This window comes from Streptomyces sp. ISL-99, assembly GCF_018614005.1.
Taxonomy (GTDB): Bacteria; Actinomycetota; Actinomycetes; order Streptomycetales; family Streptomycetaceae; genus Streptomyces; species Streptomyces flavidovirens.
Genome location: NZ_JAGGPC010000007.1, coordinates 57672 through 170854 on the forward strand (window position 1 = coordinate 57672; position 113183 = coordinate 170854).

General features: G+C 68.6%; 112 protein-coding genes and 1 tRNA gene (1 of these 113 only partly in view). 68 read left to right on the forward strand and 45 right to left on the reverse strand.

The window, feature by feature from the left end; translation table 11 throughout:
* Positions 1-613: 613 nt before the first annotated feature.
* The gene (locus tag J7E91_RS04455) at positions 614-1837 is read left to right on the forward strand and encodes a phage major capsid protein (RefSeq protein ID WP_214899276.1); all 1224 of its coding nucleotides are present in this window, start codon (positions 614-616) and stop codon (positions 1835-1837) included.
* A gap of 331 nt (positions 1838-2168) precedes the next feature.
* Here the strand turns inward: J7E91_RS04455 and J7E91_RS04460 are convergent, their stop codons facing one another.
* From J7E91_RS04460 to J7E91_RS04475, 5 genes are all read right to left on the reverse strand, one after another.
* Positions 2169-2378, reverse strand: coding sequence for a DUF397 domain-containing protein (locus J7E91_RS04460; protein WP_214899278.1), 210 nt, complete (start codon positions 2376-2378; stop codon positions 2169-2171).
* 1260 nt (positions 2379-3638) lie between these two features.
* On the reverse strand, positions 3639-4472 hold the full coding sequence (locus J7E91_RS04465) for a helix-turn-helix transcriptional regulator (protein WP_214899281.1): 834 nt from the start codon (positions 4470-4472) through the stop codon (positions 3639-3641).
* On the reverse strand, positions 4462-4983 hold the full coding sequence (locus tag J7E91_RS04470) for a DUF6879 family protein (protein ID WP_214899284.1): 522 nt from the start codon (positions 4981-4983) through the stop codon (positions 4462-4464). The genes J7E91_RS04465 and J7E91_RS04470 overlap by 11 nt, the downstream gene beginning before the upstream one ends.
* Positions 4967-5176: a hypothetical protein gene (locus J7E91_RS35680; RefSeq protein ID WP_251015177.1), complete on the reverse strand. Its 210-nt coding sequence runs from the start codon at positions 5174-5176 to the stop codon at positions 4967-4969. The genes J7E91_RS04470 and J7E91_RS35680 overlap by 17 nt, the downstream gene beginning before the upstream one ends.
* A gap of 198 nt (positions 5177-5374) precedes the next feature.
* Positions 5375-6454 carry a site-specific integrase gene (locus J7E91_RS04475; protein WP_251015178.1) on the reverse strand — a complete coding sequence of 360 codons (1080 nt, stop codon included), beginning with the start codon at positions 6452-6454 and terminating at the stop codon, positions 5375-5377.
* Between the two features lie 377 nt (positions 6455-6831).
* On the opposite strand from J7E91_RS04475, the gene J7E91_RS04480 reads away from it, so the two are divergent.
* Both J7E91_RS04480 and J7E91_RS04485 read left to right on the forward strand, forming a co-directional pair.
* A complete protein-coding gene (locus tag J7E91_RS04480) occupies positions 6832-7278 on the forward strand; it encodes a winged helix-turn-helix domain-containing protein (RefSeq protein ID WP_214899286.1) in 447 nt (148 codons plus the stop codon).
* An 11-nt stretch (positions 7279-7289) separates the two neighbouring features.
* The gene (locus J7E91_RS04485; RefSeq protein ID WP_214899288.1) at positions 7290-7859 is read left to right on the forward strand and encodes an HD domain-containing protein; all 570 of its coding nucleotides are present in this window, start codon (positions 7290-7292) and stop codon (positions 7857-7859) included.
* Here the strand turns inward: J7E91_RS04485 and J7E91_RS04490 are convergent.
* Together J7E91_RS04490 and J7E91_RS04495 are read right to left on the reverse strand one after the other, a co-directional pair.
* Positions 7847-8320 carry an NUDIX hydrolase gene (locus tag J7E91_RS04490; protein ID WP_214899290.1) on the reverse strand — a complete coding sequence of 158 codons (474 nt, stop codon included), beginning with the start codon at positions 8318-8320 and terminating at the stop codon, positions 7847-7849. The two genes, J7E91_RS04485 and J7E91_RS04490, sit on opposite strands and share 13 nt — an antisense overlap.
* Positions 8317-9087 (reverse strand): XRE family transcriptional regulator, encoded by a 771-nt coding sequence (locus tag J7E91_RS04495; RefSeq protein WP_028797982.1) that lies wholly within the window; start codon positions 9085-9087, stop codon positions 8317-8319. Before J7E91_RS04495 ends, J7E91_RS04490 begins: the two co-directional genes overlap by 4 nt.
* Before the next feature lie 548 nt (positions 9088-9635).
* Between J7E91_RS04495 and J7E91_RS04500 the strand changes: the two genes are divergently transcribed.
* The 15 genes from J7E91_RS04500 to J7E91_RS04570 all read left to right on the forward strand — a co-directional run bounded on the left by J7E91_RS04500 (position 9636) and on the right by J7E91_RS04570 (position 21784).
* Positions 9636-10412, forward strand: a complete 777-nt coding sequence (locus J7E91_RS04500; protein ID WP_214899292.1) for a DUF4097 family beta strand repeat-containing protein — start codon at positions 9636-9638, stop codon at positions 10410-10412.
* Positions 10413-10508: 96 nt separating this feature from the next.
* Positions 10509-10979: a DUF3307 domain-containing protein gene (locus J7E91_RS04505; RefSeq protein WP_214899294.1), complete on the forward strand. Its 471-nt coding sequence runs from the start codon at positions 10509-10511 to the stop codon at positions 10977-10979.
* Positions 10980-11059: 80 nt separating this feature from the next.
* Positions 11060-11377: a hypothetical protein gene (locus tag J7E91_RS04510; protein WP_214899296.1), complete on the forward strand. Its 318-nt coding sequence runs from the start codon at positions 11060-11062 to the stop codon at positions 11375-11377.
* Entirely contained in the window at positions 11374-12048 is a 675-nt protein-coding gene (locus J7E91_RS04515) for a GGDEF domain-containing protein (RefSeq protein WP_214899298.1), read from the forward strand. The genes J7E91_RS04510 and J7E91_RS04515 overlap by 4 nt, the downstream gene beginning before the upstream one ends.
* Positions 12045-12944, forward strand: a complete 900-nt coding sequence (locus tag J7E91_RS04520; RefSeq protein WP_214899299.1) for a DUF2637 domain-containing protein — start codon at positions 12045-12047, stop codon at positions 12942-12944. The genes J7E91_RS04515 and J7E91_RS04520 overlap by 4 nt, the downstream gene beginning before the upstream one ends.
* Complete coding sequence (locus tag J7E91_RS04525) at positions 12944-13333, forward strand: RRQRL motif-containing zinc-binding protein (protein ID WP_214899300.1); 390 nt, start codon at positions 12944-12946, stop codon at positions 13331-13333. The genes J7E91_RS04520 and J7E91_RS04525 overlap by 1 nt, the downstream gene beginning before the upstream one ends.
* A gap of 100 nt (positions 13334-13433) precedes the next feature.
* Positions 13434-15614, forward strand: a complete 2181-nt coding sequence (locus tag J7E91_RS04530; RefSeq protein ID WP_214899301.1) for a cell division protein FtsK — start codon at positions 13434-13436, stop codon at positions 15612-15614.
* A 140-nt stretch (positions 15615-15754) separates the two neighbouring features.
* The gene (locus J7E91_RS04535; protein ID WP_214899302.1) at positions 15755-16048 is read left to right on the forward strand and encodes a hypothetical protein; all 294 of its coding nucleotides are present in this window, start codon (positions 15755-15757) and stop codon (positions 16046-16048) included.
* Between the two features lie 5 nt (positions 16049-16053).
* A complete protein-coding gene (locus tag J7E91_RS04540) occupies positions 16054-16242 on the forward strand; it encodes a hypothetical protein (RefSeq protein WP_214899303.1) in 189 nt (62 codons plus the stop codon).
* A gap of 11 nt (positions 16243-16253) precedes the next feature.
* Entirely contained in the window at positions 16254-16862 is a 609-nt protein-coding gene (locus tag J7E91_RS04545) for a hypothetical protein (protein WP_214899304.1), read from the forward strand.
* A gap of 1 nt (position 16863) precedes the next feature.
* Positions 16864-17244, forward strand: coding sequence for a hypothetical protein (locus J7E91_RS04550; RefSeq protein ID WP_214899305.1), 381 nt, complete (start codon positions 16864-16866; stop codon positions 17242-17244).
* An 83-nt stretch (positions 17245-17327) separates the two neighbouring features.
* The gene (locus J7E91_RS04555) at positions 17328-18254 is read left to right on the forward strand and encodes a bifunctional DNA primase/polymerase (RefSeq protein WP_214899306.1); all 927 of its coding nucleotides are present in this window, start codon (positions 17328-17330) and stop codon (positions 18252-18254) included.
* The gene (locus J7E91_RS04560; protein WP_214899307.1) at positions 18251-19801 is read left to right on the forward strand and encodes a YfjI family protein; all 1551 of its coding nucleotides are present in this window, start codon (positions 18251-18253) and stop codon (positions 19799-19801) included. The genes J7E91_RS04555 and J7E91_RS04560 overlap by 4 nt, the downstream gene beginning before the upstream one ends.
* A gap of 316 nt (positions 19802-20117) precedes the next feature.
* Positions 20118-20309 (forward strand): AlpA family transcriptional regulator, encoded by a 192-nt coding sequence (locus J7E91_RS04565; protein ID WP_019889482.1) that lies wholly within the window; start codon positions 20118-20120, stop codon positions 20307-20309.
* On the forward strand, positions 20306-21784 hold the full coding sequence (locus J7E91_RS04570; protein ID WP_308376028.1) for a site-specific integrase: 1479 nt from the start codon (positions 20306-20308) through the stop codon (positions 21782-21784). The genes J7E91_RS04565 and J7E91_RS04570 overlap by 4 nt, the downstream gene beginning before the upstream one ends.
* Positions 21785-21788: 4 nt before the next feature.
* Here J7E91_RS04570 and J7E91_RS04575 read toward each other — a convergent pair whose 3' ends face one another.
* Together J7E91_RS04575 and J7E91_RS04580 are read right to left on the reverse strand one after the other, a co-directional pair.
* Entirely contained in the window at positions 21789-22868 is a 1080-nt protein-coding gene (locus tag J7E91_RS04575; RefSeq protein ID WP_214899308.1) for a trypsin-like peptidase domain-containing protein, read from the reverse strand.
* A gap of 347 nt (positions 22869-23215) precedes the next feature.
* Positions 23216-23287, reverse strand: a tRNA-Arg gene (locus J7E91_RS04580).
* Between the two features lie 214 nt (positions 23288-23501).
* Here J7E91_RS04580 and J7E91_RS04585 point away from each other — a divergent pair.
* The 26 genes from J7E91_RS04585 (at position 23502) to J7E91_RS04710 (ending at position 51054) form a co-directional block, all read left to right on the forward strand.
* A complete protein-coding gene (locus J7E91_RS04585) occupies positions 23502-23927 on the forward strand; it encodes a response regulator (RefSeq protein WP_308376047.1) in 426 nt (141 codons plus the stop codon).
* A 90-nt stretch (positions 23928-24017) separates the two neighbouring features.
* Entirely contained in the window at positions 24018-24968 is a 951-nt protein-coding gene (nrtL, locus tag J7E91_RS04590) for an ArgS-related anticodon-binding protein NrtL (RefSeq protein ID WP_214899312.1), read from the forward strand.
* A gap of 16 nt (positions 24969-24984) precedes the next feature.
* Entirely contained in the window at positions 24985-26376 is a 1392-nt protein-coding gene (gene lysA / locus J7E91_RS04595) for a diaminopimelate decarboxylase (RefSeq protein ID WP_214899314.1), read from the forward strand.
* Positions 26377-26486: 110 nt separating this feature from the next.
* Positions 26487-27788: a homoserine dehydrogenase gene (locus J7E91_RS04600; protein WP_214899316.1), complete on the forward strand. Its 1302-nt coding sequence runs from the start codon at positions 26487-26489 to the stop codon at positions 27786-27788.
* Positions 27789-27794: 6 nt separating this feature from the next.
* Positions 27795-28865 (forward strand): threonine synthase, encoded by a 1071-nt coding sequence (gene thrC / locus J7E91_RS04605; RefSeq protein ID WP_214899318.1) that lies wholly within the window; start codon positions 27795-27797, stop codon positions 28863-28865.
* 282 nt (positions 28866-29147) lie between these two features.
* Positions 29148-30068, forward strand: a complete 921-nt coding sequence (gene thrB / locus J7E91_RS04610) for a homoserine kinase (protein ID WP_214899319.1) — start codon at positions 29148-29150, stop codon at positions 30066-30068.
* Between the two features lie 333 nt (positions 30069-30401).
* On the forward strand, positions 30402-32483 hold the full coding sequence (gene rho / locus J7E91_RS04615) for a transcription termination factor Rho (RefSeq protein WP_214899320.1): 2082 nt from the start codon (positions 30402-30404) through the stop codon (positions 32481-32483).
* 325 nt (positions 32484-32808) lie between these two features.
* Positions 32809-34473: a trypsin-like serine protease gene (locus tag J7E91_RS04620; protein WP_214899451.1), complete on the forward strand. Its 1665-nt coding sequence runs from the start codon at positions 32809-32811 to the stop codon at positions 34471-34473.
* Between the two features lie 202 nt (positions 34474-34675).
* On the forward strand, positions 34676-35791 hold the full coding sequence (locus tag J7E91_RS04625; RefSeq protein WP_214899321.1) for an LCP family protein: 1116 nt from the start codon (positions 34676-34678) through the stop codon (positions 35789-35791).
* A 136-nt stretch (positions 35792-35927) separates the two neighbouring features.
* Positions 35928-36146, forward strand: coding sequence for a 50S ribosomal protein L31 (rpmE, locus tag J7E91_RS04630; RefSeq protein WP_028813220.1), 219 nt, complete (start codon positions 35928-35930; stop codon positions 36144-36146).
* A gap of 129 nt (positions 36147-36275) precedes the next feature.
* The gene (gene prfA, locus J7E91_RS04635; RefSeq protein ID WP_214899322.1) at positions 36276-37364 is read left to right on the forward strand and encodes a peptide chain release factor 1; all 1089 of its coding nucleotides are present in this window, start codon (positions 36276-36278) and stop codon (positions 37362-37364) included.
* A gap of 34 nt (positions 37365-37398) precedes the next feature.
* Positions 37399-38244, forward strand: a complete 846-nt coding sequence (gene prmC, locus J7E91_RS04640) for a peptide chain release factor N(5)-glutamine methyltransferase (RefSeq protein ID WP_028813218.1) — start codon at positions 37399-37401, stop codon at positions 38242-38244.
* Positions 38245-38288: 44 nt separating this feature from the next.
* On the forward strand, positions 38289-38936 hold the full coding sequence (locus tag J7E91_RS04645; protein ID WP_028813217.1) for an L-threonylcarbamoyladenylate synthase: 648 nt from the start codon (positions 38289-38291) through the stop codon (positions 38934-38936).
* Positions 38933-39580 (forward strand): protein-tyrosine-phosphatase, encoded by a 648-nt coding sequence (locus J7E91_RS04650; RefSeq protein WP_214899323.1) that lies wholly within the window; start codon positions 38933-38935, stop codon positions 39578-39580. The genes J7E91_RS04645 and J7E91_RS04650 overlap by 4 nt, the downstream gene beginning before the upstream one ends.
* Positions 39581-39679: 99 nt before the next feature.
* Positions 39680-40942 (forward strand): serine hydroxymethyltransferase, encoded by a 1263-nt coding sequence (gene glyA / locus J7E91_RS04655; RefSeq protein WP_214899324.1) that lies wholly within the window; start codon positions 39680-39682, stop codon positions 40940-40942.
* Positions 40943-41047: 105 nt separating this feature from the next.
* On the forward strand, positions 41048-42394 hold the full coding sequence (locus tag J7E91_RS04660; protein WP_214899325.1) for an MraY family glycosyltransferase: 1347 nt from the start codon (positions 41048-41050) through the stop codon (positions 42392-42394).
* Positions 42395-42658: 264 nt separating this feature from the next.
* Positions 42659-43096, forward strand: coding sequence for a hypothetical protein (locus tag J7E91_RS04665; protein ID WP_214899328.1), 438 nt, complete (start codon positions 42659-42661; stop codon positions 43094-43096).
* Between the two features lie 223 nt (positions 43097-43319).
* On the forward strand, positions 43320-44135 hold the full coding sequence (gene atpB, locus J7E91_RS04670; RefSeq protein WP_214899331.1) for a F0F1 ATP synthase subunit A: 816 nt from the start codon (positions 43320-43322) through the stop codon (positions 44133-44135).
* A gap of 73 nt (positions 44136-44208) precedes the next feature.
* Positions 44209-44454: a F0F1 ATP synthase subunit C gene (locus tag J7E91_RS04675; RefSeq protein WP_138894101.1), complete on the forward strand. Its 246-nt coding sequence runs from the start codon at positions 44209-44211 to the stop codon at positions 44452-44454.
* 40 nt (positions 44455-44494) lie between these two features.
* Positions 44495-45037 carry a F0F1 ATP synthase subunit B gene (locus J7E91_RS04680; protein WP_214899333.1) on the forward strand — a complete coding sequence of 181 codons (543 nt, stop codon included), beginning with the start codon at positions 44495-44497 and terminating at the stop codon, positions 45035-45037.
* Positions 45034-45849 (forward strand): F0F1 ATP synthase subunit delta, encoded by an 816-nt coding sequence (locus tag J7E91_RS04685; protein WP_214899335.1) that lies wholly within the window; start codon positions 45034-45036, stop codon positions 45847-45849. The genes J7E91_RS04680 and J7E91_RS04685 overlap by 4 nt, the downstream gene beginning before the upstream one ends.
* Before the next feature lie 128 nt (positions 45850-45977).
* Positions 45978-47573: a F0F1 ATP synthase subunit alpha gene (atpA, locus tag J7E91_RS04690; RefSeq protein WP_214899336.1), complete on the forward strand. Its 1596-nt coding sequence runs from the start codon at positions 45978-45980 to the stop codon at positions 47571-47573.
* 20 nt (positions 47574-47593) lie between these two features.
* On the forward strand, positions 47594-48511 hold the full coding sequence (locus tag J7E91_RS04695; RefSeq protein WP_214899339.1) for a F0F1 ATP synthase subunit gamma: 918 nt from the start codon (positions 47594-47596) through the stop codon (positions 48509-48511).
* A complete protein-coding gene (gene atpD, locus J7E91_RS04700; protein WP_214899341.1) occupies positions 48511-49953 on the forward strand; it encodes a F0F1 ATP synthase subunit beta in 1443 nt (480 codons plus the stop codon). Before J7E91_RS04695 ends, atpD begins: the two co-directional genes overlap by 1 nt.
* Before the next feature lie 141 nt (positions 49954-50094).
* Positions 50095-50469, forward strand: a complete 375-nt coding sequence (locus J7E91_RS04705) for a F0F1 ATP synthase subunit epsilon (RefSeq protein ID WP_028813205.1) — start codon at positions 50095-50097, stop codon at positions 50467-50469.
* 138 nt (positions 50470-50607) lie between these two features.
* Positions 50608-51054 carry a DUF2550 domain-containing protein gene (locus tag J7E91_RS04710; RefSeq protein ID WP_214899343.1) on the forward strand — a complete coding sequence of 149 codons (447 nt, stop codon included), beginning with the start codon at positions 50608-50610 and terminating at the stop codon, positions 51052-51054.
* 73 nt (positions 51055-51127) lie between these two features.
* Here J7E91_RS04710 and J7E91_RS04715 read toward each other — a convergent pair whose 3' ends face one another.
* From J7E91_RS04715 to J7E91_RS04725, 3 genes are all read right to left on the reverse strand, one after another.
* The gene (locus J7E91_RS04715; RefSeq protein WP_214899345.1) at positions 51128-52978 is read right to left on the reverse strand and encodes a glycoside hydrolase family 18 chitinase; all 1851 of its coding nucleotides are present in this window, start codon (positions 52976-52978) and stop codon (positions 51128-51130) included.
* Between the two features lie 181 nt (positions 52979-53159).
* Entirely contained in the window at positions 53160-53810 is a 651-nt protein-coding gene (locus tag J7E91_RS04720; protein ID WP_214899348.1) for a response regulator transcription factor, read from the reverse strand.
* Complete coding sequence (locus tag J7E91_RS04725; RefSeq protein ID WP_308376030.1) at positions 53807-55006, reverse strand: histidine kinase; 1200 nt, start codon at positions 55004-55006, stop codon at positions 53807-53809. The genes J7E91_RS04720 and J7E91_RS04725 overlap by 4 nt, the downstream gene beginning before the upstream one ends.
* Before the next feature lie 156 nt (positions 55007-55162).
* On the opposite strand from J7E91_RS04725, the gene J7E91_RS04730 reads away from it, so the two are divergent.
* Positions 55163-55702 (forward strand): hypothetical protein, encoded by a 540-nt coding sequence (locus J7E91_RS04730; protein WP_214899351.1) that lies wholly within the window; start codon positions 55163-55165, stop codon positions 55700-55702.
* Positions 55703-55952: 250 nt separating this feature from the next.
* Here J7E91_RS04730 and J7E91_RS04735 read toward each other — a convergent pair whose 3' ends face one another.
* From J7E91_RS04735 to J7E91_RS04745, 3 genes are read right to left on the reverse strand one after another with little or no spacing between them, the layout of a single operon-like run.
* On the reverse strand, positions 55953-56525 hold the full coding sequence (locus tag J7E91_RS04735) for a cob(I)yrinic acid a,c-diamide adenosyltransferase (RefSeq protein ID WP_214899353.1): 573 nt from the start codon (positions 56523-56525) through the stop codon (positions 55953-55955).
* Between the two features lie 13 nt (positions 56526-56538).
* Positions 56539-57294 carry an ABC transporter permease gene (locus tag J7E91_RS04740; protein WP_214899355.1) on the reverse strand — a complete coding sequence of 252 codons (756 nt, stop codon included), beginning with the start codon at positions 57292-57294 and terminating at the stop codon, positions 56539-56541.
* A 14-nt stretch (positions 57295-57308) separates the two neighbouring features.
* The gene (locus J7E91_RS04745; RefSeq protein ID WP_214899357.1) at positions 57309-58091 is read right to left on the reverse strand and encodes an ABC transporter ATP-binding protein; all 783 of its coding nucleotides are present in this window, start codon (positions 58089-58091) and stop codon (positions 57309-57311) included.
* Positions 58092-58172: 81 nt separating this feature from the next.
* On the opposite strand from J7E91_RS04745, the gene J7E91_RS04750 reads away from it, so the two are divergent.
* The 4 genes from J7E91_RS04750 (at position 58173) to J7E91_RS04765 (ending at position 63307) form a co-directional block, all read left to right on the forward strand.
* On the forward strand, positions 58173-58814 hold the full coding sequence (locus tag J7E91_RS04750; protein WP_214899358.1) for a TetR/AcrR family transcriptional regulator: 642 nt from the start codon (positions 58173-58175) through the stop codon (positions 58812-58814).
* A 138-nt stretch (positions 58815-58952) separates the two neighbouring features.
* On the forward strand, positions 58953-59801 hold the full coding sequence (locus J7E91_RS04755) for a 3-hydroxyacyl-CoA dehydrogenase family protein (protein WP_214899359.1): 849 nt from the start codon (positions 58953-58955) through the stop codon (positions 59799-59801).
* Between the two features lie 148 nt (positions 59802-59949).
* On the forward strand, positions 59950-60273 hold the full coding sequence (locus J7E91_RS04760) for an STAS domain-containing protein (protein ID WP_214899360.1): 324 nt from the start codon (positions 59950-59952) through the stop codon (positions 60271-60273).
* A 292-nt stretch (positions 60274-60565) separates the two neighbouring features.
* Complete coding sequence (locus J7E91_RS04765; protein WP_214899361.1) at positions 60566-63307, forward strand: ATP-binding protein; 2742 nt, start codon at positions 60566-60568, stop codon at positions 63305-63307.
* A gap of 92 nt (positions 63308-63399) precedes the next feature.
* Here J7E91_RS04765 and nucS read toward each other — a convergent pair whose 3' ends face one another.
* On the reverse strand, positions 63400-64071 hold the full coding sequence (gene nucS / locus J7E91_RS04770; RefSeq protein ID WP_028813196.1) for an endonuclease NucS: 672 nt from the start codon (positions 64069-64071) through the stop codon (positions 63400-63402).
* Between the two features lie 210 nt (positions 64072-64281).
* On the opposite strand from nucS, the gene J7E91_RS04775 reads away from it, so the two are divergent.
* Positions 64282-64674 carry an SCO5389 family protein gene (locus J7E91_RS04775; protein WP_028813195.1) on the forward strand — a complete coding sequence of 131 codons (393 nt, stop codon included), beginning with the start codon at positions 64282-64284 and terminating at the stop codon, positions 64672-64674.
* A gap of 87 nt (positions 64675-64761) precedes the next feature.
* Here the strand turns inward: J7E91_RS04775 and J7E91_RS04780 are convergent, their stop codons facing one another.
* Positions 64762-65808, reverse strand: coding sequence for an LLM class flavin-dependent oxidoreductase (locus tag J7E91_RS04780; protein ID WP_214899362.1), 1047 nt, complete (start codon positions 65806-65808; stop codon positions 64762-64764).
* 213 nt (positions 65809-66021) lie between these two features.
* Here J7E91_RS04780 and J7E91_RS04785 point away from each other — a divergent pair, with 213 nt between their 5' ends.
* Positions 66022-66351, forward strand: coding sequence for an ATP/GTP-binding protein (locus tag J7E91_RS04785; RefSeq protein ID WP_214899453.1), 330 nt, complete (start codon positions 66022-66024; stop codon positions 66349-66351).
* Between the two features lie 31 nt (positions 66352-66382).
* Here the strand turns inward: J7E91_RS04785 and J7E91_RS04790 are convergent, their stop codons facing one another.
* From J7E91_RS04790 to mce, 7 genes are all read right to left on the reverse strand, one after another.
* Positions 66383-67234 (reverse strand): ABC transporter permease subunit, encoded by an 852-nt coding sequence (locus J7E91_RS04790; RefSeq protein ID WP_214899364.1) that lies wholly within the window; start codon positions 67232-67234, stop codon positions 66383-66385.
* Positions 67231-68469 (reverse strand): ABC transporter ATP-binding protein, encoded by a 1239-nt coding sequence (locus J7E91_RS04795; RefSeq protein ID WP_214899366.1) that lies wholly within the window; start codon positions 68467-68469, stop codon positions 67231-67233. Before J7E91_RS04795 ends, J7E91_RS04790 begins: the two co-directional genes overlap by 4 nt.
* Positions 68470-68614: 145 nt before the next feature.
* Positions 68615-69385: an ABC transporter permease subunit gene (locus J7E91_RS04800; RefSeq protein WP_214899368.1), complete on the reverse strand. Its 771-nt coding sequence runs from the start codon at positions 69383-69385 to the stop codon at positions 68615-68617.
* Between the two features lie 3 nt (positions 69386-69388).
* Complete coding sequence (locus tag J7E91_RS04805) at positions 69389-70366, reverse strand: ABC transporter ATP-binding protein (protein ID WP_214899370.1); 978 nt, start codon at positions 70364-70366, stop codon at positions 69389-69391.
* 92 nt (positions 70367-70458) lie between these two features.
* Positions 70459-71397, reverse strand: coding sequence for a cellulose-binding protein (locus J7E91_RS04810; protein ID WP_138896371.1), 939 nt, complete (start codon positions 71395-71397; stop codon positions 70459-70461).
* A gap of 122 nt (positions 71398-71519) precedes the next feature.
* The gene (scy, locus tag J7E91_RS04815; RefSeq protein ID WP_214899373.1) at positions 71520-75827 is read right to left on the reverse strand and encodes a polarized growth protein Scy; all 4308 of its coding nucleotides are present in this window, start codon (positions 75825-75827) and stop codon (positions 71520-71522) included.
* Between the two features lie 189 nt (positions 75828-76016).
* Positions 76017-76457: a methylmalonyl-CoA epimerase gene (mce, locus tag J7E91_RS04820; RefSeq protein WP_028813186.1), complete on the reverse strand. Its 441-nt coding sequence runs from the start codon at positions 76455-76457 to the stop codon at positions 76017-76019.
* A gap of 135 nt (positions 76458-76592) precedes the next feature.
* On the opposite strand from mce, the gene J7E91_RS04825 reads away from it, so the two are divergent.
* Entirely contained in the window at positions 76593-77795 is a 1203-nt protein-coding gene (locus J7E91_RS04825) for an acetyl-CoA C-acetyltransferase (protein ID WP_214899375.1), read from the forward strand.
* 77 nt (positions 77796-77872) lie between these two features.
* Complete coding sequence (gene meaB, locus J7E91_RS04830) at positions 77873-78829, forward strand: methylmalonyl Co-A mutase-associated GTPase MeaB (protein ID WP_214899377.1); 957 nt, start codon at positions 77873-77875, stop codon at positions 78827-78829.
* Positions 78830-79005: 176 nt separating this feature from the next.
* On the opposite strand, the gene J7E91_RS04835 is transcribed toward meaB, so the two are convergent.
* Complete coding sequence (locus tag J7E91_RS04835; protein ID WP_214899379.1) at positions 79006-79521, reverse strand: PepSY domain-containing protein; 516 nt, start codon at positions 79519-79521, stop codon at positions 79006-79008.
* A gap of 114 nt (positions 79522-79635) precedes the next feature.
* Between J7E91_RS04835 and J7E91_RS04840 the strand changes: the two genes are divergently transcribed.
* Together J7E91_RS04840 and J7E91_RS04845 are read left to right on the forward strand one after the other, a co-directional pair.
* The gene (locus J7E91_RS04840) at positions 79636-80298 is read left to right on the forward strand and encodes a response regulator transcription factor (RefSeq protein ID WP_214899381.1); all 663 of its coding nucleotides are present in this window, start codon (positions 79636-79638) and stop codon (positions 80296-80298) included.
* Positions 80295-81683: a cell wall metabolism sensor histidine kinase WalK gene (locus J7E91_RS04845; protein WP_214899383.1), complete on the forward strand. Its 1389-nt coding sequence runs from the start codon at positions 80295-80297 to the stop codon at positions 81681-81683. Before J7E91_RS04840 ends, J7E91_RS04845 begins: the two co-directional genes overlap by 4 nt.
* On the opposite strand, the gene J7E91_RS04850 is transcribed toward J7E91_RS04845, so the two are convergent.
* The 4 genes from J7E91_RS04850 to J7E91_RS04865 all read right to left on the reverse strand — a co-directional run bounded on the left by J7E91_RS04850 (position 81680) and on the right by J7E91_RS04865 (position 84342).
* Positions 81680-82156: a MarR family winged helix-turn-helix transcriptional regulator gene (locus J7E91_RS04850; RefSeq protein ID WP_214899385.1), complete on the reverse strand. Its 477-nt coding sequence runs from the start codon at positions 82154-82156 to the stop codon at positions 81680-81682. The genes J7E91_RS04845 and J7E91_RS04850 overlap by 4 nt on opposite strands.
* A gap of 107 nt (positions 82157-82263) precedes the next feature.
* A complete protein-coding gene (locus tag J7E91_RS04855) occupies positions 82264-83040 on the reverse strand; it encodes an AIM24 family protein (protein ID WP_214899455.1) in 777 nt (258 codons plus the stop codon).
* A gap of 11 nt (positions 83041-83051) precedes the next feature.
* Entirely contained in the window at positions 83052-83702 is a 651-nt protein-coding gene (locus J7E91_RS04860) for an AIM24 family protein (protein ID WP_214899387.1), read from the reverse strand.
* 1 nt (position 83703) lies between these two features.
* Positions 83704-84342 carry an AIM24 family protein gene (locus J7E91_RS04865; RefSeq protein ID WP_214899389.1) on the reverse strand — a complete coding sequence of 213 codons (639 nt, stop codon included), beginning with the start codon at positions 84340-84342 and terminating at the stop codon, positions 83704-83706.
* Between the two features lie 130 nt (positions 84343-84472).
* On the opposite strand from J7E91_RS04865, the gene J7E91_RS04870 reads away from it, so the two are divergent.
* From J7E91_RS04870 to J7E91_RS04885, 4 genes are all read left to right on the forward strand, one after another.
* Positions 84473-84817, forward strand: coding sequence for a DUF3817 domain-containing protein (locus tag J7E91_RS04870; RefSeq protein WP_214899391.1), 345 nt, complete (start codon positions 84473-84475; stop codon positions 84815-84817).
* Entirely contained in the window at positions 84814-85107 is a 294-nt protein-coding gene (locus tag J7E91_RS04875) for an MTH1187 family thiamine-binding protein (protein ID WP_214899393.1), read from the forward strand. The genes J7E91_RS04870 and J7E91_RS04875 overlap by 4 nt, the downstream gene beginning before the upstream one ends.
* A gap of 159 nt (positions 85108-85266) precedes the next feature.
* The gene (locus tag J7E91_RS04880) at positions 85267-87042 is read left to right on the forward strand and encodes a glycosyltransferase family 2 protein (RefSeq protein WP_374224620.1); all 1776 of its coding nucleotides are present in this window, start codon (positions 85267-85269) and stop codon (positions 87040-87042) included.
* Positions 87043-87045: 3 nt separating this feature from the next.
* The gene (locus J7E91_RS04885; RefSeq protein ID WP_214899396.1) at positions 87046-89001 is read left to right on the forward strand and encodes a kelch motif-containing protein; all 1956 of its coding nucleotides are present in this window, start codon (positions 87046-87048) and stop codon (positions 88999-89001) included.
* 25 nt (positions 89002-89026) lie between these two features.
* On the opposite strand, the gene J7E91_RS04890 is transcribed toward J7E91_RS04885, so the two are convergent.
* Entirely contained in the window at positions 89027-90070 is a 1044-nt protein-coding gene (locus J7E91_RS04890; RefSeq protein WP_214899397.1) for a glycoside hydrolase family 6 protein, read from the reverse strand.
* A gap of 236 nt (positions 90071-90306) precedes the next feature.
* On the opposite strand from J7E91_RS04890, the gene J7E91_RS04895 reads away from it, so the two are divergent.
* From J7E91_RS04895 to J7E91_RS04905, 3 genes are all read left to right on the forward strand, one after another.
* Positions 90307-90816 (forward strand): MarR family winged helix-turn-helix transcriptional regulator, encoded by a 510-nt coding sequence (locus J7E91_RS04895; protein ID WP_214899398.1) that lies wholly within the window; start codon positions 90307-90309, stop codon positions 90814-90816.
* An 81-nt stretch (positions 90817-90897) separates the two neighbouring features.
* Positions 90898-91224, forward strand: a complete 327-nt coding sequence (locus J7E91_RS04900; RefSeq protein WP_214899399.1) for a DUF3817 domain-containing protein — start codon at positions 90898-90900, stop codon at positions 91222-91224.
* Between the two features lie 84 nt (positions 91225-91308).
* Positions 91309-93009 carry a methylmalonyl-CoA mutase gene (locus tag J7E91_RS04905; RefSeq protein ID WP_214899400.1) on the forward strand — a complete coding sequence of 567 codons (1701 nt, stop codon included), beginning with the start codon at positions 91309-91311 and terminating at the stop codon, positions 93007-93009.
* A gap of 440 nt (positions 93010-93449) precedes the next feature.
* Here J7E91_RS04905 and J7E91_RS04910 read toward each other — a convergent pair whose 3' ends face one another.
* On the reverse strand, positions 93450-94055 hold the full coding sequence (locus J7E91_RS04910; protein ID WP_214899401.1) for a DUF2867 domain-containing protein: 606 nt from the start codon (positions 94053-94055) through the stop codon (positions 93450-93452).
* Between the two features lie 108 nt (positions 94056-94163).
* Here J7E91_RS04910 and J7E91_RS04915 point away from each other — a divergent pair, with 108 nt between their 5' ends.
* Positions 94164-94724 carry a TetR/AcrR family transcriptional regulator gene (locus J7E91_RS04915; protein WP_214899403.1) on the forward strand — a complete coding sequence of 187 codons (561 nt, stop codon included), beginning with the start codon at positions 94164-94166 and terminating at the stop codon, positions 94722-94724.
* A 92-nt stretch (positions 94725-94816) separates the two neighbouring features.
* Here the strand turns inward: J7E91_RS04915 and J7E91_RS04920 are convergent, their stop codons facing one another.
* Both J7E91_RS04920 and J7E91_RS04925 read right to left on the reverse strand, forming a co-directional pair.
* Entirely contained in the window at positions 94817-95008 is a 192-nt protein-coding gene (locus tag J7E91_RS04920) for an RNA-binding protein (protein WP_214899405.1), read from the reverse strand.
* A 224-nt stretch (positions 95009-95232) separates the two neighbouring features.
* On the reverse strand, positions 95233-95913 hold the full coding sequence (locus J7E91_RS04925; protein ID WP_214899406.1) for a TetR/AcrR family transcriptional regulator: 681 nt from the start codon (positions 95911-95913) through the stop codon (positions 95233-95235).
* 363 nt (positions 95914-96276) lie between these two features.
* On the opposite strand from J7E91_RS04925, the gene J7E91_RS04930 reads away from it, so the two are divergent.
* From J7E91_RS04930 to J7E91_RS04945, 4 genes are all read left to right on the forward strand, one after another.
* Positions 96277-97257, forward strand: a complete 981-nt coding sequence (locus tag J7E91_RS04930; protein WP_214899408.1) for a tetratricopeptide repeat protein — start codon at positions 96277-96279, stop codon at positions 97255-97257.
* 587 nt (positions 97258-97844) lie between these two features.
* Positions 97845-98477, forward strand: coding sequence for a DUF6230 family protein (locus J7E91_RS04935; protein WP_214899410.1), 633 nt, complete (start codon positions 97845-97847; stop codon positions 98475-98477).
* A gap of 97 nt (positions 98478-98574) precedes the next feature.
* Positions 98575-99129: a DUF6114 domain-containing protein gene (locus J7E91_RS04940; RefSeq protein ID WP_214899413.1), complete on the forward strand. Its 555-nt coding sequence runs from the start codon at positions 98575-98577 to the stop codon at positions 99127-99129.
* Complete coding sequence (locus J7E91_RS04945; protein WP_214899457.1) at positions 99119-100540, forward strand: hypothetical protein; 1422 nt, start codon at positions 99119-99121, stop codon at positions 100538-100540. The genes J7E91_RS04940 and J7E91_RS04945 overlap by 11 nt, the downstream gene beginning before the upstream one ends.
* Before the next feature lie 107 nt (positions 100541-100647).
* On the opposite strand, the gene J7E91_RS04950 is transcribed toward J7E91_RS04945, so the two are convergent.
* From J7E91_RS04950 to pta, 8 genes are all read right to left on the reverse strand, one after another.
* The gene (locus J7E91_RS04950; protein ID WP_214899415.1) at positions 100648-101325 is read right to left on the reverse strand and encodes a hypothetical protein; all 678 of its coding nucleotides are present in this window, start codon (positions 101323-101325) and stop codon (positions 100648-100650) included.
* Entirely contained in the window at positions 101322-101834 is a 513-nt protein-coding gene (locus tag J7E91_RS04955; RefSeq protein WP_214899416.1) for a hypothetical protein, read from the reverse strand. The genes J7E91_RS04950 and J7E91_RS04955 overlap by 4 nt, the downstream gene beginning before the upstream one ends.
* Positions 101834-102781, reverse strand: a complete 948-nt coding sequence (locus J7E91_RS04960; RefSeq protein ID WP_214899418.1) for a hypothetical protein — start codon at positions 102779-102781, stop codon at positions 101834-101836. The genes J7E91_RS04955 and J7E91_RS04960 overlap by 1 nt, the downstream gene beginning before the upstream one ends.
* On the reverse strand, positions 102778-102936 hold the full coding sequence (locus tag J7E91_RS04965; RefSeq protein WP_214899419.1) for a hypothetical protein: 159 nt from the start codon (positions 102934-102936) through the stop codon (positions 102778-102780). Before J7E91_RS04965 ends, J7E91_RS04960 begins: the two co-directional genes overlap by 4 nt.
* Positions 102933-103235 (reverse strand): WXG100 family type VII secretion target, encoded by a 303-nt coding sequence (locus tag J7E91_RS04970; RefSeq protein WP_214899420.1) that lies wholly within the window; start codon positions 103233-103235, stop codon positions 102933-102935. Before J7E91_RS04970 ends, J7E91_RS04965 begins: the two co-directional genes overlap by 4 nt.
* Positions 103236-103442: 207 nt before the next feature.
* Positions 103443-104873, reverse strand: a complete 1431-nt coding sequence (gene pyk / locus J7E91_RS04975; protein ID WP_214899421.1) for a pyruvate kinase — start codon at positions 104871-104873, stop codon at positions 103443-103445.
* A 74-nt stretch (positions 104874-104947) separates the two neighbouring features.
* Positions 104948-106204, reverse strand: a complete 1257-nt coding sequence (locus J7E91_RS04980; protein WP_214899422.1) for an acetate kinase — start codon at positions 106202-106204, stop codon at positions 104948-104950.
* A complete protein-coding gene (pta, locus tag J7E91_RS04985) occupies positions 106201-108276 on the reverse strand; it encodes a phosphate acetyltransferase (RefSeq protein ID WP_214899423.1) in 2076 nt (691 codons plus the stop codon). Before pta ends, J7E91_RS04980 begins: the two co-directional genes overlap by 4 nt.
* A 270-nt stretch (positions 108277-108546) precedes the next feature.
* Here pta and J7E91_RS04990 point away from each other — a divergent pair, with 270 nt between their 5' ends.
* Positions 108547-109572, forward strand: coding sequence for an ATP-dependent 6-phosphofructokinase (locus tag J7E91_RS04990; RefSeq protein WP_214899425.1), 1026 nt, complete (start codon positions 108547-108549; stop codon positions 109570-109572).
* A 137-nt stretch (positions 109573-109709) separates the two neighbouring features.
* Here the strand turns inward: J7E91_RS04990 and J7E91_RS04995 are convergent, their stop codons facing one another.
* The 4 genes from J7E91_RS04995 to J7E91_RS05010 all read right to left on the reverse strand — a co-directional run.
* Positions 109710-110384 (reverse strand): helix-turn-helix transcriptional regulator, encoded by a 675-nt coding sequence (locus J7E91_RS04995; protein WP_308376040.1) that lies wholly within the window; start codon positions 110382-110384, stop codon positions 109710-109712.
* Between the two features lie 113 nt (positions 110385-110497).
* Complete coding sequence (locus J7E91_RS05000) at positions 110498-111337, reverse strand: carbohydrate ABC transporter permease (protein ID WP_214899427.1); 840 nt, start codon at positions 111335-111337, stop codon at positions 110498-110500.
* Between the two features lie 3 nt (positions 111338-111340).
* Positions 111341-112207 carry a carbohydrate ABC transporter permease gene (locus tag J7E91_RS05005; protein WP_214899429.1) on the reverse strand — a complete coding sequence of 289 codons (867 nt, stop codon included), beginning with the start codon at positions 112205-112207 and terminating at the stop codon, positions 111341-111343.
* A protein-coding gene (locus J7E91_RS05010; RefSeq protein ID WP_374224623.1) for an extracellular solute-binding protein crosses the window boundary here: on the reverse strand, positions 112204-113183 show its 3' portion. The gene runs 385 nt beyond the window's last position; only the last 980 of its 1365 coding nucleotides appear in the window; its start codon lies beyond the right edge, outside the window; it ends in the stop codon at positions 112204-112206. The genes J7E91_RS05005 and J7E91_RS05010 overlap by 4 nt, the downstream gene beginning before the upstream one ends.

Genomic DNA, 113183 nt, shown 5'->3' on the forward strand with positions numbered 1-113183 from the left:
CTTCGGGGCGGGATCGGAGAGAGCGGCACGGGCGGTGTTGCTGAGGTAGCAGCCCCCATGGTTTTGCTCCAAAGGCCATGGGGGCTGCATCCCTTCTGTCTTCCGGGCAACACGGGCTCTCTCCAACGAGCAATGGAAATGAAAAACATGGACGACACTGTCACGCTTCGGTGCTGGGCTTGTTTCAAGGAATTCAGCGTCACTTATGGGCCGGGGCGTCCCCGGCGGTACTGCGAAGCTCGATGCAAGTCGGTGGCGCGTATGGCGGTGCGCAGGCTCCGTTATGTGGCGAAGGCGGAAAAGCAGCGTAGGGCCCATGGCGCTGGAAAGTGAGCGCCCCAAACCTCATGACTTCGGATACTCCTTCCACCTGATCGTCAACGCCGAAGATCTTCAAGCAGCACTGAAAGAGCGAATCGACGAATGTCAGCGTAGAGCTGACTCGTCTAGATATCCCACGGCCCGAGCTGAATGGCTTAGGCACATTAGAGACCTTCGTGCCGCCATGGCCGAAGGAGAGTAATCACCGCCTCACTTTGAACCGCCCACCCATTCGGGTGCCAGGGCGGTTTTCTCATGGCCGCTTCCGGCCCGAACCATGAAGGAACCATTCATGAAGATTGAGCTTCGAAAGATTTTTGAGTCCGCAGAGGCCGACAATAGCGGCCTTACTGATCGGCAGATTGCGGCCGTCATCAACTCGATTCCAGCGGAAGAGAGGATGGCGCGCACTGAGATTCTCGCTGCGATCAATGGTCCGCATGGATCAAATTCTCCGGAGACTCGCAAGTCTATTGCCGAGACTCTGAATTACATGGAGATGCGCGCGGCTGATAGTCGAGAGGATCGGTCGCGACTCGACCGTGAGTCCGAGGTTCGTTCTCTGGCTGCGCGTGCTGGCGCGGTGGCGATTCCGTCCGGTGGGTCGGCCTCGGATGAGGGAGCCCAGGAATGGCGTTCCCTTGTCCCGTCTCTCAGCGAGTACCGCGCCATCTCCGGTGGCGTCGCCCAGGAGGGCGGTTACACGGTACCCACGGAGATTTCCGGGAAGTACATCGACGCGCTTAAGGCGAAGTCGACCTTCCTGCGGGGCCTGCCCGAGGGTAGCGTCATTCCCTTTACCTCTGCCACCTTCTCGGTTCCGCAGCTCGTCTCTTCCACTGGTGCTGACTATGTCGCCGAGGGGCAGACCATTCCCGAGGGGCAGATGGTTTGGGGTGAGGTCAAGTTCACCGCGAAGAAGATTGGCGAAGTGCAGTGGGCTTCCGTCGAAGTGTTGGAGGACTCGGCCGTTGATCAGCGGAGAGTGATCGCCGATAACCTTCTTCGCGATGCTTCGCTGAAGTTCGACAATGATGCGTTCACCGGATCGGGAGTGAACCCGATCAAGGGAATCCTTTCTCAGGGAACCTCGACGACCCTCGGTGCTGGAAAGGTAACCGTCACTTATGACGACCTGGCCGATGCCGTCGCTCGTATCGAGTCGACGAACGGCACCCCGTCTGTGGTGTGGGCTTCTGTCGATATGGCTGCGGCTCTCCGGAAGGAGAAGGCCGCTGGCTCCGGCGTGTACCAGGGGGGTTCTCCGACTGACGCTCCGGCGTCCACGGCGTGGGGTCTCCCGATCCTGCCGAGTGCATTCCTGCCCGCTAAGACTGTGATCGTCGCCGACGCTTCCCGAATCGTTGTCGGTGTTCGCCGTAACGCCACGGTGCGAATCAGTGAGGATGCTCGCTTCGATAAGGATCAGGTCGGCTTCAAGCTGACTCTTCGAATCGCTGGTGTCTCGCTTGCCGAGGCATCCTCGGTGCAGATCGTCAAGGCCGCTGCCAGCTAATCGCACGGCAGCCCAATTCGTAGGCCCCCAGCCCGCCGGCTGGGGGCCTATTCTTGTTTTCCGGTCCTAAGCGCGGGATTCCAACGGAGACAAAGAGAAGCCCCGCGGGGGGACGCACGGGCAGGGCCGATTGGGAATGGTCCCTTGCTCAGTGCTTGCGCTGCCTGGTCGGCGCTCGGGTGGCAGCGTCACGCCACCACCACAAGCCCCGGCAGCCAGGCTCAGACAGCCCCGAGTGCGTCCCGCACTGCGGGCACCAAGGCAACCCGCTCTCGGGGTCTGTCAGGCACTCAGCAGCGCACTGGGGGCACTTGCGCACGGGGACCTTCTCTCAGGCGCTCAGATCGAACTCTCCGCCCTTGATCGCGGCAGTGAGCGTCGCCCAGTCAGCGGGCGTTATGGTGACGATGGTGTCCGGTCGCTGACTGTCCCGCAACGCCACCACCCCCGGTACGTTCAGTGCCACCTCAGGGCAGTTGTCCACACGGGCGTCACGGCATGCCGCCGCCGTGACGAACTCGAATTCGGGCCGTTGGGTCATGGTGCCAATTCCCTTCGCCGAACAGCGGGGATACGGTCCCCGCGCCGTCGTGCAACCCGCCCCGGCCGCTCGACCTGTCCAGGGTTTCCACCACCGGGGCGGGAACCGATCCCAAACGTCCACCCCTAGATCAACCTGGGGGCGTCTTTGGGAAGATCAGAGGACAGCCGCAAATTGTCTTCGGGGTGCCCGTACTGCTTGTGCGTCCGCATCGCCTCAATGGTTCTCATGCTCTCGGCCTCTTTCCCTGAGCGGGTAGCCGCTTTTACCCGCCTGCGCAGGGATGCACATTGGACGCATGATGTGGGGTCGACTTGACCGCTTCGCGGCGCTATAAGGTTCAGTAGTTCTTGTACCGACATGCTTTGTTGCCCCCTATAGGTTGCCGGTCGCGGCAAGCGTGATGATCAATCCGCATGCGAGCCAGGTAGCGAACACGAAGGCTGACGGCGCCATTCGGCCGAGGAATCGACTCACCACTTCCAGCCTTCGAGCATTCCGCCCACACACCGAGGACACCGAACCTTCTCGCGGCCATCGCATGTCGAGCACCCGCCGAATCCCGCACAGGTGGGGCACCACACTTCCTTATCGCCGAAGCACGCACCGCAAATGGTGGCGTTCTCGATCATCCATTCAACGACCGTGGGCGGCCTGTCGGCATTGGCCCCATACCCCGTACGGCCCGCCCGAGGCTTCCTCTTCGGGCGGGTCGGCGCCGTGGTCACGGCCTGGCCCCGTGCGTGCATAGCCGGATCTTGCGGGCCGCATCGAAGCGCGCGGAAGCGTTTCGTGACTTTTTCGCCGCGTTCAATTCAGCGAGAGCGTCCGCACACTGCGGGCACCCGTTGCGCGGCTTCGCTTCGTACAGCCAATCGTCTAGCGGCAATTCAACCGGAGCGCCGGGGTACTTTGGGGGCGTGGTCATACAGCCACCCCCCACACGGCCGCAATAGGCAGCCTCCGGCCCGCCCCTACGGCACTATGCGGGTGGTTGCCAATCTCCCGATTGGCACTCGCCACGGCTCCGGCTACACCCGCTTCACGCGCCACTGCACGGGATTGGGAGAGCGCGGCGCACGTCATGCATCCTTCGACGCCAACCGGTTCTAATCCGGGGTTCCTGGCTACCGGTCCGGTTCGGGATTCATCGTGCGCCGCATACTCAAGCATCGATCGCCCCTCAGTTCCATGTCTGTCAGGACATGGTGCCAAGGGGGGCGCACGGCTAGGCGGTTTATTGGCGTTGTCGGGTAAAGATCATGAGCGGAGCTGGTTGGCCCATTCGGACAGTCGTTCTCTGGCTTCATCCCCGAACAAGGCGTATCCCTCATAGGCGCTGAATTCATTTAGGTACGCCGAAACATCCCGGTGATCCCGGAACACCATTGCACCGGTCGACGTCTCTACTGTCGCTATCCGTGTGTCGTAGATGGTGAAGGTATTCAACGGGCATACTGGCAAATGGCCGCCCAGCGGGATGATTCCAAGTCGAATGTTTGGGAGGAGGCTAATCGACACTAGTCGATCAATCTGCATGGCCATGGCTGATGCAGGAAGAAACGGCCACCTGGCGGCTTGCTCAGTCAGGATGAACGTGAAGCGCTTTGACGTGTCGTAAAGAACTGACTGTCGCTCTAGCTTCTTCGCAATCGCCTTACTGTGGTCACCGGGGATGTGGGCAAGACTCGCCCTCACGTATTCGGGTGTCGCAAGTAGACCAGTCACCACGGACAGCAAGAAATACCTGAACTCCGTGGAAGCCCGCTCGAAGCCGGCTAGCTCATTCTGTTTCTTCTCCAAGCCGGTGCGGCGCTGCGACCACACGTCTTGCCACTCTGTGTTCGCCGTACGCGTTAGGGCCACTACTTGAGAGACAAGCTCGGGCGGGGCATCCAAAGCTCTGAGGATCAGTTCAACGTCAACAAGACTCGGCGTTAGCTTCGCCCCTTCAATGTTGCTGATCTTCGTCTGTGACATGTTGCAACGCTGAGCGAGCCGGGTCTGAGTGATCCCGGCTCGCTTGCGAAGCGTCTTCAGTGTCTCGGCTAGGTCATGCTTCGACTGGCCCAGCTCTTCCGGGTTAAGCGTCAAGGCCCTTCACGTACTCTTCGAAAGGCACCGACTCAGCCAGCGCAATGCGCTGATATTCCACGTAGGGCGTCACGTCGCCCTCGAACACTTCCCGGCTGATCTGCGTTCCGTCCGCTTCGTAGTTCATGAGGACGACTTCCGATTTGTCGAAGATCCAGAAGTCTTGGACACCGACCAGCGGGTTATTCCGGTCGGTCACGTCCATAATCCGAATGTCCTCGCCTGCCCATACATGCGGCAGGTAGTACATGAACTCATAGCGGAGATAGTCGGAGAGGGGGCGAGTGACGACGTGCACGCGCCCTTTGCTCTTGCCCTCGCGGCGTACCCGTTTTAGATCTTCGGTGTACTCGTTCGAGTGCGTGTGAGGATCGATTCGTTCGCCTGCCAGATAGGCCCGGATCTCTTCCGCTTCCTGGGGCACGTTGTACGCGGGCAGGGTTTCGAGTCGCCATGCCTCGTTCTGGAAGTCCCGGAACTTGGCCTGCCACGCGTCACCATCCAAGAGCACGGACAGCCTCCCTCAGAACATGCTCGGGGATCTTCACCAGTGCCTCACCAGCCGGAGGCCGGAACGCTTCGCACATGTCGCCCTGGACGACGATCCCGCCGTCTGTCTCGTCTCGATAGATGTTGGGACAGTCGTTCTGATTGCACTCCCCATTACCACTGCCGGTGAGTCGGGTCAGTTCCTCCCGCGCCATGCTGAAACCCCTTGCGTCTGGCCCCTGTTGGGGCGGTGACTACGACGGTACGAGGGGCCGACACGCCCGTCTATGCGGCAACGCCAATATTCGCGTAGTCGGGTAAGGATCTTGCCGAGTGCTGTGAGCCGTCTCCGGTGCCTCAACAACGACAAGAGCCCCTGACGGGCATCAGGGGCTCTTGTCGTGCTGCTGGTGTCAGTGTCGGTCGCCGAGCTGGTGAATGGCCGAGACAGCACGCTGTGCGGCCATGTCAGCGGCGTAGCGGCGCAACATGCTGCGATCCTTCCAGCCGCCCGCCTCCATCACGTTTTCGGCGGATACCCCGGCTTCGAGCATTTCGTGGGTCCAGGTGTGGCGGTGCATGTGGGGTGCCACCTTGCCGTAACCGGCCTGCTCCGAGCGACGGTTGAGCATCCGATACAGGCCGCTGTACTTCAGGTGCCCACGGCCCCGAGTGCCGAGCCACAGATACCCGCCCCCGGCGTGGCGGTGCCCCTCGCGGGCGCGGAGGTAACGGCGGAGCGCGATCACGGTCTTCGGCTGCAACGGCACGATGCGTCCGGCGCGAGCCGCACGCGCGCCCTTGATCGGCGGTACCTGCAAAACGCCCTCTTCGAGGTGCAGGCTGTCCACGGTCAGCCTCAGCAGCTCATCAGCGCGTACGCCCTCGGTCAGCACACGAATCATGGCGTGATCGCGGGTGCGCTCGAAGTCCCGGACACGGGGACTACCGCCTTCGGTCACCTTCAACACGTCCTTGATGAAGTCATCGCTCAACGTCTTCGGCGTTGCGTCCTGAGGTGCGCTGTACCGCTGGAACTTCTTGTCGTCCCACGGGTGCGGGTGGTCGTACTCCTCGGCAAGCCAGGTGAACAGGTGGCGAAGATTACGCTGCTTCGTGTTCGTGCCACCCGTGAAGCTCTCATGCTGCTTCCGGTCGTGGGTCCGCTGATACCAGCGGAAGAAGCGGTTGAGGGTGTCGACGTCGCACCCAGTGAAGCCGTCGTAGATGCGCTCTTTCGTCATCCAGTGGTGCAGCGCAATGGCCGCATCCCTGTACGCGCCGATGGTGCGCGGAGCGTACGGGCGACCGTTCCTGTTGGTCTTCGCTCGCAGCACGTCGGCGAACTCTTCGATCATCGATTCCCGCTGTGCAACAGCGGCGGCCGTCTTCGATCGAGCGGGGCGCGCAGCGACCGGCGCGGCGGTGGTGACAGGGGGAGTAGCGACGGCTCGAAGCGGGCTCTTGCGGGCCGTCGTGGCAGTGCTCGGCATCCTGGCTCCTGGTGGAGTCTGGGCAAGGCAATCTGCGCTCTGTCGGCAGTCTCTAGACAACAAGAAAGCCGCTTGGCAGTTTGCCTAGCTCTTCGGCTAAGGCTGCCAAACGGCTTCTCAAGGCACGTTTCCGCAGTTCACTGCGGCTTCTGTGCCCCCGGCAGGATTCGAACCTGCGCACACGGCTCCGGAGGGCATGATCAGGTAGAGCAGCATTGTGCGTCTGACCTGCGGGAAAGCTACATCAAGATCACGTAGGCGAGACTTTCACTCGCCACTCACTCGGAGTGCCTCTGAACACGACGTGCAGCGCCGCGCTGCTGGGTGGCCATGGGATCCTTGACGACGAGCAGCAGAGAGACGCGAGAGGAGCCGAAGTGTCGGAGGCCAGTCCACGTGGAACCTACCTGGTCATCTCGGAGGCACTACGGAAGGCGATCGAAGAGGGCGAGATCAGCGACACCCTGCCGTCTGAGGCTGATCTCATGCGCTCGCACGGGGTCTCACGCAACACCATCCGCCGCGCTCTCAAGGTCCTCGAAGCCGAGGGCGCCCTTGAGTCCGCGCCTGGGATCGGCTGGCGCATCGCCCGAGGTGGCGACCGGCGTTCCCTGCTGGAACGGATGACTGATGCGATAGCTGAAGACTCGCTGGCGGTTGGCGATACGTATCCGTCTGAAGCGAAGCTCTGCGAGCGCTTCGGTGTATCTCGTACGGCGGTGCGCCGCGCGCTTGCCCAGATGGAGGGAACCGGCTTGCTCGCCACGGTTCATGGCAAGGGGCGCACCGTACGCGCTCTCCCGACGTCATCCGTCCGGCCGTAGCCTTGGCAGCCATGGGACTGAATGAATGGGCGTACTCGCTCTCCGAATCGCTGCTGTCCGACCCGCTGCCTCGCCGGTGGGCGCACTCCCTCGGGGTCGCCAAGCGCGCTCGTTCCCTGGGGGCGATCCTTGGCGACGATGCGGAGCTGCTGGAAGCAGCCGCCGTGTTGCACGACATTGGTTACTCGCCGAGCATCGCTACCACTGGCTTTCACCCGCTGGACGGGGCCCGGTTCCTCCGAGACCAGGAAGGGGCGGATGAGCGGGTGGTCCGACTCGTGGCCCATCACTCCTGCGCCCTTTTGGAGGCTGAGGAGCGCGGTCTCAGGCAGGAACTGGAGAGCGAATTCGAGCTGGAGCGCCCCGACCTCGTTGACGCGTTGCTCTTCTGCGACATGACAACGACGCCGGACGGGACGCACACCACGCCGGCCGATCGGCTTGACGAGATTGTGCAGCGGTACGGACCCGACACGATCGTCGGACGCTTCATCCAACGTGCGGCGCCGGAGATCTACGCAGCCGCGGAACGGGTTGAGGGCCGCCTGGCCAAGGTGGCAGCGGGAGATCAGCCGATGTAGGGCTCATGCCGCGAGTCGTCCAGGCCGTGCTGGATGCGCAGCCGCATGGACGGGTGAATGTTCAGGTCATCGAGGTCCGCTGGGTCAACCCAGCGGACCTCTTTCGACTCGCTGCTTGTGCGCAGAGAACCGCCGGTTGGGTGGGCGCGGAAGCAGATCGAGAACTGCTGCCGTACCTCTCCGTCGTCGTACGCCAGGACATGCTCAGGGTTGGTGTAGAGCCCCACGATGCTGTCGATCTGGACAGTGATCCCCGTCTCCTCCTCCACCTCCCGCACGACCGTGTCACCGATGCTCTCCCCGATGTCGTGGCCGCCCCCGGGGAGTGCCCACAGGTCATTGTCGGTCTTGTGGATGATCAGAAGCCGTCCGTCGTCGTCGCGGACGACTGCCGTTACCGAGGGCACCACGGAGTTGGCCTTGGGCGCGTTGGGGTCGCGGAAATAGTCGATTCGGCTCACGCGTGCAGACCTCCGCAATCGGCGGGTGAAGTGATGGGCCTGGCTGTCTCCCAGACCCGTTCGATGCTCTCAGCGTACGCATCGAACAGTTCGCCCCCTGGCACGCGCTGAATGTGCAGCACCGGGGCCATGTATGCCCCGACCCCGTACAGATGGCCGTTGGCCAGCATCTCGTCATCGGCCCGGTAGATCGAGTTGTAGAGCGTGGTGCTGTGGAGTCGGAACTCGACTCCGGGGAGTCCGAAGAGTGGGCTGTAGTTGATGAGGGCGTTTCGAATCTTGCTGGCCATGGCCGGTCCGATCCCCTCATCCTCGCCACGCACGGCCACGGCAGGGCTGTCCGGAGCTCCGAGCATGAAGCGGATGCGCACGCCGGCCGCTGACTTCTCCTTGACGACCCGGTGGAACGCAGGGTCCTCAGTGAGCCAGAAGCCCGAGTACACGAGCACGTCGAAGCGCTCCCGTGCTTGCGCGTAGAGCTGTGGCCACAGCCGGTTCGGCACGACGGACCGGTGTGGATACAGCTTGATCAGCTCAGCGTTCCCAGCCTCGGTGACCTCGGCTGATGTCCGCTCCTCGGGCCACAGGTAGGACACCTCACATTGCAGTAGCGAGGCAGCCGCGTACTGGAAGCGCCGGTAGGGCTTGCGCTTCGGATCACCGATCCAGCGCTCAACCGTCTTGGCCGACACCCCCAAACGCGCGCCCACTTGATCGAGCGTCATGCCGCTCTCGACGATCGCGCCTCGCAGCCTCTCGTTGGCCATGTCGTGCTCTCCCCCGGCTGGGACGACTTGGGACGACTTCACCGTAGCGAAGTCGTCCAAGGGCTGTACACGTACGGGGTCGATCGTCTTCGCCGCTGAGGCCAAGCTGTAAGCACATCGACAGCGAGGGACTCGCAGAACCGAACAGCCGAAGGGCTTGACGGAGCGAATCTCTCTCTGCATGATGAGGAACACGTAATACATGTTCCTCATCGCGACAGTGCCCGTCTGAACCGGCGGAGCCGCACGAAACCGCAGTACCTGCACCAGCCGGAAGAACCGGGAAGGCGACGTTGTCGCACGCCAACGGGCTGGGAGCGGTCGTTCCTTGAGAACTGAACAGAGTGCCAAGAACGAGTGATTTTGGCTGCTGATGGCTCCCCTGTGGAGGCGTCAGCAGCAATGACCACTCGTCTTCGACGAGCGGTCGCCGTGGCCCGGACTTCTGGGGCGCACGGCTCGCTCAGCACGTTCCTGCCGGGCGGTCGTCTCTCGCCAAGACCGCGACCGCCCCGGCTTCCTCCCTTCGCGCATCAAGGAGTTCCGCAATGACTGAGCGCACCTTCGTTTCCAGCTCCAACGGCCCCGTCGTCCTGGGGCTGGGCCTGCCCATGGGCAGCGTCCACGTGCAGGTCATCGACAGCCTCACCAGTGCCCGCGTGACGCTGCGGACCGCCGACACGTCGGGTCCGGCCGCTGACGCGGTCAACGCGGCCCGCATCACCGAGAACGGCCAGGCCGTCGCGGTGGAGGTCCCCGAGATCCCCGGCAACGTGATGATGCAGAGCGTCCGGGACAACCGGGTCACGCAGAGCATGGGAACGGTCTACGGATCGGTCACCGGCGTCACCATCGTCAACGGCCGTGTCATCAGCGGCGGTGGCGCGAGCACGATGACCACGGTCAGCCCGATTGAGGCCAGGGTCGCTCTGCCGGCCAACTCCTCACTCGCGGTGGTCTCCACATCCGCCGATGCCGTCGTGGATGGCGACGTGGACCGTATGGAGTTCCGCTCCACTTCCGGCGACTTGCAGGTTGACGGGGCCCGGACCGTGAACGCGTCAACCACGTCCGGCGATGTGACGGTCTGGCGTGTGGCTGAGCAGATGGTGGCCCGCTCGGTCTCCGGTGACATCGCCGTGGACCTGTACAGCGGCAGCAACGCCGAGCTGAACACCACCTCGGGCGACGTGAAGGTACACGCCACGCTCAAGGCGTCCGGCGCCCTGTGCGCCAACACCGTCTCCGGCGACGTGAGCGTCAGCGGCGGGCACGGCCTGCGCGTCAGCGCCCACAGCGTCAGCGGCGACGTCCGCACCCGCTGACCACAGACGTTCCTTCCCGCCGGGGTGGCCGCCTCTCGCCAAAGACCGAGGCCGCCCCGGTCGTCCGCGTTCCCTTCACGCCAAGGAGTCCTGTAGATGGATGCCGCAACCTTCGCCGCTGTCTTCATCGCCCTGTACGTCGCTCACAGCGTGGGTGACCACTGGGTTCAGACCTCGCATCAGTCGGCCACCAAGGGCAAGCCCGGTTGGACGGGCCGCCTGGCCGACGCACGCCACGTCGCCACACTCACCGCCACCAAGCTCGCGCTGCTGCTGCCTGTGGCCGCTGTGCTGGGCCTGCACCTGTCCGTGCTTGGTCTGGTGACCGGTCTGGGACTGGACGCGGTGACGCACTGGTGGGCGGATCGCCGCAGCACCCTCGCGTGGCTGGCCAAGGTCACCGGCAAGACCGAGTTCTACGGACTCGGCACCCCGGCCCACCCCGCACATCCGGTCACGGCCGAAGGTAAGCCCGCAGCCCACCTCGGCACCGGCGCCTACGCCCTTGACCAGTCCTTCCACTACCTGTGGCTGCTGGTCGCCGCGCTCATCATCACCACCGTCTGAACCGCCTCCCGCCGGGGCGGTCGCCTCTCGCCAAAGACCGAGGCCGCCCCGGCTCCCTTCGCTCTTCAGGAGAGATCCACATGCGTACGTACATCGGTAACCACCAGGCTCTGAACGCGACCGAGTTCGAAGAGCTGGCGCTCGGCTTCGACACCCTGCCCCTCGGTATCGACCGCGACCTGTTCCGGGGTCCGCTCACCCCGGAGTCGCCCGAGGAGCGCGCGGCCCGTCTGGACGTGGCCCGTGAGGTCATCGCGGACCTGGCCGCGCAGGGTGAGGGCGGTGACGAGGTCGCCGCGTGGGACGCGCTGTACGCCGACGCGCTCACCCGCACCGTGCCGTTCCTGCGCGCCGCCCGTTCCGCCGGCCGTTCGGCTGGGACGGAGGAAGCGGCATGAGCCAGACCCTTGCGGCCCTGGCCGCAGCCCTTCCGCTCGCGTCCGGCTGGTCCATCCACAGTCTGCGGATGCGGCGCCGGATCGAAGCGGCCCGCCGTGACCCGCTGACCGGCCTGTGGACGCGTGACCCGTTCGAGGAGCGGGCCTGCAAGAGCCTGGCCGAAGGCCAGCAGCGGGCCGTATACGTCGTAGACCTCAACTGGTTCAAGCAGATCAACGACACCTTCGGCCACGCTGCTGGGGACGCTGTGATCCGGGCTACCGGGCAGCGCTTCGGGGAGTGGACCGAGGACAACGCCGGAATCGCGGGGCGCCTGGGCGGGGATGAGTTCGCCGCCATCACTCCCGTGGACGGAAACACAGCCACCGTGACGGACAACCTGCATTCCAAGCTGGCTGACCTGCTGGACCGGTTGGAGCAGCCGGTGGAGTTCGAGGGCCAGGACATCGACGTGTACGCGTCGATCGGCGCGGCCCGGTACTGGCGGGCTGGTACCGCTGATCTGTCCGCTCTGCTGCGCCGGGCGGATGAGCAGATGTACAGCATCAAGCAGGAGGGCGGGGGCTATGCCATCGCCCCGGCGCTCGGATCGGTCCCGGAGTTCCGGACGGTCAACGGCCGTCGCGAGGGCCGCCGTGGCGCGACTGGCGGAACGGGGGCAGCGGCATGAACCGCTTCGCCAAAACCTTGCTGGTCGCTGCTCTGGTCGGTGTGGTCGGCATGGCCTTCCGTGTCTCGTGGAACGCGCAGCGGGACGTGGCCCGGACGGTCGGCGCGGACGGAACGGCCGCGCTGCTGTACCCGTTCGTGGTCGATGGCCTGATGGCCCTGGCGCTGGTCGCCACCCTCGTGCTCACCGGCAAGGACAAGGCGTTCGCGCTGCGGGTGCTGGCCGGTTACACGGCCGCGTCCCTGGTTCTCAACTACGTGCACGGGCTGGTTCCCGCACTGCACGGCGGGGGCGAGCGGATGCAGTTGGCCGACTGGGACCCCGCCAACTGGGTCCTCGTGCTGCTGGCCACCTCACTGCCGGTCGGGTCGATTTTCTTCGGCTCGGACCTCGTGGCGAAGGTGCTGCACCACCGACCGGCCCCGGTCGCAGATCAGGATGAATCAGATCAGTCCACAACAAATCGGTTGGGGTCTGACCTGCACGAGTCGGCCACCGAGGCACCGGCTGCGGTGGCCGCACTTCCGGCCCCTGAGTTGGCCGATCCGGTACCGGTGATCGAGCCGGTTCAGGCGGTTGAGTCCGCTTCGGCAGTCGAGCCGGTGGAGGCCACGGAGTCGGCTCCGGTGAAAGCGGTAGCTGCTGTGGAGTCGGCTCCGCGTCGGGCGACCGGTCGGGTACCGCAGTCGGCTCGCACGCCCCGACCGACCCGCACCCCGGACGAACTCCTTGCCGAGGCGCGGTCGGTCACGGCCGACTGGTCGGATGGTGAGCTGACGGCCGAGGCGATCCGTAAGGCGGTCCGTACGTCGTCGGCCAACGGCCGCACGCTGCGGGACGCGCTCAGGGCGGAGCGCGCCGTACCGGATGACGGTGCCGAGGCGACGGCCGCGTAATGGGCAGCAGCCGCTTCTACGACCCCACCGGCGCCCGCTACGGAGTGCCTACGTTTCCGTGGCGGATGGCACCGGACGGGTTGGTGACCCGCCGTCAGCTTCGCTCACACGAGCTGAGGCCTGGCGGGCAGGACATCGCCGCTCAGGTCCTGTGGTACTCGCGCCGCTACTGGCGCAAGGGCACGAACCCGATCCGCGTCGCCTACCTGTACCGCATCGACCTGGCCAAGCCGGTCCGGCCGATGACACCGGCCAAATGGGCGGCACTCGCCAAGGCGAACGCCGCCCGCCGTGTCTGCCCCGAGTGCCGCACCGATGCCGGATACCGCATCCCGGCCTCGCTCGGCATGTGCGTGCCCTGCGCGGACGCACCCCGGCTCGCTGCCTGACCTCACACAACTCCCGCTCAGCGGGGCCCGGACGGCTCGCCTGCCAAAGCGTCGTCCGGGCCCCTTCCAACCCCACTCGACAAGAGGGAGCAGACCCACCGTGTCTGAGAACACCGTCACTGGCCAGAGCGAAGAGCCCGAGCGTCCTGACGCCGAGGTCTTCGACATCACCACCAAACGACCCGCTGCCGCCACCCCCGCCCCGGAACCGGCCGAAGCGCCCGTTCCCGCCGCGCCGGCCGAAGCGGACGACGACGAAGACGAGTCGCCCCGACTGCGGCCGGTCGACTCACCTGACCTCCCCGCCCCGGGCATCACGAACTACAAGCGGCTGCCGATCCTGCCGAGTTGGCTGACGTCCAAGCCGGGGTTCGTCTCCACCACTCAGCGCGCGGCCAGCAACGCGTTCTACTCCACCGTCTTCCACGGCATCCGTACCCCCTGGTACGCGCTGCAGCTCGGGCTGAACGCCCCGCGCGGCGCGGCCCGCATGGTGCGCGACACCAACCGGTGGATGTGGGACGCCGAGGCTGCCCCGCTGCGTGCCTACGAGGTCTACAAGGAGAACACCGCCGAGTACCTGAAGCTGTCGCGTCAGCGGGACAGCCGTGTGCGGCTGCGGGTGCTGGTCACGACGGTGGGCCTGATCTTCGGTACGGGGTTCGCGCTGACCATGTACGTCATGGCCCCGGGCTGGCTCGCGGTGCTGGCGTCGGCTGCGGTGCTGGTCGCCGGTTTCTGGGGTGCTCCGAAAGGCCAGCCCGTCATCGGGCCCGCGGTGCTCAAGACCGAGATCCAGAAGCTCACCGGCGCAATCGTGCTGCGCGCGCTGGACAACATCGGCAACCCGAGGCTGACGGCCGCCATCAAAAAGGGCGGTGACATGAACGGGATGCGCTTCACCTCCGAGATCACCCGCGATGGCCCCGGCTACCGCGCTGACCTGGATCTTCCGTGGGGTGTCACCCCGGAGGACATCATGGAGGCCCGTAAGCCGCTGGCGTCCGGGCTGCGCCGCAAGGTCGGCTGTGTGTGGCCCTCAGCCGATCCGACGGAGCACGAGGGACGGCTGATCCTGTGGGTGGGCGACAAGCCCATGAACGAGACGACCAAGCCCGCCTGGCCGCTGCTGAAGTCCGGGCAAGTGGACCTGTTCAAGCCGGTCGTGTTCGGCAACGACCAGCGCATGGGCGACGTGGCCGTGACCCTGATGTTCGCCTCGGTCGTCGTCGGCTCCATCCCGCGCATGGGCAAGACGTTCCTGATGCGTCTGTTCCTGCTCATCGCCGCTTTGGACCCGCGTGCGGAGCTGTACGCGTTCGACTTCAAGGGCACCGGCGACTTCGGCGCCCTGGAACCGGTCTGCCACCGCTACCGGGCCGGTGACGAGGATGAGGACATCCTGTACGTCCTGGAATCGCTGCGGGAGCTGCGGGCGGAGCTGCGCAGGCGGGCGAAGGTCATCAAGTCCCTGCCGCGCTCGCGCTGCCCGGAGTCGAAGGTCACGCCCGCACTGGCCAACGACAAGTCCCTTGGCCTGCACCCGATCGTCGCCGGATTCGATGAGTGCCAGGTCCCCTTCGAGCACGAGAAGTACGGCAAGGAAATCGAAGAGATCGCCACCGACCTGGGCAAACGCGGTCCGGCCCTGGGCATGGTGACCTTGTTCGGCACCCAGCGCCCCGACGCGAAGTCGCTGCCCACCGGCATCTCAGCGAACGCGGTGCTGCGGTTCTGCCTGAAGGTCATGGGCCAGCCCGCCAACGACATGGTGCTGGGCACGTCGATGTACAAGGCCGGATACCGGGCCACGATGTTCTCCCGCACCGACCGCGGTATCTGCTGGATGGCCGGTGAGGGCGATGATCCGCGCATCGTCGCGTCCGCGTTCGTGGATGCGCTCGGGGCCGAACAGGTCGTCGTGCGGGCCCGCAAGATGCGCGAGGAGTACGGCAACGTCACCGGCCACGCCATCGGGCAGGAACCGGAGAGCGGTGAGGCCGCCTTCGATCTGCTGGCCGACATCCTCAGGGTCGTGCCGGCCGATGAGGACAAGGTGTGGAACGAGAAGGTTGCCGCGCGCCTGGCCACGCTGCGCCCGGAGGTCTACGGCGGCTGGAAGGCCGAGACGGTCACCTCGAACCTCAAGCCGCACGGCGTCACCGCGCAGGACGTATGGGGCTCCACCGACAAGGGCAAGGGCACCACCCGCCGGGGCATCGCCCGAGCCGACGTCACCGCAGTCATCACCGTGCGTGACGGAAAGCGGTCCGAAGGCTGACGCGCACCGGTGCTAGACCTAGCAGCCACCGCTGCTAGGTCTAGCACCCCTACTAGCAGCCCAAACCGGCCCCTATCAGCGATCTCGCACCTAGCATCCCACCTGCGAAAACGCCGGAAACCCCGCCTGGAAGGCACCCCATGACCCTCATCCTCCTTGCTAGCGTCTGCCTGCTCATCGTCACTCTCGGTTACGCGAGTCTGTGTGCGGGCAGCCCGTTCGGCAACTGCCGCAAGTGCCGCGGCTTCGGCTTCGCGATGAAGAGCGACCGCAAGGGCCGCCTCAAGCGCGGCAAGCCGTGCCGCCGCTGCAAGGGCCACGGCAAGCGCATACGCGTCGGACGCCACCTCTACAACCTGTGGCTGCGCCTCTACCGCGACGGCACCGACACCCCCGCCAAGAAGCCCGCCTTCAAGCCTGCCCCGAAGGGATAACCCCGATGGCCATCACCGTCTCGCTCGTCGCCCTGTTCGGACTCGTCCTGTTCTTCCTGCTCCGCTCCAAGAGCCTCAGCTACGGCTCCGCGTTCATCGCCGTCATGTTCGGCTTCTACCTCGCCTCCACCGGCGCCTCCCAGCCGATGAACGACCTCACCACCGCCGTCGTCAACGCCATCGGCAACCTGTAGAGGAGCTGGCCATGAACGAACCGATCATCGCCCGGCACTGGCTCGCCATCGCCGCGCCCAAAGCTGCGCCTGCCATCGCCACCTCCACCGTGCTCACCCTCGGCAGGATCTGGAACACCAACGGCGCCGAACACAGCGTCGGCAACGCCGCGTTGATGGTCGTGCTCGCCACCGGGGCCGCGACGGCCGGCGCTTTCGCTTCGGCCGGTCACGCCGGGGACCCCGTCATCGCCGGAACCGCGTTCGCTGTCTCGGGCGGGCTCGCTCTGGCCGGAGTCGCCGGATACGCGGACGGCATCTCATTGCCGCTGCTGCTGTGGGCACTGGCCACCGCCGTCGCCTACGGACTCGCAGCCCGCTACTGGCGCACCGACCGCCGCGACACGATCGCCCACCACCGGCACACCACCGAGCGGCACGAAACCCACGCACACGTCGAACGCGTGGAAGCCCTGCGCGCCGGAGCACAGATCGAGGTCGCCCGCACCGGTGCCGCCTACGCCGAACAGCTCGCCACCGCACTCATCACCCGCGCAGCCCTGCCCGGCTTCGACCCTGCCGCCCTGGCCAACGCAGGGCTGCCGGAACTGCCTGCTGCCGACATCGCCAAGGAGCACTGACGTGGCCGCAACCCGTAAGCCGGAGGGCAACGCGGACACCGCCGCGGAAGCGGTCCGCAAGTTCAACCACGCCACCCTGTCCAACGCATGCTCACGCTCGGGCAGCCTGCACTACCCCGGGCAGGCGTACTCCAGCGTCGCCGCGTTCAAGAGGATGGCGCAAAACCTGCCGCAGTCCTTCGAGCAGACCAGCGGCTTTCTCACCCGCCTGCACCTCGACGGCACCCTCACCGCTGACTACGGCCTGGTGGCAGACCACGTGAGCAAGGCCAAGACCGCGCTGGCCGAAGCCTCCCGCTGCGCGGACATGCTCGCCGATGCCCTCAACCGGGCCCACAGCGCGCTGTCGCCCATCGGCTACAGCGGCGAAATCGAAGACTGAATCCGCCCGGGGCGGTCGCCTCTCGCCAAAGACCGCGACCGCCCCGGTTCTCCGTCCCTTCGCAGAAACAGGAGACCCCCAGCATGACACCAACCCTCGCCCCGGCGCTGCTGTGCGCCGCCCTGGCCGCCGCTGAGCGCGGCTGGCCCGTCTTCCCCCTGCGCCCCGGCGACAAGCGGCCCGCCGGACACCCCGAACGCAACTGCCCCCGCACCGGTCGGTGCGCGGACGGTCACCGCACCCCGGAGCAGCGCGCCACCCTCGACGCCGAGCACATCACTCAGTGCTGGCAGGCGGCCCCCTACAACGTCGGCATCGCCACCGGCCCCGCCAACCTCGTGGTCGTAGACCTCGACATCCCCAAGGACGACACCGACACCGCACCGCCCCAATGGGCGGGCATGGCCGATGGCCTGGACGTGTTCGCCGCGCTGTGCGAGCGCGCTGGCGAGCGGCTACCGACCGAGACCTTTTCGGTGCGCACCCGCCGTGGCGGACAACACCTGTACTTCACCGCACCTGCCGAAAAGCGGCTACGCAGCACGGCGGACGCGTTGGGGTGGAAGGTCGACACCCGGGCCTGGGGCGGGTACGTGGTTGCGGCCGGCAGCATCGTGGGCGGAGCTCCGTACGAGATCATTCACGACGCGCCCCCGGCCCCCCTCCCTGCGTGGCTTGGTGACCTGCTCACCCCGCAGCCCGCACCGGCCCCGATGCCGCTGGCCGAGCTGTCCGCCCGGATGCGCAATGCCACCTCCTACAGCACCGCAGCGCTGCGCGGGGAGCTGGAAAAGGTGCTGTCCGCCCGCCAGGGCGGTCGTAATCGTGCTGTGTACTTTGCCGCCTACGCTCTCGCCCGGATGATCCGCAACGGCGATCTCACCGAGGCCGCCGTCACCGGCGAACTCATGAGCGCCGGGCAGTCCACCGGCCTGCCCGCCGGAGAATGCCGCACCGCGATCCGCTCCGGACTCGTCCGCGGCGGCGCACTGGAGGCGAGTGCAGCATGAGCACACAGCCCGTGGACAGCTCGGAACTGTGGGCCGGATTCGAAGCCCTGGACGCACACCAGGCAGCCGCAGCCCCGTGGGAAGAGCCGATCCCGCTCACCGCGCGGCGCGAACTCCCCGCCTTCCCCACCGAGGTCTTCCCGGCCTGGCTCGGGGACTTCGTCCGGGCGGTCGCGGAGGAGACACAGACGCCGGTGGACATGGCTGCCTCACTCGCGCTCGCGGTGCTGTCGACCGCTGCCGGGGGCCGCGCCGTGGTCCACGTCCGGGGCCGCTGGCGTGAACCCACGAACGCGTTCGTGGTCGTCGCGCTGCCGCCGGGCAACCGGAAGTCGGCCGTGTTCTCCCTGATGACCAACCCGCTCTACAAGTCGGAAGCGCTGCTGGCCGCCGCTTCGGCCAGCACGATCATCGAGGCCGAAATCACGGCGAAGCTCGCCAAGGAGGTCGCGGAGAGCGCAGCCGCCAAAGCGGCCCGCGCGGACGCCGACAAGCGCGATCAGCTCGTGGCCGAGGCCATCAGCCTCGCGCAGACCGCCGAATCTCTCACCGTGCCCGCTAAGCCCCGTCTGCTGGCCGATGACGCGACGCCGGAGGTTATTGCTTCACTGCTGGCCGAACAGGGCGGCAGGCTGGCCGTGATGAGCGCTGAGGGCGGCATCTTCGACATCATCGCGGGACGCTACTCCGGAACCCCCAACATGGAGGTCTTCCTCCGGGGCCAGGCAGGCGACCGGCTGCGCGTGGACCGCCGGGGACGTGAAGAGTTCATCGAAGCCCCCGCACTGACCATGGGCCTGACGGTGCAGCCGTCCGTCCTGGAGGACATCGGCCGCATCAAAGGAGCAGGGGACCGGGGCCTGTTGGCCCGGTTCCTGTACTCGCTGCCCACCTCTCTCGTGGGGCATCGCAAGATCCTGCCCGACACCATCCCCGACGAGGTGGCCGACACCTACGAGGAACGCGTCATCGCGCTGACCATGTCCCTCGCGGACTGGACAGACCCGGCGGTTCTTCAGCTCTCACCCGAGGCGAACGATGTGCTGGTCGCCTACGAGAAGCGGCAGGAACCACGGCTGCGCAAGCGCGGCGGCGACCTCGGGCACATCGGAAACTGGGCCGCGAAGCTGGGGGGTGCGACCTGCCGCCTTGCCGGGCTGCTCCACCTGGCCACGCACCCCGAGAACGGCCACACCCAGCCCATCACTGCCGACACCATGCGCGCCGCGGTGACGCTCTCGGACTACTTCACCGGCCACGCTCTCGCGGTCTTCGACCTCATGGGCGCCGACCACACCGCCAACCGCGCCCGCATCGTCTACGAGCTGCTGCGCGCCAACGAGTGGACCGAGATCAGCAAACGCGAAGTCATGGTCAAGCTCTCCCGCTCGGAGTTCCCCACCGTGGCGGATCTCGACCCGGCGCTGAACCTGCTGGAAGACCACGGATACATCCGAGCACAGCCCGTTCACCGCTCCGGGGGACGTGGCCGGCCACCGTCCCCGCGCTACCTCATCCACCCGCAGCTGAGCGAACCCACCGTCTGACCCCCGCCACAGAAACCACAGAATCACAGAAATAACCCTGTGCCGCCCCTGACCTGCACGAACGCGGCCATGGGCGGCAGGGGAGCGGCTGCCACAGAAACCCGCAGAAGAACCACACAAATACGAGCCCACCCAGGGCGCCTTATTTCTGTGGAACTTCCCGCGCTTTCTGTGGCAGCCCGCCCAACCGCGCCCGGACCGCTGTCTTCCCAGCTCAGAGTACCCGTCATGGCTTTCTGTGTATTCCGTGGTTTCTGTGGCGGCCCTCAGATGCTCCGCTCCCCACCTGCCTTGCTCTCTCGCCCAAGGAGGAGTCGTGGCCAAGCCCCGCGACGAGAAGTTGACCATCCCCGAAGTCATCGAAGAGATCGGCGTACCACGCTCCACGTTCTATCGCTGGCGGCAGCTCAGGAAGGGCCCCAAGGCCATCAAGCTCCCGAACGGATCGGTGCGCATCCGTCGCTCTGAACTGGACCGCTGGATGGAGACCTTGGAGGAATCCGCGTGAACCACCGCAAGGCCAGCGAGACCCCGGGCGCCCGCAACAGCGGGCGCCCGTCCGGGCCTGAGACACCGGCCCCCACCCTTTCCACCGACGTACGGGTGTGGAAGGTCAACAAGGTGAAGAGCAAGAAGGCACCGTACCAACTCCGTTGGACGGTAGCGGGCAAGGTGAAGACGGCCAGCTTCACCACAATCGCGCTCGCTGAAAGTCGCCGCTCGGAATTGTGGCAAGCCATGCGCAAGGGCGAGGCATTCGACGTGGACACCGGTTTGCCAGAGTCCGAACTCCGGGCCGCAGCGGCGAAAGAGAACACAAAACCGGACCCGTCATGGTGGGACTTCTGCCGCGAATACATGGCGGCACGGTGGCGTACCACAGCAGCGAAGACGCGTGAAGGCATTGCCGACAGCCTGGCCACAGTGGCGCTCGCCATGATGGGCGACGGAGCGAAGGCACCGACACCTGAGGAAGTGCGGCTGGCCGTGCGCTGGGCTGTCGTACCGGCTCACAAGGGCGAAGAGCCCCCGCCCGACCTTGTGGCCGCCTGTACGTGGCTCTCCAACCGTTCGCTTCCGCTGTCCTCGCTGACGGACCCGAGAATTCTCCGGGACGTCCAGTACCGGCTTTCCTTCAAGTTGGACGGCACCCCAGCGGCAGGGGAGACGTACAAGCGGCGCCGTCGCGGCTTCAACACCGCCATGGAGCACGCGATCGAGTCGGGCTACCTGGACGAAAACCCGCTCGCCAACGTGAAGCGGACCGGATCCACGGGCGGTGACGTGGTGGATCCTCGGGTCCTGGTAAATGCGGCTCAGGGGACTTCACTCCTCGCGGCCGTCTCGTACGTGGGGTCCGTGCACCGCAATCGCGGCCGTCGGCTGGTCGCGTTCTTCGGCTGCCAGCTCTACGCCGCAATGAGGCCGGCGGAAGTGGTCGGGCTGCGAGAGAAGGACTGCTATCTGCCCGAGACGGGTTGGGGGACCCTCACCCTTCGGGAAACCCGCCCGGTGTCCGGCAAGAAGTGGACCGATTCGGGGCAGCGCCACGACAAGCGGGGGCTCAAGTCGCGTGAGGTCAAAGCTGACCGGCCTGTCCCCATACCGCCGCTGCTGGTTGCGATGCTCCGGGAGCACATCACGGAGTTCGGTACGGCCAAGGACGGCAGGCTCTTCGCCAACGAGCGTGGTGGCGTGCTGGGGACGTCCAGCTACTGGAGGGTGTGGCAGGAAGCAAGGCCCATCGCACTCCCACCGGACAAGGCGGATTCCCCGCTCGCGCACCGGCCCTACGACCTTCGGCATACCTGCATCACGAACTGGCTGAACGCTGGGGTCCCCGTGGCAGAGGTGGCCCGTCGCGCGGGCAACTCCCCAGAGGTCATCCACCGCCGCTACGAGGGCTGCATTGACGGCCACGAGGAGCTGAACAACAGGAAAATCGAGGCGGCGATGGGATGGGAGGAGGAGACGGAGCATTGATCTTCTACACCTGGGGCTCCTCCGTTTCTACCGACGGATGCGACAATGAGATGTAGCCATGCTGGGCAAATAGCCTGGTGGTAGCCTTCAAGGCTGCGGTGATTGCAACGTTGACAGAAGAGCCTGGATCCGCCCCCGTAATGTGAATTCTGGTCATCCGGGGGCGGATTTCGACAAGCTCCGTTTGGTATTCGCTGAGCGCGGCGGTGGCGGTTCGTAGGGCTTGCTCAAAAACCTCAAAATCGTCATCGCAGCAGACCGTTAGGTGGTAGCGCCGCCCATCATCGAAAGAATCCACCGAAGCCAGTACCGGAAAACCACCCGAGATGCCTGGCTCTCCTCGGGTGAAATGAAGGGTCTGTGTATTCCATAGATCATCCCAACCGTCCGCTTGGCACTCGGGCAGCAGTTTATGGTGGGCGAGACATTCGTAAATCGGCTCAATCGACAGGACTGACATGTAGCCGGACTCGGCCGTCCCGTCGTTGGTCAGCAGCGATCGAGTCACTAGACCGAGGGCGAAGCCCCACTCGGAGAACGCGAGGCCACCGCTAAAGCCACCGCGTGCGGTGGCGGACAGAACGAAATGAACGTCGCAAGAGTCGTATAGGTCGACCTGGGCGTTCACCTCTGCGCGTGCGCCGACGAGGACGGGTGTCGTAGACATCGGAATGGGTGGGTACCCCAGAACGACGGCCTCTGACAGCACGAAGTCGCTCTGCCCTAGGAAGTCGTTGAGATGACTTCCAAGGGGAATGACTGGTGTGCGGGGATTGATTTCCTGAACCTTGAAGATTGCCACATCGACTTCAGTGCGAGGGAGGAAAAGTGGTCCTCGCATTAGGGCTAGGACATTGTTTGATACCGAGTGCACAGGGGTGTCGCCGTTTAGGAAAGTATGGGGCACTTCTGTACGCAACTCCTCCTCTGTGAATGGGATGTAAACAGATTCCGTCATGCAAACCTCCCTGATGTGCTTGTTTTCCACCACGTGGCGTGCTGTTACAAATACGCCCTCCCCGACATGAAACGCAGACCCGATACCAAGGTCTCCGTTTGGGGACTCCACCTCGATGTATGCCATCGCTGCGGAATATTTGGTAAAGAGTGCCCGCGCCTGCCCGGAATCCACTTGTGCCCCTGCCCCTCACGTGCTGCTGCTCAGACAGTTCCGCCGGGAGGCTAGCGTTCGCCCGCTCTGAACCGCTGCCCCGGCAAACCTGGTGCACCTGGTGCACCGTGTACTGGTTGGTCTTCAGGGGGCAGCGTAGGTCGGCCAGGGCCTGTCTCAGGGCTCCCGGTCCCACTCGCCACTCACTCGCGATCAGCGATACACAACGACAAAGAGCCGGACCCAGTGAGACTGGGTCCGGCTCTTGAAGTCTGGCACTTCCGCAGGTCAGCGGGTGTTTCACGCTGGTCCGGCTTCTGTGCCCCCGGCAGGATTCGAACCTGCGCACACGGCTCCGGAGGCCGTTGCTCTATCCCCTGAGCTACGGGGGCGTACCGCCGTGGTTAAGCGGCGACGGGTTGAACACTACCAGCTTCGGCCGGGTGTTCATGAACAGGTTTTGGGAGGCCGCACCGGTGCCGCGACAGGCCGGGGCGGGCTCCGGTCGGGCAGGTCGTCGTTGGCTGTCAGCACCCCGTGCGGGTGGAAGTGAGGAAAAGCCGGACGCGGTGGTGAACGGCGACCTACTCTCGAGTTGTGCCAGGCGTGTCCGGCCGCGTGCTTGTTGTGGACGACAACAAGGTCATCCGGCAGCTGATCAGGGTCAATCTCGAGCTGGAGGGCTTCGAGGTGGTGACCGCGGCCGATGGTGTCGAGGCGCTGGACATCGTTCACCGGGTCTGCCCCGATGTCGTGACGCTGGATGTTGTGATGCCGCGGCTCGACGGGCTTCGTACGGCCGCCCGGCTCCGGGAGGACCCCCGGACCGCCCATCTGCCCGTCGCGATCATCAGTGCCTGTACGCAGCACGAGGTGGAGAGCGGGTTCGCCGCAGGCGTCGACGCCTTTCTTGCCAAGCCCTTCGAGCCTGCGGAGCTGGTCAGGCTCGTACGGCAGTTGGTGCACCGGGAGGGCCCGCCGTCAGCCGACGGCAGGCATGAAGCCGGGCAGGCGGGCCGTACGGTCGGCTGAGGTCCGCGCTGAGCCGGGCCTGACCCCGTCCGTGACCGGATGGCGAAACCGGTTCGCGTTGGCACCCCCCTCCTCCCATACGCTTGTCCCGTGACCCCCGCAGAGCTCTCCCGTACCGTGCTGCGCGCCGTGCGTCGCGCCGTGGACGAGGGTGTGCTGCGGGCGCCGGTGCCGGAGCGCGCCGTCGTCGAGCGGCCTCGGCCCGGTGGTCGCGGTGACTACGCCACCAACGTCGCCCTCAAGCTCGCCGGCCCCGCCGGCCGCCCCGCCCGCGAGGTCGCCGAGATCCTCCGGGACCTGCTGATCGGGTACGAGGCGATCTCCGACGTCGAGGTCACCGGGCCCGGGTTCCTGAATGTCACGCTCGCGCAGGACGCGCACGCTTCCGTCGTACGTACGGTCCTCACCCAGGGGCGCGCCTACGGGCACGGCGGCGCACTCGCCGGGGACGTCGTCCGGGTCGGGCGCGGGCCCCTCGCCGACGCCGTGGCCCGGCTCGCCCATGCCCAGGGGGCGACCGTCGTACGGACGGAAACCGGGGAGCCGGGCTCCCTCCCGTCGGCCCTCGTCGCCCGGCTCGGGCGTGACGCCGCCGTGTGGAGCCTTCTCTGGCCCACCGCCACCGCCTCCCCCGACGACCTCCTCGTGCAGCGCGAGAGCAACCCCCTCTTCCGGGTCCGGTACGCCCACGCCCGCACCCGCGCCCTGGTACGGAACGCCGGCACGCTCGGGTTCGAGGGAGAGGGGGAGGGGGAGGTGCCGGTAGAGGGGGAGGGTGACCAATTGCGTCGTGTTCTCGTCGACTACCCCGGCGTCCTCGAAGCCGCCGCCCGCCACCGCGCGCCCGACCGGCTCGCGCGGCACCTGGACATGGCGGCCGAGGCATTCTTCCGCTTCCACGACACCCACCCCGTCCTGCCCCCCGGCGACGAGAAACCCTCGGTCGCCCACCGTTCCCGGCTGGCCCTCGCCGAGGCCACCGGAACGGTGCTCGCCGGCGGCCTGTCCTTGCTCGGCATCAGCGCACCCGAACATCTGTGAGAGAGACAGAAGAGACATGAGCCGTTCCGCACACCCCGCCGGGCCCCGTCACGCCGATGTCTACCCCGAGGGGCACTACACCGCCCCGGCCGCCGATCTCAACGTCCTCGACGAGAAGGTCTGGGCCAGGACGGTCCGGCGTAACAGCGATGGTGTCGTCACGGTCGGCGGCATCGAAGTGAGCCGCCTCGCGGAGGAGTTCGGCACCCCCGCCTACTTCCTCGACGAGGCCGACTTCCGCGCCCGCTGCCGCGCCTGGGCCGACGCATTCGGGCCGGACGCCGACGTGTTCTACGCCGGCAAGGCCTTCCTCTCGCGGGCCGTCGTCCGCTGGCTGAAGGAGGAGGGGCTCAATCTGGATGTGTGTTCCGGCGGGGAGCTGACCACCGCCCTCGACGCCGGCATGCCCGCCGAACGCATCGCCTTCCACGGCAACAACAAGTCGGCCGAGGAGATCGAGAGGGCCGTGCGGGTGGGGGTCGGGCGGATCGTCCTCGACTCCTTCCAGGAGATCGTCCGCGTCGCCCACATCGCGCAGAGCATGGGCAAGCGGCAGCGCGTGCAGATTCGCGTGACTGTTGGTGTCGAGGCTCATACGCACGAGTTCATCGCCACCGCCCACGAGGACCAGAAGTTCGGCATCGCGCTCGCGGACGGGCTGGCCGCCGAAGCGGTACGGCGGGCCCTGCGGCTCGACGGTCTTGAGCTCATCGGCATTCACTCCCACATCGGGTCGCAGATCTTCGACATGGCCGGGTTTGAAGTGTCCGCGCGGCGCGTGGTGCAGCTGCTCGCCGAGGTACGGGACGAGCACGGCGTCGAGCTGCCGGAAATCGACCTCGGCGGCGGGCTCGGCATCGCGTACACCTCCGAGGACGACCCCAGCGAGCCGCACGAGATCGCCAAGGCGCTCCACGAGATCGTCAGCCGGGAGTGTGAGGCCGCCGGGCTCGCCACGCCCCGGATCTCCGTCGAGCCCGGACGCGCCATCGTGGGCCCCACCGCCTTCACCCTCTACGAGGTCGGCACGATCAAGCCGCTGGAGGGGCTCCGTACGTACGTGAGCGTGGACGGCGGCATGTCGGACAACATCCGCACCGCGCTGTACGACGCCGAGTACAGCGTGGCGCTCGTGTCGCGGACCTCGGACGCCGAGCCGATGCTCGTCCGCGTCGTCGGCAAGCACTGTGAGAGTGGCGACATCGTGGTACGGGACGCCTTTCTGCCCGCCGACCTCGCGCCCGGTGATCTGATCGCGGTGCCCGCCACCGGCGCTTATTGCCGCTCCATGGCGAGCAACTACAACCACTCGCTGCGCCCGCCCGTCGTTGCCGTCAATGATGGTCAGGCACGCGTGATTGTCCGGCGCGAGACGGAGGAAGATCTCCTGCGTCTTGATGTCGGCTGATGAAATAGATGTCTCGCAATCTGGACCGGGGACAGAAACTCCCGTCCGGTGAGTGAGACTGGTTCACACTCAAGCAAGAAACGCTGTGCCCAATGAAAGGCGTAGGTCGAATGATGCGTACGCGTCCGCTGAAGGTGGCGCTGCTGGGCTGTGGTGTGGTCGGCTCAGAGGTGGCGCGCATCATGACGACGCACGCCGACGACCTCGCCGCTCGCATCGGGGCCCCGGTCGAGCTGGCCGGGGTCGCCGTGCGACGCCCCTCCAAGGTCCGCGAGGGCATCGACCCCGCTCTGATCACGACTGATGCGACGGCCCTGGTCAAACGTGGGGACATCGACGTCGTCATCGAGGTCATCGGCGGCATCGAGCCGGCCCGCGCCCTCATCACCACCGCCTTCGAGCACGGCGCCTCCGTCGTCTCCGCGAACAAGGCGCTGCTCGCCGAGGACGGCGCCGCCCTGCACGCCGCCGCCGAGGAGCACGGGCGGGACCTGTACTACGAGGCCGCCGTGGCCGGCGCCATTCCCCTCGTACGGCCGCTGCGCGAGTCCCTCGCCGGTGACAAGGTCAACCGGGTGCTGGGGATCGTCAACGGCACGACCAACTTCATCCTCGACAAGATGGACACGAGCGGAGCCGGTTACTCCGAGGCGCTCGACGAGGCCACCGCCCTCGGGTACGCCGAGGCCGACCCCACCGCCGACGTCGAGGGCTTCGACGCCGCCGCCAAGGCCGCCATCCTGGCGGGCATCGCCTTCCACACCCGCGTGCGGATCGGCGACGTACACCGGGAAGGGCTGACGGAGGTCACGGCCGCCGACATCGCTTCCGCGAAGCGCATGGGGTGCACCGTCAAGCTGCTCGCCATCTGCGAGCGCGCTGCCGACGGCAAGTCCGTCACCGCGCGCGTCCACCCGGCGATGATCCCGCTGACCCACCCGCTGGCCTCGGTCCGCGAGGCGTACAACGCCGTCTTCATCGAGGCCGAGGCGGCCGGGCAGCTGATGTTCTACGGTCCGGGCGCCGGCGGCGCTCCGACCGCCTCCGCGGTCCTCGGTGACCTCGTCGCCGTCTGCCGGAACCTCGTCGCCGAGACCACCGGGCCCGGCGAGTCCGCGTACACCCAGCTTCCTGTCAGCTCCATGGGGGAGGTCGTCACGCGGTACCACATCAGCCTCGATGTGGCCGACAAACCGGGTGTTCTCGCCCAGGTCGCGACGGTCTTCGCCGAGCACGGCGTCTCCATCGACACCGTGCGCCAGCAGAGCCGGCAGGACGGAGGCGGCGAGGCATCCCTCGTCGTCGTCACCCACCGCGCGCCCGACGCCGCCCTTTCGGGGACCGTCGAGGCGCTGCGCAAGCTCGACACCGTGCGCGGTGTCGCCAGCATCATGCGTGTTGAAGGGGAGTAAGGACCCATGACCACCATCGGCACCCACCAGTGGCGCGGCATCATCGAGGAGTACCGGGACCGTCTTCCGGTGACGGAGACGACGCCCGTCGTCACGCTCGGCGAGGGTGGCACGCCGCTCGTACTGGCGCAGGTCCTCTCCGAGCGCACCGGCTGCGAGGTGTACCTCAAGGTCGAGGGCGCCAACCCGACCGGCTCCTTCAAGGACCGCGGCATGACCATGGCGATCACCCGCGCCAAGGAGGAGGGCGCGAAGGCCGTCATCTGCGCCTCCACCGGCAACACGTCCGCCTCGGCCGCCGCCTACGCGGTACGCGCCGGGATGGTCTGCGCCGTCCTCGTGCCGCAGGGCAAGATCGCGCTCGGCAAGATGGGCCAGGCCCTCGTGCACGGCGCCAAGATCCTCCAGGTCGACGGAAACTTCGACGACTGCCTGACGCTGGCCCGCAGCCTGTCGGACAACTACCCCGTGGCGCTGGTCAATTCGGTCAACCCGGTCCGCATCGAGGGCCAGAAGACCGCCGCCTTCGAGATCGTCGACCGGCTCGGCGACGCCCCGGACATTCACGTGCTTCCCGTGGGCAACGCCGGGAACATCACGGCGTACTGGCGCGGCTACCGCGAGTACGCGGCCGACAAGATCTCCTCGCGCACCCCGCGCATGTGGGGTTTCCAGGCCTCCGGCTCGGCGCCGATCGTGCGCGGCGAGATCGTCAAGGACCCGCACACCGTCGCCACCGCGATTCGCATCGGCAACCCTGCCTCGTGGCAGTACGCCCTTGAGGCGCGCGACGAGTCGGGCGGCTTCATCGACGAGGTGACGGACCGTGAGATCCTGCGCGCCTACCGCCTGTTGGCGTCGCAGGAAGGCGTCTTCGTCGAGCCCGCGTCGGCAGCCAGCGTCGCCGGTCTGCTCAAGGCCGCCGACGAGGGCAAGGTCGACCCGGGCCAGAAGATCGTGTGCACGGTGACCGGAAACGGCCTCAAGGACCCGGACTGGGCGGTGGCCGGAGCGCCGCAGCCGGTCACGGTGCCCGTGGACGCCGCGACGGCCGCGGAACGCCTCGGCCTCGTGTAGCAGGCGCCCGGCGGGGGCCGGCAGGTGGCGTAAAGCCACGTAAGGCCCCCTAAGGCCAGACAGAGGAGCACAGGACGGTTCGCGACACGCATCGTGCGCCTCCTGTGCGCCCTATGTCGTCACAGAACCTTCCTTCGATAGGCTGTACTCAACCCACCCCGCCGCATATGCCGCGGGTGCTGTTGCCGTCGTGGCCTTCGGGTGTTCGTACGTCAAAATGTCGCAGTCCTCAGAATCTCGCAGTCCCACATTTCGCAGTCCCACAAGGAGAGTCGTCGAGCGATGGCCGGTCCCGCGTTCCGCGCCGCCGCCGTAAGGGTGCGCGTCCCCGCCACCAGCGCAAATCTTGGTCCCGGCTTCGATGCCCTGGGCCTGTCGCTGGGGCTGTACGACGATGTCGTCGTCCGGGTCGCCGACTCCGGGCTGCACGTCGACATCGCAGGTGAGGGCGCCGAGACGCTGCCCCGCGACGAGAGTCATCTGCTCGTACGGTCGCTCCGTACCGCCTTCGACCTGCTCGGCGGACAGCCGCGCGGCCTCGAGGTCGTCTGCGCCAACCGCATCCCGCACGGCCGCGGCCTCGGCTCCTCCTCCGCCGCCATCTGCGCCGGCATCGTCGCCGCACGCGCCGTGACCATAGGCGGCGACGCGCGCCTCGACGAGGCCGCGCTGCTTGAGCTGGCGACCGAGATCGAGGGCCACCCCGACAACGTCGCCGCCTGCCTGCTCGGCGGCTTCACGCTCGCCTGGACCGACGGGGGAGCGGCCAGGGCGATCAGGATGGACCCCGCTGATTCCATCGTTCCGGTGGTCTTCGTCCCCGGCAAGCCGGTGCTCACCGAGACCGCCCGCGGCCTGCTGCCGCGCACCGTCCCCCATGTGGACGCCGCCGCCAACGCGGGCCGCGCCGCCCTGCTCGTAGAGGCCCTGACCAGGCGTCCCGAGCTGCTGCTCGCGGCGACCGAGGACCGACTCCACCAGGACTACCGCGCCCCGGCGATGCCGGAGAGCCTGGCCCTGGTCAACCGACTGCGTGCGGACGGCGTCCCCGCGGTCATCTCCGGCGCCGGACCCACGGTCCTCGCGCTGGTCGAGGACGGTGCGGCCGACAAGGTCGCACGACTGGCGGGCGAGGGGTGGGCGGCCAACCGGCTGGCTCTCGACGCCGCGGGAGCGAGTGTTCTGCCGCTCGGAGCGCAGTGACACGCGATTGCCGGTGAACGAGAGGGGGAATATTTATTGGATCCGGTAGTGTTAATCTCAAGTCTGCACCCGGCGTCCTTGTGGCGCGGTGCATCGTGTCCCCGTTCGGGACCACCATTCTTCCGGGAGCCTCCCCAACTGCCTGAGCAGCCTGCCTGAGCAGTTTTGAGCACGCTCCGGAACCGGCAATGCAAGAGCCGGACCCCCAGCACGTTATTTCTTCCGCCGTATCCGGCGGACCACCGCCCCGGCACGGTTTCCAGACCGCAGTCGGACAGCACAACCGGTCGCCGAGCCAGACAGGCCGACGTCCGCTCCAGGGAAGGACCCTTCGTGAGCGACACCACCGATCTGATGGGCGTGACTGCCGACAAGAATGTCGACAACACCGCGTCCGCCGCAGGTGCTGCCACTGGTAGTGCCGCACGGCGCCGCCGCTCCGGCACCGGCCTCGAGGGCATGGTCCTGGCCGAGCTGCAGCAGGTCGCGTCCGGCCTCGGGATCAGGGGCACGGCGCGTATGCGCAAGAGCCAGCTGATCGAGGTCATCAAGGAAGCGCAGGCCGGAGGCTCGTCCCCGGCCAAGAGCGCCGAGACGGCCGCCGGCTCCACCGCCGAGACCAAGCCGAAGCGCCGTGCCACCTCCAAGGCGCGCACGGGAGACGAGGCCGCCGCGGCCACCGCCGCCGCGCCCGCCGCCGAGAAGGCTGTCGCGCAGCAGCAGATCGACATTCCCGGTCAGCCTGCCAGCGACGACCAGCCCGTCGGCGAGCGCCGCCGGCGCCGGGCCACCGCCCAGGCGGGCAGCCCCGAGACGGCTGTCGCCACTGAGGTGAAGGCCGAGCCCAAGACCGACGTCAAGACCGAGGTACGTGCCGACGCGCAGCCCGAGGCCAAGGCCGAGGCCGCCGTCACCACGTCCCCTCAGGAGGGCACCGATGGCCGCCGGGGTGACCGCCAGGAGCGCGGTCAGCGCGGCGACCGCCGCGAGCGCCAGCGTGACCGTGGCGAGCGTGGTGACCGGGGTGACGGCGCCCGCGGCGACCGCCAGGACCGTGGGGACCGCGGTGAACGCCGTGACCGCGGCAAGGGCGACGACCAGGGCGGCCAGCGCCAGCAGCGTCAGGGCGGCCAGGGCGGCCCCCAGGGCGCCGGACCGCAGGACGACGACGATTTCGAGGGTGGCCGCCGTGGCCGCCGCGGGCGCTACCGCGACCGCCGGGGCCGTCGTGGCCGCGAGGAGTTCGGCAGCGACGCGCCGCCGGTCTCCGACGACGACGTCCTGATCCCCGTCGCGGGCATCCTGGACATCCTCGACAACTACGCGTTCATCCGGACCTCCGGCTACCTGCCGGGCCCGAACGACGTGTACGTGTCGCTGGCCCAGGTCCGCAAGAACGGCCTGCGCAAGGGTGACCACGTCACCGGCGCCGTCCGCCAGCCCAAGGACGGCGAGCGCCGCGAGAAGTTCAACGCGCTTGTCCGCCTGGACTCTTCGAACGGCATGGCAGCCGATTCCGGCCGCGGCCGCCCGGAGTTCAACAAGCTGACGCCGCTGTACCCGCAGGACAGACTGCGTCTCGAGACCGACCCGGGCGTCCTGACGACCCGGATCATCGACCTCGTCGCGCCGATCGGCAAGGGCCAGCGTGGCCTGATCGTGGCCCCGCCGAAGACCGGTAAGACCATGATCATGCAGGCGATCGCCAACGCGATCACCGTCAACAACCCCGAGTGCCACCTGATGGTCGTCCTGGTCGACGAGCGTCCGGAAGAGGTCACCGACATGCAGCGGTCGGTGAAGGGCGAGGTCATCTCCTCGACCTTCGACCGCCCCGCCGAGGACCACACCACCGTCGCCGAGCTGGCCATCGAGCGCGCCAAGCGTCTCGTCGAGCTGGGTCACGACGTGGTCGTCCTGCTGGACTCGATCACCCGTCTGGGCCGTGCGTACAACCTCGCGGCTCCCGCCTCCGGACGCATCCTGTCCGGTGGTGTCGACTCGACCGCGCTCTACCCGCCGAAGCGCTTCTTCGGTGCGGCGCGCAACATCGAGGACGGCGGCTCGCTGACCATCCTGGCCACCGCGCTCGTCGAGACCGGCTCGCGCATGGACGAGGTGATCTTCGAGGAGTTCAAGGGCACCGGCAACATGGAGCTCAAGCTCGACCGGAAGCTCGCCGACAAGCGCATCTTCCCGGCTGTCGACGTCGACCCGTCCGGCACCCGCAAGGAGGAGATCCTCCTCAACGCGGAAGAGCTCGCCATCGTCTGGAAGCTGCGCCGGGTGCTGCACGCACTCGACTCGCAGCAGGCGATCGAGCTCCTGCTGGACAAGATGAAGCAGACGAAGTCGAACGCCGAGTTCCTGATGCAGATCGCGAAGACGACTCCTTCGGGCAACGGCAGCGACTGACCGCCGCAGCGCCAACTGAGCCGCCCCGTCACGAAAGTGGCGGGGCGGCTTCGTCGTGTCCGGCTGTACGCCCACCAAACGCCTCCAGCGCGGAGATGTTGCCAAGTTGTGTTCACCGGTCGGTCACAAGTGGCTGTTGGTGTACGGGAGTCGGTCGTACGATCATTCGGCCACAGGTGGGGGGATCCATTTGGGGCGTCCTCATCGACATCTGAATCAGGAGTCCCGAGTGATCTCTGGCAAGCAGGGCGGCAAGCACCGCCGCCGGATACGCATCGCCGTGCCGGCCGCCGCCACCGCGATCGCGGCCGCTGTCGCCGGTGCGATGCTGATGGCCCCGGCGAACGCCGCCGCGGTGCCGCCGCCCAAGCCCACGATCAAGCCGGCCGTCACCTCGCCCTCGCAGGCGGAGCTGGAAGCGCGTCTGGAGGCCGCGGCCAGGCAGGCCGAGGAGCCGTCCAAGGGCGCCAAGTTCTCGTCCGGCTCGTCGGGCTCGGCCGACCCGAAGGTCATCGGCGGTACGGAGACCAGCATCAGCTCCGCCCCGTGGATGGCGCAGCTCTTCTACGAGGACGGCGAAAACTCCTTCTTCTGCGGCGGCGCCGTCATCGCGCCGACGAAGATCCTCACCGCGGCGCACTGCGTCAAGGGCGCGGACTGGAAGAACAAGGGTGTCGTCGTCACCGGCACCGAGACGCTGGCGACCGACGCGAACCACGGCGGCACCGTCACCGGTGTCTGGCGGCAGTGGAACCACCCGTCGTACAGCGACTACACGCTCGACAACGACATCGCGGTCCTGACCCTGGCCTACCCGGTCACGGCCAAGCCGATCAACATCACGAAGTCGGACGACACCACGTCGTACAAGCCGGGGACCATGGCCACGGTCTACGGCTGGGGCCGCACCTCCTCCACCAGCAACGACATCTCGCCGACGCTGAAGAAGGCGACCCTGCCCATCAACTCGGACGCCACGTGCGAGGACTGGCAGCTCGGCGGCGAGTTCATCCGGAACCACATGGTCTGCGCGGGCGAGCCCGCGAGCGGCCAGGACGAGGGCACGGAGACCGCCTGCAACGGTGACTCGGGCGGCCCCCTGGTCGTCGGCGGCAAGATCGTCGGTGTGGTCTCGTGGGGCGTCGAGAACTGCGTGGAGGAGGGCGCGTACAGCGTCTACTCCAAGGTCTCGTGGTACGCCGGATCCGTCGTCCCGCGGGTCGACGACGCCAACATCACCAACGACCACCGGTCCGACGTACTGGCCCGTCGCAGCGCCTCCGACGGCACGCTCTACTACTACGCGTCCAAGGGCACCTCGTTCGCCACACGCGAGTCGGTCGGCAACTACAGCAACGCCAATGTGATCCTCCAGGCCGACCTCAACCGGGACGACTACGAGGACATGATCATCCGGACCAAGTCCGGAGACGTCTGGTGGTCGCACTACGTGCCGTCCACCGAGGAGTGGGCCGACACGAGGATCGCGTCCGGCTGGGGCTCCAGGAAGCAGATCATCGTCCCCGGTGACGTGACCGGCGACGCCCTGCCCGACCTCCTGTCCGTCGACTCCGCAGGCGTCCTGTGGATCTACCCGGGCAAGGGCAACGGCACCTTCTCACCCCGCATCCAGGTCGGCAGCGGCTGGAGCCAGTTCAACTCGGTGCGCGGCAACGGTGACTTCACCGGTGACGGCAAGACCGACCTGATCGCGCGCAAGTCCAGTACGTCCGAGATGTTCCTCTACAAGGGGACGGGCAAGGCGGGCACCGGCGCCTTCGCCGCCAAGGTGAAGGTCCGTACGTGGAGCGGCTACAACGCCTTCGACGCGGCCGGTGACGTCACCGGTGACGGCAAGGCCGACTACCTGGCCCGTACGCCCGGCGGAACGCTCTACCTCTACCCGGGCACCGGCAAGGCCACCTCGGAGATCTTCGCCACACGCATCAAGATCGGTACCGGCTGGCAGCAGTACAACATCTTCGGCTGAAAACCCTGGTGAGAGGGGACTTCGGCCCCTCTCATCCGCACCGCCGACGCGCGCCCTGTGGCCCCTGCCCCCAGCAGGGGCCACAGGGCGTTGTGCAACCCTTCACGGTGATCCGTCGTCTGACAAGTGTCGTAAGTGCCGACATACCGTGCCTGATCGCCACGGCAGGGGGAATCGGAACCAACGAGGGCTGGGGAGAAACATGGCCGGAAAACAGAGCAGGAGCAGCCGAATACGCGGGACCGGCAAACGCCGGAAGGAGCCGGAACCCAGCGGCCGCCCCAAGGCGCTGACCGCCACCGCCTGGGCCGCCGCGGGCGTGGTGCTGCTGGGCGGCACCGGACTCGGTTACGTGTACTTCAAACTCAACGGCAATCTCAAGGGTGTTGACATCAACACCCAGCTCGGTGGCGACCGCCCCGACGACGTCGACAACGGCTCCCTCGACATCCTCGTCCTCGGCTCCGACTCCCGCTCGGGCGACAACGCCGAGTACGGCGAGGACGAAGGCGGCGCCCGCTCCGACACCGCGATGGTCATGCACGTGTACGAGGGCCGCAAGAAGGCCAGCGTCGTCTCCATACCGCGCGACACCCTGATCGACCGCCCCGCCTGCGCCTCGGACAGCGGCGGCGGGACCGTCCCCGGCGCCGGCCACCAGATGTTCAACACGGCGTACGAGGTGGGCGGTCCGGCCTGCGCCGTCAAGACCGTCGAGAAGATGTCCGGCATCCGCATGGACCACTACGTCGAGGTCGACTTCACCGGCTTCAAAAAGCTCATCGACGACCTGGGCGGCGTGGAGATCACCACCAAGCAGGCCATCGACGACGGCAAGAGCCATCTCCACCTCAAGCCCGGCCCGCACACCCTCGACGGCGAGCAGTCGCTCGGTCTCGTACGGACCCGCAAGAGCGTCGGCGACGGCAGCGACCTCGGACGCATCCAGCTCCAGCAGGCCTTCATGAAGGCGCTGATCAACCAGGTCAAGGACGTCGGCGTTCTCACGAGCCCCAAGAAGCTGTACGACCTGGCCGACAGCGCCACCCGGACCGTCACCACCGACTCCGACCTCGCCTCGGTCAATGAGCTGGTGAGCTTCGCGGGCGGCCTCAAGGGCATCGGCGCGGGCGACATGAAGATGGTGACGCTGCCCGTGCAGTACGACCCGGCCGACCCCAACCGCGTCCTCCCGCTCCAGCGCCAGTCGAAGCAGGTCTGGGACGCCCTGCGCCGGGACAAGCCCGTGCCGGCCTCCGCGACCAAGGACTCCGCGGGCGACAAGGGCGACGCGGGCAAGGTCGTACAGAGCCAGTAGCGGGCGGGGAATAGTTCCGGCCGGTCCCCGGTTTTGGGAGATGCGGCCAGTGCTGGCAGACTGGTACGTCGGCCCCGGTTCACGTCCGCGCAATCCGCGCGAGCGACCCGGCGCCCTCCCGAAACTAGGAGTCACCTTGAAGCGCGAAATCCACCCCGAGTACGTCGAGACGCAGGTCAGCTGCACCTGTGGCGCGTCGTTCACCACCCGCAGCACGATCTCCAGCGGCACCGTCCGTGCCGAGGTCTGCTCCGAGTGCCACCCGTTCTACACGGGCAAGCAGAAGATCCTCGACACCGGTGGCCGTGTGGCCCGCTTCGAGGCCCGCTTCGGCAAGGCTGCCGCCGCGAAGTAGCGAGCCATTGCGCCGGTCCTCGGCCGCTCCGTACAGGGGTGGGGAGGACCGGCGCTTTGTCGTGACGTACAGGCTCGTGACCTACAGGCCGCAGTTCCCTTTCGTTTTTTGCAACCCAGGAGCCCGAAGATGTTCGAGGCGGTCGAGGATCTGATCGGCGAGCACGCCGATCTCGAGAAGAAGCTGGCCGACCCCTCGGTCCACGCGGACCAGGCCAACGCGCGGAAGCTGAACAAGCGCTACGCCGAGCTGACCCCGATCATCGGGACGTACCGGACCTGGAAGCTGACGAACGAGGACATCGTCACGGCGCGCGAATACGCCCACGACGACCCGGACTTCGCCGCCGAGCTGAAGCTGCTGGAGAAGCAGCGCGACGAGCTCACGGAGAAGCTGCGGCTGCTCCTCGTCCCGCGCGACCCCAGCGACGACAAGGACGTCATCCTCGAGGTCAAGGCGGGCGCGGGCGGCGACGAGTCGGCCCTGTTCGCCGGCGACCTGCTGCGCATGTACCTGCGGTACGCGGAGCGCGTCGGCTGGAAGACCGAGATCATCGACGCCACCGAGTCCGAGCTGGGCGGCTACAAGGACGTCCAGGTCGCCGTGAAGACCAAGGGCGGCAACGGCGCGACCGAGCCCGGCCAGGGCGTCTGGGCGCGGATGAAGTACGAGGGCGGCGTGCACCGCGTGCAGCGCGTGCCCTCCACCGAGTCGCAGGGCCGTATCCACACCTCCGCGGCGGGCGTGCTGGTCACCCCCGAGGCCGAGGAGGTCGACGTGGAGATCCACGCCAACGACCTGCGGATCGACGTCTACCGCTCGTCGGGCCCCGGCGGTCAGTCCGTCAACACCACCGACTCCGCGGTCCGCATCACGCACCTGCCGACCGGCGTCGTCGCCTCCTGCCAGAACGAGAAGAGCCAGCTCCAGAACAAGGAGCAGGCCATGCGCATCCTGCGCTCGCGGCTGCTCGCCGCCGCTCAGGAGGCCGCCGAGCAGGAAGCCTCCGACGTACGCCGCAGCCAGGTCCGCACAGTTGACCGGTCGGAGAAGATCCGTACGTACAACTTCCCGGAAAACCGGATCTCGGACCACCGCGTGGGCTTCAAGGCGTACAACTTGGACCAGGTACTCGACGGCGACCTGGACGCAGTGATCCAGGCGTGCGTCGACGCCGACTCCGCCGCCAAGCTCGCAGCGGCCCAGGAAAGCCAGTAAGCCAGTAAAGCCCCCTGCAAGTCGGAGGACCGGGATGAATCTGCTGCTCGCAGAGGTGGCTCAGGCCACCCAGCGGCTGGCCGACGCCGGCGTGCCCTCACCGCGATTCGACGCGGAGGAGCTCGCCGCGTTCGTGCACGGCGTCAAGCGGGGAGAGCTGCACAACGTCAAGGACGCCGACTTCGACGCCCGCTACTGGGAGACGATCGCGCGCCGGGAGGCCCGCGAACCGCTGCAGCACATCACCGGACGCGCCTTCTTCCGCTTCCTGGAGCTCCAGGTGGGCCCCGGCGTCTTCGTACCGCGCCCCGAGACTGAATCCGTCGTGGGCTGGGCGATAGACGCCGTACGGGCCATGGACGTCGTCGAGCCGCTCATCGTCGACCTGTGCACCGGCTCCGGCGCCATCGCCCTCGCCATGGCGCAGGAGGTCCCGCGCTCGCGTGTGCACGGCGTCGAGCTGTCCGACGACGCGATCAAGTGGACCCGCAAGAACGCCGCGGGCTCGCGCGTCACGATCCACCAGGGCGACGCCAGGGACGCGCTCCCCGAGCTCGATGGCCAGGTGGACCTGGTCGTCTCGAACCCTCCCTACATCCCGCTCACCGAGTGGGAGTACGTCGCTCCCGAGGCCCGCGACCACGACCCGGAGATGGCCCTCTTCTCCGGCGAGGACGGCCTCGACCTGATCCGCCACATCGAGCGCACCGCCCACCGCCTGCTGCGGCCCGGCGGCGTCGTCGTCATCGAGCACGCCGACACCCAGGGCGGCCAGGTGCCGTGGATCTTCACCGAGGAGCGTGGCTGGGCCGACGCGGCCGACCACCCCGACCTCAACAACCGGCCCCGCTTCGCGACCGCCCGCAAGGCCATGCCGTGACCGCCGGCCGCACCAACCAGTTCCCGCACGAGGAGGCCCGTTAAATGGCACGGCGATACGACTGCAACGACGCGACCGACCGCACGACCGGTCTGCGCGAAGCCGCGGCCGCCGTCCGCCGTGGCGAGCTGGTCGTCCTGCCGACCGACACCGTCTACGGCATCGGGGCCGACGCCTTCAGCGCGGAGGCCGTCGGCGACCTCCTGGAGGCCAAGGGACGCGGCCGCAACATGCCCACGCCCGTCCTCATCGGCTCCCCGAACACCCTGCACGGCCTGGTCACCGACTTCTCCGAGCAGGCCTGGGAGCTCGTCGACGCGTTCTGGCCCGGCGCCCTGACCCTCGTCGCGCGCCACCAGCCGTCGCTCCAGTGGGACCTCGGCGAGACGCACGGCACGGTCGCCGTCCGCATGCCGCTGCACCCGGTGGCGATCGAGCTGCTGACGGAGTTCGGCCCGATGGCGGTCTCGAGCGCCAACCTCACGGGACATCCGGCGCCGGAGGACTGCGACGCCGCCCAGGCGATGCTCGGCGACTCCGTCTCCGTGTACCTCGACGGCGGCCCGACGCCCGGCATCGTGCCTTCGTCGATCGTCGACGTCACGGGGAAGGTCCCGGTCCTGCTGCGGGCGGGCGCCCTCTCCGCCGAGGAGCTGCGCAAGGTCGTACCCGACCTCGAGGTGGCCAGTTGACCGCCCTTGACGGGCGTGGCATAGCCGAAGGCAGCACCAGCGACACCTTCCGTATCCTCCACGTCAGCACCGGCAACGTCTGCCGCTCGCCGATCACCGAGCGGCTGACCCGCCATGCCCTCAGCGACCGCCTGGGCGACCCGCTCACCCGCGGCCTCGTCGTGGAGAGCGCGGGCACCTGGGGGCACGAGGGCGCGCCCATGGAGGCCAACGCCGCCGCCGTGCTCGCCGACTTCGGCGCGGACGCGGCGGGCTTCACCGGCCGCGAGCTGCTCGACGAGCACGTCATCCGCGCGGATCTCGTCCTCACGGCGACCCGCGACCACCGGGCCCAGGTCATCTCCATGGGCCACTCGGCGGGCCTGCGCACGTTCACGCTCAAGGAGTTCACGCGGCTCGTACGGGCCATTGACCCGGCGACCCTGCCCGATCCCCTCCAGGACGGCGTGGTGGAGCGCGCGAGGGCCCTCGTACGGGCCGCCGCGGCGCTGCGTGGCTGGCTGCTCGCCCCGAGCGTCGAGGCCGACGAGGTGTACGACCCGTACGGAGCGCCGATCACCTTCTTCCGCTCGATCGGCGACGAGATCAACACGGCGCTCGACCCGGTGGTCACGGCCCTCACGGGGACGCCGGCCCGCACCTGAGGGGCAGTAGGGGAAGAAACGCCTCGTACGCCGGGCAGTGCGGGCCGGGGCGGCCTACATTGGAGGGGCCGCACCCCTTCGCCAGGCCCGGAGCCAGCCATGCCGGTCACCGCCGCATCCGTTCAGCAGGAGCACCCCGTCCTCGGGGCGGGCTTCGAAGCGCTGAGCCGCCAGGATCCCGAGATCGCCGACGTCATCCTCGGTGAGATGGGCCGCGAGGCCACCGGCCTCCAGCTGATCGCCGCCGAGAACTTCTGCTCGCCCGCCGTCCTCGCCGCCCTCGGCTCCCCGCTCGCCAACAAGTACGCCGAGGGCTACCCCGGCGCCCGCCACCACGGCGGCTGCGAGCTCGTCGACGTGGCCGAGCACATCGCCATCGACCGCGCGGCCACCCTCTTCGGCGCCGAGCACGCCAACGTCCAGCCCCACTCCGGCTCCGCCGCCGTCCTCGCCGCGTACGCCGCGCTGCTCCGCCCCGGTGACACCGTGCTGGCCATGGGGCTCGCGTACGGGGGACACCTCACCCACGGTTCCCCGGCCAACTTCTCGGGCCGCTGGTTCAACTTCATCGGTTACGGCGTCGACCACGAGTCCGGCCTCATCGACTACGAGCAGGTGCGCCTCCTCGCCCGTACGCACCGCCCCAGGGCCATCGTCGTCGGCTCCATTGCCTACCCCAGGCACCCCGACTACGCGTACTTCCGCGAGATCGCCGACGAGGTCGGCGCCTACCTCATCGCGGACGCCGCGCACCCCATCGGCCTGGTGGCCGGGGGAGCGGCGCCCACCCCGGTCCCGTACGCCGATGTCGTCTGCGCCACCACCCACAAGGTGCTGCGCGGCCCACGCGGCGGAATGCTGCTGTGCGGCGCGGAGCTCGCCGAGCGCATCGACCGGGCCGTCTTCCCCTTCACCCAGGGCGGCGCCCAGATGCACTCGGTGGCGGCCAAGGCGGTCGCGTTCGGCGAGGCGGCGGCGCCCGCCTTCTCGACGTACACCCACCAGGTCGTCGCCAACGCCCGCGCGCTCGCGGACGCTCTGGCGGTGGAGGACTTCGCCGTCACCACGGGCGGCACCGACACCCACCTGATCACCGCCGATCCCGCCCCGCTGGGCGTCGAGGGCCGGACGGCCCGCGGCCTGCTGGCGGCGGCCGGCATGGTGGTGGACTGCTGCGCCCTTCCGTACGGCGACGAGCGCGGCCTCCGCCTCGGAACCGCGGCCGTCACCACACAGGGCATGCGCGAGCCCGAAATGGGGCGCATCGCGGAGCTTTTCTCCCTGGCTCTGCGGGGGGAGGGCAGGAAGGTCGCAGCGGAAGTGCGGGATCTGGCCGGGAATTTTCCGCCGTATCCCGCCTGAGAACGCGTCGTGCAACCATCAACCGGTACCCGAATGTCCTGGAGCATGTGGTCGCGAAGCTAGGGTGTGGGGCTGAGATGGCCGGCGATACCTGTGGGGCTGCCCGTGCGTGAATACCTGCTGACGCTCTGCGTTACGGCAGCGGTGACTTACCTGCTGACCGGACCGGTGCGGAAGTTCGCCATCGCGACCGGCGCGATGCCCGAGATCCGAGCCCGCGACGTGCACCGGGAGCCGACACCGCGGCTCGGTGGCATCGCGATGTTCGGCGGTCTGTGCGCCGGTCTGCTGGTCGCGGACCACCTGCAGAACCTCAGCAGCGTCTTCGAGCTGTCGAACGAGCCGCGCGCGCTGCTGTCGGGCGCCGCGGTGATCTGGCTCATCGGCGTACTGGACGACAAGTTCGAGATCGACGCACTGATCAAGCTGGGCGGCCAGTTCATCGCCGCCGGCGTGATGGTCGCGCAGGGGCTGACGATCCTGTGGCTGCCGGTGCCCGGCATCGGCCAGGTCTCAGTGACCGCCTGGCAGGGCAATCTGCTCACCGTCGCGCTCGTCGTGATCACCATCAACGCGGTGAACTTCGTGGACGGCCTGGACGGTCTCGCCGCGGGCATGGTCTGCATCGCCTCCACGGCGTTCTTCATGTACGCGTACCGGATCTGGTACGGGTACGGCATCGAGGAAGCCGCGCCCGCCACCCTCTTCGCCGCGATCCTGATGGGCATGTGCGTGGGATTCCTCCCGCACAACATGCATCCGGCCAGGATCTTCATGGGCGACTCGGGCTCGATGCTGATCGGCCTGGTCCTGGCGGCCGGCGCGATCTCGGTCACCGGCCAGGTGGATCCGGACGCGATGAAGCTCTTCGCGGGCGCCAGCACGCGCGAGGTCACGCACGCGATGCTCCCGGTCTTCATCCCGCTGCTGCTGCCGCTGACGATCATCGCGATCCCGGTCGCGGACCTGCTGCTGGCGATCGTGCGGCGTACCTGGCAGGGCAAGTCGCCGTTCGCGGCGGACCGGGGCCACCTGCACCACCGGCTCCTGGAGATCGGCCACTCGCACAGCCGGGCCGTGCTGATCATGTACTTCTGGTCCGCCCTGATCGCCTTCGGCGCCGTCGCGTACTCCGTGCACTCGGCCAGCATGTGGATCGTGCTCGGCATCGTTGTGCTCAGCGCGGTCGGCCTGGTGCTCCTGCTCCTGCCGCGCTTCACACCGCGCGCCCCGCGCTGGGCGGAGTCCTTCATCCCGCCGCGCTACCGCAGGAGCAGCAGGGCCTTCTCCGATGGGGGCGGTACGGACGAGGCGGGTGAGACGGCTGAGGCCGCCGGGACGGTGGAGGAACCGCAGGAGCGTACGCCGATGCCGGCGGGCGTCAACGGAGCGACGGCCATCGGGCACCGTTCGCGCTTCCCCGAGCGGCGTAAGGCCGGAACGTCCCGCTGACGATTTGGCGCACTAGGGCCTAATAGCAGACAAAGCATCGATCTGTCGCGCACAGACGGGCGCTGTCACTCTCATGTGTGACAGTTGGCACACCTCTTGGTAAAGACCTCATCAAATAGTTTGTGATACCGTTCACGAGACCCGGCGACAGAGCCGAAGGGCCGTAGTGCGACGGCCTTTTGGACGTGAGGCGACGCCTCGCTCCCGGCTTACGCTCGTCCATGACGACACCTACTGCCCCCACCAGCAAGCGGAGTTACCGCCATGCCGTCCAATGACGCCCGGACCCTCCTCCCCGTCGCCGTACCCACAGCTGCCGCCGGCGCCATCGCCGTCGCGGTCAGCGGTGTGGTCGCGGGCGGCAAGGGAGCGGTCGGCGCGGTCGTCGGAACGCTGGTGGTGATCCTCTTCATGGGTATCGGGCTGCTCGTTCTGGAACGCACTGCCAAATCCATGCCGCAGCTGTTCCAGGCCATGGGGCTGATGCTCTACACGGCACAGCTGCTGCTGCTCTTTATCTTTGTCGCCGTGTTCAAGAACACGACGCTGTTCAATCCGAGGGCCTTCGCCATCACGCTGATCGTCGCGACCGTTGTATGGGTCGCGGCCCAGATCCGTGTCCACATGAAGGCGAAGATTCTTTACGTCGATCCGGATGCGTCCAAGGGCAAGAAGCCCGAAAACACTGGGCCTTCGACGTGAGGGGTAGGGCCGGGATAAGTCCGCGTTCGAGATCCTGCTATCGTCCGGTTCCAACTGCGGCACTGCGGGCGCGGGCATTCGAGCTGACGCCTGCTCCATCGCGAGGCTCTACGCCTGAGCCGCCCCCCCATCCGTAACACCAGTCCAGTGCCGACCAGCGGCTGCTTGCCGCGCCGACACAACGAGGTTGCCGTACCTATGCGCCACGCTGAAGGAGCCCGCGGTGAGTGCTGACCCGACGACGGTGCTCGCCTTCGAGACCGATTGCCACATCTTTGACGGGTGCGGCTTCCCGGCTCCTGGCCTGCACTCCTTTCTGTTCGAGCCGATGGCCACCGTCGGCGGCATCGATATCAACAAGCCGATGCTGCTGGCGGCGCTGAGCACCATCCTCGTCGTCGGCTTCTTCTGGGCGGCCTTCAACAAGCCGAAGCTGGTTCCCGGAAAGCTCCAGATGGTGGCCGAGGCGGGTTACGACTTCGTCCGCCGCGGTGTGGTGTACGAGACGCTCGGCAAGCGTGAGGGCGACAAGTACGTCCCAATCATGGTCTCGATGTTCTTCTTCATCTGGATCATGAATATCTGGGCCATCGTTCCGGTCGCCCAGTTCCCGGTGCCGTCGATCATCGGATTCCCGGTGGCGCTGGCGCTGATCGTGTACGTCATCTGGGTCAGCGTGACCTTCAAGCGTCACGGATTCGTCGGCGGCTGGAAGAACATCGCCGGCTACGACAAGTCGCTCGGCCCGGTCCTGCCGGTCGTCATGCTCATCGAGCTCTTCTCGAACCTGCTGATCCGGCCGTTCACGCACGCGGTGCGACTGTTCGCCAACATGTTCGCCGGTCACGTGCTGCTCCTGATCTTCACCATCGCCAGCTGGTACCTGCTCAACGGCATCGGAATCGCCTACGCCGGTATCTCCTTCGTGATGGTGATCCTGCTGACCGCCTTCGAGCTGTTCATTCAGGCGCTGCAGGCCTACGTCTTCATCCTCCTGGCCTGCAACTACATTCAGGGCGCTCTCGCCGAGCACCACTGACCAGCCGGCCTCACCCCCGATAGTCGTCCGGTGGCCAACCCCCACCGGTTCTGAAAGAGAAGGAAGAAACGGCATGTCCGCTCTCCAGACCCTCGCCGCCGTCAACATCACGGGCAACCTCGGTGCGATCGGCTACGGCCTCGCCGCCATCGGCCCCGGCGTCGGCGTCGGCATCATCTTCGGAAACGGCACCCAGGCGCTGGCCCGCCAGCCTGAGGCGGCCGGTCTGATCCGTGCGAACCAGATCCTCGGCTTCGTCCTCTGTGAGGCGCTCGCCCTGATCGGTCTCGTCATGCCCTTCGTTTACCCGGTCGACTAATCGCGGCTAACCACTGCCCGATTCGACGAAAGGCACTGATGTGATCGCCCTACAGCTGGCGCAAGAAGAGGTTCAGAACCCTCTGCTCCCGGCGGTCCCCGAGATCGTCATCGGTCTCATCGCCTTCTTCATCGTCTTTGGTTTCCTCGCGAAGAAGCTCCTCCCGAACATCAACAAGGTTCTGGAAGAGCGCCGCGAGGCCATCGAAGGCGGCATGGAGAAGGCCGAGGCGGCCAACACCGAGGCGCAGAGCGTTCTTGAGCAGTACAAGGCCCAGCTCGCGGAGGCCCGCCACGAGGCCGCCCGCATGCGCCAGGAGGCGCTGGAGCAGGGCACTGTGCTGAAGGAAGAGCTGCGTGCGGAGGGTCAGCGCCAGCGCGAGGAAATCATCGCCGCCGGCCACGCCCAGATCGAGGCGGACCGCAAGCAGGCCGCACTGTCGCTGCGTCAGGACGTGGGCAAGCTCGCCACCGACCTGGCCGGCAAGCTCGTCGGCGAGTCCCTCGAGGACCACGCCCGGCAGAGCCGCACCATCGACCGTTTCCTCAGCGAGCTCGAGGAGAAGGCCGAGGCCGCCCGATGAACGGAGCGAGCCGCGAGGCACTGGCTGCCGCCCGTGAGCGTCTCGACGCGCTGACCGACAACACGTCGGTCGACGCGGCGAAGCTCGCCGGCGACCTGGCCGCCGTCACCGCGCTGCTCGACCGCGAGGTGTCGCTGCGTCGGGTCCTGACCGACCCGGCGCAGGCCGGCGAGGCCAAGGCCCAGCTGGCTGCGCGACTGCTGAGCGGTCAGGTGGGTGGCGAAGCCGCCGACCTGGTCTCCGGCATGGTCCGCTCCCGCTGGTCGCGGTCGCGCGACCTGGTCGACGCGATCGAGGAGCTGGCGGACACCGCCGACCTCACCGCGGCGCAGCAGGCCGGCGTGCTCGACGACGTGGAGGACGAGGTGTTCCGGTTCGGCCGGATCGTCGCGTCCGACACCGGGCTGCGGTCCGCGCTGACCGACAGGACGGCTTCGGTGTCCGCCAAGAGCGAGCTGCTGCGCAGCCTGCTCGGCGGAAAGGCCCAGCCGGTCACCGAGCGTCTTGTGGTACGTCTCGTGGTTCAGCCGCGTGGACGTAGCCTGGAGGCGGGACTCGAGTCCCTGTCCAAGCTCGCCGCGGCGCGCCGCGACCGTATGGTCGCCGTCGTCACCACGGCGGTGCCGCTCACCGACCAGCAGAAGCAGCGCCTCGGCGCCGCACTGGCGAAGCTGTACGGACGCCAGATGCACCTGAATCTCGAAGTGGACCCCGAGGTCCTCGGCGGAATCCAGGTACAGGTCGGCGACGAGGTCATCAACGGGACCATCGCGGACCGCCTCCAAGAGGCGACCCGCCGCATGGTCGGCTGACCAGCCAGCAACTGAACACGTATCACTAGCGGCCCGGTTGGGCCGTGCAGAGATTGCAGAAGATTCCTGGGGGACGGCCCCCAGACCCCCAAGAACTTCGGGCCCAACAAGGAGAGCAGGGAACCCAGATGGCGGAGCTCACGATCCGGCCGGAGGAGATCCGGGACGCGCTGGAGAACTTTGTCCAGTCGTACCAGCCGGACGCGGCCTCGCGCGAGGAGGTCGGAACGGTAAGCGTTGCCGGCGACGGCATCGCGAAGGTCGAGGGTCTTCCCTCGGCCATGGCGAACGAGCTGCTGAAGTTCGAGGATGGCACCCTCGGTCTCGCCCTCAACCTTGAGGAGCGCGAGATCGGTGTCGTCGTCCTCGGCGAGTTCAGCGGTATTGAGGAGGGACAGCCGGTGCAGCGCACCGGTGAGGTCCTCTCCGTCGGCGTCGGCGAGGGTTACCTCGGCCGCGTCGTCGACCCGCTCGGCAACCCGATCGACGGTCTCGGCGAGATCGCGACCGACAGCCGCCGCGCCCTCGAGCTGCAGGCCCCCGGCGTCATGGTCCGTAAGTCGGTCCACGAGCCGATGCAGACCGGCTACAAGGCCGTCGACGCGATGGTGCCGATCGGCCGTGGCCAGCGTCAGCTGATCATTGGTGACCGTCAGACCGGCAAGACCGCTCTGGCTGTCGACACGATCATCAACCAGCGCGACAACTGGCGCTCGGGCGACGTGAACAAGCAGGTTCGCTGCATCTACGTCGCCATCGGCCAGAAGGGCTCCACCATCGCGTCCGTTCGCGGTGCGCTGGAGGAGGCGGGCGCGCTCGAGTACACGACGATCGTCGCCGCCCCGGCTTCCGACCCGGCCGGCTTCAAGTACCTGGCGCCGTACACCGGTTCGGCCATCGGCCAGCACTGGATGTACGCCGGCAAGCACGTCCTGATCATCTTCGACGACCTGTCGAAGCAGGCCGACGCCTACCGCTCCGTGTCGCTGCTGCTGCGCCGTCCGCCGGGCCGCGAGGCCTACCCGGGCGACGTCTTCTACCTGCACTCGCGTCTGCTGGAGCGCTGCGCCAAGCTCTCCGACGACATGGGTTCGGGTTCGATGACCGGTCTGCCGATCGTCGAGACCAGGGCGAACGACGTGTCGGCGTTCATCCCGACCAACGTCATCTCCATCACCGACGGCCAGTGCTTCCTGGAGTCCGACCTGTTCAACGCGGGCCAGCGCCCGGCGCTGAACGTCGGTATCTCGGTCTCGCGTGTCGGTGGCTCCGCCCAGCACAAGGCCATGAAGCAGGTTTCCGGCCGACTGCGCGTGGACCTCGCCCAGTACCGCGAGCTGGAGGCGTTCGCCGCCTTCGGTTCCGACCTGGACGCGGCCTCCAAGGCGTCGCTGGAGCGCGGTAAGCGCATGGTCGAGCTGCTGAAGCAGCCGCAGTACGCCCCGGTCCCGGTCGAGGAGCAGGTTGTCTCCGTCTGGGCCGGCACCACCGGCAAGATGGACGACGTACCGGTCGAGGACATCCGCCGCTTCGAGTCCGAGCTGCTGGACTACCTGCGCCGCGAGCGCAAGGAGCTCCTCACCTCGATTCGCGAGGGCGGCAAGATGTCGGACGACACGCTGCAGTCCGTCGCCGATGCCATCAAGGCGTTCAAGCGGCAGTTCGAGACCTCGGACGGGCAGCTCCTGGGCGAGGACGCGCCGGCCGTCAACGTCTCCAAGTGACGACGGAAGGGACCTGACTCATGGGAGCGCAGCTCCGGGTCTACAAGCGTCGCATCCAAGCCGTCACCGCGACCAAGAAGATCACCAAGGCGATGGAGATGATCGCCGCCTCGCGCATCGTCAAGGCGCAGCGCAGGGTGGCGGCATCGATGCCGTACGCGACCGAGCTCACCCGTGCGGTGACCGCGGTGGCGACCGGCTCCACCACCAAGCACCCCCTGACCACCGAGGTCGAGGCGCCGACCCGCGCCGCGGTTCTGCTCATCACGAGCGACCGCGGTCTGGCCGGCGGCTACTCCTCCAACGCCATCAAGGCGGCGGAGCGGCTCCGTGAGCGGCTCAGCGGCGAGGGCAAGGAGGTCGACACGTACATCGTCGGCCGCAAGGGTGTCGCCTACTACGGTTTCCGCGAGCGCATGGTCGCGGAAGCGTGGACCGGCTTCACCGACAGCCCGACCTACGCGGACGCCAAGATGGTTGCCGCACCGCTGATCGAGGCCATCCAGACGGAGACGGCCGAGGGCGGTGTGGACGAGCTGCACATCGTCTTCACGGAATTCGTGTCGATGATGACGCAGAACCCGGTGGACAACCGGATGCTGCCGCTCTCGCTCGACGAGGTAGCGGACGAGAACAGCAAGAAGGGCGAGATCCTTCCGCTGTTCGACTTCGAGCCGTCGGCGGAGGACGTCCTCGACGCCCTCCTGCCGCGCTACGTCGAGAGCCGTATCTACAACGCACTGCTGCAGGCCGCCGCTTCCGAGCACGCCGCCCGCCGTCGTGCGATGAAGTCGGCGACCGACAACGCCGGGGATCTCATCAAGAGCCTCTCCCGGCTTGCCAACGCGGCCCGCCAGGCCGAAATCACCCAGGAAATCAGCGAGATCGTCGGTGGCGCCAGCGCTCTGGCCGACGCGACCGCGGGGAGTGACAAGTAATGACGACCACTGTTGAGACGGCCGCCGCCACGGGCCGCGTCGCCCGGGTCATCGGCCCGGTCGTCGACGTGGAGTTCCCCGTCGACGCGATGCCGGAGATCTACAACGCACTGCACGTCTCGGTTGACGACCCGGCCGAGGAGGGCGCGCGCAAGCTGCTGACCCTCGAGGTCGCCCAGCACCTGGGTGAGGGCCTCGTCCGCGCGATCTCGATGCAGCCCACCGACGGTCTGGTCCGCCAGGCCCCGGTGACCAACACGGGTGCGGGCATCACCGTCCCCGTCGGTGACATCACCAAGGGCAAGGTGTTCAACACCCTTGGTCAGATCCTGAACGACCCGGAGGCCGAGGCTCAGATCACCGAGCGCTGGCCGATCCACCGCAAGGCCCCGGCCTTCGACCAGCTCGAGTCCAAGACCGAGATGTTCGAGACCGGCCTGAAGGTCGTCGACCTTCTCACCCCGTACGTCAAGGGTGGAAAGATCGGTCTGTTCGGTGGTGCGGGCGTCGGCAAGACGGTCCTCATCCAGGAAATGATCATGCGTGTGGCGAAGCTGCACGAGGGTGTGTCGGTGTTCGCCGGTGTCGGTGAGCGCACTCGTGAGGGCAACGACCTCATCGACGAGATGACCGAGTCGGGTGTTCTGGACAAGACCGCGCTGGTCTTCGGCCAGATGGACGAGCCGCCGGGCACGCGTCTGCGCGTCGCCCTGTCCGCCCTGACCATGGCGGAGTACTTCCGCGATGTGCAGAAGCAGGACGTGCTGCTCTTCATCGACAACATCTTCCGCTTCACCCAGGCCGGTTCCGAGGTCTCCACGCTGCTCGGCCGTATGCCGTCCGCAGTGGGTTACCAGCCGACCCTGGCTGACGAGATGGGTGTGCTCCAGGAGCGCATCACCTCGACGCGTGGTCACTCGATCACCTCGATGCAGGCGATCTACGTCCCCGCGGACGACCTGACCGACCCGGCGCCGGCGACCACCTTCGCCCACCTGGACGCGACGACCGTTCTGTCGCGTCCGATCTCGGAGAAGGGCATCTACCCGGCGGTCGACCCGCTGGACTCGACGTCCCGCATCCTGGACCCGCGCTACATCACGCAGGACCACTACGACGCGGCCAGCCGCGTCAAGGGAATCCTGCAGAAGTACAAGGACCTCCAGGACATCATCGCGATCCTCGGTATCGACGAGCTGGGCGAGGAGGACAAGCTTGTTGTCCACCGTGCCCGTCGCGTCGAGCGATTCCTGTCGCAGAACACCCACGCCGCCAAGCAGTTCACCGGCCTGGACGGTTCGGACGTGCCGCTCGACGAGTCGATCGCCGCGTTCAACTCGATCTGTGACGGCGAGTACGACCACTTCCCGGAGCAGGCGTTCTTCATGTGCGGTGGCATTGACGACCTCAAGGCCAAGGCCAAGGAGCTCGGCGTCTCCTGAACGCAGTGAGCCGCGCGAGTCACGCTAGTGACTCACGTGACTCGTGGGAGAGGGGCGGGTACGTCCCGCCCCTCTCCGTACGCCCCCTAGAATTGACCCAACACCCGGCACAACCGCCGGGTGGTGACCCGAGGAGCCACCTTGGCTGCTGAGCTGCACGTCGAGCTGGTCGCGGCGGACCGTAACGTCTGGTCCGGCGAGGCCTCCCTGGTCGTCGCGCGGACCACGTCCGGCGACATCGGCGTCATGCCCGGTCACCAGCCGCTCCTTGGCGTGCTGGAGTCGGGCCCGGTGACCATTCGTACGAGCGACGGCGGCACTGTCGTCGCCGCGGTGCACGGCGGGTTCATCTCTTTCGCCGACAACAAGCTGTCTCTGCTCGCGGAGATCGCCGAGCTGGCGGACGAGATCGACCCCGCGCGCGCCGAGCGGGCGCTGGAGCGGGCGAAGGCGGAGGCGGATGCCGCCGCCGAGCGCCGCGCCGCCGTCCGACTGCGCGCGGTTGCGGGACACTGAGTCCCGCGACGACGAGTTTGACCTCAGCCGCGGCCCGTACTGGACTCTCCAGGGCGGGTCGCGGCTGAAGCGATACATCGGGGCACTTTCGTTCCGTTACTGGTACTGGCACTGGATGATGCGAGGAGGTCGGTGGAGATGTTCCTCGCTCTGCTCGTGAGCGGCTCGGTAGTCGCGCTGGTACTGGTGGGACTGTTCGTCTTCGGGCTGCGCCGGCGGCTGATCCAGCGCTCCGGCGGCACCTTCGACTGCAGTCTGCGCTGGAACGTCCCTGAGGAGCCCGACCGCTCGGGCAAGGGCTGGGTGTACGGCGTCGCCCGCTACAGCGGCGACCGCATCGACTGGTTCCGCGTCTTCTCTTACGCCCCCCGCCCGCGCCGCGTCCTCGAACGCTCGGCGATCGAGGTGCTCTCGCGCCGCGTCCCCGAGGGCGAGGAGGAGCTGGCGCTGTTGTCCGACGCCTGCATCCTGGGCTGTGCGCATCGCGGTACGCGGCTGGAGCTGGCGATGAGCGAGGACGCTCTCACCGGTTTCCTCGCCTGGCTGGAGGCCGCGCCTCCGGGCCAGCGCGTCAACGTGGCGTAGACGGCGAAACACAAGGGGACGGGCCGCGGCCCGTCCCCCCGACTATTTCAAGCCTTTGTGCCGCGGATCTCTACTACTTCAGACCGTTGTTGATCGCGGTCACCAGCTCGCCATTGGCGGTGTCGCCGCTGAACTCCCAGAAGAAGGCGCCTCCCAGGCCCTGCCCCTTCGCCCAGCTCATCTTGGAGCCGATGGTGGCGGGGGTGTCGTAGCTCCACCAGTCGGTCCCGCAGTGGGCGTACGCCGTGCCGGCGACCGTCCCATTGGCGGGGCACTTGGTCTTGAGGACCTTGTAGTCCTCGATGCCGGACTCGTACGTACCGGCTGCGGCGCCGGTCGCGGTGCCGCCCGGCTCCTTCTGCGTGACGCCGGTCCAGCCGCGGCCGTAGAAGCCGATGCCGAGCAGCAGCTTCTTGGCGGGCACGCCCTTCGCCTTGAGCTTGGCGATGGCCTCGGCCGAGTTGAAGCCGGCCTGCGGGATGCCCGGGTACGACGTCAGCGGGGAGTGCGGGGCCGTCGGGCCCTTCGCCGCCCAGGCGCCGAAGAAGTCGTACGTCATCACGTTGTACCAGTCGGAGTACGCGGCCGCTCCGGCGTAGTCGGTGGCGTCGATCTTGCCGCCAGCCGAGGCGTCGGCCGTGATCGCGGCGGTGACCAGGTTGTTCGTACCGAACTTGCCGCGCATCGCCTGCATCATGTTCTTGAACGCGGCCGGGCCGCTGGTGTCGCAGGACAGACCGCAGGCGTTCGGGTACTCCCAGTCCAGGTCGATGCCGTCGAAGACGTCGGCCCAGCGCGGGTCCTCCACCAGCTTGTAGCAGGAGTCGGCGAACGCGGCCGGGTTCTTGACGGCCTCGGTGAAGCCGCCGGACCAGGTCCAGCCGCCGAACGACCACAGCACCTTGATGTGCGGGTACTTCGCCTTGAGCTTGCGCAGCTGGTTGAAGTTGCCGCGCAGCGGCTGGTCCCAGGTGTCGGCCTTGCCGTCGACGCTCTGGTCGGCGGTGTACGCCTTGTCCATGGCCGCGAAGCTGTCGCCCATGGTGCACTTGCCACCCTGGACGTTGCCGAACGAGTAGTTGATGTGCGTGATCTTCGCGGCGGAGCCCGAGATGTCCAGGTTCTTCACGTGGTAGTTGCGTCCGTAGATGCCCCACTCGGTGAAGTAGCCGAGCTTGACCTGGTTACCGGGCCCGGGGCCCGGGTCCGTACCGCCACCGGTGGTCCTGACCGCGCGGGCGCCGCTGACCGGGCCCGTCTGGTCGGCCGTGTCACGGGCCTGGACGGAGTAGGAGTAGTCGGTGCCGGCGCTGAGGCCGGTGTCCGTGTACGACGTGGTGGTGACCGTGGCGACCTTGGCGCCGTCGCGCAGTACGTCGTAGTTCTTGACGCCCTTGTCGTCGGTGGCCGCCGTCCAGGAGAGCTTCACCGACGTGTCGGTGATGGTGCTCGCTGAGGGGGTGCCGGGCGCGGTCGGCGGGGTGTCACCCGGCACGGAACCGCCGTCGCAGGAGCCGCCGTTGAGCTTGCAGCCGCTGGGGGAGCCGGTGCCGGTGCCGTTGAAGCCGAAGGACACGCTGGCGCCGGGGGCGAGGTTGCCGCCCCAGCTCTTGTTCTTGGCGGTCCAGTGGTTGCCCGAGTTGGTGACGTCGGCGTCCCAGGCGGAGGTGACGGACGTACCGGCGGGGAAGTCCCACTCCACGGACCAGGTGCTGAGGGTGGTGGTGCCGGTGTTCTTCACCGTCCACTTGCCCTCGAAGCCGGTGCCCCAGTCGGAGACCTTGGTGTAGGAGGCGGTCGCCGACGCGGCGGCCTGCGCGGGGGAGGCGAGGCCGACCATGGCGGCGAGCGGGACGATCAGCGCGGTGAGACCGGCTGCCGCTCTGGTTCTGAAGCGGGTGCGTAGGGGGGTGGTTGTACTCAAGGGTGCTCCCAAGAGAGAGGTCCGGCGGTGAACGGGGATAGGACCTGCGCCGCTGGGCGAGCACTTCTTGACATGACTCGCTCACCACTGCGGTGCGGTGAGCGTAGGAAGGTCTGGACCAATCGTCAAGAGGTCTGGACCAGAGGAGTCGCGAGACCGTGGCCTGGAGGACAACCGCCCGTCAGAGGCCCAACTCCTGCGCGAGTACGGCCGCTTGCACCCGGCTGCGCAGCTCCAGCTTCCCCAGCAGGCGGCTCACATGTGTCTTCACCGTGGCCTCGGCCATGGTCAGGCGCCGGGCGATCTCCGCGTTCGACAGCCCCTCCCCGAGACACGACAGCACCTCGCGCTCGCGCCGGGTCAGCGAATCCAGCGCCTCGGGACCGGGCGCGTTCGCGGACCGTACGGGCGCGGGCGAGGCGAACTCCGCGATCAGCCGACGGGTGACGGCGGGAGCGATCAGACCCTCGCCGCGCGCCACGGTCCGTACCGCCTCGATCAGGTCCTTCGCCTCGGTGTTCTTCAGCAGAAAGCCCGCGGCCCCCGCGCGCAGCGCCCCGAAAACGTACTCGTCGAGATCGAAAGTCGTCAGCATCAGGACATCGGCGAGCTGCTCCGCCACCACCTGCCGGGTCGCCGACACCCCGTCCAGGCGTGGCATCTGTACGTCCATCAGCACCAGGTCCGGGCGCAGCTCGCGCGCCATGGCGACCGCCGCCTCGCCGTCCCCGGCCTCCGCGACGACCTCGATGTCCGGGGCACTGTTCAGGATGAGCACCAGGCCCGCCCGTACGGCCGACTGGTCTTCCGCGACCAGCACGCGAATCGTCATGCGAACAGCTCCGTATCGTCCTCTGCGGGCAGTTGCGCCCGTACGTGCCAGATCTTCGTTCCGTCCGCCGCGGTGACGGGGCCCGCCTCCAGCGACCCGTCGAGCAGCGACACCCGCTCGCGCATCCCCACCAGACCCGCGCCGGAACCGGGCGCGCGCGGGCCGGGCCGCTCGCCGTACGGGCTGGTCACGCCCACTGTCAGCGTGTGGTCGGTGTGCGCGAGCGTCACGGTGACCGTGCCGGGGGAGGCGTGCTTGAGCGCGTTGGTGAGGGACTCCTGGACGATCCGGTACGCGGCCATCTCGACCGGCGGGGGGAGCCGGCCGCCCGGCGTGCGGCCGTCGTCGAGGACGAAGACGAGTCCGCTGTCGGCGCCGACCGTACGGACCTGGCCGATGAGGGCGTCGAGCCCGTCGAGCGACGGGGCGACGGCCGGCTCCTGGTCGCCGCTGCTGTCGCGGAGCAGACCGATCAGCCTGCGCATCTCGGACAGGCCCTGGACGCTGTTCTCACGGATGACGGCGAGCGCGTCCGTCGACGCCTTGGGGTCTGCGATGGACAGCGCGGCCGTGGAGTGGATCGCGATGGCGGAGAGGTTGTTGGCGACCATGTCGTGCAGCTCACGGGCCATCCGGGACCGCTCGGCCGCGATGGCCTGACTGCGGTCGATCTCGGCGAGCAGCGCGGTCTGCTCGGCGCGCAACCGGGCCGCCTCCGCCGCCTCGCGGTGGTTGCGCAGGGTGGCGCCGGTGAGGGCGGGCGCGAAGGAGACCAGGCCGGTGACGACGCCGATGAGCAGCGCTTCCGGGCGGCGCAGCCACGCCAGGGCGGCGATCGTCATGGCGACGGTGATCAGACCGGTGATGACGGGGATCCGGCGGGCCGCGCCGGGCGTTCCGTACACCACGGCGGCGTACATCAGGTCCGTGTACATGAGGATGGTCGCCAGATTGCCGTCGGTGAACTCGTTCGCGATCAGGGCGACCGTGCCGGCGAGCAGGGCCGTGCGGGGGCACGACCTGCGCAACAGCTCGAGGAAGGACATCACCCCGAGCGGTACGAGGGTCGCCCACGACGGCAGGAGGTCGCGGACGGCGGAGGTGTGCAGCCCGAGTCCCCACAGCAGGACTCCGCCGAGCAGGCCGATCACCGCGAGGAGGACGCCGTCGTGGTGCGGGCGGGGGAAGCGGGTCACGTCACCATCCAACAGGGCGCGGACCGGCTCGTCCTCCCCGTGCGGGGTGAGCCGGGGCTACATCGAAGGATGCAGTGGGGGTTCGTCACTGGCGACGACGATTCGGGGCTTCGCGGACGGGAGGGTTGGAGGCGTAACGGGAGGAGAGTGAACACCGTGATCGTCATGCTGATCATCATCTGCGAAGTCGGCTTCTGGGTACTGCTGGCCGGGGGCCTGGCCCTGCGCTACCTGGCGAAGATGCCGCGCGCCGGGGCGGCTGTGCTGCTCATGGAGCCGCTGCTGGAGGTCGTGCTGCTGGTCGTCACGGCCGTCGACCTGAAGAACGGCGCTGAGCCGGACTGGAAGCACGGTCTCGCGGCCGTCTACATCGGCTTCACGGTCGCGTTCGGCCATCGCGTCATCAAGTGGGCCGACGACCGGTTCGCCTATCGCTTCGCGGGCGGGCCGGCGCCGGTGCGGCCGCCGAAGTACGGGACGGCGCGGGCGGTGCACGAGTGGAAGGTCGCGGGGCGGTGGATGCTGGCGGCGGGGATCGCGATGGGGCTGCTTCAGGTGGCGATCTGGTACGTCGGGGGTGACGGCGACATCGGGTCGCTGCGGATGTGGCAGCAGAAGATGCTCTTCGTGATCGGCATCAACGCGATCATCGCGGGGACGTACACGTTGTTCCCGAAGCGGGAGCCGGTGGGGTAGGCGGGGTGAGGTGGGGCGGGTACGGGGTGCCGCTGCGCGGGGCCTTCCCCTACCCGCCCCTTCCCGAACCGGGGGCAAGCCCCCAGACCCCCGGACGCCCTCCGGGCGTGTCCTCAAACGCCGGACGGGCTGGAATTGCCGCGCAGCGGCGACTCTCAGCCCCTCCGGCGTTTGAGGAGCGGGGTCTGGGGCAGCGCCCCAGTTCGGGAAGGGGCGGGGTGGGGAAAGGCCCCGCGCAGCGGGTCAGGGGTTAGCGGTCGCCGCCCGGTACCCACAGGACGTCTCCGACCTCCTTATTGGCCACCCTGGCCAGGATGAACAGGAGGTCCGACAGGCGGTTCAGATACGTCGCCGTCAGCGGGTTCATGACCTCACCGTGGACCTCGAACGCCGCCCACGTCGACCGCTCCGCCCGCCGCACGACCGTGCACGCCTGATGCAGCAGCGCCGCCCCCGCCGTACCCCCCGGCAGGATGAAGCTCCGCAGCTTCTCCAGCTCCTCCAGGAACCGGTCGCAGTCCGCCTCCAGCTTGTCGATGTACGACTGCTCCACACGAAGCGGCGGGTACTTCGGGTCCTCGACGACCGGCGTCGACAGATCCGCGCCCACGTCGAAGAGGTCGTTCTGCACCCGGACGAGGACCTTCACGACCGCCTCGTCGAGCTGCCCCAGCGCGATCGCCGTCCCAATCGCGGCATTCGCCTCGTTCGCGTCGGCGTACGCCGCGATCCGCAGATCGGTCTTGGCGGTGCGGCTCATGTCGCCCAGGGCGGTGGTGCCCTTGTCGCCGGTACGGGTATAGATGCGCGTCAGATTGACCATGCCGCCAGCCTAGTTACGCCCCGGCCTTCCGGAAGCCCCGTGTGCCCGCCGTCACGGCGACCGCCACCAGCCCGGCCGACATCAGGACGCCGTACAGCATCGTCGTACTCGCATAGTCGCCCACGTATCCGGCCCGCATCGCGTCCACCAGATAGCGGAACGGCATGAAGTGCGACAGCACGTCCAGCCACCCCGGCGCCAGCGCCATCGGCAGCATCAGGCCGGAGAGCAGCATCGACGGCATGCTCACCGCGTTGATGGCGGGACCGAAATCCTGCGGCCGGGAGAGCTTGAGTGCGAGGGAGTACGACAGCGAGGCGAGCGCGATCGTCAGTACGGCCACGAACGCGAAGCCGATCAGAATGCCGCCCAGCGGCGCCCGCAGCCCGAGCGCCGTCGCGGCGAGCACCACCAGTACCGCCTGGAACACGAACAGCGCGGCGTCCCGCAGTACGCGCCCCAGAAGCAGCGCGAGCCGGCTGACGGGGGTGGCCCGCATCCGCTCCAGCACCCCGGACTGTGTCTCGATGATGATCGAGAACCCCGCGAACAGGGCACCGAACAAACCGAGTTGGAGGAGCAGGCCGGGGACGAGGATCTGCCACGAGTCGCCCTGCGAGCCGAGTGGCAGGCCGGTCAGCAGGGGGCCGAAGAAGACCAGATAGAGCAGTGGCATCAGGGCGCCGAAGAGCATCTGGAACTTGGAGCGCAGCGTCTGGCGGGCGTATCGCCCGAAGAGCAGTGCGGTGTCGGAGAGAAGAACGCTCATGGGTGTCGGGTCTCCTAGACGGCGACGGGGGTGGTGTCCACGGGCGCGGGGCCGCGCCCGGTGATGGCGAGGAAGGTGTCCTGGAGGGTGGCGTCGACGGAGCCGCCGTACTGGAGCTTGAGCGCGCTCGGCGTTCCCTCGGCGGCGACCACACCCTTGTCGACGACGACCAGCCGGTCGGAAAGCTCGTCCGCCTCGTCGAGGTAGTGCGTGGTGAGGAAGACGGTGGTGCCGTACTCGTCGCGCAGCCGCCGCACCAGGTCCCACAGGTCGGCCCGGCTGCCCGGGTCGAGCCCGGTGGTCGGCTCGTCGAGGAAGAGCACGTCGGGGCGGTGCGTGAGGCCCATCGCGATGTCCAGGCGCCGCCGCTGGCCGCCGGAGAGCGCGGCGCACTTGCGGTCCATCAGGCCGGTCAGGTCCAGGTCGCGGGCCAGTTCGTCGGCGCGGGCGGCCGCTTCCGACCTGGAGAGCCGGTAGAGCCGGCCCTGGGTCACCAGCTCCTCGCGTACCGACACCTGAGGGTCGAGACCGCCGGACTGGGCGACGTAACCGATCTGCTGCCGTACGCCGGCCGGGTCCCCGAGCAGGTCGTGGCCCGCGACGGTGGCGGCGCCGCCGGTCGGCGCGAGCAGCGTGGTGAGCATGCGCAGGGTGGTCGTCTTGCCCGCGCCGTTCGGGCCGAGGAAGCCGAGGATCTCGCCGGGTTCGACGGTCAGGTCGATGCCGCGGACGGCCTCGACGGGGCCTGCCTTGGTGGTGAAGGTCCGGGTGAGTCCGGCCGTACTGATGATTGCCATGCGTCCCAGAAAAGCAGAGTCTCTTAAAGTTTGCAATGACCCCAAGATTGCTCGATGCCCAGCGAAAGCTACGATGGGGGCATGGCCGAGGGACTCAGAGAGCGCAAGAAGCGGCAGACCAGGCAGCACATCTCCGATGTGGCCACGGGTCTCTTCCTGGAGCGCGGATTCGACGCCGTGACGATCGCCGAGATCGCCGAGGCGGCGGACGTCTCCGTCAACACCGTCTACAACTACTTCCCGGCGAAGGAGGACCTCTTCTTCGACCGCAGCAAGGGCATCGTCGACCGGCTGCCGCGCTACGTCCGAGGCCGGGACAAGGGCGAGTCGGCGGCCGGGGCCGTCCTGCGCGAACTGCACCGCGAGATCGAGGAGGTCGCCCCGTCCATCGGCCTGATCGACGGGTATGCCGACTTCATGCGCGTCGTGCTGGAGGCGCAGGCCCTGCGCTCCCGCCTGTGGGCCATCCAGCAGGAGGTCGTCGAACAACTGGAGGCGACCCTGCGCGAGGAGACCGGCGCGGCGGCCGGCGATCCGCTGCCGACCCTGATGGCTGGCCAGCTCGCGTGGCTCCAGTCCACCCTGATGGGCTGGATCGGAGGCGAGATGGTCAAGGGCCGCAAGGCCGTGGAGGTCTCCCGCGAAGCACTCGTCCTCCTCGACGGGATGGAGGAACTGCTGAGCGAAAAGGCGCTCAACTACGCGGTCCGGGCCGCCGAATGAGGCGTACCGGTGTGATGTCCGTCATCTGAGACGTGACGCGCATCTCTTCGCCGCCACTCGGCCCCTCACGAGCGCTAACCTCCGCCGGAGAGCCTGAAGTAAACAGGCGTTGAGGCCAAAGGAATCAAGGGGTGTGTCGTGGCCAGGAAGCTCGCCGTCATCGGAGCCGGACTCATGGGGTCCGGTATCGCGCAGGTCTCGGCGCAGGCGGGCTGGGACGTCGTCCTGCGCGACGTCACCGACGCCGCGCTGACCCGCGGCCGTGACGGCATCAAGGCCTCGTACGACAAGTTCGTGTCCAAGGGGAAGCTGGACGCCGCGGACGCCGAGGCGGCGCTCGGCCGCATCACCACGACCACCGATCTCGACGCGGTCGCCGACGCCGACATCGTCGTCGAAGCCGTCTTCGAGAAGCTCGAGGTCAAGCACGAGATTTTCCGTGCGCTCGACAAGATCGTGCGGGACGACACGGTGCTCGCGTCGAACACCTCCGCCATCCCGATCACCAAGATCGCGGCCGTGACCGAGCGTCCGGAGCGGGTCGTCGGCGCGCACTTCTTCTCACCCGTGCCGATGATGCAGCTCTGCGAGCTCGTACGCGGCTACAAGACCAGCGACGAAACGCTCGCCATCACGCGGGAGTTCGCCGAGTCCGTCGGCAAGACCTGCATCGTCGTCAACCGCGACGTGGCCGGCTTCGTCACCACCCGCCTCATCTCGGCCCTCGTGGTCGAGGCGGCCAAGCTGTACGAGTCGGGCGTCGCCTCGGCCGAGGACATCGACATCGCCTGCAAGCTGGGCTTCGGGCACGCCATGGGCCCGCTCGCCACCGCGGACCTCACCGGTGTCGACATCCTGCTGCACGCGACCAGCAACATCTACACGGAGTCGCAGGACGAGAAGTTCGCGCCGCCGGAGCTGATGCGCCGGATGGTTGATGCCGGTGACATCGGGCGCAAGAGCGGGCAGGGCTTCTACAAGCACTGACGCCGTGTCAGCCCCTGGGGTCACTCCCAGGGGTGAATTCGGTATCGGTTCGCTTACGGACGGCAACTTCCTTGCCCGCACGGTAGTCAGTTGGGTGCAGGGAAAGAAAACAAGACACGGAGAACTGACGCACTCTCGGGGAGCGCATATGCACATCAGGGGCGATCACGTCGAGCTGGTCGTCGGGGGCCGCCTCGACGTCCGCAGCGCGGCGGACGCCCGTACGGTCCTGCACTCGGCCGTCGACGACGGTGTCGGCGATCTGGTGCTGGACCTGACCGAGCTGGATTCCTGGGACGCCACCGGACTGGGCGTGATCATGGGCGCCCACCGGCGGGCCGGGCGAGCGGGCCGCCGGCTCGTGCTGCGCGGCGTACCGGCCCAGATGCAGCGCCTGCTGGTGGCGACCAGGCTGCACCGCATCCTCGCCATCGAGGGCGGCATCGCCGCCGAGTCGCTGCCGCGGGTCTGAGCGGCAGCGGCGGCAACGACGGCGCTACGACGGCGCAGCGACAGCAGAGCCCCGGCGCAGCGCCGGCGCGAACCGGCGCGATCCATACGGTGGACGCACAATTCTCACGAGACTGTGACGTCCCGGGCGGGGTGGCACCCCTCCTGTTCCCGGATACCGTGCGAAGGTCTAGGGTTCGGTCGCCTGCCGATTGACGAACCCGAGTACGGCGGGCACCGGACCAGAAGCGACAGCGGGCGTGTGAAAGGCCGGGAGGGGCATCCGACACGCGACGCATCTGGGGGGTTTGACCATGGACCCGATGAACCGGGGACCGGAAGAGTACGGCCACGACGACGACCGATTCGGCGAGAGCGAAACCGGTGACGGATCGCGGTCACCACGGGACGAGCCGACGCCGGCGCCCGCGCAGAGCAGCCAGGGCAAGCCGAGCAGTCAGAGCAAGGGGAGCGGGCCGACCACGTCGGCACCCGCCCGCACCGTGCAGGTCGTCGTGGGCGACTTCCTGCTCACCGTCAACCCGGTCGACGGCAGCGAGATCGAAGTCTGCCCGCCCGGCGAGCGGCCTTCGCAGCCGGTCAGGCACAGCGCCGACGACCGCGCCGAGCTGGCGCGCGCGGCCAGGCCGCCCATCCCGCCCGGACCCGTGGTGCCCGACCTTCCGCTCCTGGAGCGTCAGGAGGAGCGCGAGAGGCTCGTACGGCTGCTCGCCCGCGGCCGCTCCGTGCGGCTGACGGGGCCGTCGGGATCCGGGCGTACGGCGCTGCTCGACGCCGTCGCCACCGACTGCGCGGACCTGGCACCCGACGGCGTCGTACGGCTCTGCGGAGCCCACCGCACGCCCGAGGAACTGCTCCACGACCTGTTCGCCGCCGTGTACAGCGCGCCGCTGCACCGCCCGGACCGGGCCGGGCTGCTCCGCCTGGTCCACGACATTGGAGCCGTCGTCGTCCTCGACGACCTGGAGTTCGGCGGGGCGGCGCTGGAGGAGCTGCTGGAGGCCACCCCCGAGTGCGCCTTCCTGCTCGCCGCGACGCCCGGCGTCGCCGCTCCCTCGCCCGATTCGCACATCGAGGAGGTGTTCCTCGGCGGCCTCGGCCGCAGCGCCAGCCTGGAGCTCCTGGAGCGCGCCGTGGACCGGCCGCTCACCGAGGACGAGGCGAACTGGGCGGGCGACCTGTGGTTCGAGTCCGAGGGGCTGCCGCTGCGCTTCACGCAGGCGGGTGCGCTGCTGCGGCAGCGCGACCAGCTGCGCGCGGATCCCCACGCCTTCGACGAGCACGGGTACTTCAACGAGCAGCCGTTCGACGCGCCGTTCGACGCGCCCTCCGACGCGGAGGACGGTCACGACGTACCCCTGCCGTCGCTCGCCGAGGGAGCGATGCCGGCGGCGCTGCTCGCGTCCAGGCTGAGCGAGTCCGCCCGCGCCACCCTGCGCTTCGCCATCGCGCTCGGCGGCGAGGTCCCGCACCAGGCGCACCTGCCGGCCCTCGTGGGGGACACCCACGCGGACGCCGCGCTCGGTGAGCTGATGAGCTGTGGGCTGCTCTCGCCGGCCGGGGCGCGCTTCCGGCTGGCGGCGGGGGTGGCCGTACAGCTGGAGGCCGCCGGGTTCGCGGACGACGTGACGGAGCAGGCGCACACCGCCGCGCAGCACTACGCCTGGTGGACGGGGCATCCCTCGGTCGCGCCGGAGCGGGCGGTCGCGGAGGCCGACGCGATTCTCGCGACGATGGGCGCGCTGGTGCCGGGCACGGAGGCGGGGCACGCGAGCGCCGCCGTCCTGCTGGCCCGTACGGCGGCGCCCGCGTTCGCCGCCGGGCTGTGCTGGGGTGCGTGGGAGCGGGCTCTGCGGACGGGTCTTGAGGCCGCGCGGATCGCCGGTGAGGTCGCCGAAGAGGCGTACTTCCACCACGAGTTGGGTGTCCTCGCGCTCTGTACGGGCAATCTGGACCGGGCCAGGGCCGAGCTGGAGGCGTCCGTCGCCATGCGCGGCGCCGTGGCCGACAAGAGCGGCACGGTCGCCGGACGCAGGGCGCTGGCGCTGGTCGCGGACCGCTCCGCTGGTGCGGGTGCGGGTGCGGGTGCGGGTGCGGGTGCCGTTGCGGGTGGGCTTGTGCTCGGCGGTCGTACGCCCGCGGGGGAGGAGGTGCCGGCGGCTCGGTACGAGGAGTCGGCGTCGCCGCCCGGTGGCGTACCGACGGCGGTCGTACCCACGTCGCTGCCGTCCAGGTCCGAACGGGCGGGTGAGGAAAGCACGTTGGTCACCCACCGTTCGGCGGAGGCCGGCGGTGGTGGTGGCCGTGGCCGTCTCGCCGTGTTCAGTGGCGCCCGGCGCAACATGGTCGCGGCGGGCGCGGGCGCGCTCCTGGTCGCCGTACTCGGCACTGTGGTGACGCTCGGCGCGGCCTCGGACGACGACGAGCCGACGAACAGGGTCACGTCCGAGCAGTCCGCCAACGAGGACGACGGACAGGACGGCCTGACGGCCGACGAGCCGACCCAGGGCTCGACCAAGCGCCCGGGCGACCCGGGCCGTCCGACGGGTCCCGGTACGTCGGGACAGCCCCAGCCGGGCGAGAGCGGCGGCAGCGGGGCTGTGGGCGATCCGTCGAAGAGCGGCAAGCCGTCGGACGACCATTCGTCGTCGCCGGGCAGCGAGCCGCCGACCTCGGACGATCCGACGACGAGCGGTCCGACCACGGGTGGTCCGACCACCGGCGGCCCCACCACCGGAGGCCCGACGACGGGTGGTCCGACCACTGGCGGCCCGACCACGGGCGGTCCCACGACCGGCGGCCCGACGACCGGAGGCCCCACCACGACGGGCGGGACGTCCGACGGAAGCACCTCCGACGGCGGTACCTCCGACGGCGGGACCACGGACGGGGGCACGACGGACGGCGGGACCACCGACGGAGGCACGACGGACGGAGGGACCACGGACGGCGGGACCTCCGACGGCGGCACGGCGGACGGTGGAACGACCACCGACGGCAGCGGCAGCCTCAGCAACAACTCCCCGGCGGAGTAGCGGCGGGAGCCGCTGCGCGGGGCTTTCCCCGCCCCGCCCCTAAGTGTCACAGCGGGAAGGGGCGGGGGCTGGGCCGGGGGAAATACCTCGCCTCAGAACAGGCGGAGCTTGTCGTCCTCGATGCCGCGCATCGCGTTGTAGTCCAGGACGACGCAGCCGATCCCGCGGTCCGTCGCCAGTACGCGCGCCTGCGGCTTGATCTCCTGCGCCGCGAAGATGCCCTTCACCGGCGCGAGGTGCGGGTCGCGGTTCAGCAGTTCCAGGTAGCGGGTGAGCTGCTCCACGCCGTCGATGTCACCGCGCCGCTTGAGCTCCACCGCGACCGTCGCCCCGTCCGCGTCACGGCAGAGGATGTCCACCGGGCCGATCGCCGTGGGGTACTCGCGGCGGATCAGGGAGTACCCCTCGCCGAGCGTGTCGATACGGTCGGCGAGCAGCTCCTGGAGGTGCGCTTCCACGCCGTCCTTGATGAGCCCTGGATCGACGCCCAGTTCGTGGGACGAGTCGTGGAGGACTTCCTCCATCGTGATGATCAATTTCTCGCCCGCCTTGTTGATCACCGTCCAGGTACCGGCGTCGTCCCCCGTGCCCTCCTTGAGGGTGCACGGCGGTGACATCCAGTTGAGCGGTTTGTACGCCCGGTCGTCGGCGTGGATCGAGACGCTGCCGTCCGCCTTCACCAGGATCAGACGGGGAGCGGAGGGCAAGTGGGCGGTGAGCCGGCCCGCGTAGTCCACGGAGCAGCGGGCAATGACGAGACGCATGAGGCGCAACGCTACTCGACGACGATCGGTCTACGCGATTCGCCCAGTAAGACCCCGTTCGTTGTTGGCTGGTTGTGTTCCCAATCTCCTGGTGCGGCCAGGATCGCACGCTTAACTTGGATGCAGGAGGTCGTCGTACGTGCACTCTGCGTCGTCGTCCGTCTTCCCTGCCCGTAAGACCCCGGCCCCGGGGTCGCGAGAGGAGAACCCATGTCGCTCGACGTCTCACCGGCACTGTTGGAACAGGCCGAGCGAGGCGATGTCGACGAAGCCGCATTCGTCGACTGCGTCCGGACCTCCCTGCCTTACGCATGGGAGATGATCAGCTCTCTGGTGGCACAGCTGAAGGTCGACGGTGGCGAGTTCGCCGACAACCAGACGCCTCCGCCGGACGAGCAGGCACGTGGTCAGCTGCTGCGCGCACTCGCGAGTGACGCGATTCGCGGTGCGCTGCAGCGGCACTTCGGCGTACGTCTTGCATTCCAGAACTGCCACCGCGTAGCGGTGTTCCCGCTGGACTCCTCGTCGGACGAGCGGCTCAGCCGCTTCACGTCGATCAGGGGGCAGCTGCTCAACCAGTCACCGACACTGCGGGACTGCTGAGGCAGTGCTGTCGTCGCTCCGCATCGCGCGAGGTGCACTGATGCGGAGCGGCGGCGTCCCACCGGTACGGCATGGGCATGATCCTGATCAGGACAGCAGGGGCAGCACTTCCGACCCCAGCAGCCGTACGTTCTCCTCGGTTGCCGCAAGATCGCCCGACCCCTCGACGAGCAGCGCGAAGCGCGTGATCCCGGTCCGTTCCGCGGTGGCCGCCAGCCGGTCGGCGGCCAGCCTGGGCGGGCCCACCGGATGCAGTTCGCACAGCATTTCCGTGTACGCGACCGGGTCCCGCATCGCGCGCCGCCGCCCGTCGACCGTCACATGGGCGTCGAGCCCCTGCTTGAGCCAGCCGGGCATGGCCTTCGTCAGCGTTTCCGTGCCGTCGGCCACGCTGTTCGCGATCTGAGCCACTCCGGCCGAGACGTGGCCCGCCCGCGCGACCGTTTCCGGCTCATGTCCGGCGGCGAGCGCCAGCCTGCGCCACAGCGCGACCATCTCCGCCTTGTCCTCGTCGCCACAGTGCATGCCGAGCAGCATCGGCAGCCCGCGCTCGGCGGCCATCCGCACGCTTTTGGGGGAGGTACATGCGATCACGACCTCGGGGCCGCCCGGTTCTTGGCCATCGGAATCCGCGCGCAGCAGCTCGTCCGGCCTTGGTACGACGGCGACTTCGCGGAAGTCGAACCGTTCGCCCCGCGCTTCGACGCGCGGTTCGCGCAGCCAGCGCAGCAGCAGGTCCAGCGATTCGGGGAACCCGTGCTCGTACGCCGAAAGGCCCTGCCCGAACACCTCCAGGTCCACCCACGGCCCGCCCCGCCCCACGCCGAGCGTGAAGCGCCCGCCGGAGGTGAGGTGCAGCAGTGCGGCCTGCTCGCCCAGGGCGACCGGGTGCACGGTCGGCAGGACGCTGACCGCCGTGCCCACGCGGATGCGCCGGGTGCGCCCGAGCAGCAGCGCGGCGAGTGTCACAGCGGAGGGACACACGCCGTACGGTACGAAGTGGTGCTCCGCGAGCCAGACCGAGTCAAGGCCGGCCTCCTCGGCGACCTCGGCCGACCGCACTGCCCGGTGCAGTGCCTCCCCTTGGCCCTGGCCCGGGAACTGGGCCGCCAGTACAAACGTTCCAACACGCATCGCCTATTGCCTCCTTGCGGCCGACGCGGCATCCCCCTTACTGGCAACAACGTCTGACACGTGCCAAAGGCACGGCCGCGCGCGAAGTTGTTGCGATTTTCCGGTAAGCCGCGCCGGGTGGGTGGCGGTCACGCACGCGATGCGGGACGTGTACCCCTGCTGGATGGCCCTAGGCTTGGGGAAACCAGTGCCGTCCGACCCGTGAGGTTTCAGGTGTCCCCGCGTCGCAACCGTCCCAAGGGCGGCGAGAGTCCGGCCGAGTCCCGAAGTGGCGTGGAAGGAGACAGGTTCGGGCTTCAGAGCACCGAGTCGTGGCAGGGCGAGGAGTGGTCGGTGCGCCACGTCGCCGGGGCGAGCGCGGCCGGCAAGCGCTACCGCTGCCCGGGCTGCGACCAGGAAATCCCGTCCGGGGTCCCGCACCTGGTGGCCTGGCCGGAGTACGGCGGGGTCGACGACCGCAGACACTGGCACAAGGCCTGCTGGAACGCGCGAGACCGCCGCACCACGAAGGTGCAGCGGTCCCGTAACGCACCGCGCTACTGACCGGCGTCACTCACCGGCGCGGCGGGCGCGGTCAGACATCGCGCTTCTCCAGGGCGAGGAAGGCGCCGCCGAGCGCCACGGCCGTCACGCCCAGCAGGATCCACAGCGGGTCCCATCCGGACGGTCCGGAGTCGGTGACGGAGGCGTCGTAGAAGACACCGAGCTGGTTGGGGATCGAGTACTCGAAGAGCGCCTGCTGAAGGTCGGCCAGCGTCTCGGAGAACATGAACATCGCCAGCACCAGCGGCAGCAGCACCACGCCGATCATGACCGTGATCGCGCCCGCCGAGTGACGGATGAGCGAGCCGATGGCGAGCGACAGCAGGCCGAGCGTCGCGATGTAGAGGCTGACGCCGAGCGTCGCGCGCAGCCAGTCCTCGCCGGTGGGCGTGATGCCGTCCAGCATCGCGGTCTGGAGCGCTCCGACGATGGCGGTGGTCACCAGCGTGATGGCGAAGGCCAGCACGAAGAAGACGATCGCCTTGGCCGTCAGCACGCGGGATCGGCTGGGGCACGCTGTGAGGGTCGTACGGATCATTCCCGTGCCGTACTCGGACGCGACGGTCATCACGCCGAGCGTTATCACCGGGATCGCGCCGAGCAGCACGCCGAAGAAGCCGAGGCTCAGGACCGGGGTCTCACCGAGGGCGGCGCCGGACGAGCCGACGGCCACCGCCGAGAGCAGCCCGATGCCGAGCACGAGCACGATCATCACGCCGAGCGTCCACATCGTGGAACGCACCGACCGCATCTTCGTCCACTCGGAGGCGAGCGCGTCCCCGAGCGTCGCCCTGCGCACCGGGATCGGTGAGACGTACGACGCGACGCCCTGCTGCTGGTACTGCTGAGGGGCCTGCTGCTGATACGGGGTCGGGGTCGTCATCGGGCGTCCTCGGGGCTGTCGCTGTCGCTCTTGGTCAGGTCGGGGGCAGGCGCGGGCGCCGGCGCGGAAGCCGGCGCGGGAGGTGCTGCCGGGGCGGCAGGCGCCGCGTACGGGTTCTGGCCGGGCGCGGGCGCCTGGGCGGGCACCGGGTAGCCCGTGGCGGGCGCCGGGCCGCCACCCGGCAGCGGGGCACCGGCGAAGGGCGGCTGCCCGCCCGGCTGGGGCGGCGGCGGGGCGTACCAGCCGTGCTGCTGGCCGACGGGCTGGACGTAACCGCCGGGCTGCTGCTGCGGCTGCTCGAAGCCGGCCAGCTGGTCGGCCGTCGAGCGGTAGTCCACCGCGCCCTGCGTCATCCGCATGTACGCCTCCTCCAGCGACGCCTGGTGCGGCGAGAGTTCCCACAGCCGTACGTCGGCGTCGTGCGCGAGGTCGCTGATGCGCGGCAACGGCAGTCCGGTGACGCGCATCGCCCCGTCCTGCTCGGTCATGACGTGCCCGCCGGCCTCGGTCAGTACGGACGACAGCTTCTCGCGCTGCTGCGGCTCGGTCTGCGGCGTACGCACCCGGGCGAAGTCCGCGGAGTTGGCGGAGATGAAGTCCTTGACGCTCATGTCGGAGAGCAGCTGCCCGCGCCCGATCACGATCAGGTGGTCGGCGGTGACCGCCATCTCGCTCATGAGGTGGCTGGAGACGAAGACCGTACGGCCCTCCGCGGCCAGCGACTTCATGAGGTTGCGGACCCAGAGGATGCCCTCCGGGTCCAGGCCGTTGACCGGCTCGTCGAAGAGCAGCACCTGCGGGTCGCCGAGGAGGGCCGCCGCGATGCCCAGGCGCTGGCCCATGCCGAGCGAGAAGCCCTTGGAGCGCCGCCTGGCGACGTCCTGGAGGCCGACGACCCCGAGCACCTCGTCGACCCGCTGGGCGGGGATGCCGGAGAGCTGCGCCAGTGACAGGAGGTGGCTGCGCGCGCTGCGTCCGCCGTGCACGGCCTTGGCGTCGAGCAGGGCGCCGACCTGCCGGGGGGCGTTGGGAAGCTGTCGGAAGGGGTGGCCGCCTATGGTCACATGGCCCGCCGTGGGCTCGTCGAGCCCGAGGATCATGCGCATCGTCGTGGACTTGCCGGAGCCGTTGGGTCCGAGGAAGCCCGTCACCGTGCCCGGACGGACCTGGAAGGAAAGGTTGTACACGGCTGTCTTGGCGCCGTAGCGCTTCGTCAGGCCGACTGCCTCGATCATGTGTGTGCAGCCCCATCGACAGGTCGGGTCGTCGGGGCTGTGACCTGATGGCCGAACGCGCCCCCGTAAGGGTTAGGAGGATAACCAGCGGCTGACGGTTCCTGCTAAGCCGGTACGCGGGCGAGCTGTCCGGCGTCGGGCCGGCCTACGCGTCCCGCTTTTTCAGCAGGACATATCCGCCCACCAGGGCCGCGGCGACCCACAGGGCCATGATCAGCAGTCCGCCCCACGGGCCGTACGGTGCGTCGTCGCCGGCCGGGGCGACCACCTGCATGATCTTGCTGCCGGCCTGGTCGGGGAAGTACTGGCCGGCCTTCTTGGTCGCGGAGACGTTGCCCAGGATCGGCGTGAGCAGGAAGAAGAACGGCATCAGAACGCCGAGAGCGAGCACCTGACTGCGCAGCATCGAGGCCACGCCCATCGAGAACAGCGCGATCAGGGTCATGTAGAGGCCACCGCCGATCACCGCGCGCAGCACGCCCGGGTCGCCGATGTCCGCCTTCAGGTCGCCGAGCATCGCCTGGCCGAGGAAGAACGAGGCGAAACTCGTCACCATACCCACGGCCAGTGCCAGCGCCGCGGCGACGGTGATCTTGCTGAAGAGGAAGGTGCCGCGCTGCGGGACGGCGGCGAGCGACATGCGGATCATGCCGGTGCTGTATTCGTTCGACACGACGAGCACACCAAAAACGATCATCGCGAGCTGTCCGAGACTCATCCCCGCGAAACTCACAAAGGTCGGGTCGAAGGCGAGCTTGTCCTGCGGGCTCATCTTCTGGAATTCGTTCTTCGAAAGAATACTGATCAGTACACCGAGGCCGATTGTGACGATCACGGCAAGGCCGAGTGTCCAAATGGTGGACTGAACCGATTTGATCTTGGTCCATTCCGACTTCAGTACCTGTGTGGCCGCCATGGCTCAGACCTCTTTCCTCTTCGGCTGCTGCACTCCGGCGCCCCAGCCGGCCCTCGGGGGGTTGGGCCTCTCGCCGTCGGAGTGAGCGTGGTACTCGACGGACTCGGCGGTCAGCCGCATGAAGGCTTCCTCCAGTGAGGCCTGCTGAGGGCTCAGCTCATGGAGTACGAGCTGATGCCTGGCGGCGAGATCACCGAGCTGCTCAGAGGTCACGCCGTCCACTTCCAGCGACCCGTTCGCCGCGCTGACCGCCGTGATCCCGGCCTCGTACATGACATCGCGCAGCCGCTCCTGCTGCGGGGAGCGCAGGCGTACGTAACTGCGCGAGTTCTCCCGGATGAAGGCGGCCATCGACGTGTCGGCGAGCAGCCTGCCCTGGCCGATGACGACCAAATGATCGGCGGTGAGCGCCATTTCGCTCATCAGGTGGGACGAGACGAAGACCGTACGCCCCTGGGAGGCCAGCGTCTTCATCAGGTTGCGGATCCAGTGGATGCCCTCGGGGTCGAGGCCGTTCACCGGCTCGTCGAACATGAGGATCTCGGGGTCGCCAAGGAGAGCGCCCGCGATCCCGAGGCGCTGCCCCATGCCCATCGAGAAGCCCTTCGCGCGCTTCTTCGCGACCGACGTCAGGCCCACCGTCTCCAGGACCTCGGAGACCCGGCTGCGCGGGATGCCGTTGCTCTGGGCCAGGCACAGCAGGTGGTTGTAGGCGCTGCGGCCGCCGTGCATCGCCTTCGCGTCGAGGAGCGCGCCGATGTACTTCAGCGGGTCCCTGAGGTCGGCGTAGTGCTTGCCGTCGATGCGGACGTCACCGGCCGTCGGGTTGTCCAGGCCCAGCACCATCCGCATCGTCGTCGACTTGCCCGCCCCGTTCGGGCCCAGGAAGCCGGTCACGATGCCCGGCCGTACGGTGAAGGTCAGATGGTCGACGGCCACCTTCTCGCCGTAACGCTTCGTCAGCCCCGTCAGCTCAATCATGCCGGCCACGCTAGAGGCGCACAAAGCCCCCCGCCACCGGAATGACGGGGGGCTTTATACGCCTCTAGCGGCCTGATTGCTTCCGCTTCGGACTAGCGGGTCTGCTGGGCCGGGACGCCGCGGGTGATCGGCTCGTCGTCGGCCGGGGCACCGGCGGCGGCGACGGCCGCACCGGTCAGCGTGGCCAGCATCTCGCGGACGTTGGTCAGCTGCGCGTTGATCGAGTCGCGGCGGTTGGTGAGCGCCGCCAGCTCGCGCTCCGATTCGCTGCGGATCCGGTCGGCCTTGGCGTTGGCGTCGGCCACGATGTCCTCGGCCTGGCGCTGCGCGGTCTCCACCGTCTGACGGGCACGGCGCTCCGCGTCCGTACGCAGCTTCTCGGCCTCCAGACGAAGCTGCTCGGCGCGGTGCTCGATCTCGGCCAGACGCTTCTCGGCCTTGGCCTGACGCGAAGCCAGGTCGCGCTCGGACTGCTCGCGGCGCTTGGCCAGGTTCGTCTCGAAGTCCGCGGCGGCCTGGGCGGCCTTGGCGCGGGTCTCCTCGAAGAGGGCGTCCGCCTCCTCACGCTTCTGCTGCGCGTCCTTCTGGGCCTCGCTGCGCAGCGTAGAGGCGTCACCCTTGGCCTTCTCGACGATACGAACGCCCTCGTCCTCGGCCTTCGCCTTGCGCTCGGCGGCGAACGACTCGGCGTCGTTGCGCACCTGCTGCGCCGCGGACTCGGCGAGCTCGCGGTGCTGCTCGGCGGCGCGACGGGCCTCCTCACGCAGGTCCTTCGCCTCCTCCTCGGCGAGGCGGAGGATCTTCTCGACGCGCGCACCGAGACCGGCGTACGACGGCTCCGCGTCGCTCACCTGGGCCTGGGCGTTCTGCGTCTCGAGGTGGAGTTCCTCGATGCGCTTTTCCAGAGCAGTGATTCGGGCCAGAGCACTGTCACGGTCGGCGACGAGTTTGGTAATGCGGTCGTCCACCTGACCGCGGTCGTAACCACGCCGCACGAGCTCGAAGCCGAAGGGGGAGGAAGTGTCGCTCATGGGGTTCCTGGGTTCCTGTCGAATGTGACCGGTGAGGTGTTAGGGGGAATCCTAGGGGCCGAAGCGGCGTGTCATCGAGTCAATGCCCGTTTGATCTGGAGAATGACACCCCTTTTGAGTGGCTAACCGTCGGATGACTTGCCACCCGATCGAGTGGAACCTGCGGCCGCGCCGGCTTTGACGCCGCCCCCGCCGGAGCCGCTGTTCGACGCCGCCTTGCCGCCCCCGGACGGTGCCTCAAAGGACTCCAACGCCTCAAGCACGTCCTGGACACGGGAAATCTCGGCCTGGATGTCCTCCCGGCGGCGTACGAGCACATCGAGTTCCCGCTGGCCCTCCTCGACCATGCGCGCGGCCTCCGCCTTGGCCTCGGCGTGCACTCGCTCGGCCTCCCGTACCAGCTCGGCCTTCTTCCGCTCGGCCTCCTTGAGCAGCCCCTCGGCCTTCTTCACCGCGGCGAGCCGGACCTTGCCCGCCTCCGAATTCGCCTCGGACATCACCGCCTTGGCCTTCTCCTCGGCCTCGGCCTGCTGCTCCGTCGCGGCCTTCACCAGCTTGTCGACACGCTCGCCCGCCGTCCGCATCTGCTCGGACGTCTCCCGGCGGGCCCGCTCGTGCAGTTCCTCGATCTCGGCCTCGGTACGGGCTCGCAGCTCCTCCGCCCGCGCCCTTATGGCGGTCGCGTCCCTGCGCGCCCCGACCAGCAGCTCGTCGGCGTCCGTACGGGCCTTCTCCACCAGGGAGTTGCCCTCGATCGTGGACTCGGCGACCAGCCGCTCGGCCTCCTTGCGAGCCGCGCCGACCATCGTGTCGGCCTGCTCCTCCGCACGCGTCGCGGCGAGCAGCGCCTCCTCCTGGGCCTTCGCCATCAACTGGTCGGCCTGCTCGGCGGCGTCCGAGCGGCGCTTGGACGCCGCCTGACGCGCCTCGTCGAGCAGCCGGTCCGCCTCGGCCCGCGCGTCGCCGCGCATCCGCTCGGCCGCACCGTCGGCGTCCGCCTTGACCTTCTGGGCCTCGGACCTGATGCGCTCCGCCGCCTGCTGGGCGGAGCCCACCATCTCGGCGGCCTCCGCGCGCAGCCGTTCGGCTTCGCCGCTCGCCTCGGCGATGAGCTGGTCGGCCTGCGCTGCCGCGTCGCCGCGCAGCTTGTCGGCCGCCTTGCGCGCCGCGTCGAGGATCCGGTCGGACTCCTCGCCCGCCTCACCGCGCACCCGCTCGGCCTCCGCTCGCAGCTGCTCGGCCTCGCTGCTCGCCTCGGAGACGAGCTTGTCGGCCTGGGACGCGGCGTCGCCGCGACGCTTGTCGGCGGCCTTGCGGGCCGCGTCGAGGATCCGGTCGGACTCCGCGCGCGCCTCGGCGAGCACTCGCTCGGCCTCCGCGCGCAGCCGCTCGGACTCCTGGTTCGCGTCGGTGATGAGCTTGTCGGCCTCGCCGCTCGCCTCGGAAACGAGCTTGTCGGCCTGGGACGCGGCGTCGCCGCGACGCTTGTCGGCGGCCTTGCGCGCCTCGTCGAGAAGCCGCTCGCCCTCCTCGCGCGCCTCGGCACGCAGCCGCTCGGCCACGGCCTCGCCGTCCGCCTTGACCTGCTCGGCCTCGGCCCGCATCCGGGCCGCGTCCTGCCCGGCGGCCGTCAGCGACTGCACGGCCTCGGCCGCCATGCGCTCGGCCTCGCCCGTCGCCTCACCGATCAGCCGGTCCGCCTGCGCCGCCGCCTCGTTACGGATGCGGTTGGCGTCCTCGCGGGCCTCGGCGCGCGAACGGGCCGCGTCCTGCTCGGCCGAAGCCAGCGCGTCGGAAGCCTCCGTGCGAAGCCTCTGCGCGTACTCGGAGGAGTCGGAACGCAGCCGCTCCGCCTCCGTGATCGCGTCCCCGACCGTGCGCTCCGCGAGCGCCTTCGCGGCGTCCGTCTCCTCCTGCGCCTGGCGGCGCAGCAGGTTCGCGTCCTCGGTGGCCCGCTCCCGCTCCTCGTACGCGTCGGCGCGGAGCCGGTCCGCCTCCTCCTGCGCCTCGCTCTTCGTCCGCTCCGCCACGTGCTCGGCGGCCGACCGCAGCCCGGCGATCTCCTCCTCGGCCTGCTCGTGCAGCCCGGCGACGGCGTCCCGTACCTGCTGGGCCGTCTGCTCGGCGGCCGCGACCAGCTCGGTCGCCCGGTAGTCCGCCTCCTGGACCAGGCGCTGCGCCTCGGTCTGCGCCTCCTCGACCCGCTTGCGGGCAGAGGCCAGCAGCTCCTCGCTCTGCTCGCGGGCCTGCGTACGCTCCCGCTCCGCCTCCTCGCGGGCGGCGGCCAGCGTCTCCTCGGCCTCCCGGCGACGCCTCGCGGCCTCCTCCTGGGCGGCGGCCAGCGCCTCGGCGGCCTCGGCGCCGACACGCTCGGCGGCCGACGCGGCCTCCGCGCGCATCCGGTCCGCGCTCTCCTGCGCCTCCGCCTTGAGCCGCTCGGCCTCGGCCGACGCCTCACTGCGCAGCCGTACGGCGACGGCCTCGCCCTCGGCGCGGGACTGCGAGGCATCGGCGGCCGCCTCGGTCCGCAGCCGCTCCGCCTCCGTCTCGGCCTGCGCCTGGAGCGTACGTACCCGCTCAGCCGCTTCGGTCCGCAGCCGCTCGATCTCCTCGCCGGCCTCCCGGCGCAGCCGGTCGGCCTCGGTCCTGGCCTCGCCCAGCGCCTTCTCGGCGGCGGTGACGCGCTGCTCGGCCTCGGTGTGCAGCCGGGTCAGTTCCTCGGCGGCCTCGGCCTGACGGGCGGCGATGCCACGCTCGGCCTCCTCGCGCAGTGCGCGGGCGGCCTCCTCGGCGTCGGCCGTGGTGCTCGCGGCCTGCTCCTCGGCCTCGGCGCGCAGCCGCTCGGCCTCGGCGCGGGTGCGCTCCAGGGTCTCCTCGGCCTGCTTGCGCAGCGTCGTGGCGCGCTCGATCGCCTCGCCGCGCACGCGCTCGCTCTCGGCGGACGCGGACGTACGCAACTCGTCGGCGTCGCCCCGTGCCTTGGTCAGCAGCTCCTCGGCGGTCCTGGCCGCCTCCTCGATCTGCTGGACCGCCTCGCGGCGTGCCTCGCCGCGGATCCGCTCGCCCTCGGCGACCGCCTCGGCCCGCAGCTGCTCGGCCTCGCCGCGCAGCCTGCGCGCCTCCTCCTGCAGCTCGACCGTCTTGGCCCGGTACTCCTTGGTGTCGTCCTTCGCCGCGCCCTTGAGCTGGTCGGCCTGGGCCGCAGCCTCGCTGCGCAGCCGCTCGATCTCCGCCTCGGCCTCGCGGCGGATCCGCTCGGCCTCCTCGGACGCCTTGCGGGTGGTCTCCTTGGCGTCTTCCGACGCCTTCGTGAGGACCTCCTCAGCGGTACGGGCCGCCTTGGCGAGCTGGGCCGCGGAATCCTCGGCAGCGGCCGTACGGGCCTTCTCGGCGGCCTCGGCCACCAGCCGCTCCGCCTCGGCGCGGGCATCGGCGCGGGCCTGCTCGGCCTCCGCCTTGACCGCCTCGGCGTCCTTCGTGGCCTCGGCGACCAGCCGGGCGATCTCGGACTTGGCCGTACGGGTGCGCTGCTCGTTCACGGACTCGGCCGACGTCAGCTGCTTGGCCGCCGCGTCCTTCGCCTCGGTGAGGACCTTCTCGGCCTCGGCGCGCGCCTCGCGCAGCGCCGCCTCGGCCTCCTGCATCCGCTGCTCGGCGGCGCGGCTCATCTCGGCGGCCTGCCGGCGCGCCTGGTCGGACTCGGCGGTCGTCGACGTACGCAGCCGCTCGGCGTGGGTCGTCGCCTCCTGCGCCTGGTTCGAGGCGGCGTTCAGCAGGCGCTCGGCGTCCTTGCGGGCGCGCAGCAAAATCACTTCGGCCTCGGCGCGGGCGTTCTCCGCCTCGGAGCCGAGCCGCTGACGGGTCTCCCGGGCGACGCGCTCGGCCTCCGCGCGGGCGGCGGCCAGTGCCTGTTCGGCCTCGGCGCGGGACTCCTCCAGGAGCCGGCGGGCCTGCGCCTCGGTACGGGCGCGGAGCTGCTCGGCCCACGCCACGTTCTCGTTGACGTGCGCCTCGACGGTCTGCCGGCGCTCCGAGAGCTCCTGGTCGAGCCGCTGACGGCGGGTGACCGCCTCCGTGTGCAACTCGGCCTGGAGCCTTGCCTGGTGCTCGGCGTGCTCCTGGAGGATCCGCTGCGTCTGCGCCCGGGCGTCGCGCAGTTCACGCTCGGCGTCGGTGCGCAGCTGCTCGGCCTGGATCTGGGCGTTACGGAGCAGCTGCTCGGCCTGGTAACCGATGTCCGCCGCGTCGTAGGCGGGACGGGACGCCAGATTGCGGCGCGCCTCATGGAGCTTCGCGCGCAACACCTCGACCTGGTAGCCGAGGTCCTCGGCGTGCTGAACCGCCTTCTCCCGCTCGGTCTTCAGCCGCTCCATCTCGGCTTCGAACCGCGAGAGATGGTCGTCAGGCTCGTGCCGTTCGTAGCCCCGCACTGCGCGGTCCCATCCGTCCCCTGGTCGCAACTCTTCCGAACTCTCAGAACAAGCACCGCCCCGACATCGGACGGCCCCCGGGGGGAATGGTCTCAGATCAACAGTGAGGCATGAGTCACAGGCCCCGGTCCGGCCCCGGACCGGAACCGCCCACTCTACCGGCGTGGGATCAGCGGGACAGTGCTCCGGTCAGTGCTCCGTGGTGGAGGCGGGGGCCGAAGTGACCAGTTCTGTCAGTACTCCGTGGCAGTCCTTGGGGTGCAGGAAGGTGATGCGGGAGCCCATGGAACCGATGCGCGGCTCGTCGTAGAGCACCCGTACGCCCTTGCCGCGGATCGCCTCCGCGTCGGCGTCCACGTCCGGGGTGCCGAAGGCGATGTGGTGGACCCCCTCACCGTTCTTGGCCAGCCACTTTCCCACCGCGGAGTCCTCGCGGGTGGGCTCCAGGAGCTGGAGGTAGGTGGCGCCGCCGTCGGATGTCTCGTTGATCTTGAGCATGGCTTCACGTACGCCCTGCTCCTCATTGACCTCCGAGTGGTACACCTGGAAGCCATAGGTCGAGCGGTAGAACTCGATGGTCTTGTCGAGGTCGAAACAGGCGATTCCGATGTGGTCGATTCGCGTCAGCATGGGTCCAGTGCAGCGCGGTTGGAGTGGTTACGCAACGTGCGCGCGATCACACTCGCTGCCCGGTGACCGGGCCCGTACCGCTCAGTACATTGAGGTAAACCGTCGTTCACTCCTCATCCCAAGGGGCCGTGCCTCATGTCTGGAACGAATCGCACAACGTCCGTCATCGTCGCTGGTGCCCGTACGCCCATGGGCCGGCTGCTCGGCTCGCTGAAGTCCTTCTCCGGTGCGGACCTCGGCGGGTTCGCCATCAAGGCGGCCCTGGAGCGGGCCGGGATCGGCGGAGACCAGGTCCAGTACGTGATCATGGGGCAGGTGCTCCAGGCCGGGGCGGGGCAGATTCCTGCCCGGCAGGCCGCTGTGAAGGCGGGCATTCCGATGGCCGTGCCCGCTCTGACCATCAACAAGGTCTGTCTGTCGGGGCTCGACGCGATCGCGCTGGCGGACCAGCTGATCCGTGCCGGTGAGTTCGACGTGGTGGTGGCCGGTGGCCAGGAGTCCATGACCAACGCGCCGCACGTCCTGCCGAAGTCCCGTGACGGCTTCAAGTACGGCGCCATCGAGATGCTCGACTCGATGGCCCACGACGGGCTGACCGACTCCTTCGAGGGCATCGCGATGGGGGAGTCGACCGAGAAGCACAACACCCGGCTCGGGATCGCCCGCGGCCCGCAGGACGAATTCGCCGCGCAGTCGCACCAGCGGGCCGCCGCCGCGCAGAAGAACGGGCTCTTCGAGGCGGAGATCACTCCCGTCGAGATCCCGCAGCGCAAGGGCGAGCCGGTGCTCTTCTCGAAGGACGAGGGCATTCGGCCCGAGACGACCGCGGAATCGCTGGGCAAGCTGCGGCCGGCGTTCACGAAGGACGGCACGATCACGGCTGGTACCGCCTCGCAGATTTCGGACGGTGCGGCGGCCGTGGTGGTCATGAGCAAGGCCAAGGCGGAGGAGCTCGGGCTGGAGTGGATCGCCGAGATCGGGGCCCACGGGAACGTGGCCGGGCCGGACAACTCGCTTCAGTCCCAGCCCTCGAACGCGATCACGCATGCGCTGGGGAAGGAGGGGCTGGGCGTTGAGGATCTTGATCTGATTGAGATCAATGAGGCCTTTGCGGCGGTTGCCGTGCAGTCAATGAAGGACCTCGGAGTGTCCCCGGAAAAGGTGAACGTCAACGGTGGTGCGATTGCCCTGGGGCACCCCATCGGGATGTCCGGGGCGCGGGTTGTGCTGCACCTGGCGCTTGAGCTGAAGCGGCGTGGTGGGGGCGTCGGTGCTGCTGCGCTGTGTGGTGGTGGCGGTCAGGGTGACGCGCTGATCATCAAGGTCGCGGGCAAGTAATCGCGGCACGTAATCACGGGCACGTGATCGCGGGCACGTAACCCTTCCGTAGTGCTTGATCGAGGAGCGGAGTTGTGATGCAGGACGTCCCCGGGCTGGTGGCTCAGGCGCGAGAGGGCCGGCCGCGTGCCGTTGCCCGGCTGATCTCGCTGGTCGAGGGGGCGTCCCCGCAACTGCGTGAGGTGATGGCGGCGCTGGCTCCGCTCGCCGGCAACGCGTACGTCGTGGGGCTCACGGGGTCACCGGGAGTGGGCAAGTCGACCTCTACGTCCGCGCTGGTGTCGGCGTACCGGCGGGCCGGGAAGCGGGTCGGGGTGCTGGCGGTGGATCCGTCCTCGCCGTTCAGTGGCGGCGCGCTGCTGGGGGACCGGGTGCGGATGTCCGAGCACGCGTCGGATCCGGGCGTCTATATCCGGTCGATGGCCACGCGCGGGCATCTGGGCGGGCTGGCCTGGGCCGCGCCGCAGGCCATTCGGGTGCTTGATGCGGCGGGCTGTGACGTGGTTCTCGTCGAGACCGTGGGCGTCGGACAGTCCGAGGTCGAGATCGCCTCGCAGGCCGATACGTCGGTGGTGCTGCTGGCGCCGGGGATGGGGGACGGGATCCAGGCCGCGAAGGCGGGGATCCTGGAGATCGGTGACGTGTACGTCGTCAACAAGGCCGACCGGGACGGGGCCGACGCCACTGCTCGGGAGCTCAATCACATGCTGGGGCTCGGGGAGTCCCGCGGGGCCGGGGACTGGCGGCCGCCGATCGTGAAGACGGTGGCGGCGCGGGGCGAGGGCATCGACGAGGTCGTCGAGGCGCTGGAGAAGCACCGGGCCTGGATGGAGGAGCGCGGGGTGCTCGGGGAGCGCCGGGCGAAGCGGGCGGCGCACGAGGTGGAGACGATCGCGGTCACCGCGCTGCGGGAGCGGATCGGCGACCTGCGGGGCGACCGGCGGCTGGGGGCGCTGGCCGAGCGGATCGTGGCGGGGGAGCTGGATCCTTATGCGGCGGCGGATGAGCTGGTGGCGGGTCTTACCGAGGGGTAGTCCGTGTGCCGGGGGCGGGCCGCTCCGGGGGCGGCGTTCGGGACTGCATGATTTAGGTGCGGAGCAGAGCTTTTTGTACGAAGCCCGCGTCCTGCCCACAAAACACGCTTTACGTCCCGAACACCGCCCCCTGCGCGTCCCGCCCCCTCACGCCGGTGGGCAGCCTGCGGGCTGACTCAGTCGGAGTCGTTGTCGTCGTCCGCGTCAGGCTGGTCCGCCGTCACCTTTGCCGTGGTGGCGTTGACGGTCAGCTCGTGCTCCTTGCCGTCCTTGGCCTGGATTTCCGCCTCCCACGTGCCGTCGTCGTCCAGGTCGATGGACGTCAGAGTGCCGGGCTGCGCCTTCAGGGCCGCCTTCGCGGCCTCGGTCATGGTGACCTTCGTGTCCTTCGGGGCGCGGTCGTCTTCGTCGTCCTCCGTGTGGGTGCCCTGGACCTTCGCGGTCTTGGCGTCCACGTCCACGTCGTGCCACTTGGCGTCCTTGCCGTAGACGTCGATCTCCCACGTGGGCCGGTCGTCGTCGAGTTCGGCTCCGGTGACCTTGCCCGGTGTGGACTTGACGGCCGCTGCCGTCGCCTCGTCGAGGGTCACCGCGCTCGTGGTCGGTGCGTCGGATGTCGCGAACGCTGTCGCGGTGCCTCCGCCGATGAGCAGGGCCGTGACGGCGGTGGCGATGACGAGCTTGCGCTTCATGAGGTTTCCTCCCGAGCGGTTGGTTGCTACGGGGATCAATCTGGCTGAGGGATGCTGAAGGCGACCTGAAGCCTGCTGAAGGCTTCTTCAGGTTCGGTTTGCGAACCTTGGCGCATGCGCTTGTTGATCGTGGAGGACGAGAGGCGGCTCGCGGTGGCCCTGGCCAAGGGGCTCACTGCCGAGGGCTTCGCCGTGGACGTGGTGCACGACGGGCTCGAAGGGCTGCACCGGGCCGGGGAGGGCTCGTACGATCTCGTCCTTCTCGACATCATGCTGCCCGGTATGAACGGCTATCGGGTGTGTGCGGCATTGCGGGCAGCGGGAAATGATGTGCCGATTCTGATGCTGACCGCCAAGGACGGGGAGTACGACGAGGCGGAGGGGCTCGATACGGGCGCTGACGACTACCTGACGAAGCCGTTCTCGTACGTGGTGCTGGTCGCGCGGGTCAAGGCCCTGTTGCGGCGGCGGGCGAGTGCGGGCGCCTCGCCGGTCCTGGTGGTGGGGGATCTGCGGGTGGATACCGCCAGTCGGCGGGTGTACGCGGGTGAGGACGAAGTCGTGCTCACGGCCAAGGAGTTCGCCGTGCTGGAGCAGTTCGCGGTGCGGGCCGGTGAGGTGGTCAGCAAGGCGCAGATTCTGGAGCATGTGTGGGACTTCGCGTACGACGGTGATCCGAACATCGTCGAGGTGTACGTGAGCGCCCTGCGGCGGAAGCTCGGCGCCCGGCGGATCCAGACGGTGCGCGGCGCCGGGTACCGGCTGGTGGCGGGATGAGGCGGCTTTTCGGGTCCGTACGGGCCAGAGCGGCTCTCGGGGCCACGGCGGTCGTGGCGGTGGCGCTGGTGGCGGCCGGGCTGGCCGTGCTGCTCGTGCTGCGGGCCAATCTGATCGACCAGGCCGACCTCCAGGCCGAGGTGGCCGCCCAGAATGTGGCCTCGCAGATGGCCGTGGACCGTTCGTACGCCGATGTGGACTGGCCCGAAGGCCGTCCCGTGCAGGTGGTGAACGAGGACGGGCGGGTCGTCGCCGTGAGTGAGGATCTGGAGGCCATCGAGGGGGCGGGGAGCCCCGAGGTCAGGGTGAGAGGCGGGGGCGCGGGCGAGGACGACGACCCCGGGGGCGGAGAGGTTTCCACTGACGAGCCCCGGCTGTCGTCCGGGAGCGCCACGGTGGACGGTGAGCGGGCCGATTATCGGTTCGCCGCCGTCGAGGTGCGGACGGCTCGCGGGGAGGACGTCACGGTCTACGCCGGGGCGCCGCTGGCCGCCGAGCAGAGCGCCGTCGGGACGGTGCGGGAGTCCATGCTCATCGGGCTGCCCGCGCTGCTCGTGGTGGTGGCCGGGGTGACGTGGCTGGTGACGCGGCGGGCCCTGCGGCCCGTGGAGGGGATCAGGCGCGAGATGGCCGCGATCACCGCTTCCGAGGATCTGTCGCGGCGGGTGCCGGAGCCCGACGCGCGCGACGAGGTGGCGCGGCTGGCCGTGACCACCAATGAGACTCTCGCGGCACTTGAGGCGTCGGTGGAGCGGCAGCGGCGGTTCGTCGCCGATGCCTCGCACGAGTTGCGGAGCCCGATCGCCTCGCTGCGGACGCAGTTGGAAGTGGGCGCCGCGCATCCGGAGTTGCTGGATGTGGAGGGCGCGGTGCGGGACACCGTACGGCTTCAGGGGCTGGCCGCCGATCTGCTGCTGCTCGCCCGGCTGGACGCGGGGGAGCGGCCCGGCCAGGGGCGTGTCGATCTGGGTGCGCTGGTGCGCGAGGAGGTCTCGCAGCGGGCGGACCGGCTGCCGGTGACGGTCGTGGGCTCGGGTGCGTTCGAGGTGGCCGGGTCGCGGGGGCAGTTGGCGCGGGTCCTCGGCAACTTGCTGGACAACGCCCAGCGGCATGCGCGGAGTTCGGTCGAAGTCTCCGTGCGCAGTGAGCGTGGCGCGGTGGTGCTCGGGGTCGCCGACGACGGTGCGGGGGTGCCTGTGGAGGAGCGTGAGCGGATCTTCGAGCGGTTCGTACGGCTGGACGACGCGCGCACCCGCGACGACGGTGGCGCGGGGCTGGGGCTGGCGATCGCACGTGATGTCGCCACGCGGCACGGCGGCTCACTGTCCGTGGGTGAAGGAGAGCGCGGCGGTGCTCTCTTCACGGTGCGGCTGCCGGCTGTCTAGATCTTTCCGCGTCGGCCGCGCAACTGCTCGACCACCGGGGTGAGGGCGGCCTTCATGTCGGCGAGTGCCTCGGGGGAGAGCATGCCGATGAAGTGCCGGCGTACGGACTCCACGTGGTGTGGAGCGACCTGTTTCATCGTTTCGCTGCCGTGATCGGTGAGTACGGCGTACAGGCCGCGGCGGTCGGACTCGCAGTTCACCCGGCGGACCAGTCCCGCGTTCTCCATGCGGGTGATCTGGTGGGAGAGGCGGCTCTTGGACTGGAGGGTCGCTGCCGCGAGGTCACTCATCCGCAGCCGGCGCTCTTGCGACTCGGAGAGGTTGACGAGGATCTCGTAGTCGTTGATCGTCAGCCCGAAGGGCTGCAGGTCCTTTTCGAGCTGATAGGTCAGCAGCCTGTTGGCGTCCAGGTAGGTCCGCCAGGCGCACTGTTCGGCATCGGTCAGCCAGGGGGTGGCCGTCTTGGTCTCCATGTATGGATTCTACCTAAGAAGTTGAATACTGGACGAAGTTGCGGAATGTGACGCCCGGCACGCAACAAGGGCGCACACGTTCGACGTCACACTCCGCAGACTACCGCTCACAGCCCGAAGCGACGCTGGAGGTCCCCCAGCTGACCGGGAAGACGCGGTGCGCCGCCCGGTTGCCCCTGCCCCGCGCCCTGGCCGCCGGGCACCCCCGCCTGGGACGGGACCGCGCCCGTGGCCTGCTCCGCCATAAGGAGTTCGGTGGACTGGAGCAGTACGGTGCCGGCCCCGACGAACTCGAACTGGTGCTCCTCGCCCGACGTACCGCCGATGCCGGTCAGTGACCTGATCCCGCCCATGACGCCTGTCATGTACCCGTGGTCGTAGTGGTGGCACGGGGACGGGCAGTCCGCCCAGCCCACGAGTGCCTGCGGGTCCACGCGGATCGGGGGCTCCATGAAGACCACGGGGCCGTTGGAGGCCGCCACGAACTTGCCGGTGCCGATGAGGGTGAGGAAGCCCGGAACGATCGACTGCTTGAGCGCGAGGCTCGGCTCGTACGCCAGGAGATTGCCGGAGCGGATGGTCAGGTTGCCGTTGTCGAGGTCGAAGCTGTTGACGTCGAACGCGCGGTCCGCGAGCAGCATCTTGCCCTGGCCCTCCGCCACCACCCAGTCGCTCGCGTGCAGCGGCGAGTGGAAGCTGGTGCGCAGGAGGCGGTCGAAACGGCCGTGGCCGATGCCGTTGAAGTCGATGCGCCCGTAATAGGCGATCATCTTGCCCTTCTGCAGGAACCACTGGCTCCCCTTGAGCTCCACGCAGAAGGTGTACGGATTGACGTTGTCGTCGGAGGGGAGCGTGTGCGGGTCGAAGACCACAGGTCTTGCCAGCATGGGGGTGGTCACAGCTTTTCCTCCGAGGCCTGTACGTACACCGCGCCGTTGCCGGACAGCTCCAGCTGGAAGGCCTCGCCCGAGCCGCGGCCCACCATGTCGCGCCAGCCGAGTGCGGTGGAGAGCTTGTTGCGTACGTCGCCGTGGTGCGCGACGTACGCCTGCGGGTCGACGTGGATCGGCCGCTGGGGGGTGATCGGGATCTCGATCACGCCGCCGTGCGCCATCACGGCGACCGCGCCGTGGCCCTTGAGGGTGGTGGTGAACAGGCCCTGACCGGTCACCTGGCCGCGCACCATGCCCATGACGCCGCCCTGCGAGCCCATGAACATCGTGCCCTGGGTGAGGGTGCCGTCGAAGGCCAGGAGGCGGTCCGCCTCGACGCAGAGGGTGTCGCCGGTCAGGTTGATCACCTGGATGTGGTGGCCGCCGTGCCCGAACATCACCGTGCCCGAGCCCTCGACCGTCATCAGAGGCGTCGACTCGTTGGCGACCCGGCGGCCGATCATGGACATCACGCCGCCCTGGCCGCCCTGGACGTTCGGCGTGAAGGAGACATCGCCCTGGTACGCGAGCATCGCGCCACGCTGGCTGAACATCTTCTGGCCGGGCGCGATGTGCGCCTGGACCATGCGTGAATTGATCTCGGTGAATGGCATGTCAGACGTCGCCCCCGACGGTGTTGCGCTCGCTCGGCTGCACGTAGACGAGTCCCTCGCCCTCGAAGCGGATCTGGAACGCCTCGCCCGAGCCCTCGCCGACCAGCGTGCGGAAGGTGACACCCGACTGGAAGTGCTGCTGGAGGTTGCCCTGGTGCGCGATGTACGCACCGGGGTCGACCTGGAGCGGGTACTGGGCGGAGACGCGCAGGACGACGGCCGGGCCGTCCGACATGATCGCCGCCTGGCCGGTGCCCTCCACGGTCGTGGTGAACAGGCCGTTGCCGGTCGCGCCGCCGCGCAGCCCGGTGAAGGAGGTGCCGGTGCGCAGGCCCGCGTCCGTACACAGGAGGTTGCTGGATTCGACGTACAGCTTGTCGCCGTGCAGCGAGACGAGGTTGATCTCGCTCGCGCGGTCGGCGAAATAGCACGTGCCGTGGCCCTTCACCTCCATGACGGTCATCTGCTCGCCGGTGAGGCGGCGGGTCACCATGCCGCGCACGCCCTCGCCGCCGCCGGACATCTTCTTGAAGGCCATCTGGCCGTCGTACGCGACCATCGAGCCGTTTTTCGCTTTGACGGCGTCGCCGGTCATGTCGACGGCGAGCACCTTGCTGCCTTGGAGTCGGAACTGAGCCACGTGAGTGACGGTATCCCGTGACCCGGACCCTGATAAAGGGCGGCGCCGGCGGGCTGCCACAATGGGACGCGAGCTTGTGCGTCCGTTCACAAGATCGACAGTTCCCTGCGACGACGAAGGTTGCCCCTCCGTGGACATCAAGACCGCTTCCGCACTCCGCCGCCTCCGCCTGGTGTCCGTACCCGAGGCGGTTTCCTGGTTGCTGCTGATCGTCTGCTCGGTGCTCAAGCGCACGACGGAATTCAACGCGGTCCCCGTCATGGGTGCGATCCACGGTGTGCTCTTCATCCTGTACGCCCTCTTCTGGGCCGACGCCTGGAACCGGACCAAGTGGTCGCTGAAGACCGCCGCCTTCTACATCGTGATGTCCGTCCTGCCGACCGGCGGCTTCTTCGCCGACAAGCGCCTCAAGCGCGAGGCCGAGGACGCCGTCATCGCGGGCCGCGCCCGCCAGGAGAGCGTGGTCAAGGGATGATCGTCGCCTTCTCCGTCAGCCCGCTGGGCGTGGGCGAGGACGTGGGGGAGTACGTCGCCGACGCGGTGCGCGTGGTGCGCGAGTCCGGACTGCCCAACCGCACCGACGCCATGTTCACCTCGATCGAGGGTGAGTGGGACGAGGTGATGGACGTCGTCAAGCGCGCCGTCGCCGCCGTCGAGGCCCGCGCCCCGCGCGTGTCGCTGGTCCTGAAGGCCGACATCCGGCCCGGTGTCACCGACGGCCTGACCTCGAAGGTCGAGACGGTGGAGCGCCATCTGGGTGCCTGAACCTGTTGACGCGAAGCCCCCGACCGCAGCCGCGGTCGGGGGCTTCGTCGTTCAAACTGCCGCGCGCCAAAAACCGCCCGCTCGGACGACCCGGTTCGACACGCCGCCAAATGTCCTTTTATGTGGGGGTATCGAACGCCCTCGACTGCGGGAGGCACAGTGCGGCCGAACGGCTACGACTACGAGACCCACAGCCGGCTCGCCGGGCCGCTGACGGAGCCCGGCACCACCGCGTACCGCGTTCAGTACCGAAGTCTGATGGCGCAGGAGCCGCACCGAATACGCGCCGTACTGCTGATGACGCTGGCTCCGCTGCTCTCGGCGCTTCTGCTGGTCTACCTGGTCTGGCCGACCCACTGGACCGAACGGGAGGGCGGCGACCGCTGGCTGGTCCATCTGGACAGGGTGATGCTGGCCTCGATCGGCATGATCATGTTCTTCATGCTGGTCAACGTGGTGTCGATCGCACACGCCACGATGGTCGCCAGGGACCCGGTACCCGTCACGCCCGAGCCGGGCACCCGGGTCGCGTTCCTCACGACGTACGTACCGGGCAAGGAAGCCCTGTCCATGGTGCGCGCCACACTCGAAGGCGCGGTCGCGCTGCGGCACGACGGGCCGCTCGACATCTGGCTCCTCGACGAGGGCAACGACGAGCAGGCGCGGGCGCTCTGCGCGGAGCTGGGCGTACGGCACTTCACCCGCAGCGGCGTACCGGAGTGGAACACCAGGAGGGGCCCGCACCGGGCGAAAACCAAGCACGGCAACTACAACGCCTGGATCGCCATGCACGGCGACAACTACGACTTCTTCGCCTCCGTCGACACCGACCACGTGCCGCTCCCCAACTTCCTGGAACGGATGCTCGGTTACTTCCGCGACCCGGACATCGCCTTCGTCGTCGGACCGCAGGTGTACGGCAACTACGACAAGTGCGTCACCAAAGCCGCGGAGTCGCAGCAATTCCTGTTCCACGCGCTGATCCAGCGCGCGGGCAACCGCTACGGCGCCCCCATGTTCGTCGGCACCAACAACGTCGTACGGGTCCGGGCCCTCAAGCAGGTCGGCGGCCTGTACGACTCCATCACCGAGGACATGGCCACCGGCTTCGAGCTGCACCGCAGGAGGAACCGGGAGACCGGGCGGTTCTGGCGGTCCGTCTACACGCCGGACGTGCTCGCCGTCGGTGAGGGACCGTCCTCCTGGACCGACTTCTTCACGCAGCAGCTCCGGTGGTCGCGCGGGACGTACGAGACGCTGTTCAAGCAGTTCTGGAAGGCACCCTTCCGGGTGCCGCCGGGCCGGCTGCTCACGTACACCCTGATGCTCGTCTACTACCCGATGACGGCCGTCAACTGGCTGCTCGGCATCCTCAGCTGCGTCCTGTTCCTGTGGTTCGGGGCGTCCGGCACCCAGGTCTCGTCCTCCGTCTGGCTGATGCTCTACAGCGACGCGGCGGCCCTCCAGGTCGGGCTCTACCTGTGGAACCGGCGGCACAACGTCTCGCCGCACGAGCCCGCGGGCTCCGGCGGCCTGGCCGGCATGGCGATGTCCGCGCTCTGCGCGCCGATCTACGCCAAGTCCCTGGGCTCGGCGGTGCTGCGCACCCGTGGCAGGTTCGTGGTCACGCCCAAGGGCGGCGAGGCGAGCCCCGACCGGCTGCTGACCTTCCGCATCCACCTGTTCTGGGCGGCCGTGCTGGTCAGCTCGCTGGTGGCGTCCTTCCACCTGGGTCACACCCACGTGGCGATGCGTACCTGGTCCGTACTGGCGCTCCTCATCGCACTCTCGCCGGTCGCGGTGTGGTGCTGGACCTCCGCGCGTGAGCGCGCCGCGGCCAAGGTGGTCAGGCCCGCCAAGGGCGTCACCACGAGCAGCGCGATGCCGGGCGAGGAGCCGGAGCCCGCGTTCGCCACGACGACCGGAGGGAACTGAACCATGGGCTACCGGCCTACGAAGAAGTTCAAGAAGACCCTGCTGGGCGGCGGAGCCGTCGTGGTGCTCGCGGGACTCAACGCCCCGGCGGCGCTGACCTTCGCGGAGGAGAAGTACCACGCGTACAAGATCGCCCAACCCGGCTACAAGGCGCGGTACGGCTCCTGGTCGACCGTCGACATACCGGAGGAATACCGTACGAACGCGATCCACGCGGCCCTGCTCAACACCGGCAAGGTGCTGATCATCGCGGGCTCGGGCAACGAGCAGAAGAAGTTCGACGAGGGCACCTTCGAGACCGTGCTCTGGAACCCGCAGGACAACTCCTTCAAGCTGGTCCCGACCCCCGAGGACTTCTTCTGCGCCGGGCACGCCCAACTGCCCGACGGACGGCTGCTGGTGGCGGGCGGCACCGCGCGTTACGAGGTGATGGGCGAGAAGGTCATGCGGGCCGGCGGCGGAATGCGCGTCAAGAACGAGAACCCGGACAAACCCATCACCTTCAAGAAGGGCACCCGTTTCCGCTCTCCCTCCGGCGTCACGTACGTGTCGAAGTTCGACGTGACCGTGCCGAAGGCGAAGCGCGAATTCAAGATCTCGTACGCCAAGAGCGGGCGCATGCTGCCCTGGAAGACCACGGTCAAGGCAGCAGAGGCGCGGGTCTTCGTCGAGGCCGTCGAGGAGGGGCCGCAGGCCGTCACGAAGCAGTCCGCGCAGTACGAGATCGTGGGGCTCAAGGGCGAGGACGCCGACAACACGTATGGCCTCGCCGAGGCGATCACCATGGACAAACAGGACTTCCAGGGGATCAGGGCGGCGTACGAATTCGACCCGAAGACGGAGAAGTACATACCCGTCGACCCCATGAAGGAGGCCCGCTGGTACCCGACGCTGGTCACCCTCCAGGACGGCAGAGTGCTCGCCGTCTCCGGGCTCGACGACGTCGGCGCCATCCTGGCCGGTGACAACGAGTACTACGACCCGAAGACGAAGAAGTGGTCGAAGGCGCCCTTCCGGTACTTCCCGACGTACCCGGCGCTCTTCCTCACCAAGGGCGGCAAGCTCTTCTACTCCGGTGCGAACGCCGGCTACGGGCCCGCAGACAAGGGCCGCGAGCCAGGCATCTGGGACCTGCGGAAGAACACCTTCAAGAAGGTCGGCGGGCTGACCGATCTCGACCAGACCGAGACCGCTGCCTCGCTGGTCCTGCCGCCCGCGCAGGACCAGCGGGTGATGATCCTCGGCGGCGGCGGAGTCGGCGAGTCCGACAAGGCGACCGGCCGTACGGCGATCATCGACCTGGACGAGGACAGCCCGGCCTTCAAGACCGGACCCCAACTCCCGCAGGGCACCCGCTACTTGAACAGTGTCATCATGCCGGACGACACCGTCTTCACCAGTGGCGGTTCGACGGACTACCGGGGGCGCGGCGCCAGCAACATCCTCAAGGCGCAGTTCTACGACCCGAAGACGAACGCCTTCAAGGAGGCGGCCGAGCCGACGGTGGGCCGCAACTACCACTCCGAGGCGCTGCTGCTGCCCGACGGCCGGGTGGTGACCTTCGGCTCCGATTCGCTTTTCGGCGACAAGGACAACACGAAACTCGGCAAGTTCGAGCAGCGGATGGAGGTCTACACGCCGCCGTACCTCTTCCGCGACAAGGCGCGGCGTCCGGTGCTGGGGACCGGGCCGCGCGAGCTGGCCGCGTCGGGGAAGGCGACGTACAAGACCGCGCATCCGGAGCGGATCGCACGGGCCAGGCTGATGCGGCCGAGCGCGGTCACGCACACGACGGACGTCGAGCAGCGCTCGATCGAACTGGGCCTGACGAAGGGCCGGGGCGAGGTGACGGTGCAGGTGCCGGGCGACAAGTCGCTGGTGCCGCCCGGCTGGTACATGCTCTTCGTCACCGACGGCGAGGGGACGCCGTCGGAGGCGAAGTGGATCCACGTGCCGTGAGGTTTCCGGAGGTTTCCTTCTCGGCTCACGTCTTCGCGCGGCGGGCGAGCCCCAGGGCGTAGTCCGGCCACCAGGTGCCCGCCGCCGGGCCGCCGCGGCACTCGCCGTCGGAGTCGCCCGGCCGCTTGATCCACAGGTACGCGTCGAGCAGCGGGTCGTCGGTGCGGTCGCTGGGCGGCGTACCGAGGGCGCGGCCGGTGGGGTTGCACCAGGCGTCGGTACGGCCGCCGGAGAGCGGGCCTTTGCCGTTGCGGCTGCTGTCGATGACGTAGTGGGTGCCGCCGAGGAGGGCGGACAGCCGGGCGCCGAAGGACTTGACGGCGGCGTCCGTCTGGAAGTTGGAGACGTTGAGCGAGATGCCGTCGGCCCGGTCGACGCCGGCCCGCTTGAGGGGATCCACGAGCTTGGCGGGATCGTCGATCCAGGCCGGATTGCCCGCGTCCAGATACACCTTGGTCTTCGGCTGCTGCTTGAGCCGGTCGACCGCCTCGGAGAGCAGCTCGGTGCGCTCGTCGTGCTCTTCGGGTGGCGTGCAGCCGTCCACGATGTGCGGTACGGCGTCCGGCTCCAGGATCACGATGGCCGGGGCAGAGCCGATGCTGTCGGCGAACGAGCCGATCCAGCGGCGGTAGGTGTCGGCGTCGGCGGCCCCGCCGGCGGAGTGCTGGCCGCAGTCGCGGTGCGGGATGTTGTACGCGACGAGTACGACGGTCCGGCCGTCCTTGGCGGCGCCGCGTACGGCGTTCGTGATGCCGGGCGCCGGGTCGTCCCCGGCCGGCCAGTCGGCCACCGGCCGCTCGGAGATACGCCGCAGAACGTCGGCGTCGGCGCTGCGGCCCTGCGCGTCCCACACCCTGACCTGGCGGGCGGCGTCGCTTTCCGGGTCGACCCAGTACGGGGACGAGTCCCGGCTCTCCCCCTGGCTCTGCCGGCTCTGCGCGGCGGCGGACTCACCCGCCTGCCCGGACCCGGGCCCGGAGCCGCCGGAGTCGGAGCAGGCGGCGACGCCCAGCGCGAGGAAGGCGACGGCTGCGGCGATGAGCGAGCGGGTCGGTCTGCGGCCGGACATCCAGCCCCCTTGAACGGTTCGACTGGGCGACGATATGGACCGGGCAATCGTTACATAGCGCGTATATCGCCTCCGGCTGCGACACCGGCGGAGGTCCGGCGGACTGGTGGTCGGGGTGGGGGTGGTGGTCGGGGTGGTCGTGGTGGTCGGGGTGGGGGTTGGTCGTGGCGGCTCGAAATCGACCGAAGCGCGAGACGGGGATGTTCACGATATGACCGGCCGGTAAGGTCGACGCCGTGCCGAAGCCGCTCAGCCTCCCGTTCGATCCCATCGCCCGAGCCGACGAACTCTGGCGGCAGCGCTGGGGACCCGTCCCCTCGATGGCCGCGATCACGTCGATCATGCGCGCGCACCAGATCCTGCTCGCCGAGGTCGACGCCGTCGTCAAGCCGTACGGACTGACTTTCGCGCGGTACGAGGCGCTGGTGCTGCTCACCTTCTCCAAGCAGGGCGAGCTGCCGATGTCCAAGATCGGCGAGCGGCTCATGGTCCACCCGACGTCCGTCACGAACACCGTCGACCGGCTGGTGAAGTCCGGCCTCGTCGACAAGCGCCCGAACCCGAACGACGGCCGGGGCACGCTCGCCTCGATCACCGAGAAGGGCCGCGAGGTGGTGGAGGCGGCGACCCGCGACCTGATGGCGATGGACTTCGGGCTCGGCGCGTACGACGCCGAGGAGTGCGCGGAGATCTTCGCGATGCTGCGGCCGCTGCGGGTGGCGGCGCACGACTTCGAGGAGAAGTAGGACGCGGTACGGGCGCGACACGGGCGGCCGCCGCCCGCCCCGCCCGAAGATCGCCCATTGAACCCGGTTACGCTCACTGCCATGAAGTCGAATGTGCTGTCCCGATACCGGGTGATGGCGTACATCACCGCCGTGTGGCTGCTGGTGTTCACCGCGGCGATCATCGCGAAGTACGGGTTCGCGACCGGCGACACCATGCTGATCTCGCAGATCCACGGTGTGCTGTTCATCGTCTACGTCGTCTTCGCCTTCGATCTCGGCACCAAGGCGAAGTGGCCGTTCGGCAAGCTGCTGTGGGTGCTGGCGGCCGGCTGTATCCCCTTCGCCTCCTTCTTCGTCGAGCCGAAGATCAGCCGCGAGGCCCGTCCGCTGATCGCGGACGCGAGCCCGGCCACGGCGAAGGCGTAACCCTGGGCTCACCGACCGCCACGAGCGAGGCTCGTGGCGGTTTGCCATCGACATTTACTAGGACGTCCTAGTAAATTCGAAGGTATGGACGCTGAAGCGATTGAGGAAGGCCGCCGCCGCTGGCAGGCCCGTTACGACAAGGCCCGCAAGCGCGACGCGGACTTCACCACGCTCTCCGGAGACCCCGTAGACCCCGTGTACGGGCCGCGCCCCGGTGACACGTACGAGGGATTCGAGCGGATCGGGTGGCCCGGGGAGTACCCCTTCACCCGTGGCCTGCACCCGACCGGCTACCGGGGCCGGACCTGGACCATCCGCCAGTTCGCCGGCTTCGGCAACGCCGAGCAGACGAACGAGCGCTACAAGATGATCCTGGCGAACGGCGGTGGCGGCCTGTCCGTGGCCTTCGACATGCCGACGCTGATGGGCCGCGACTCGGACGAGCCGAAGTCGCTCGGCGAGGTCGGACATTGTGGAGTCGCGATCGACTCGGCGGCCGACATGGAGGTCCTGTTCAAGGACATCCCGCTGGGCGACGTCACGACATCGATGACGATCAGTGGCCCGGCCGTCCCGGTCTTCTGCATGTACCTGGTCGCGGCGGAGCGCCAGGGGGTGGACCCCGGGGTCCTCAACGGCACGCTCCAGACCGACATCTTCAAGGAGTACATCGCGCAGAAGGAGTGGCTCTTCCAGCCGGAGCCGCACCTGCGCCTGATCGGCGACCTGATGGAGCACTGCGCGCGCTCCATCCCCGCGTACAAGCCCCTTTCCGTCTCCGGCTATCACATCCGTGAGGCGGGAGCGACGGCCGCGCAGGAGCTGGCGTACACGCTGGCGGACGGTTTCGGATACGTCGAGCTGGGGCTGTCGCGGGGCATGGACGTGGACCACTTCGCGCCGGGCCTGTCGTTCTTCTTCGACGCGCACGTGGACTTCTTCGAGGAGATCGCGAAGTTCCGTGCGGCGAGGCGGATCTGGGCGCGGTGGATGCGGGACGTGTACGGCGCGCAGACGGACAAGGCGCAGTGGCTGCGGTTCCACACGCAGACGGCGGGCGTCTCGCTGACCGCGCAGCAGCCGTACAACAACGTGGTGCGTACGGCGGTCGAGGCCTTGGCGGCGGTGCTGGGCGGCACGAACTCGCTGCACACGAACGCGCTGGACGAGACGCTGGCGCTGCCGAGCGAGCAGGCGGCGGAGATCGCGCTGCGGACGCAGCAGGTGCTGATGGAGGAGACGGGCGTCGCGAACGTGGCGGACCCGCTGGGCGGCTCCTGGTACATCGAGCAGCTGACGGATCGGATTGAGGCGGACGCGGAGAAGATCTTCGACCAGATCAAGGAGCGGGGGACGCGGGCGCATCCGGACGGCCGCCATCCGATCGGCCCGGTCACGTCGGGGATCCTGCGCGGGATCGAGGACGGCTGGTTCACGGGTGAGATCGCGGAGTCGGCGTTCCAGTACCAGCGGTCGGTGGAGAAGGGCGACAAGCGGGTGGTGGGCGTGAACTGCCACCACGGTTCGGTGACGGGCGACCTGGAGATCCTGCGGGTGAGCCACGAGGTTGAGCGCGTGCAGGTCCGGACGCTGGCGGAGCGAAAAGCGGCTCGGGACGACGCGAAGGTACGGGCATCGCTGGACGCGATGCTGGCGGCGGCGCGCGACGGCTCGAACATGATAGAGCCGATGCTGACAGCGGTACGGGCGGAAGCGACCCTGGGCGAGATCTGCGGCGTACTGCGCGACGAGTGGGGCGTTTACACGGAGCCGCCGGGATTCTAGGAGGGTGAGGGCGCTGGCGGCCCCGGGGCGTTGGTTGCGTCTGGGGTGGGGGCCGCCTTTGCCAAGGTTGGCGTCGGAGGCCCGCCCCTCAAGGGCGCTCCTGCGTCGCGTCGCCTGCGGCGATTGCGCTTCGCTTAACCCTTGACCGCCGGACCTCCGCCGCAATGCTTCTGGGGGGGGGCGGCCCCCGGGGGGAGCCCGGGGAAGGCCCGGCGATTGGTTGCTCATGCGCTGCCGGGTGGCGGGTGTGTGGGTGGGGCGCGGACGGTCCAGGGGGCGGCTCGGCCCCTGGTTCGGCGGGTGCGTGTACGGCCGTTTGGCTGGACATCCCCATTCCACACGTACACGCACACTGGGCACCTGCGCAGGTGGGCGCCCGGCCGGTGACGGGTACTTCTGCGCATCCGTGTGATGCTTCCGGGCCGTCTTGTGTGGCGGCGTCAGCCCGCGCTCCTCTCGCCCGAGTTCGCGTGCCACCTCCGTCCGATCGATCGGATCAGCGCCGGATACACCCCGAGGTACCGGAAGGGCCTGATACCTGCCATGTAGACGGCGCCGAACAGCCCGTTCGGCTTCACGAGCACGGCCATCTGGCCGCGGTAACCGCCGGCCCCGTCCGGGACCCAGCCGATGTGCATCACCCCGTGCACGGTCCGGTTGGCCATCTCCGCCACCCACTCGTCGTGCGTCTGGTAGACGGAGGTGAACGGAAGCGTCGCGATGTCCGTCCCCCGAGGGCCCTCGCGAAGGTCCGTCGGCAACCTGTCCCGCAGCGTCCGCACCCGGGCGCCGATGGCGGTGTCGGGCTTGTCCCAGCCGAGCAATGCCCCGAGCTTCCAGCGGATCGCGAAGAGCAGGCGCGGCACGGGGGAGGAGACGGGTGACGCGTGGTCGGTGTCGGGGGTCGTGAACTGGCGCACGAGTCGTGCGTGGTCGTCGGGACCGCCTGGCGTCGGTAGCGCCCACACGTCTTCGAGGTGGAAGTCGTCCGCGATCTCGTGGATCCGCCAGGGGCGGGAGGTGTGCGCGGTTTTGGGGAGTCTCATGAGCAAGCCCCTATCTATACGATGGCGTATAGACGAAGCTAGCACCGTCTATACGGTGGCGTATATGCGGTGCCGTATAAACAAGGCTGAAGTGAGGCAACACACACCATGGGCGTGACCCGCACACCTCGCGGCAAATGGATCGAGGAGGGACTGCGCGCGCTCTCCGCCGGCGGCCCGGAGGCCGTCCGGATCGAGCCGCTGGCGCAGGCGCTCGGCGTCAGCAAGGGCGGCTTCTACGGTTACTTCGGCAACCGGGACGCGCTGCTCACCGAGATGCTCGACACGTGGGAGCACGAGGTCACCGAGCGGGTGATCGAGCAGGTCGAGAGCGGCGGGGGAGACGGCAGGACCAAGCTGGAGCGGCTGTTCACGATCGTCGCCTCGTTCGGCGACGGACCGATGACGGGCACCACGGCAGACCTCGCGATCCGCGACTGGGCCCGGCGCGACGAGGCCGTCGCGCAGCGACTCCGACGCGTCGACAACCGGCGAATGGAGTACCTGCGCTCGCTGTTCCGCTCGTTCTGCCCCGACGAGGACGACGTCGAAGTCCGCTGCATGATCACCTTCTCCGTGCGGATCGGCACCCACTTCATCGCCGCCGACCACGGCGGTCGCAGCCGCGTGGAGGTGATGGAGCTGACCAGGCAATGGCTCCTGAGGTAGACACCTCCTGGACGACGGCCGTCCGCATCGGACTGGGGAGAGGTGGCGCGGGGGATGTGTCGGACCGGGGCTTGGCTAGAAGTTCCCCAGCCTCACCGCGCGTTGGCTACTTTGACCGTGATCTTGTGGCCGTCCAGCTGTGTGCCGTTCAAAGCTCGGATCGCCGCGTCAGCTTCCTGTGCGTTGCTGAAGTTGACAAAGCCGAAGCCCCGGGAATCGCCGGTGTCGCGGTCGCGCATGACGAGGCTGTCCAGGACGTGACCGAAATCCGCCTGCATGGTCATGCTCCCTCGTTCGACGAACGCCCAGGACGCGCCGGCCCGACGCTCGAAAGGGAGTGGCGCCGGCCACGACGGCCTGCGGCTCTGTGACCCTGCGGAACGGCCGCTCGTCCCCGTAAGACTGGCGCGTCAGCTGGTGCGAGTTGCCGCATGATGCCCGGACGTACGCATGAACATGCGCTAGCCACTCGAAGGTGTGACGATCAGGGCTTCGCGGTCGGCCGCTGTCAGGTCTGAGGAGAGGTCGCGGCTGCCGGTCCCGCCGTGAGGCCGTTCACCAGCAGGAGCGAGAAGGTGTGCGCCCAGTCACCGTCCACCGGTTCCGCGCTCACCAGGGCCCGGTGCACCACGGCGCCGGCGATGACGTCGAAGATCAGGTCCGCGTTACGGGCCGCCTGCGCGGGGTCCTCCTCGTACGGCAGCTCGCCGCGCGCCTGCGCCCGTTCCCGGCCGAGCAGCACCAGGCGCTTCTGGCGGTCGACGATCGCCGAGCGGATACGTTCACGCAGTGCCTCGTCGCGTGTCGACTCCGCGACCACCGCCATCAGCGCGGTCTTGGCCTCGGGCCGGTCCAGCAGCGCGGCGAACTGGAGGACCACGCCCTGGATGTCAGCCGTCAGGCTGCCCCGGTCGGGGAGCCGGAGTTCGTCGAAGAGGACGGCCACGGCGTCGACGACCAGCTCGCTCTTGTTCGCCCAGCGGCGGTACAGCGTCGTCTTGGCCACGCGGGCCCGGCTCGCCACGTCGCTCATCGTCAGCTTCGACCAGCCCAGTTCCACCAGCGCCGCCCTCGTCGCCTCAAGGATCGCGGCATGGGCCTCGACGCTGCGGGGGCGGCCGGTGCGGGAGGGAGTCTGGGTGCTGTGTGAGGGGTGTGGGGGGCGGCTCGATGGCATGAGCGCGACCATACCGGCCGGTAGGTGGTGTACGTGGCGTGTAGATAGCCGGGTGGCGGGTGTCAGCGCGGTCCGTGAGGGAGATCACCGTATGAGGGCGCACGGCGGCCCGTTTTCGAGTTACGCTACGACCAGTAGCGAAAGAGCGACAGCCACTGGCGCGAGGGTGGGGACCCCGCGCCGAAACCGGTCCTCCTCGGGACCCTGGGCCGTGTTCGTCCGTACGCCCCGCAACCGGCGGGGGGCTGCGGGCGGGCGCGGTTCGTGCATCCGGTTCACGTATCCGGTGGCGATTCGGTGGCCGTACCGCCGTGTACTGGCACCGGACGGGCACAAGTTTTTCTCTACCGCGCGCGAAAGGGGGAGGATGTACGCATGCAGCCTAGGAACATGTCCATGAGCGGCGTCGTCGACCTCGCCGCGGTGAAGGCAGCCGGCGAAGCCCGGCAGAAGGCGGAGCAGGCGCGCGCCGAGGCCGCCAGGGGCGGTGGGGGCGGCGGAGCCGTTGCCCCGGCCGGTCTGGTGATCGATGTCGATGAGGCCGGCTTCGAGCGCGATGTCCTCCAGCGCTCCGCCGAAGTCCCGGTCGTCATCGACTTCTGGGCCGAGTGGTGCGAGCCGTGCAAGCAGCTCGGCCCGCTTCTCGAGCGCCTCGCCGTCCAGTACAACGGTCGCTTCCTCCTCGCCAAGGTGGACGTCGACGCCAACCAGATGCTGATGCAGCAGTTCGGGATTCAGGGGATCCCGGCCGTCTTCGCGGTGGTCGCGGGACAGGCGCTGCCGCTCTTCCAGGGCGCGGCCCCCGAGGCGCAGATCCGAGAGACGCTGGACCAGCTGATCCAGGTCGCGGAGGAGCGCTTCGGTCTGACGGGTATCGCCGTCGATGCGGAGGCGGGCGCCGGTGCGGGTGCGGCCGAGCCGGCCGAGACACCTGCCGGTCCGTACGACGCGCTGCTCGAAGCGGCGGCGCGCGCGCTGGACGCGAACGACTTCGGCGGCGCGGTGCAGGCGTACAAGAACGTGCTGGTCGACGACCCGGGCAATACCGAGGCCAAGCTGGGCCTCGCGCAGGCCGAACTCCTCGCGCGCGTCCAGGGGCTCGATCCGCAGCAGGTGCGCAAGGACGCGGCCGAGAACCCGTCCGACGTCGCCGCGCAGATCGCCGCGGCCGACCTGGATCTGGTCGGCGGACACGTGGAGGACGCCTTCGCGCGTCTGGTCGACACGGTGCGGCGTACGGCCGGTGACGACCGTGACGCCGCGCGAGTGCGGTTGCTGGACCTCTTCGAGGTGATCGGCGGCGACGACCCGCGCGTGGCGCAGGCGCGAGCCGCGCTGGCGAGGGTGCTCTTCTGACCGGTGGTATCCCTGGTGCAACCAGGGTTGATTTGGCGACACAGTGACAAGAGGCGGCCGCGCTTTACTGAAACTTGGTAAACGCGGCCGCTGTTACTCGTAGTAAGTCCATCAAGGTGTTCTGCCCGTTTCTGGGCGACAATCACTGCGTTTCTGCCGTCACTTGGCGGCACCGTCCGTGGCCCCTCGATACCGGCCGGTCGCGCTTCGGTTATCCGGCCGTTACTAGCGAGTAACGAACCCCTTGTGTCCCGGCCTCGAATGCACCACGATCGGCCACGCTCGGTCCAATACCGCACCAGCCCGACAGCCAATCGGTGCCGCGGTCCCGTTGGTTCCCCACCGAGCCGGTCGGCGACAGTGGCGCCGGCCGTGGACAGGGGGGTCTCTGCCGAACGGCGGGGCCTGTCCAGCAGGTTGCGCGAATGCGTGGCCAGTGGTTGTCGCTCGGGGGTGATCGCCGGTGATTCGGAAGTCGTTCGCGCCTCCGATACGGGCGCTCTCCTTCCCGAGGACGTAGCACTTCTCCCATCCCCCTGCGGGCCCCTGCCCGTACCGGAGATGTACGTCCGAGAAGGAGGAAAGTCATGGAGTCTGCAGTTCGTGGCGGGACCAGATGGAAGCGGTTCGCCGTCGTCATGGTGCCGAGTGTGGCCGCGACGGCCGCGATAGGTGTCGCCCTCGCACAGGGCGCGCTCGCGGCGTCGTTCAGCGTCTCTGGCCAGAGCTTCAAGGTCAGCGCGGAGAGGCTCGAAGGTAAGGGCTTCTTCCAGTACGGAGGATTGGCCGAAGGCACCGACCTGGAGGGCAACAAGGCTGTCCACCCGGTCGCGGTGTCGGCGTTCAAGACCGCCGAGATCACCAAGATGTGCCAGTCGGTCGTGACGCCCAACGTCCCGGTCTTCGGCAACATCTCCCTCCAGCTCACCGCTGGCGGAAACGGTACGCCGGTCAAGGCAGAGAACCTGTACCTGGATGTCGAGGAGCTGGGCGCCAACGCCGAGTTCAAGAACATCGACATCGGTGTGGCGGCGGGCAAGGCCACCAAGGGCCCGGGTATCCAGCCGGGCACCAGGGCCAACCCGTACGGCTTCTCGCAGCAGGCCGACGAGGCCGTGCTGACGAAGGTGAAGCAGAAGGCGTGGGCCACCACGGCCGGCACCTTCAAGCTCAGTGGTCTGAGCATGAAGCTCCACAAGGGCGTCAAGGAGTGCTACTAAGCACTCCTTCTGCGGGCGGGGCACGTGATACGTCGTCCCGCCCGCTGTCCCTCCCTCATCTCTGCACAGCAACACCGGTTCCAGGGAGCTGTTTTCCATGAGCGCCGAGTCCTCGGGTCCGAGCCGCGATTTCACTTACTGGCGGCTGCGCTTTCGTGCCTGGCGGGGCGGCCGGCCGTTCTGGGCGGGCCTGCTCACCGTTCTGGGCGGTGTGCCGATCGCCTGGCTTCCGTACGCCGAAATCAAGATCGGCCACCTCACGATGGCCATGGCCACCACCGCGGGAGCGGGCTCACTGATCATCGGCGTACTGCTCGTCACTCTCGGCCTGACCATGTGGTACCACCACATCGTCCGGGTCTTCGCGGGCGTCGCCTCGATTCTGCTGGCGCTCGTCTCGATCCCCGTGTCCAATCTGGGCGGCTTCGGGGTCGGCTTCCTGCTGGCGCTGACCGGCGGAGCCCTGTCCATCTCCTGGGCACCGGCCAAGCCGGACGCGCCCGGTGAGTACGCGGCCGGTACGGGTCAGGCCCCGCCCGTGCCCGTGGGCGGCGAGCCGGTCGGCGGCCCGGGTGGCCCGGCCGGCACGGACCACACGTACGCAACCGACACATCTGTTGACGCCAATGGCGGGAGGAACAGTGCGGGGTGACGAGGCGGAGCTGACCGCGGCCGGAGGCGACCGGGCCCGTGAAAGAAGCGGGCCGCGTCACGCGGCCCCGAAGAAGTCGCTCCTGACGAAGCTGCAGATACCCGCGGGCAAGGCGATGGCTCTGGCCGCGATGCCCACGGCGGTGTTCGTCGGCATGGGGCTCACCCCGAAGCTGGCACTCGCCGACGACCAGGTGACGAACCCCTTCGCCCCCGGCCCCTGCGTAACCCGCTCCGACACCCCCGAGCCGGACGCCTCCGGGTCCGAGTCCCCGTCGGCCAAGCCCTCGGCGTCGGCCACCCCGAGTCCGGGCACCACGCCGGACAAGCCGGCCGAGACGCCGAAGCCCGGCGAGACCCCGGACGCGAGCGCGAGCAGCACCGCGCCTCCCACCGCTCCGACGACCGAGCCCACCAAGGAGCCGGAGGCGGGCAAGACCGTCACGCAGACGCCGACTCCGACTCCGACTCCGACTCCGACGGAGAGCGAGACCAAGAACCCGCTCGACCCGCTGGGTGTGGGTGACGCGATCAAGGACGTACTCGACGGGCCGGACAAGGAAACCGCTGCTCCGGAGCCCTCCGATACGGAGCCCGCGGCCGACGGCAACAGCTCGACGACCAAGCCCGACGCCGACAAGCCGGATGCCGACAAGCCGGATGCCGACAAGCCCGATGTCGACAAGCCCGACGCCGGAGACCCGAAGGACCCGGCTGCCGAGAACCCGGTGGGTGACGCGGTGAGCGACGCGGCCGACAAGACCAAGGACGCCATCAGGGACGCGGCGGACAAGGCGGGCGTCAAGGTCGAGGAGCTCGGGGACGAGGCCAAGGGCACTGCGGACGACGCGGCCGACGGGGACGACGCGGCCGACGGCAAGGCGGACGACCCCGCGGCCGACGCCGACGGCAAGAAGCCCTTCCCCTGCCCGACGGCGGACCCCGAGGCCCTCGCGAACGCCGAGCTCGAACAGGACATCCCGGACCTGCCGGACGACCCGTGGATCCTGGAAAGCTCGATGCTCACCCTGCGCGGGCTCGACTACAAGGGCATCGTCGAGGTCAGGACCGGCAGCGGCAAGATCAAGAAGGTCCTGAAGTTCACCGCCGAGGAAACCGACATCAACGACCTTCACCAGAAGGTCGTCGGCCCCAACGGCACCACGGCCCACGTCCAGGCGGCCAGCGGCTCCAAGTCGACCATTCGCAACGGCACGGTCACCATGTACACGGAGGAGCTGAAGGGCAACCTCTTCGGCCTCATCCCGGTCACGTTCAGCCCGGAGACCCCGCCGCCGCTGAATGTCCCGGTCGCCATGTTCACCAACGTCAAGGTGACCCAGGCCGGCCAGTTCGGCGGCACGCTCAAGGTCCCCGGCCTGCACAACTTCTTCACCGGCGCCAACAGCTGATCCCCCAGGCCCTCCCGGGAGCCGCAGACAGGCATGTGGCCCGCATCCTCATCGAGAATGCGGGCCACACCCATGCGCAGGAGAAGACACGGGAGTCTCCTCTTCGCCTACCCGAAGTCAGCTCTGACCTGATCGATGACGGCGCCTCGTCGTTCGCCGCAGTTTTCCGTGGCGGGGGGAGGCTCTGCGCCGCTGGAGACCGTGAGGTCGTGGGCGGACTTCGACAGCAGCGATACGTAGAAGGGGAGATCCGGCAGCGACGGAGTGGTGAGGCTCAGGACGAGGAGCCGGCCCATGCGGGTCAGGGGGAGGTAGACGTCGGCACGGGCGAGGGGCAGGGAAGGTGCCGTGTCGTCCCCCGGCTCGGACTGCCATTGAAGGCCGCACAGCACGAGCACGCCCGGACCCGCCGGGACACGGAGGTGCTCGACCGTGTTGTTCTCGTTCACGGACAGCGCCTCGAAAAGGCCGCGTGCCGACAGCTCGGCGTCCGGCTCGTCCAGCGGGTCGAGCCGGGCCAGCAGGGAGGCGGTGGTGAGGCGCCCGTCCGGTGCCTCGTCCAGGCAGAAGCCGGCGTAGAAGGAATTCTCCGCGAGGGCGTGGTCGGCCATTTCGCGGTACGAGTGGAAGGCGACTTCGCGTTGGAAATCGCTTCCGGTCGGCCAGATCTCCTTCGCGATGGACCAAAGCTGTTCGACCTGGGCCTCGGGGGCCAGGTCAAGCCCCAAGGAGCGGAATCCACCGGGGATGTCCAGATGCAATTCCGGTTCGGCAGGGGAGGTCATGCCACTTCCTCCCACAGCTGTCCTTCGAAGATGCGCAGACTCTTTCCGATGCTGCCGTCACCCGCGAGGCGAAGCCCGTGGGAGGCAACGATCTGTTCGATGGTGTTCTTCGGGATGCCGCGGTAGTCACGGGGACGGAGCGTGAGCCCCTTGCTTCCTGAGCTCGCCTTCCACCTGGGAGCGTGGAAGAGGGAGGTGGCAAGAGTGAAGCGCTGGGTGCGGAGTTCCTCGGCGAGTACGGCGACCTTCTGCTCCAGGTGAGCCTTTCGCTTTGCCGGGTCACGCGACATCTGGAAGCGCAGGCTGCGCAGCGAAGTTGCCCGTGCCACGGCGCGGCGAGGGTCGATCCCGTCGGCGGAAGTGGCGTCTCCAACAATCTTGACTGCCATGACCGCGATGCGTGCCAGGACTTCGAGGGGAATGGCGATCCACTGCACGGCGAACCAGAGGAGCAGTGCCGATCGGGGAAGTACCGGAAGTACCGGGGCGTCGGTTGGGGGATTCGTCATCACTTTTGTCCTGTGACGCTGTCGTAGATGCCGCTTGCGGTGCTGGGCACCTGGGACGCGAGTAGGGGGCCTTTCGACCACCAGGAGGTGGGATCAAGCGACCCGTCGGCGCGGAACGCAGACTGCAGGGAATCGATGTTCCGCACTCCGGGGATACGCCCGATGACCTCGCTGAGCCCTCTTTCGCCGATGCTCGCACCAAGGTTCTTGGCCACTGAGTGCTCCCAGGCGAGTTCGGCAATGCGTGCGGCGTGCATCGCCTCATCGACACTGCGTCCGGCGGTCGTAACCACCTTCACCGTGCCGGTGATCGCGGTCTTCGCGAACGCCGCTCCGGGGACGATGCCGATCGCGTCGTCCGCGAGGGTCATCAGTCCGACGTCGGCCCCGCCGATCTTCGCCGCACCGTGTGAGAGCAGGGCCCCCGCCGAGAATCCCGCACTTGCCAGGGCGAGCGCCCCGGACAGCGGCGGGCACCACAGGGTCAGTAGCGCCAGGATGCCGAGTACGGCGGAGATGTTTCCCAGCCAGTCACCGATCTTGTTCAGCAGGTCTTTGTTCCTGGCGCACCACTCCTGGATGGAGTGCCCGATCTCCTTGAACTTGTCGCCGAGCCGGTCCCAGAAGCCGGGATCGGGAGCGCCGTCCGTCGCCTTTCGCATCTGCCCCGCGACCTTGCGGGCCTCGTCCTGGTGTTCCTCAAGCAGTTGCTCGGCCCGCTTGATGATCTCCTCGAGTTCGCGCTGGGCCTGATCCAACTGCGCCGACGCGCCGGAGAGTTCACCGTCCGCCTGCTTCAGTCGCGCGTTCGCCGCGTCGACCTTCGCCTGGGCCTCCTGGAGGGCGGGGCCGGTGAAGACCTGGCCCGTCAGCCGGAACGCGGGGTCGGCCGCCGCCCGGTTGTAGCGGCCGGTCGCGGCGTCGTTGGCCTTCTCCGCCGAGGTCACCTTTCCCTTGGCTTCCTTGGCCTCAGGCGTTTGATGCTGTTCTGCGCGGTGTCGAGCGCGGTCGCGGCCTTTTTGGTACGCGCGGCGAGCGAGCCCACGTTGCCGGAGTCACCGGGCGCGGGGTCGAAGCCGAGCGTGGGGTACTTGTCGCTCACTTCCCGCCGCCCTTCGCGGCGAAGCCGTCCCGGATGGCCGCTTCGACGTCCCGGTAGGTGTCGCGGGTCTGCTTGAGCTTGTCCTCGATGACCTGCGTACCATCCGCGATCTTCTTGATCGCGTCGTCCCAGCTGTCGTGGAACTCGTCGCAGGCGTTGTCGAGTTCCTTGCTGCCCGTAGTCTTCGGGCCGGTGTCGCGCAGCGCGTTCAGCGCCGAGCGCATCTCCTCCTGGCTCCGGTGGAGTTCTCTGACGAGCCCGTCCAGTTCGCCGATCTCGACTTTGAAGCCTGCACCCATCGCGCCGTGCTCCCCCATGTCTCAGTTCACGGTCGTCAACGTTCGTCACACGCACGTTAATCGGCAGGCGCCAGTGGTGCCGAAGCGGGTTCTGCCCGTTCGCCAAACCTTCACAGCGCGTCTTCACGGCGGGTCCTCACAGCTGTGGCCCGCACCGAGTGGTCGTGACTTCGGTGCGGGCCACAGCTGTTGCGTACAGAAGCGGTACTAGGCGCTCTCGCCGCCGCCCAGGTGGTGGACCCGGACCATGTTGGTGGTGCCGGGGACGCCGGGGGGCGAACCGGCGGTGATGATCATGGTGTCGCCCTGGTTGTAGCGCTGGAGCTTGAGCAGCTCGGCGTCGACGAGGTCGACCATCGCGTCGGTGTTGTCGACGTGCGGCACGACGAAGGACTCGACGCCCCAGCTCAGCGCGAGCTGGTTGCGGGTGCCGACGTCGGTCGTGAAGGCCAGGATCGGCTGCGCCGCGCGGTAGCGGGACAGCCGACGGGCCGTGTCGCCGGACTTGGTGAAGGCGACCAGCGCCTTGCCGTTCAGGAAGTCCGCGATCTCGGCGGCCGCGCGGGCGACGGAACCGCCCTGCGTACGCGGCTTCTTGCCCGGCACCAGCGGCTGGAGGCCCTTGGACAGGAGCTCCTCCTCGGCCGCTACGACGATCTTCGACATCGTCTTGACGGTCTCGATCGGGTACGCGCCGACCGAGGACTCCGCGGACAGCATGACCGCGTCCGCGCCGTCCAGGATCGCGTTGGCGACGTCGGACGCCTCGGCGCGCGTCGGGCGCGAGTTGGTGATCATCGACTCCATCATCTGGGTCGCGACGATCACCGGCTTGGCGTTGCGGCGGCACAGCTCGATGAGCCGCTTCTGCACCATCGGGACCTTTTCGAGCGGGTACTCGACGGCCAGGTCGCCACGGGCGACCATCACACCGTCGAACGCCATGACGACGCCCTCCATGTGCTCGACGGCCTGCGGCTTCTCGACCTTGGCGATGACGGGGACCCGGCGGCCCTCCTCGTCCATCACCTTGTGGACGTCCTTGACGTCGTCCGCGTCCCGTACGAAGGAGAGGGCGACCATGTCGCAGCCCATCCGCAGGGCGAAGCGCAGGTCCTCGACGTCCTTTTCGGAGAGGGCCGGGACGTTGACCGCCGCACCCGGCAGGTTGATGCCCTTGTGGTCGGAGACCACACCGCCCTCGATCACGATGGTGTGGACCCGCGGGCCCTCGACCGAGGTGACCTTGAGCTCGACGTTGCCGTCGTTGATCAGGATCGGGTCGCCCTTGGAGACGTCGCCGGGCAGACCCTTGTAGGTCGTGCCGCAGACCGACTTGTCGCCGGGGACGTCCTCGACGGTGATGACGAACTCGTCCCCGCGGACCAGTTCGACCGGGCCCTCCGCGAACTTCGCCAGCCGGATCTTCGGGCCCTGGAGGTCGGCGAGCACGCCCACCGCGCGGCCCGTCTCCTCGGCGGCCTTGCGGACCCGGTCGTACCGGCCCTGGTGCTCGGCATGGGTGCCGTGGCTGAAGTTGAATCGGGCCACGCTCATGCCGGCCTCGATCAGGGCGACGAGCTGGTCATGGGAGTCGACGGCGGGACCCAGTGTGCAGACGATTTTGGAACGGCGCATGAGGCGGATCCTATCGGTTTGTTTCTCTGCGGAATATTCCGTCTGGTGGAATGTACAAATGGGCGGGAGGCCGCTCAGGCGTTGACCAACGCATACGTCTGCCGGGCGATTTCCAGCTCCTCGTCGGTCGGTACGACAGCGACCGCGACCCGGGCGTACTCCGGCGAGATCAGCCGCGCCGAATCCGCCCGTACGGCGTTGAGATCCGCGTCCACCGCCAGTCCCAGCTCCTCCAGGCCCGCGATCGCCGCCGCGCGCACGGGCGCCGCGTTCTCGCCGACACCAGCAGTGAACACCACCGCGTCGACCCGGCCGAGAACGGCGTAGTAAGCGCCGATGTATTTCTTCAGCCGGTGGATGTAGATCTCGAAAGCCAGCAGCGCCCGCTGATCACCCTCGTCGATACGGCGGCGTATCTCCCGCATGTCGTTGTCACCGCAAAGACCGACAAGCCCGCTTTTCTTGTTCAGCAATACGTCGATCTCGTCCGTGCTCATTCCGGCGACCCGCTTGAGGTGGAACGTCACCGCGGGATCGATGTCACCGGAGCGCGTACCCATCACCAGACCCTCCAAGGGGGTCAGTCCCATCGATGTGTCCACGCACTCCCCGCCCCGCACGGCGGACGCCGAAGCCCCGTTGCCCAGGTGCAGCACGATGACGTTGACCTCGGACGGGTCCTTGCCCAGCAGCTTCGCCGTCTCGCGCGAGACGAAGGCGTGCGAGGTGCCGTGGAAGCCGTAGCGGCGGATGCGGTGCGCGTCGGCGGTCTCTATGTCGATCGCGTAGCGGGCCGCCGACTCGGGCATCGTCGTGTGGAAGGCGGTGTCGAAGACGGCGACCTGCGGCAGGTCGGGGCGCAGCGCCTGGGCGGTGCGGATGCCGGTGATGTTCGCCGGGTTGTGCAGCGGGGCGACCGGGACGAGCCGCTCGATTTCCGTCAGCACCTCGTCGGTGATCACGGTCGGCGCGCTGAACTTCAGGCCGCCGTGGACCACGCGGTGGCCGATGGCGGCCAGTTCGGGGGAGTCCAGGCCCAGCCCGTCGCGCGCGAGCTCGTCCGCGACCGCCTTCAGCGCGGCCTCGTGGTCGGCGATCGGGCCGGTGCGCTCACGCTTCCCGGAGCCTTCGCCGCCGTCGCCGGTGAGCGGGCTGTGCACCAGGCGCGAGGTCTCCTCACCGATCCGCTCGACCAGGCCGACAGCGAGGCGCGAGCTGTCGCGCATGTCGAGCAGCTGGTACTTCACCGACGACGAGCCGGAGTTGAGGACGAGGATGCGGTGGGCTGCGGTCACGGGTACGGCGCCTTCTCGGTTCGGGGTGGAAGTCATGCGTTCTCGCCCTGGGCCTGGATCGCCGTGATGGCGACCGTCTGGACGATGTCCTGCACCAGGGCGCCGCGCGACAGGTCGTTGACCGGCTTGTTCAGGCCCTGGAGGACCGGGCCGACGGCGACGGCGCCCGCCGAGCGCTGGACGGCCTTGTAGGTGTTGTTGCCGGTGTTCAGGTCCGGGAAGATCAGCACCGACGCCTGCCCCGCGACCTCCGAGCCCGGCAGCTTGGTGGCGGCGACCGACGGCTCGACCGCCGCGTCGTACTGGATCGGCCCCTCCACCAGCAGATCCGGGCGGCCGGCGCGCACCAGTTCAGTGGCCTCGCGCACCTTGTCGACGTCCGCGCCGGTGCCGGAGCTGCCGGTCGAGTACGACAGCATCGCGATCCGCGGGTCGACGCCGAACTTCTTCGCCGTGGCCGCCGACTGGACGGCGATGTCCGCGAGCTGGACGGCGTCCGGGTCCGGGTTGACCGCGCAGTCGCCGTACACCAGCACCTTGTCCGCGAGCAGCATGAAGAAGACGGACGAGACGATCTTGGCGTCCGGCTTGGTCTTGATGATCTCGAAGGCCGGGCGGATGGTCGCGGCGGTGGAGTGCACCGAGCCCGAGACCATGCCGTCGGCCAGGCCCTCGTGGACCATCAGCGTGCCGAAGTAGTTGGCGTCGCCCACCACGTCGTACGCCAGCTCCATGCTGACACCCTTGTGGGCGCGCAGCGCCGCGTACGTCTCGGCGAAGCGGTCGCGCAGCTCGGACGTCTGCGGGTCGATGAGCTGCGTCTTCGTGAGGTCGATGCCCAGGTCGGCGGCCTTCTTGCGCAGTACGTCGACGTCCCCGAGCAGCGTCAGGTCGCACACGTCGCGGCGCAGCAGCACATCGGCGGCGCGCAGCACGCGCTCCTCCGTGCCCTCGGGCAGCACGACGCGGCGGCGGTTCGAGCGGGCCCGCTCCAGCAGCTCGTGCTCGAACATCATCGGCGTGACGCGCCCGCTGCGGGCCACCGACATCCGGGCCAGCAGGTCGGCGGTGTCGACGTACCGCTCGAAGAGGCCGAGCGCGGTCTCCGCCTTGCGGGGGGTCGCGGCGTTCAGCTTGCCCTCCAGGGCGAAGAGCTCACCGGCGGTCGGGAACGAACCGCCGGCCACCGAGACCACCGGGGTGCCGGGCGCCAGGCGCGCGGCCAGGGTGAGCACCTCGTCGCCGGGGCGCTCGTCGAGGGTCAGGAGTACGCCCGCTATGGGCGGGGTCCCGGCGCTGTGCGCGGCGAGCGCGCCCACCACCAGGTCGGCGCGGTCGCCGGGGGTCACGACGAGGCAGCCGGGGGTCAGGGCGTTCAGGAAGTTCGGCAGCATTGCGCCGCCGAAGACGAAGTCCAGGGCGTCGCGCGCCAGACCCGCGTGGTCTCCGAGCACCACCTTGCCGCCGAGGGCGTGGGTGATCTGGGCGACCGTGGGGGCGGCCAGCGCGGGCTCGTCGGGCAGGACGTAACAGGGGACCGGGAGACGGGCCTCCAGGCGCTCGGCGACCTCCGCGCGGTCCATCGGGGCGACCCGGTTGGCCACCATGGCGAGGACGTGGCAGCCGAGGGCCTCGTACGCGCGGTACGCGTTGCGGGTCTCGGCGCGCACCGCGTCGGCGGGTTGCTTCTTGCCGCCGACCACCGGGATCACCGAGGCACCGAATTCGTTGGCCAGGCGCGCGTTGAGGGCGAGCTCGTCAGGCAGCTGGGTGTCGGCGAAGTCCGTACCGAGGACGAGGACGACCTCGTAGTCCCGCGCCACCTGGTGGAAGCGGTCGACGATGCGGGTCACCAGCTCGTCGGTGCCCTTCTCGGCCTGGAGCGCCGACGCCTCCTGGTAGTACATGCCGTACCCGGTCTCCGGGTCCTGCGACAGCCGGTACCGGGCGCGCAGCAGGTCAAAGAGGCGGTCGGGCCCGTCGTGCACCAGGGGGCGGAACACGCCCACCCGGTCCACCTGGCGGGTCAGGAGCTCCATGACTCCCAGCTCGATGACCTGCCGGCCGTCTCCCCGGTCGATCCCGGTCACGTACACGCTGCGCGTCACGCGTGCTCTCCGTCCAGATAGGGTGGTCTTGCCCTCTTGACAATACCTGTGCGGGTGGATAGGGCGCCCGCCGGGCGGGGGATGTGCGGCCCCGGACCGATGGCCTCGCCGGGCCAGGTCCGCAGGTCTCCGCAACGTCCGCGTCCGGCCCGCGTCCGGCCCGATTCGGGCCCTGATGGAGGAGTAGCCGGAAGCGCGGAGCCCATGCAAGCCGTGAAACAATCGGATTCTGGCTCACATGTACCACTAGCGAGCAGGAGACACAGCACGATGCGTATCGGAGTCCTCACCGCAGGCGGAGACTGCCCCGGTCTTAACGCAGTGATCCGGTCGGTCGTGCACCGTGCCGTGGCGGGTCACGGCGACGAAGTCATCGGCTTCGAGGATGGATTCAAGGGCCTGCTCGACGGCCATTTCCGCCCCCTCGACCTGGACGCCGTCAGCGGCATCCTGGCCCGCGGCGGTACGATCCTCGGCTCCGCTCGCCTGGAGCGCGACCGGCTGCGCGAAGCGGCCGAGAACTGGCACGAGTTGGCGGAGCGCTCCGGCATCGACGCGCTCATCCCGATCGGCGGCGAGGGCACGCTCACCGCGTCCCGGATGCTGTCGGACGCGGGAATGCCGGTCGTCGGCGTGCCGAAGACCATCGACAACGACATCAACGGCACCGACCGCACCTTCGGCTTCGACACGGCCGTGGGCGTTGCGACCGAGGCCATAGACCGTCTCAAGACGACCGCCGAATCGCACCAGCGCGTGATGGTCGTCGAGGTCATGGGCCGGCACGCCGGTTGGATCGCGCTGGAGTCCGGCATGGCGGGCGGCGCGCACGGCATCTGCCTGCCCGAGCGGCCCTTCGAGGTCGACGACCTCGTGAAGATGGTCGAGGAACGCTTCTCGCGCGGCAAGAAGTTCGCGGTCGTCTGCATCGCGGAAGGCGCGCGTCCGGCCGAGGGTTCCATGCCGTACGAGAAGGGCGCCATCGACCAGTTCGGGCACGAGCGCTTCACCGGCATCGGCAACCGGCTCGCGAGCGAGCTGGAGAAGCGCCTCGGCAAGGAGGCGCGGCCGGTCATCCTCGGCCACGTCCAGCGCGGCGGGACCCCGACGGCGTACGACCGTGTCCTCGCCACCCGCTTCGGCTGGCACGCGGTGGAGGCGGTGCACCGCGGCGACTTCGGCAACATGACGGCGCTGACCGGCACCGAGATCACGATGGTGCCGCTGGCGGTCGGCGTCGAGGAGCTGAAGACGGTTCCGGACGCGCGGATGTACGAGGCCGAGTCGGTCTTCTGAACCGCCCCACCCACCGCTCACCCACACCGGCCTGTGTCACCCGCCGACCGGCCCTGATCGTCTGTCCCCGTGGACGACCAGGGCCGCTCGGCTTCGTCCGGGCCGAGTAGCCGCGATCTTCGGGTTCGATCCGCCCGTCAGGGCATCAGCAGCCAGAAATGGCTGACGATCTCGTCCAGGAACTCCCGGCCCTTCGCGCCGTCCCCCGAACCCCCGCCGCTCCAGCTCAGCGTCGAGACCATCCGCGACTGGTAGTCGGCGTGCAAGCGCTGGAGTACGTCCTCCAGTTGGCGCCGCGGCACCGGAACGAGCTTCGCCGCCGGGCGTACGTACGCCTGCCAGCGCGTCGTCACCGCGCTGCACAGGACCTCGGCCAGGTCCTCGTCGCGGCCGGTCGCCGTGACGAACTCCTGCGGTGAGAGCCCGAGGACCTCGGAGAGCGCCGAGGACTGCCGCTCGTTGCCGCGCCACCGCCCCGCGTCCTCCATCCGCTGGTACGCCGCCGGGTCGATGCCCACCAGCCGCGCGAGATCCGGCGCCGCCAGACCCCGCGCCATCCGGTGCTCGCGCAGCGTGCCCGGAGCGGCGATCAGGTCGCCGACGGCGCACCACAGGACTCCGGCGAGCGCCGTGATCTCCTGCATGTCGGGCGCGCGCTGCCCGCGTTCCCAGGCGACGACGAGGTCGGGGCCGATGTTCAGTCCGTACTGCGCTCGCAGCCCGTAGGCGACGTGACCGGGGGCCATGCCCAGGGCCTCGCGAAGTTGGCGCGCGGCGAGGGTGTTGAAAGGCGGAGAGGGGTGCACGGGCACACCGTACGGAGGAGAGGGGCCCGGTGACTACGGTGCGTTCCCCTAAGATCACAAATCGTAGGAACATCCTACGTCCCTACAGTCACTTCTTCACTCCCCAGGTTACCCTCCGGTCACCCTTTGACCGCCCCACCCAGCGCGAAACCGCCGCCCAGACGCCGTGAGATCGCGATGTACAGGACGAGCACCGGCGCCGAGTAGAGGATCGAGAAGGCCGCGAGTTGCCCGTAGACCGCCGAGCCGTAGTTGCCGAAGAACGTGAAGACCGAGACGGACGCCGGAAGCTGCTCGGGCGAGAGCAGCAGCATGAAGGGGACGAAGAAGTTCCCCCACAGCATGATGAAGGTGTAGATCGTCACCACGGCCACGCCGGGCCCCATCAGCGGCAGCGCCACCCGGACCAGGCTCTGTGTCATCGACGCCCCGTCCGTCCAGGCAGCCTCCTCCAGGACGCGGGGGACGCCGTCCATGAAGTTCTTCATCAGCCAGATGGCGAAGGGGAGTTGGGAGGTGGCGAGGAAGAGCGACGTACCGTGCGTCGTGTCGATGAGATCGACCTGTACGAACAGGCCGTACACCGGGACCATGACCGCCGTGATCGGCAGGCACGTCGTGAACAGGATCGTCAGCAGGTACGGCCGGTTGAGGCGCGACCGGTAGCGCGAGAGCGGGTACGCCGCCAGCGCCGCGCACGCGACGGTCAGCAGCGTCGCGCCGCCGCACAGCAGCACGCTGTTGAGCATCGGCGTGAAGGTGATCTCGTCGGTCAGTACGGCGTCGAAGTTGTCGAGGGTGGCCGCGTCCGGCGCGCGTACGCGCAGATCGGCGTCCGCGTCGACCGAGGCCAGCAGCAGCCACAGCAGCGGCAGCGCGAACGCCGCCGCGACCGCGAGCAGGGCGGCGTCGGCGGCGAGACGGCGGCGGGTGCGGCGCGTGGGCACACGCAGGGGCATGCGTCAGACCTCCACCTTCATCAGGCGCAGGTAGACGACCGAGAACAGCGCGCCGACCAGGAGCAGCAGCAGGGCGACCGCCGTGCCGTAACCGATGAGGCTGTTGGTGAAGGCCTGCTCGTACATGAACACGGGCAGGGTCTGGCTGCGGTTGCCGGGCCCGCCGCGCGTCATCGCCCAGATCAGGCCGAAGACGGACAGCGTCGAGAGGGTGTTGAGCATGAGGTTGGTGCCGATGGAACGGCGGATCATCGGCAGCGTGACGTGCCACAGCCGGCGCACACCGCCCGCACCGTCGACCTCGGCCGCCTCTGTGATCTCCTTCGGGATCTCGGCGAGCGCCGCCGAGTAGATCAGCATCGAGAAGGCCGTGCCGCGCCAGATGTTGGCGAACGAGACGGCCAGGATGGGCACGGTGAACATCCAGTTCTGGCCGGGAAGTCGGAGCCAGTCCAGGATGGCGTTCAGAGTGCCTTCGCGGCGGAAGAAGGCGTACAGGAGGAAGGCCGCGACGATTTCCGGCAGCACCCAGGCGGTGATGACGAGCGCCCCGGTCAGGGTGCGTACGGGCCGGGAGGCGGCCCGCAGCAGGCCGGCCAGTGCGAGTCCCAGGGTGTTCTGGCCGACGATCGCGGACACGAAGGTGAAGACGACGGTCAGCCACACCGCGTTGCGGAAGCCGTCGTCGGCGAAGGCGCGGCGGAAGTTGTCCAGGCCGACGAAGTCGGAGGCGGACGAGCCGGTGAGCTGGGTGTTGGTGAAGGCGATCCAGACGCAGTAAGCGATGGGGCCGGCGAGGAAGAGCAGCAGCAGGACGGTGGCGGGGGCGAGCGGCACCCACCGCCACAGCGTCCTGTTCGTACTGCTCACCTCGTGACCACCGCGCCGTCCACGATGGTCCTCAGCGCTTCGTCGTACTCCTTCGCGGCCTCCGCCGCCGAGCTGTCACCGGTCGTCACCTTCTCCATCGCCTCGCCGATGGCCGTGGAGACCTGCGGATAGACGGGCAGCGCGGGCCGGTAGTGGGTGTACTGGACGAGGCCGGTGAAGAAGTCGATGCCCGGCATGGACGTGAGGTACTCCGGGTCCTCGGCCACGTCGTCGCGGACGGCGATCTGCGCGGCGGCGACGTCCCAGTCGACCGCGTTCTCCCTGGTCTGCATGGCCTCGATGAAGTCCCAGGCGAGGCGGGGGTTCTTCGCCTTCTGCGGGATCGCCCAGGTCCAGCCGCCCGACATGGAAACCTTCCCCGGCGCCTGCCCGTTCTGCGTCGGCATGGCGGCCTGGGCGAGGTCCTTGTCCCAGTCCGGCCACTCCTTGGGCCCGTCGTTGATCCAGTTCTGGCCCATCCAGGAGCCGTCGAGCGAGATCGCGAGCTCGCCCTCGGGGAGCCACTCGGTCGCGACGCGGGTGCCGACGTTGGGGTCGAGGGCGTCGGAGACGTCCGGGCCGAGTTTCTCGGAGTACACGGTCCGTACGAAGTCGAGCGCGTCCGTGAATCCCCTGCCGCCCGCCACCCATTTCTTGGCCGAGGGGTCGTAGAGGGGGTCGGGACCGGTTCCGTACAGCAGCATCTCGAAGCCCTGCATCACGGCGGCCTCGCCCGGAGCCTTGCCGGTGTAGACGTTCAGCGGGACGACGCCGGGGACCTTCCGCTTGATCGTGCGGGCGGTGTCGAGGATGTCGGCCCAGTTCCGGGGCTGCCAGTCGGCGGGCAGGCCGGCCTTGGCGAAGATCTCCTTGTTGAACCACAGGCCGCGGGTGTCGGTGCCGTCGGGGATGCCGTACGTCCTGCCGTCCTCCGCCTTCGCGGCCTCCTTGGCCGTGTCCACGAAGCGGTCCCAGG

What these genes read in the sequence shown, in the direction of transcription:
- J7E91_RS04455 (WP_214899276.1), top strand. Translation starts at nt 614, where the DNA reads ATGAAGATTGAGCTTCGAAAGATTTTTGAGTCCGCAGAGGCCGACAAT.
- J7E91_RS04510 (WP_214899296.1), top strand. Translation starts at nt 11,060, where the DNA reads ATGCGTACGTACATCGGTAACCACCAGGCTCTGAACGCGACCGAGTTC.
- J7E91_RS04780 (WP_214899362.1), bottom strand. Translation starts at nt 65,808, where the DNA reads ATGCGTGTTGGAACGTTTGTACTGGCGGCCCAGTTCCCGGGCCAGGGC.
- J7E91_RS04925 (WP_214899406.1), bottom strand. Translation starts at nt 95,913, where the DNA reads ATGGTCGCGCTCATGCCATCGAGCCGCCCCCCACACCCCTCACACAGC.
- J7E91_RS04920 (WP_214899405.1), bottom strand. Translation starts at nt 95,008, where the DNA reads ATGACCATGCAGGCGGATTTCGGTCACGTCCTGGACAGCCTCGTCATG.
- meaB (WP_214899377.1), top strand. Translation starts at nt 77,873, where the DNA reads ATGCAGGACGTCCCCGGGCTGGTGGCTCAGGCGCGAGAGGGCCGGCCG.
- J7E91_RS04885 (WP_214899396.1), top strand. Translation starts at nt 87,046, where the DNA reads ATGGGCTACCGGCCTACGAAGAAGTTCAAGAAGACCCTGCTGGGCGGC.
- J7E91_RS04500 (WP_214899292.1), top strand. Translation starts at nt 9,636, where the DNA reads ATGACTGAGCGCACCTTCGTTTCCAGCTCCAACGGCCCCGTCGTCCTG.
- J7E91_RS04980 (WP_214899422.1), bottom strand. Translation starts at nt 106,204, where the DNA reads ATGACTTCCACCCCGAACCGAGAAGGCGCCGTACCCGTGACCGCAGCC.
- mce (WP_028813186.1), bottom strand. Translation starts at nt 76,457, where the DNA reads ATGCTGACGCGAATCGACCACATCGGAATCGCCTGTTTCGACCTCGAC.
- lysA (WP_214899314.1), top strand. Translation starts at nt 24,985, where the DNA reads ATGAGCCGTTCCGCACACCCCGCCGGGCCCCGTCACGCCGATGTCTAC.
- J7E91_RS04625 (WP_214899321.1), top strand. Translation starts at nt 34,676, where the DNA reads ATGGCCGGAAAACAGAGCAGGAGCAGCCGAATACGCGGGACCGGCAAA.
- J7E91_RS04555 (WP_214899306.1), top strand. Translation starts at nt 17,328, where the DNA reads ATGACACCAACCCTCGCCCCGGCGCTGCTGTGCGCCGCCCTGGCCGCC.
- J7E91_RS04745 (WP_214899357.1), bottom strand. Translation starts at nt 58,091, where the DNA reads ATGGCAATCATCAGTACGGCCGGACTCACCCGGACCTTCACCACCAAG.
- J7E91_RS04475 (WP_251015178.1), bottom strand. Translation starts at nt 6,454, where the DNA reads ATGCCGAGCACTGCCACGACGGCCCGCAAGAGCCCGCTTCGAGCCGTC.
- J7E91_RS04485 (WP_214899288.1), top strand. Translation starts at nt 7,290, where the DNA reads ATGGGACTGAATGAATGGGCGTACTCGCTCTCCGAATCGCTGCTGTCC.
- J7E91_RS04740 (WP_214899355.1), bottom strand. Translation starts at nt 57,294, where the DNA reads ATGAGCGTTCTTCTCTCCGACACCGCACTGCTCTTCGGGCGATACGCC.
- J7E91_RS04890 (WP_214899397.1), bottom strand. Translation starts at nt 90,070, where the DNA reads ATGTCCGGCCGCAGACCGACCCGCTCGCTCATCGCCGCAGCCGTCGCC.
- J7E91_RS04765 (WP_214899361.1), top strand. Translation starts at nt 60,566, where the DNA reads ATGGACCCGATGAACCGGGGACCGGAAGAGTACGGCCACGACGACGAC.
- J7E91_RS04735 (WP_214899353.1), bottom strand. Translation starts at nt 56,525, where the DNA reads ATGGTCAATCTGACGCGCATCTATACCCGTACCGGCGACAAGGGCACC.
- J7E91_RS04900 (WP_214899399.1), top strand. Translation starts at nt 90,898, where the DNA reads ATGAAGTCGAATGTGCTGTCCCGATACCGGGTGATGGCGTACATCACC.
- J7E91_RS04685 (WP_214899335.1), top strand. Translation starts at nt 45,034, where the DNA reads ATGAACGGAGCGAGCCGCGAGGCACTGGCTGCCGCCCGTGAGCGTCTC.
- J7E91_RS04675 (WP_138894101.1), top strand. Translation starts at nt 44,209, where the DNA reads ATGTCCGCTCTCCAGACCCTCGCCGCCGTCAACATCACGGGCAACCTC.
- J7E91_RS04505 (WP_214899294.1), top strand. Translation starts at nt 10,509, where the DNA reads ATGGATGCCGCAACCTTCGCCGCTGTCTTCATCGCCCTGTACGTCGCT.
- pyk (WP_214899421.1), bottom strand. Translation starts at nt 104,873, where the DNA reads ATGCGCCGTTCCAAAATCGTCTGCACACTGGGTCCCGCCGTCGACTCC.
- J7E91_RS04710 (WP_214899343.1), top strand. Translation starts at nt 50,608, where the DNA reads ATGTTCCTCGCTCTGCTCGTGAGCGGCTCGGTAGTCGCGCTGGTACTG.
- thrC (WP_214899318.1), top strand. Translation starts at nt 27,795, where the DNA reads ATGACCACCATCGGCACCCACCAGTGGCGCGGCATCATCGAGGAGTAC.
- J7E91_RS04665 (WP_214899328.1), top strand. Translation starts at nt 42,659, where the DNA reads ATGCCGTCCAATGACGCCCGGACCCTCCTCCCCGTCGCCGTACCCACA.
- J7E91_RS04850 (WP_214899385.1), bottom strand. Translation starts at nt 82,156, where the DNA reads ATGGAGACCAAGACGGCCACCCCCTGGCTGACCGATGCCGAACAGTGC.
- J7E91_RS04695 (WP_214899339.1), top strand. Translation starts at nt 47,594, where the DNA reads ATGGGAGCGCAGCTCCGGGTCTACAAGCGTCGCATCCAAGCCGTCACC.
- J7E91_RS05000 (WP_214899427.1), bottom strand. Translation starts at nt 111,337, where the DNA reads ATGCCCCTGCGTGTGCCCACGCGCCGCACCCGCCGCCGTCTCGCCGCC.
- J7E91_RS04835 (WP_214899379.1), bottom strand. Translation starts at nt 79,521, where the DNA reads ATGAAGCGCAAGCTCGTCATCGCCACCGCCGTCACGGCCCTGCTCATC.
- J7E91_RS04935 (WP_214899410.1), top strand. Translation starts at nt 97,845, where the DNA reads ATGGAGTCTGCAGTTCGTGGCGGGACCAGATGGAAGCGGTTCGCCGTC.
- J7E91_RS04905 (WP_214899400.1), top strand. Translation starts at nt 91,309, where the DNA reads ATGGACGCTGAAGCGATTGAGGAAGGCCGCCGCCGCTGGCAGGCCCGT.
- J7E91_RS04495 (WP_028797982.1), bottom strand. Translation starts at nt 9,087, where the DNA reads ATGGCCAACGAGAGGCTGCGAGGCGCGATCGTCGAGAGCGGCATGACG.
- atpA (WP_214899336.1), top strand. Translation starts at nt 45,978, where the DNA reads ATGGCGGAGCTCACGATCCGGCCGGAGGAGATCCGGGACGCGCTGGAG.
- prfA (WP_214899322.1), top strand. Translation starts at nt 36,276, where the DNA reads ATGTTCGAGGCGGTCGAGGATCTGATCGGCGAGCACGCCGATCTCGAG.
- J7E91_RS04540 (WP_214899303.1), top strand. Translation starts at nt 16,054, where the DNA reads ATGGCCATCACCGTCTCGCTCGTCGCCCTGTTCGGACTCGTCCTGTTC.
- J7E91_RS04790 (WP_214899364.1), bottom strand. Translation starts at nt 67,234, where the DNA reads ATGACGACCCCGACCCCGTATCAGCAGCAGGCCCCTCAGCAGTACCAG.
- J7E91_RS04795 (WP_214899366.1), bottom strand. Translation starts at nt 68,469, where the DNA reads ATGATCGAGGCAGTCGGCCTGACGAAGCGCTACGGCGCCAAGACAGCC.
- J7E91_RS04950 (WP_214899415.1), bottom strand. Translation starts at nt 101,325, where the DNA reads ATGACCTCCCCTGCCGAACCGGAATTGCATCTGGACATCCCCGGTGGA.
- prmC (WP_028813218.1), top strand. Translation starts at nt 37,399, where the DNA reads ATGAATCTGCTGCTCGCAGAGGTGGCTCAGGCCACCCAGCGGCTGGCC.
- J7E91_RS04970 (WP_214899420.1), bottom strand. Translation starts at nt 103,235, where the DNA reads ATGGGTGCAGGCTTCAAAGTCGAGATCGGCGAACTGGACGGGCTCGTC.
- J7E91_RS04990 (WP_214899425.1), top strand. Translation starts at nt 108,547, where the DNA reads ATGCGTATCGGAGTCCTCACCGCAGGCGGAGACTGCCCCGGTCTTAAC.
- J7E91_RS04915 (WP_214899403.1), top strand. Translation starts at nt 94,164, where the DNA reads ATGGGCGTGACCCGCACACCTCGCGGCAAATGGATCGAGGAGGGACTG.
- J7E91_RS04535 (WP_214899302.1), top strand. Translation starts at nt 15,755, where the DNA reads ATGACCCTCATCCTCCTTGCTAGCGTCTGCCTGCTCATCGTCACTCTC.
- J7E91_RS04520 (WP_214899299.1), top strand. Translation starts at nt 12,045, where the DNA reads ATGAACCGCTTCGCCAAAACCTTGCTGGTCGCTGCTCTGGTCGGTGTG.
- J7E91_RS04810 (WP_138896371.1), bottom strand. Translation starts at nt 71,397, where the DNA reads ATGAGCGACACTTCCTCCCCCTTCGGCTTCGAGCTCGTGCGGCGTGGT.
- J7E91_RS04560 (WP_214899307.1), top strand. Translation starts at nt 18,251, where the DNA reads ATGAGCACACAGCCCGTGGACAGCTCGGAACTGTGGGCCGGATTCGAA.
- J7E91_RS04825 (WP_214899375.1), top strand. Translation starts at nt 76,593, where the DNA reads ATGTCTGGAACGAATCGCACAACGTCCGTCATCGTCGCTGGTGCCCGT.
- J7E91_RS04620 (WP_214899451.1), top strand. Translation starts at nt 32,809, where the DNA reads ATGCTGATGGCCCCGGCGAACGCCGCCGCGGTGCCGCCGCCCAAGCCC.
- J7E91_RS04930 (WP_214899408.1), top strand. Translation starts at nt 96,277, where the DNA reads ATGCAGCCTAGGAACATGTCCATGAGCGGCGTCGTCGACCTCGCCGCG.
- J7E91_RS04910 (WP_214899401.1), bottom strand. Translation starts at nt 94,055, where the DNA reads ATGAGACTCCCCAAAACCGCGCACACCTCCCGCCCCTGGCGGATCCAC.
- J7E91_RS04600 (WP_214899316.1), top strand. Translation starts at nt 26,487, where the DNA reads ATGATGCGTACGCGTCCGCTGAAGGTGGCGCTGCTGGGCTGTGGTGTG.
- J7E91_RS04840 (WP_214899381.1), top strand. Translation starts at nt 79,636, where the DNA reads ATGCGCTTGTTGATCGTGGAGGACGAGAGGCGGCTCGCGGTGGCCCTG.
- J7E91_RS04875 (WP_214899393.1), top strand. Translation starts at nt 84,814, where the DNA reads ATGATCGTCGCCTTCTCCGTCAGCCCGCTGGGCGTGGGCGAGGACGTG.
- J7E91_RS04545 (WP_214899304.1), top strand. Translation starts at nt 16,254, where the DNA reads ATGAACGAACCGATCATCGCCCGGCACTGGCTCGCCATCGCCGCGCCC.
- J7E91_RS04800 (WP_214899368.1), bottom strand. Translation starts at nt 69,385, where the DNA reads ATGGCGGCCACACAGGTACTGAAGTCGGAATGGACCAAGATCAAATCG.
- J7E91_RS04805 (WP_214899370.1), bottom strand. Translation starts at nt 70,366, where the DNA reads ATGATTGAGCTGACGGGGCTGACGAAGCGTTACGGCGAGAAGGTGGCC.
- J7E91_RS04575 (WP_214899308.1), bottom strand. Translation starts at nt 22,868, where the DNA reads ATGGCATACATCGAGGTGGAGTCCCCAAACGGAGACCTTGGTATCGGG.
- thrB (WP_214899319.1), top strand. Translation starts at nt 29,148, where the DNA reads ATGGCCGGTCCCGCGTTCCGCGCCGCCGCCGTAAGGGTGCGCGTCCCC.
- glyA (WP_214899324.1), top strand. Translation starts at nt 39,680, where the DNA reads ATGCCGGTCACCGCCGCATCCGTTCAGCAGGAGCACCCCGTCCTCGGG.
- atpD (WP_214899341.1), top strand. Translation starts at nt 48,511, where the DNA reads ATGACGACCACTGTTGAGACGGCCGCCGCCACGGGCCGCGTCGCCCGG.
- J7E91_RS04645 (WP_028813217.1), top strand. Translation starts at nt 38,289, where the DNA reads ATGGCACGGCGATACGACTGCAACGACGCGACCGACCGCACGACCGGT.
- J7E91_RS04460 (WP_214899278.1), bottom strand. Translation starts at nt 2,378, where the DNA reads ATGACCCAACGGCCCGAATTCGAGTTCGTCACGGCGGCGGCATGCCGT.
- J7E91_RS04860 (WP_214899387.1), bottom strand. Translation starts at nt 83,702, where the DNA reads ATGCCATTCACCGAGATCAATTCACGCATGGTCCAGGCGCACATCGCG.
- J7E91_RS04720 (WP_214899348.1), bottom strand. Translation starts at nt 53,810, where the DNA reads ATGACGATTCGCGTGCTGGTCGCGGAAGACCAGTCGGCCGTACGGGCG.
- J7E91_RS04955 (WP_214899416.1), bottom strand. Translation starts at nt 101,834, where the DNA reads ATGACGAATCCCCCAACCGACGCCCCGGTACTTCCGGTACTTCCCCGA.
- nucS (WP_028813196.1), bottom strand. Translation starts at nt 64,071, where the DNA reads ATGCGTCTCGTCATTGCCCGCTGCTCCGTGGACTACGCGGGCCGGCTC.
- J7E91_RS04940 (WP_214899413.1), top strand. Translation starts at nt 98,575, where the DNA reads ATGAGCGCCGAGTCCTCGGGTCCGAGCCGCGATTTCACTTACTGGCGG.
- J7E91_RS04525 (WP_214899300.1), top strand. Translation starts at nt 12,944, where the DNA reads ATGGGCAGCAGCCGCTTCTACGACCCCACCGGCGCCCGCTACGGAGTG.
- J7E91_RS04760 (WP_214899360.1), top strand. Translation starts at nt 59,950, where the DNA reads ATGCACATCAGGGGCGATCACGTCGAGCTGGTCGTCGGGGGCCGCCTC.
- J7E91_RS35680 (WP_251015177.1), bottom strand. Translation starts at nt 5,176, where the DNA reads ATGGCGCGGGAGGAACTGACCCGACTCACCGGCAGTGGTAATGGGGAG.
- J7E91_RS04750 (WP_214899358.1), top strand. Translation starts at nt 58,173, where the DNA reads ATGGCCGAGGGACTCAGAGAGCGCAAGAAGCGGCAGACCAGGCAGCAC.
- J7E91_RS04775 (WP_028813195.1), top strand. Translation starts at nt 64,282, where the DNA reads ATGTCGCTCGACGTCTCACCGGCACTGTTGGAACAGGCCGAGCGAGGC.
- J7E91_RS04845 (WP_214899383.1), top strand. Translation starts at nt 80,295, where the DNA reads ATGAGGCGGCTTTTCGGGTCCGTACGGGCCAGAGCGGCTCTCGGGGCC.
- J7E91_RS04515 (WP_214899298.1), top strand. Translation starts at nt 11,374, where the DNA reads ATGAGCCAGACCCTTGCGGCCCTGGCCGCAGCCCTTCCGCTCGCGTCC.